We start from the raw sequence: 115,343 nt of genomic DNA, 5'->3' as shown, positions 1-115,343 counted from the left end.
TTGGCACGGCTCACTTTTTGACGTACAGGAACTGGTAGAGCATCCAGAGGTCGGCGACCTTCACCAGCTTCTCGTGGCAGACATACTGACGCCACTTTCCGTCAGCTACTCCTCGGTCGCCTTCCTTGCGGCAGGCGGCATCGGTACCCATGAACGAGCGCTCAAGGACGTAGCCGGCCGGCGGATTCCAGTCCCCCTGGGTCGAGCGAGAGGTAGCTGCTTCGCCCGCCGGGATCGCGATCTGGCTGGGCGCCTTCATCGCCAAGGTCTGGGGAGCCGACGCCGCCTGCGCACTGCCCTGAGTGGCGATGGCGAACGTGACACCAGCCGTGGCGACGCCCACGGCCGCGGTAATCTTTTTGATGTTCATGACTTCATCCTTTGCGGTCAAGATCGCGTCCGAAAGGGTCCTGTCCAGGAAGGCGATGACGCCGTGATCACACGAGCCACCTCGGTAACTCCTCGCCCCTGACCAGGAGTTACCGAACGGCCCTCAGGCAGATGCGGGGGCGGGAGCCACAGAAGTCTTCTCGGCCAGCGCCACGCGCTTCCCGTCCTGAGAGAGGACGTAGAGAAGTGCCGGGTGAGTGGCCCCGAAGGCCAGCACAAAGCGGTTGAGCCCCATGAACTGTCCGATTCCCAAGTGGAACAGCGTCATCGAGCCGAGCCAAGCCTTCGCCGCGGGCTTCGGCAGCACGAAGACCAGCGGGAAACCGATCTCTGCGGCGACCGTTCCCCAGGTAATGAGCTTCCCCAGCATCGGATGCTTGTGCACGAGCTTGAAGATGCGCTGGTCCCCGTAGTTGTGCGTACGGATGACTCCGCTGAACGCCTCGCCGCTGAGCCACACCGGGGAGACCAGCTTGACCACGCCGGACGCGACGTACGAGATGGTCGTCTCCAGAGCCAGTGCGCGCATGGCCACGTCGCGGGCCTTCTCACCGTCCTTGAAGGTGCCGGTCGAGGCGAGGACAACGTTGACCACCTGCTGAAGCTGGTCGGCACCGTCCCCACCGAAGGGGGTGTGCAGCCGTCCGGCCGCGCCCGTCACCGCCAGCACGGCGCTGCCCGCCGTGCGTACGCCGCGCTTGTGACCCCAGATCAGCGTGGCGGCAGAAGCACCCGCCTGTACTCCGTACAGGGCGACCGCGGCCTTCTTGGAGCTGAGGGCGCGGGTCAGCCGGGGAAATCGCTTGGCGAACTTGGGGCGCATGCTCTCCAGCTGGCCACTCAGCAATTCGCCTTCCGCGAACTTATGAGTCTGGCTCAGCATTTCCACTGCGGAGATCAGCGTACCCAGCGAAGCCACTCGGCGTGCCGTGACCTCGGGCGGAGCGCTGAGAGACATGGTGAGTGCTCCTGATGTGTTGATACGAGTACGGTGGGTATTGGAAAGCGGCGGCACGGTATGCGTATCGGGCGTACCGTGCCGCCGCTGTCTTTCATCAACCGCGGCTAACGATGCCGGTCAGCATCGCCTGCCAGTCGGCTGTGTCAGCCGGCGACCTTCTGGGTAACCGCGTTGACCGCAATGGCGGTCGCGGAGGTCACCGCGACGCCGATCGGCACGGCCTCGGGGGTCGCGATGGTGGCCAGCGGGGTAATCATGGTCGGGGCCGCGTGGGCACCGACCTGGCCCGGCTGCACGTCAGCCAGCTGGGTGTTGGCAAATTCAGCCACAACAGACATTGCTGTCCTTCTTTCTCTCTGATTGTCACAGCGAGTTCTCCAGCCGTTCGGCGGGAGGGCACGAACTCACGCGGTGCGGAGATGCCCGGGTGAGCTCGCGGCTTCCAGCCGAGGGGGTTGATCGGCCCGCTATGCGGCTACGGGAAATGCGGCCGTTTTCGAGGTGCCGTCTTCCTCCAGCGGGAATTCCATGGAGACGAAGACGGGTTCGATCTGCCGGTCTGCCGGGCTGGTGGGGTACGACTGCATCAGCAGGAACTGACTGTGCGAGGCACCTTCGGCATGGGGCAGATGGAGCTGGATGTAGCGGGAAAGCAGCCGGTACCCGGCGCCCCACGCCACGGGACGCACATCCGATCCGAAGGCCGCCGCACGGGCGATGGTGTCCTGGCTCGCGTCGAACAGGGCCTTCGGGGAACGGTTGCGGGCATTCCACGCCAGTGCGTACCACGGCCTGTCGGTGGTGATCGGAACCTCCACCCACTCACCGGGCTTGCCGTCTGTGACGTCCCGGTAGAGAAGATGGCTGTCCTTGACTCCGGGGTTCGGCCCGAAGAAGCGCCAGTTCGGGGTCGGTATCCGCCACATCCCGCGCCGCAGGAGATCGTCGAAGCGCCGCTCGGGCAGTTGTGCCGCAGCCGTCGCCACCAGCCAGGCGGCGAGTGACGCCGTGACAGCGACTGTCTTTACGCGTTCCTTGTTCATGCGCACGCTCACGTCAGTTCCTCTTCCCGCTCCGCGGCCCGCTCGGCAGCCGGGCGGTCCTTGGCGGACTGCGGCCGCTCCAGGCCGGTCCGCCCGGAGGGCGGTTCCTCGGCGATCAGCTCCGCCACCTGTTCTGCGTGCTCCGGAACAGAGAGGAGGGACTCATGATCGGAGCCATCGATGAGCTGGTGCCGGGAGTTCGTCGAGATGGCGGCCAGCCTGGCCTGGACCGCGTGGTGTGCGGCGTTGTCACCCTTGTTGTTCTCCGCCGTGATCACGGTCAGCGGGCAGTCCAGGGAGGTCAGTTCCGGATAGGTCATCATGTCCCGGTACTCCCGGTGAGCCGTGGCCCATACACGGGGGCGCGCCAGGAACGCTGTGTAACTCCGGTTGATCTCCGGGCGGTATTGCTGGTTCACGTTCAGCGCCGGACGGAAGGCCGACAGGCCCGCCCATGCATACACCTGCTCCATCAGCAGCGACTGATAGGCCCATCGGTCGGCGTCGGTGCGGCGGGACCTGCGAAGGTTGATCACTTCAGTGGCGTCGATCATGACCACCGCAGCCACATCCTTCACCGCGTCCGGATGGAGCGACGCGTAGGCCCCGACGAGGTATCCGCCCACGGAGTGACCTGCCAGCACAACCGGGAGGTTGGAGATGTACGTATCGCGCAACTCCTGCAACAGCGCGAAGTGCCGCTCCAGACCGTATTGAGTGGCCGGCGTGCTGAGACCGTAGCCGGGACGGTTGAACCGCACATACCCCATGTCTGCGGGAAGTGCGCCGCAAACCCAGTCCCAGTATTCGTGGGGCGTACCCAGCCCATTGTCGAGCAGGACGACGCGCCGGGCCTGAGGAGGAATATGGACGTCAACCTCTATCAGGCTGCCATCCGGCCTCTCGTGCATCAGGTAACGGCGCTCACGTTCACGCTTACCCGTGCTTCGGATTACTGCACCGGTCAGAAGGCTTGCGCCGGCCAGTCCCGCAACGCCTACGGCAAACTGACGCTCCAAGGACGCCACATTCCCTCCCCCGTGATTCGAAGTGGCTGTTACCCGGAAACCTAACACGCGGTGCCGGGATAAAGTAATGAGTTAGTTGACTCTCTGGCCCGGATGGGTATTCCCCCGGGGCTGCGGAATGCGGCCGACTGCGCTCCGGGTGTGCTTCCGGAGTTCTATGTACAGCTCGCCTATCGTGGCCTTCAGTGTGGCGTTTTCTTTGATCAGTTCGGCTATCCGGGATGCGTTCTCGGAGTTCCTGCCGCCCTCACCAGCCAGGCCATTACGGCCTCCCTCAATAAACTGTCTACGCCAGTTTGATACGGACTGCTCGGAGACTCCGGCCTCCCGCGCGGCTTCCGCTGCGGTCAGTTCACCGGTCACCACTCTGAGTACGAGAGCGAATTTCTTGTCTGTCGGCAATACCGGAGGACGTCCCACGTGCAACACCTCTTCTGTCATCTGTGTTTCTGTGGGCTGCCCTCAGGGCTTGACGTAGCAACAGATGAACATGGGGGCCCGCTCGCTGTACGGGCTGCCGTCCCATCGCGCCATATGGGCTTCGGGCTCCAGCCCGGCCGCGCGGGCATAGCCGTCGACGTCCTCCGGAGTGGTCAGCCGGGTGAGTTCGGAACCCACCCTGGTGGTGCCGTCGGCCTGGTACAGGATGTGCGAGCAGTGCCACAGGTCGCCGTCGAGCAGCGTGGAATGGGTCTGCACACCGGTCCCGGGCTCCGGGTAGGGGACGAAGTAGGTGGTGCGGGTCCGCCCCTCGTGAAGTTCGAGGATCGGCGGCTTGTTGTGCGTCTCGATTACCAGCCTGCCGCCGGGGACGAGGAGGTCGGCCGCTCGCTGAACGGCCTTCTGCTGGTCCTCGGGAGTGGTGAGGATCGACAAGGTCGCACACACGCAGTACACCAGCCCGTAACGGGATTCCGAGGTGTAGTTGCGAATATCCCCGTGTACCGCGGTGACGTCTCCGCCGTCCTTCAGCTTGACGCGCAGCGCGTCCAGCATCTCCGGCGCGGAGTCCACACCTGTCACCTGGCCGATGCTCTCGGAGAGCGGGAGGGCAATCCGTCCCGTACCGACACCGAATTCAATGGTCCCCGCCTCGGGCGCGGGGTGGAGGGCCAACAGCCCCTTTACCGCCTCAGCGGTAATCCTGTCGTCCGGGATCAGCCGGTCGTACCAGCCCTCGAACTGCCTTCCATAGCCAATGTCTTCAACCCCGTTTGTCACCGATCTCCCTTTCTTTACCCCCACAATCAATGCCTATGGGAACGTCATGAAGACGAGAGCCGGAGCGAGGCAAAACGTGATGCACCAACAAAGGCGGCTGAATGGTAGAACCGCAGCCGTCTGCATGGTTGGTCGGACCAGCAGTTCCTCTAGGCCCAGTGGTGATGCATCAACTACCTGTGGGGGAAGGTAACTTGACTTACCACACTATCAGGCCAATCTCTTGGCTGGCAATCGATATCTGGCTCAACGCACGTCCTTTACTGGCAGTTGACGGAGCAACAGACAAGCGTACCGCGAGCGAGGATGTCCGAATTCGTCAGGACACTCACTTGGGTGTCAGGCTGGGCACGCTGCGTATACCAAAACAATGCCGGAGTGCGGAGAGAGCCGCCAAGTAGCCGGACATGCCGTGCACACTGGGCCCCGGAGGGGTGGCCGAGGAGCACAGGAACACACCGGGCAACGGCGTGCGGTACGGGTCGAGGCGGGGGACGGGCCGCGCGATGCTCTGATATAGCGTCATCGCACCGGACCCGATGTCGCCGCCCACATAGTTGGGGTTATAGGTCTCGTACGAGGCGGCCGCTATGGAGCGGTGGGCGATGATCGTGTCCCCGAAGCCCGGGGCGTATCGCTCGATGCGGGCACGAACCAGTTCGTAGGGGTCGGTGGGATCCCCGTTCGGCACGTGCGCGTACGCCCACACGGGGCGCTTCCCCGGCAGCCCTCGCCCTGGATCCGTCACCGCCGGGTCCACAACGAGGACGAAGGGCTCCCTGGTGCGTACTCCGCGTGCGTTCGCCGTCTCCTGCCGGACCATCTCCGCATGTGTGCCGCCCAGATGCACCGTTCCGGCGCGGCCCACAGCCGGGTCGGACCAGGGGATCGGCTCGGAGACCAGGAAGTCCACCTTGGCGGCGCCCGGACCGTAACGGAAGCGCTCCAGACCGCGCGCGTAGGTGCGGGGCAGCCGGTCGCCGGCGAGGGCCAGGAAGCCCTTGGGACTGGTATCGAGCAACACCGCGCGTGCGCCGTGCAGTTCGGCCAGGTCCTCCACGGGGCACCCGGTGTGGAAGACGCCGCCGTGCGCGGTGATGTCCTCGGCCATCGCCGCCGCGATACGGCCACTGCCGCCACGCGGTAGCGGCCACCCCGTCCCGTGCGCCAGGTGGCCGAGCAGCATGGCCACCGCGCCGGACGCGAGGCTCGGCAGCTTGCCGACCGCATGCGCGGCGACGCCGGTGAGCAGGGCGGCCGCCTCCTCACCGCGGAAGCGTGCCGCACCGAGCCCGCTGCCGTGGACCGCCACCCGGCTTGCCAGCAACAGGGCGGCCGCAGAGTCCCGCGGCAGACTGCGCTGCCCGGAAAGGACCAGGTCGACGACCGCTTCGCTGTGCTCGAGCAACGGGCCCATCAGCCGCCGCCAGCGCGGACCGTCGGGGCCCAGGTGCGCGCAGGTCTCCGCCAGTGAGCGGTAGGCCAGGGCGGCCCGGCCCCCGTCCAGCGGATGGGCGTAGCTGATCTCGGGATGCAGGAGCTCGACCCCGCGGGCCGCCAGGCCGAACGCGCGGAAGAACGGAGAAGCGGCGGCCATGGGATGGACGGCGGAGCAGATGTCGTGCACGACGCCGGTGTCGAAGAGAGGGGCGGTGCGCAGCCCACCTCCAATGGTCCCGGCTGCCTCGTAGAGCTCCACTCGCAGGCCGGCACGGGCCAGGACCACGCCGGCCGCGAGGCCGTTGGGGCCGGTGCCCACGATGGCGACGTCGGAGGTATTCACCACCGCTCCTCACTCCTGATGGGCCGAAGCTGCAACGTCTGCTCGGTGAGGCCGACATACGGAGGCCAGCCGAACGCGAAGGAGGGCGGAGGCGCCCACGGTTCCACCCGCACCGGGCCGGTCGCCGGGGCGACGCCGCCGGGCTCGGCGTGCAGTTGCGAGCCGGCCAGCCGCCGGTAGAGCTCGTCGTGCTCCATCAGGTCCCGGTGCACGCCGGTGGCCCGGACTCTGCCTCCCTCCATCACCACGATCTTGTCGGCGTCGATCACCGTGGAGATCCGGTGGGCGATGGCGATGACCGCGCACTGCCGGGAGACTCGGCGCAACACGTCGCGGAAGTCCCGCTCCGAGTCGGAGTCCAAGTTGGAGGTGGCCTCGTCCAGCAGCATGACCGCGGGCTTCTGCAGCAACGTGCGGGCGATGCACAGGCGTTGGCGCTGACCGCCGGACAACCCGCTGCCCTGGTCGCCGAGTTCGGTGTCGAGGCCGTGCGGGAGATTGGCGATCACCGATGTGAGACCGGCCATCTCCACCGCCTCCTGGATGGCGTCCTCACCGGCGTGTGGATTGGCGTAGGTCAGATTCTCCCGGACGGTGCCGCGCATGGCCGCGCTGTCCTGCTGGACATAGCCGACCAGCCCGCGGACCGTGTCGAGTGGCAGCGCCTCGATGTTCTGCCCACCGAGCTGAACGCGGCCGCCGTCCGCCGCGTAGAAGCGTTCGATCAGCTGGAACATGGTGGTCTTGCCCGCGCCTGAAGGCCCGACCACCGCCGTCAGCCCGCGCGCCGGCACGCTGAACGAGACGCCGTGGAGAACCTGCGACTTCTCCTCTTGCTTCCCGCGCCGGTAAGCGAAGCGTACGTCGTGGAATTCGACCGCCGGCCGGTGCGGGGCCAGCGGCCCGAGGGGCACGGGGCCCGCTGCATCCGCCGACTCGTTGCCTTCCTGGGGCAGGCGGGCGAGCTCGTCCACCCTCTGGACGGCGGCTCGGCCCTGGACGAACTGGCCCACCCCCATGAAGAACATCACCAGCGGCGACACCAGTTGGAACAGATACATGATGAACGTGGTCAGGCTGGCCATGTCCATCTCGCCGCGGGCCACCCAGGACATTCCGACGCCCACGACGACGGCCAGCGCGCCTTGTGTGCCGACGTTCATGGAAGGCATCAGCAGTGCGTTGTAGGCGTTGACCCGGATACCCGAACGCCGTGCCTTGTCGGCCAGCTTGCCGATGCGGGCGGCCTCACGCGGCTCGGCGCGGGATGCCTTTACCGTGGGTAGCGCGGAGAGCACACGCTGTACGTCACTGGCGAATTCGCCGGTGTCATCCTGGTTCTCCAGAGCGACCTTGCGCAGCTTACGAGCGAGCGCAATGGAGGTGATGCTGGCGACTCCCAGGCAGCTGATGGTGATGACCATCAGCCACAGGTCGAGGATGAACATCAGCACGACGCCGCCTATTACCGTGGCGCCGCTGATGACCAACTGGGCGAGACTCTGCGAGAGCGCAATCTTCACCAGTGCGGTATCGGTGACCGTGCGGGTGAAAATATCGCCCTGCGGCTGCTTTCCGAACGCGGTGAGGTCGGCGCGCAGAAGCCGTCCGGTCAAGATGTGACGGACGTCGTAGACGATATTCTCCCCGGCCCGCCCGATGACGTAGGCCTGAAGCGAAGAGAAGAGAGCACCCGCGCAGAAGAGGCCGACGAGCTGCGCGATGGGGCGGGTCATCGAGGCGCCCCCGCCCGCCGCCTCGATCAGTTTGCCGATGGCCCAGGGCTGGGCGAGCGAGGCGCCTACCCCCAGCAGACCGAGCATCACGCCTGTGAGCAGCAGCCCGGTGTGCTGTCTGGCGACACTCGCGACCGACCCGGCGCCGCTTGTGGCCCCGCCTCTCGGGCTCGCGTTTTTCACGTGACTCGCCATGAGCGCTCCCCCCACTTTGACGACGGTCACGGCGAATGTGCGCGCCAGTAGGGCAGCCCTGCCCTACAACCCCCGTCGACAAGATGTTCGAAGCTAACACGCCACATGGCATAAAGTTATGAGTTAGTTGACCCACCGGCGCACACCGTTCGGAGGAATGGGAGCCGTACGCGACCGGCGTAAGTTAATGACTCCGTTGTTTACGTGACGCGTTCCCCGAGGGGGACACCACGGTTGCTCCATGACTGAGGAGGACCGGAGCACGTCTCGCTGTTACGCCGCCTTGAGGAACTCTTGAGGAACTGGCGAAGCTTCCGCTACGGAACAGCTGACAGGAAGCGAACGGACTGTAGTGGCGGAAACCCTGATACACGACTTCCGAGATGCAGAATGACCAATTGCCTGCTGAAGTGCCACCTGCATCTGCACATCCGTGCTCGACGGGGTAACAGCAGTATGGAAAGCCTTTGCACTCCTCAGTACCGGGACTCCCTGCCACGCAGTGACCGCCCCGGGAGTGACCGTCTCCACGTGGCTGTTTGCGTAGGCACTGACCTGGGTCGGTACAGAAAAGTCCATGGACATGCCACCCGCCCGCCATTCAGAGACAGGCGTGAATTGCACCAAAGACGAACGGAGCACACGCCAACCGCCATCACGTCACGTGAACCACCGGCTGTAGCACCAAGGGCTGTCCCTTAGAAGCCGCGGGTGCGCTTGGCCGCACGGCGGCCGGCGCCGGCCTCCAGCAGGCCGGGCGCGCGCAGGAACAGCCGGGCGACCTCGGCGCCGAGGTTGACCCCGACGGCGATGGCCAGCGCCAGCGAGACCGCCTGGATCAGGGACGCGAAGCCCTGCTGCATGCTGCCCTGGGCGAAGTTCAGCAGGCCGAAGTAGGTGGCGCTACCGGGCAGCAGCGGGCCGATGGCCGCGGTGACGTACGGCAGCGCGGACGCATAGCGGTAGCGGGAGAGCAGCTGGCCGAAGAGGCCGACCAGACCGGCGGCGATGGCGGTGGCGGGCACCGGGTTGACGTGCGCGGTGACGGCCAGCGCCCCGTACACGGCCCAGGCGACACCGCCGTTGATCGTTGCGAATGCCACGGTGTGACGTTCCTGCTGGAGCAGTACACAGAACGCCAGCGCCAGCAGCATCGCCGCGACGGTCTGCACCAGCGGCTCGTTGTAGAGCCGGAACGCCTCCTCCGGGTTGAGCCGCTTGAGGCCGGGGTTCAACTGAAGGCCGATGTAGAGCACGGTGAGCACGCCGACGACGATGCCGACGATGAGGTAGCCGACCTCCAGCAGACGGGCGGCGGCGGTGATGTAGTAGCCGGTCAGCCCGTCGTGCACGCCGGCGACCAGCGCCCGCCCCGGGATCAGCGCGAACAGCCCACCGGTGATCACCGCGGAGGCCTGCACATTGGCGTGCGCCAGGCCGAAGGCGACGCCCACCGCGGCGGGCGGCATCGCCGCGCCCACGAACTGGTAGAACTCCGGCAGCCCGCGCCCGGACGCGAGCCAGGCCAGCCGGTCACCGAGCATCGAGCCCACCGCGGCCGCGAGGAACACCAGCAGCCCGCCGCCGACCAGCATCGACGCGGCGCCGGACAGCAGCCCGGAGGCCACCGTCAGCGCCCAGCTCGGATACGGGTGACGGTTACGGCGGATCTCGGCGAGGCCACGGTAGGCCTCTTCGAGGGTGATGCCCTCAGAGGTGATCTCGTCGACGAGCCGGAAGACCGCGGACAGCCGGGTGTAGTCGACACCGCGGCGCCGTACCGTCCTGCTCGACGTCACCGGGTCGTCGACCAGTGAGGGCTGGTACGAGATCGACAGCAGCGTGAAGGTGACGGTCGGCTCGACGCGCTCCAGCCCGTAGGCGTGCGCGACACCGAACATCGCGGCCTCGACGTCCTCCGCGCCCTCACCGCCGGCCAGCAGGATCTCGCCGATACGCAGCGTCAGGTCGAGTACGCGGGGTACGGCCGGGCCGGCCTCCTCGTCATGGCGCTCGAAGCGCTCGGGGACCGGCCGCTCCCCCACCGGCATCCGGAGCATCGTCCGCATCCGGTCCTGCCAGGGGGCTTCCTTGGTCAGGCGGACGGCGGGGATGCCGTGCGGCGGGGTGAAGGCGAGGCTCATGGCGGTGGCGCCGGCCGGCAGCGGGGTCTGGCCGGTGGTGCCGCTGGGCGGCGCGAACGCCGAGCCCTCCTGCTCGCTCGGCGCCTCCGGGCGCAGGCCCGCGGGCAGCGCGAACTCGGAGGTGGGGTGCTCGTCCTCGGGGAGCGGCGGATAGGGCACGCCCAGCGGCGGGGTGAACGCGCTGTGTGCCTCGTCCGGCTGCGGCTTGCGCTCCTCGGGGGGACCGGTGTGGTCCGAGGCTCCGCTGCTGCCGCTGCTGCCATGCGTGCCGTTGGTGCCGCGCTGGCCGCGCTGTGGGTCCGACGCCACGGATCTTCGCTCCTTGTAAGCCTCCTGCCGGATGTCAAGGACACGATGCCTGATGGCGCTGCGATGTGCTTGCTTGGGGCCCTACGTTGCCGGCTGCGACGCCGTGTCGCCTACGGCGGACGGCTGCCGCAGCCGGGTCGTCAGCGCTTCGCGTGGCGGCCGCGGCGGCCGGGCTCCGCCGTCGCGCCGTGCGGTCCCGGCTGCGCGGGCGGGCCGGCCGGGGCCGCGTTCTTCGACTTGCTGCGGGCGCGGAGGAACTCGATGGCGATCGGGACCACGGAGATCAGCACGATCGCGACCAGGATCAGCTCGATGTGCTTGTGGACGAACTCGACATTGCCCAGCGAGGCGCCGAGGAGCGTGACACCGGCGCCCCACAGGGCGCCGCCGATGACGTTGAAGGTCAGGAAGGAGCGGTAGTTCATCCGGCTCACGCCCGCGATGATCGGCGTGAACGTACGGACGATCGGCACGAAGCGGGCAAGGATCAGCGACTTGGGGCCGTACTTCTCGAAGAACACATGCGCCTTCTCCACGTTCTCCTGCTTGAAGAGCCGGGAGTCGGGGCGCTTGAAGAGCGAGGGGCCGACCTTGCGGCCGAAGAGATAGCCGGCCTGGTCGCCCAGGACGGCGGCCAGCACGACCAGTGAGCACACCGCCCACAGCGGCTTGTCCAGCTTGTTGGTCGTCACCAGCAGACCGGTGGTGAACAGGAGCGAGTCGCCCGGCAGGAAGAAGCCGATCAGCAGGCCGGACTCCGCGAAGACGATGACCAGGACGCCGATCAGGCCGAATGTCGCGATCAGATAGTCCGGGTCCAGCCACTGCGGGCCGAGCGCGAGAGTATTCACGGGGCGAAGGCTCCTGGGTCGAGGGCGCCGGATCGTGCGGTGCGACGAGCGAAGCGACGGGGTGAAGGCGCGTGTGCGGCCCAAAACTATCAACGCCAGGTGGCCCCCCTTGGTTCCAGGCGGGCGCAGCCGGCGCCCGCCGGTCCCCACCCGACCGCTCCCCGACCGCTGGCCGCACCCGCCGGGCCGGGTGATGCTGGCCCGTAAGGAGGTGCGCACCATGGGCATCGAGAATTACGGCGGCGGACAGCAGACGCAGTCCGACGTCCTGGTGGTGACGACCAATGACGTCCCGGGGTTTCACGTGGACCGGGTGATCGGCGAGGTCTTCGGCCTGACGGTGCGCTCACGGCACCTCGGCAGCCAGATCGGCGCGGGCCTGAAGTCGCTGGTCGGCGGCGAGCTGCGGGGCCTGACCAAGACCCTTGTCGAGACCCGTAACCAGGCGATGGATCGGCTGGTGGAGCAGGCCCGCTCGCGCGGTGCGAACGCGGTGCTGATGTTCCGCTTCGATGTCACGGAGGCCGCCGACGTGGGCACCGAGGTGTGTGCCTACGGGACGGCCGTGGTGCTCGCCCCGCAGAGCTGAGCCCCCAAGAAGACAGACCGTACGGGCCGGGTGCGCGCTCCCCGGCCCGTACGGATCACTGGTGACGGGCCGCGTTGGCCAGGATCGCGTCACGCATATAGACGGCGAGGCCGGTCCTGATCGCCTCGTAGGTGGCGGTGAAACGCTCATCGGTGACATACATCTCGCCGAGGCAGGTGTGGATCTCGTGGCTGCACTCGTAGTACGCACCACAGATGAACAGCCGGTGCTCCTCGGCGACACCCATCGCCGCCTCCGAGTCCGCCGGCACGCCCTGGGCGAGCTGATCCGCCATCTTGCCGTGGATGGCGTTGAGCTCGGCCGTCAGCCGCTTCCAGTCGTCCTTGGTGTACGCGGCCGTCCTGCGCTGCGACTCCTTGTAGCCCTCGGTGTCGCCCCAGCGCTCCTCGACCTCCGCGGCGTGCTCGTCGGGGTCGTAGTCCCCGAAGGCCTCGAACTTCTCCTCCGGTGTGAGCCGTACATTCATCCTGCGTGCCTCCATCGCGTGTTCGACGGCGGCGGCCATCTCCTGGAGTTTGGCGATCCGTGCGGTCAGCAGGTCGTGCTGGCGCCGCAGATGCTGCTGCGGGTTCGCGCGTGGATCGTCCAGGAGGGCCGCGACCTCGTCGAGCGGAAAGCCGAGCTCCCGGTAGAACAGGATCTGCTGCAGCCGGTCCAGGTCGTCATCGCCGTAGCGCCGGTGACCCGCGTGGTTGCGCTCGCCGGGCTGCAACAGGCCGATCTCGTCGTAGTGGTGCAAGGTGCGCACCGTCACGCCGGCGAAGGCCGCGACCTGCCCTACCGAATAGCTCACTTCCGCTCCCTTCTCGGTACGCACTCCACGATGTGACCTCACGCCACGTGAGGTGCAAGTCCGCATCCTGAAAACCCGGTGAGGGGACGGATCGGGGGGTGCGATCCTGCCGCACATGCTGGGGATAACGGATCTGTCGACATATCTGGTGGGACTGGCGCTGATCATTCTGCTGCCGGGCCCGAATTCGCTCTACGTCGTCTCGGTGGCGGCGCGGCGCGGCCCGCGGGTGGCGTACCGGGCGGCGGCCGGTGTGCTGTGCGGTGACACGGTACTGATGACGCTGTCGGCGGGCGGGGTGGCCTCGCTGCTGCAGACCAGCCCGGTGCTGTTCGCGATCGTCAAGTTCGCCGGCGCGGGCTATCTGACGTGGCTCGCGGTCGGGATGCTGCGCGGCGCCTGGGCGCTGTGGCGCGGCCGGGAGACGCGCAAGGCGGCGCGGAGCGACGGGGCGCCCGAGGCGCCGAAGGAGGCCGTCGAGCGGCCGTTCCGCAGGGCGCTGGTGGTCAGCCTGCTCAACCCGAAGGCGATCTTGTTCTTCATCTCCTTCTTCGTGCAGTTCGTGGATCCGGCCTATGCCCATCCGGTGCTGTCGTTCCTGACGCTGGGCGCCTGGGCGCAGCTGTTCAGCTTCACCTATCTGTCGGTCCTGATCTTCAGCGGGACGTTTCTGGCGGCGACCTTCCGCCGCCGCAAGCGGCTGACGGCCGGGCTGTCCGCGGGCGCCGGCGCGGCGTTCCTCGGCTTCGCCGCGAAGCTGTCGCTGGCCAGCGCGAGCTGAGCAGGCCTTGAACGGACCGCCGAGTACGCGGTGAGCGGGCGCTGAGTAGGCACTGAGCACTGCCCCACGGCCGTACGGGAACGGGCGGGTGGCCACCCTCGACAGGTGGCCGCCCGCCCGTCGCGCTTCCACTGGCCGAACCCTGGAGGCCATACACCCCTTATGCCCTTATTGTCGGGTTCCAGGAGGTACGCCCATGCCCGTGCACGACGTGAAGGTCGCCGTCATCTACTACTCCTCGACCGGCACCATCGCCGAGCTCGCACAGCTGATCGCGGACGCCGCCGAGCACGCCGGGGCCGACGTACGACTGCGCCGGACGGCCGAACTCGCCCCGCAGACCGCGATCGACGCCAACCCGGCCTGGGCGGCCAACGCCAAAGCCACGGCGGACATCCTGGAGGCCACCCACGAGGACATGCTCTGGGCGGACGCGGTGATCTTCGGGACCCCCACCCGCTTCGGCAATGTGACCTCCCAGCTCAAGCAGTACCTCGACACCCTGGGCGGCCTCTGGCAGCAGGGCAGGCTGGCCGACAAGGTCTACAGCGGCTTCACCGCGAGCGCCACCCCGCACGGCGGCCAGGAATCCACCCTGCTCGCGCTCTACAACACCGTCCACCACTTCGGCGGCATCCTCATCGCACCGGGCTACACCGACCCGGCGAAGTTCACCGACGGCAATCCCTACGGCACCTCCCATGTCGGCGGCCCGGAAACGCCGCTCGACGACCCCGCCCGCACCGCCGCCCGCATCCAGGCGGTGCGCGTGGTGAAGTTCACCAAGGCCATCAAGCACGGCCTTTCACAGGCCAGTTGACGGGTAGTGGCGACAGATGACTCTGCACAAAGGCGCATCGGCAGCCGACCGTAAGCACACCGGGCACCCGGTCAACCCCTTCTACGGCGAGGCCGACCCCGTCGCCGGCATGGCCACCTCACCACCGCGGCACACGCTGCCCGACGGACCGGTCTCCCCCCACACCGCCTATCAGTTCGTGCACGACGAGCTGATGCTGGACGGCAACTCCCGGCTGAATCTGGCGACGTTCGTGACGACCTGGATGGAGCCGCAGGCCGGCGTCCTGATGGCAGAGTGCCGGGACAAGAACATGATCGACAAGGACGAGTACCCGCGCACCGCCGAACTGGAGAAGCGGTGTGTGGCGATGATCGCCGACCTGTGGCACGCCCCCGTGCCGTCGGCCGCCGTCGGCTGCTCCACCACCGGGTCGAGCGAGGCCTGCATGCTCGCCGGGATGGCCTTCAAGCGGCGCTGGATGCAGCGCAACCAGGACCGCTATCCGGGCAAGGCCCGGCCCAACCTCATCATGGGCGCCAACGTCCAGGTCTGCTGGGAGAAGTTCTGCAACTTCTGGGAGGTCGAGGCGCGCCAGGTCCCGATGGAGGGCGACCGCTTCCACCTCGACGCGGCCTCCGCGGCCGAGCTGTGCGACGAGAACACCATCGGCGTGGTGGCGATCCTCGGCTCGACCTTCGACGGGTCCTACGAGCCGGTGGCCGAGATCTGCGCGGCGCTCGACGAGGTCCAGGAACGAACGGGCTGGGACATCCCGGTCCATGTGGACGGCGCGTCCGGCGCCATGATCGCGCCGTTCCTCGACCCGGAGCTGGTGTGGGACTTCCGGCTGCCGCGGGTCGCCTCCATCAACACCTCCGGCCACAAATACGGCCTGGTCTACCCGGGCGTCGGCTGGGCGCTGTGGCGCGATCAGCAGGCGCTTCCCGAGGAGCTGGTCTTCCGCGTCAACTACCTGGGCGGCGATATGCCGACCTTCGCGCTCAACTTCTCCCGGCCCGGCGCCCAGGTCGCCGCGCAGTACTACACCTTTCTGCGGCTCGGCCGGGACGGCTACCGCGCCGTACAGCAGGCGACCCGGGACGTGGCCCGCTCGATGGCCGAACGGATCGGCGCACTGGGCGACTTCACGCTGCTCACCCGTGGCGATCAGCTGCCGGTCTTCGCCTTCACCACCGCCGACGACGTCACCGCCTTCGACGTCTTCGATGTGTCCCGGCGGATGAAGGAGCGCGGCTGGCTGATCCCCGCCTACACCTTCCCGCCGAACCGCGAGGAGCTGTCCGTCCTGCGCGTGGTCTGCCGCAACGGCTTCTCCCAGGACCTCGCCGATCTGTTCCTCTCGGACCTGGAACAGCTGCTGACCGAACTCAGGGAACAGCCGTGCCCGTTGGAGCGGCCGGAGAATGTCGCCACGGCCTTCCACCACTGAGCCCGTCCGGCGGATCCCGGCGAACGACGGGCGAAGACGACACCGGCCCCCGATCGGTCACACTTGATCAACGATCGTCCTCGGGGTGGACGTCCTTCGTCGCGTACGGGTTGTCCACCCCGTCCCCGAGCACCCCCACGAACGGCTCCCCCTCGCCGGCGAAGACGTACGCCCCGCCCTCGATCCGCTCGATCAGCCCACGCGTCCACTCGGCGCCGCTGTCCGCGGAGTGCACCCACATGTTCATGATCTCGCCGATATGGCCGAGCTGTCCGGGCCCTTCCTCGGGTGTGTAGTACTCGGTGACCGTGCTCCGCCACTCCTGGAGCGCCCGCACCCGCTCCTTGAGCAGCGCCACCGCCTCGTCCCGCGGCAGATCGACGACGAAGCCGATGGCCGCGCTGAGCATGTCGACCTTCTGGTCGGGCTGGGCCAGCGCCGCGCGCAGCAGCGCGAAGAACTCCGCCTCGCCCGCCGCGGTCAGCTCGTACTCGGTACGCGGCGGACCGCCGGCGGTGCTCGGCGCGAGGTCATGGGCGCGCAGCAGCCCCTGCTTGGCCATCTGCTTGAGCGCGTGGTAGATCGAGCCGGGCTTGGCGTTGGACCACTCGTGGGCGCCCCAGTACTCCAGGTCGTTGCGCACCTGATAGCCGTGCGCCCGGCCGTGCTGCCGCACAGCGCCCAGTACCAACAGCCGGATCGCCGACATCTCTCCTCCATCCCTCGCGCGCCCTTGCCGTCAGCCTAGAGCGCGCCGGGACGGGACCCGCGCTACGCCTCCCGCGCCCCGCGCTCCTCGTCCACCAGCTCAAAGGCCGTCTTGCCGTCCAGGGATTCCCGGATGATGTCGGCATGGCCCGCGTGCCGGGCCGTCTCCTCGATCAGGTGCAGCACCAGCCAGCGCATCGACTGACGGGCCTCCGGCGGGAACCACGGGGCCTTCGGCAGCGGGAAGGTGTCGTCCAGGCTCGGCACGGTGCGGATGAACTCCTCCGTGCGCCGCGCGACGCCGTCCCAGAACGTCAGCACGTCCGCCAGCGTCCGGCCGTCCTCCAGCTGGAAGCTCAGATGCCAGGTGTCCTGGTTCCGCTCGATGGAGTGCGGCCGCTCCTGCGCGGTCTCCAACCAGCCCTGCTCGGTCTCCGCGACATGCTTGACCAGCCCGGCCAGCGTCAGCTCACTGGCGCTCGGCCGCTCCGTCGCCCGGTCGTCGGTCAGCCCCAGGACCGCCCGCCGCAGCCCGCCGCGCTGCGCCTCCAGGAAGGCCAGCAGCGCGCCGCGCTCATCACCATGGGCCTCGGCCAGAACGTGAGTGGGCATGAGAATCGCCTTTCGTGACATCCCTGGGCGGCCGGCGCTTCGCCGTCCGCCCTCCGACATCACTCAAGCTACGAGCCCTTGCGGTCAGCTTCTGTCCTCAACTCGCATCCGCTCAGAACGGGAACTGCGACCGCCCGTGCTGAATGGAGATCCACTTGGTGGTGGTGAAGGCCTCCACCATCGCGTCACCGTTCAGCCGCCCGACGCCGGAGCTCTTCGCGCCGCCGAAGGGCACGATCGGCTCGTCGTGCACCGTGGCGTCGTTGACGTGGAACATGCCGGTGTCGATGCGCTTGGCGAACCGCACACCGCGCTCGATGTCGCCGGTGTGCACCGCGCCACTGAGCCCGTACGGCGTCGAGTTGGTGAGCTGCACCGCCTCCTCGTCGCCGTCGAACGGAATCAGCAGCACGACCGGGCCGAAGATCTCCTGCGTGAGGAGCGGGGAGTCCTCCGGCAGCCCGCCCAGCACGCTCGGCCCCACGAGCGTGCCCCGGGTCTCGCCGTGGACGAGCGCCGAGGCGCCCTCGGCGACGGCGCGGTCCACCAGCGAGGTGATGGCCTCGGCCTGGCCCTCGTTGATCAACGGGCCGATATGGGTCTGCGGGTCGGTGGGGTCGCCCACCTTGAGGGACTCGACCTTGGCGACGAACTTCTCGGTGAACTCCCGCTCGACGGCACGGTCCACCAGCACGCGGTTGGCGGCCATACAGACCTGGCCCTGATGGACGAAGCGGCTGAAGACGGCGGCGTCCACGGCATAGTCGACATCGGCGTCGTCGAGGACGACCAGCGCGCTGTTGCCGCCCAGTTCCAGCACCGTGTGCTTGAAGTTGGCGGCGGCGACGGTCGCGACATGCCGGCCGACCTTCTCCGAGCCGGTGAAGGAGATGGTCTTGGGCACCGGGTGGTCGATCAGCGCGTCACCGATCTCGGCGATATCGGTGACCACGACATTGAGCACGCCCGCCGGCAGCCCGGCCTCCTCGAAGATCTTGGCGACCAGACCGCCACCGCAGATCGGGGTGTTCTGGTGCGGCTTGAGGACGACGGCGTTGCCGAGCGCGAGGGCCGGCGCGACGGACTTGATCGACAGCAGGAAGGGGAAGTTGAAGGGGCTGATGACGCCGACCACACCGACCGGCAGCCGGTAGAGCCGGTTCTCCTTGCCGTCGATGGGCGAGGGCAGGATGCGGCCCTCGGCACGCAGCGCCAGCTGAATCGCCTCGCGCAGGAACTCCCTGGCCAGATGGAGCTCGAAGCCCACCTTGGTGAGGGTGCCGCCGACCTCGGCGGCGATCGCCTCGGACAGCTCCGCCTCACGGTCGTCGATGATCCGCAGCACGCGCTCGAAGACCAGCCGCCGGCTGTACGGATTGGTGGCGCCCCACCCCCGCTGCGCGCGCTCGGCGGCGCGGTAGGCCTGGTCGATCTCCTCGACCGTGGCGACGGGTATGGAGGTCAGCTTCTCGCCGTTGTAAGGATTGAAGTCGACGATGTCCCATGAGCCGCTTCCTGAGCGCCACTCACCGTCGATGAACTGATAGGCCAACTCGTCGAAGTAGGACATGCCATCCCGATCTGGAGAACAGGGCGCTCAGGGCGCCGCATTGGGGGGTGCTGACTCCTGATGGTTCGCCATCCTACCGACGCGTCACATGAGTTGAAGCAGACCGCGCAAGAGGTCTCTGGTTTCGGAGGGACTGGGCCCCTCCTCCTGGAGCCGGTCCATCACCCGCGCGTACTGCGCCACTTCCTCGGGCTTGTCTATATACAGCGCACTCGTCAGCTGCTCCGTGTAGACGACGTCCGGCAGCCCCGACTCCTGGAACCCGAGCATGGTGAAGGCGCCGCTCTCCCCCGCGTGCCCGCCCAGACTGAAGGGCATCACCTGGAGGCGCACATTGGGACGCTCGGACACCTCGATCAGATGTTTCAACTGCTCGCGCATGACCTCGCGTTCGCCGTACGGGCGACGCAGCGCGGCCTCGTCCAGCACACAGTGGAACTGCGCCGAGCGCTCGGCCACCAACAGCTTCTGGCGCTCCATGCGCAGCGCGACACGACGCTCTATGTCGGCCGGGCCGGCATCCGGCATACCGCGTTTGACGACGGCCTGCGCATAGCTCTCCGTCTGCAACAGCCCGTGCACGAACTGGACTTCGTAGACCCGGATGAGGGAAGTGGCTCCTTCCAGACCCACATACGTCTGGAACCAGCCGGGCAGCACATCGGTGTAACTGTGCCACCAGCCGGCGACGTTCGCCTCGCGCGCAAGGGAGAGCAGTGCCTCGCGCTCCTGCGCGTCACCGACCCCGTACAGCGTGAGCAGGTCCTCCACATCCCGTGCCTTGAAGCTCACCCGGCCCAACTCCATGCGGCTGATCTTCGATTCGGACGCACGGATCGAGTAGCCGGCCGCCTCGCGGGTTATCCCGCGCGATTCCCGCAGCCGGCGGAGCTGCGACCCGAGCAGGATTCGCCGCACCACCGACCCGCTCGACTCACTTGCGGACACCTCTCAGACCCTCCTGTGACCCCACCCTGTCCAACAGTGGGCCGCAGTCTGCCACGTTCAGGCTTCGTTGAGTGCTCATCCGGTTACTGATGTGTGCGACTCCCGCACGCCCTCCACAAGAAGCCCCAGGAAGAATCCCGAGCAAATCCGTCTGTGTCTACGCAATCACGGCACGTGCACGTGCATCTGCCCTTGCATCTGTCTCGCACATTGGGAACCATAGGCGTCGCACGCATGCACGCTCGTGAAAGATCCGCCAGATCCGGCTGACCGGCCAGGGTCATGACGTCCGCGAACGCCAGGAGTGCCTCGCATGGGGACCAAGGTTTTGACCATGCTCGAGCCGTTATGGCAGGGCTTTCCTCCCACCAACCCCTTGGCCGTCTCCGGATCCGCGTCCTGCACACTGCCGCCGCGCTACGAATCGGTGCGCTGCGCACGGTCGTTCACCCGCGAGACCCTGCAGGGCTGGGAGCTGGACGAGCTGTTCGACTCGGTCGCTCTGGTGGTCTCCGAACTCGTCACCAATGCCCTGCGGCACGCGATCCTCGCCGCCCCTGAGCACGCCGACGCCACCCCGCCCGCCCGGCTCCACCTGATGCGCTGGTCGCACCGGCTGATCTGCGCGGTACGGGACCCGAGCGATGAGTCACCGGTCGCCGGCGAGGCCGATTCCGCCGCGGAATCGGGGCGCGGGCTGTATCTCGTGGACTCCTTCAGCGACAGCTGGGGCTGGCACCCGCTGTCCGGCGTCTCCCACGGCAAGATCGTGTGGGCGCAATTCCGACTGCCGTAGCCGGCCCGCACACCGGGCGCACCGTCACGTACGGGCGCCCGGTCGTCATGTGCGGACCCGTCGCGTCACGTGCGGACCCGTCGCGTCATGACCCGTCGCCGCGCACCGGCCGACGCTCGCGTACGACTGAGCCCGGCCGCCCGGCCCGGCTCAGTCGCGTACGAGGTGGTCGAACTCCCCGTCCTTGACACCCAGCAGCATGGCCTGGACCTCGGCCGGCGTATAGACGAGCGCGGGGCCGTCCGGGAAGCGGGAGTTGCGTACCGCGATCTCACCCCCGGGCAGTTTGGCGAACTCCACGCACGAGCCCTGGGAGTTGCTGTGCCTGCTCTTCTGCCATGCCACATCACGGAGATCCGTTGCGGCCATGCCGTTGTATGCGTGGGGCACAAGGCTCTCCCGGTGATAAATGGTGTCAACTGCCCGGGATCATAGCTGCGTTCACATGCGGATGCATGCGCAGATGCACGTGCACGACAGGCGGTGCCGATGCGGTCACAGCTCGTCGAGCACCTTCCCCACACGCACCCTCACCATCGACCGCCGGCGGCCGCCCCTGATGCGGTGCGCCGGCACCTGGTACGGATCGTCGGGGCCGAAACCCTCATGGACGACGAAGAGACGAGTGCCGCGCCCTTCGGGTTCCAGGGTCCGGGTGAGCCCCGGCCCTCACTTCTTGCACAGGGCGGTGTCGAGAAGAGCCTTGACATCGACGGGGCCCTGCTTGGTGGGCGCTCCGTCGGCGGTGACGGCGATCGTGACGGCGCGGCCGTCATCGGTGACACCGGGGCGGGTCTTGTAGCCCGGGATGTCACCGCCGTGGCCCCACATCAGGCCGCCACAGCTCAGCGGGGTGCTGGTCACACCGAGTCCGTACCGGGCGCCGGGCCCCAGACCGAGACTGTCGGGGACCTTGACCGTGGTGCGCATCTGGACGAGCTGTGCGGGCTTGAGGAGCTTGCCGTCGAACAGGGCGGCGAAAAAGCGGTTCAGCTCGCTGGGGGTGGAGATCACCTGCCCGGCGGCCCATCCCCAGGAGGGATCCATCTCCGTGATGTTCTCCAGCGGTGCCCCGGGCTTCGCCGCGAAGTAGCCCTGGGGGTGGGCCTCCCGGATGCGCTCATCGCCCGCGCCGGGGAAGGAGGTGTGGCGCAGCCCGAGGCGCCGGATGATGCGGTGGGTGATCTGCTCGGACAGCGGGCGGCCGGTGACCTTCTCGACGATCAGGCCGGCCAGGAGGTAGTTGGTGTTGCTGTACGACCAGCCGGTACCGGGAGCGAAGAGCGCCTTGTGTGCCAGCGCCGTGTCGAGCAGGGTGCGGGGCTGGAGGTAGGTGTGGCGGTCCTTGCCGGTGAGGTCGCCGATGGCGTCGCTGTACTCGGGAGCCCGCTGGTGTGCTGGAGCAGCCGGCGTACCGTGATGCGGCGGCCGTCGATGCCCTCGCCCCGCACCAGCTTCGGCAGGTACTTCTCGATGGGGGCGTCGAGATCGACCTTGCCTTCGCCGACCAGTTGCAGGACGACCGTGGCGGTGAACGTCTTGGTGTTGCTCCCCGCCCGCACCTGCCCGTCGACCGGCGCCTTCGCCCCGGTCCTCAAGTCCGCGACGCCGGAAGCGTAGTTACGGGTGCGGCCGTCACGGCCGACGGCAGCGGCCAGAGCGGCGGGGTACTTGTCCTCGTGCACCAGGCGGTCCAGCCACTGCTGCACGACATCATCGGAGCCACGGGCCGGCACCCCGGACCCCCGGCCCTCGGGCGGGGCCTGGGCACCTCACGCCTCGGCAGGGGCCACCTGGCTCCTGCGCGGGCCGCGCAGGGTGCCGGCCGCGGTGGCCAGGTCCAGGTCACCGTGGTGCGTACGGAAGCAGCGCCATCTCCCGGGCGTTCTTGATCGCACGGGCCAGCCGGCGCTGCTGCTGCGCGGTGACCCGGGTGACCCGGCGATGGGGGCACCTCCCGGCCGGAGGCTGGGGGAGGATCTTGCCGCGGTCCGAGAGGAACTTCCGCAGCAGGTCGGTGTCCTTGTAGTCGATATACGTGATGCCCGCCGCGTCCAGCGGATTGGGGCGGGGTGTGGAATTCCGGCGCGGGTCGGACCGACGGGGCATGAGAGCTTCCTTGTGCGTGCTGGGGGCCGTGCGGACAAAGCGGCACGGCCTGCGTTACGAAACGGGGTCGAGGAGTCCGTCGAAGGCGGGCGGCAGGCTCTTCCAGGCCGGCGGGCCGCCCGCGTACTCGGCGTCGGTGAGCAGACACGACTCCAGGAGCGAGGTGAGGCCCTCGCGGTCCAGGCCCGGCGAGGTGAAGACCAGATGCTGGGCGCGGTCACCGTGCTCGGGATGCCAGTCCAGGGCGGCGGCGGCCCGGCGCATCGGCGGCACCATCTCCCAGGCGGCGTCCGGGAGCGAGGCCAGCCACGGCCCGGCGTTCTCCACGCACAGCGCACCACCGGCCGCATCCCAGGAGAGCAGCGTGTCCGGGCGGTCGGCCAGCCAGAACCGGCCCCGGCTGCGCGCGGCCGCACAGGTCAGGTCCTCCAGCGCGGTGTAGAGCCGCTCGGGGTGGAAGGGCCGGGTCTGCTGCCATACGAGCGTGCCGACGCCCTCCGCGTCGGCCTCCTGCGGCAGCAGCGCACAGGCCGGGTGCTGGCGGGCCGCGGCCGCCTCCACATCGAAGCCGGCCATCGCGGCGGCCGCCAACTCCCCGGATTCGACCGGGACCTGGTGTGCCATCGGGTGCAGCTGGGCGAGCAGCGCGAGGTCGGCGGGCTCGGCCTCCTCCTCCCCCGTCGCGATCGCCAGCACCGGCGCGTACTCCAGCTGCCGCGCCCAGGTGTCGGCGACCGTGCGCCGGTCGGAGGCCGCGGCGGCGAGGCCCGCCTCGGCGAGGTCGTCGCCACAGCCGAGGTAGGGCAGCAGCAGCGCCGGGTCGACGGCGGTGAGCACGCCGGTCAGCGCGAGGTTCCGGCTGCCGCAGCCGCTGATCACCTCGGCCATCGCCTTGGGCTCGACCGAGTCCCACAGTTCGACGATCGCCAGCCGGCAGGTCCGGCCGGCGGCCAGCCGCTCCAGCTCGGGCACCAGGTCCTCGCGCAGCGCACAGCAGGCGCAGTCGTTGACCAGCGGCGCCTCGCCGGTGTCGAGCGTGCCGCCGGCGTCGCGGACCGTGCGCGTCACGGTGCCTTCGGCGGCCGAGGCGAGGTCGTGATGGAGAGCGACGCTGCCGGGTACGGAGCGCAGCAGCCGCTCGACGGCGGCCTGCCGCGCATCCGCGTGCAGGCCGCCCACCAGCACGACGTTGAGCCGCTCCATCAGCGTGCCCCGCGGTTGCCGTAGCGGCGCTCGAACCGCTCGACGCGGCCCGCGGTGTCCAGCACCCGGGCGGTGCCCGTGTAGAAGGGGTGGCTCGCCGAGGAGATCTCGACGTCGATGACGGGATAGGTGTTCCCGTCCTCCCACTCGACGGTCTTCTCGCTGGTCGCGGTCGAGCGGGTCAGAAAGGCGTAGTCGGCGGCCCGGTCACGGAAGACGACGGGCCCGTAGGCGGGGTGGATTCCAGACTGCATCGCTGTCCTCAGCGCTCCTCTCGGAAGGTGATGTGACGGCCGGCGACCGGGTCGTACTTGCGCAGTTCCAGGCGGTCGGGGTCGTTACGGCGGTTCTTGCGGGTCACGTACGTGTAGCCGGTGCCGGCGGTGGACCGGAGCTTGACGACCGGGCGTAGTTCGTTGCGGGCCATGGGGTTAGTATACGGAAATGGTTTCCATTTTCAATAGCTCCTCATCGGGGGCCCCGACCGGAGGGATCGCACCTTGTCCGCCCACTGCCAGCTGACCGGCCGCAAGCCGGGCTTCGGCAACTCGCTCTCCCACTCGCACCGCCGCACCTCGCGCCGCTTCGACCCCAACATCCAGCGCAAGCGCTACTGGCTGGAGAGCGAGGGCCGGCACATCCGGCTCACGCTGAGCGCCAAGGGCATCAAGACCGTGGACACGATCGGCGTCGAAGCGGCCGTCGCCCGCATCCGCGCACGAGGGGGGAAGGTCTGATGGCCAAGCAGAGCAAGATCGCCAAGAACGAGAGGCGCCGCGCGACCGTCGCCCGCTACGCGGCCCGGCGGGCCGTCCTCAAGGCCGTCATCCGCAGTCCCCACACGCCGGAGGAGGAGCGCACCGCCGCCCGGCGCGAACTCTCCCGCCAGCCACGGGACGCCAGCGCCACCCGCGTACGCAACCGCGACAGCGTCGACGGCCGCCCGCGCGGCTACTTCCGCGCCTTCGGCCTGTCCCGCGTACGGCTGCGCGAGCAGGCACACGCGGGCTATCTGCCGGGGGTCCGCAAGTCCAGCTGGTAGCCGCCCCACCGGCCGTCCGGGGCCGGGGCACCCCTGGACCGGGCGGCCGGACCGTTGGGGTAATACTGGACAGAACGTCCACCGCCCCCGACGAAAGCGAGCGCTCCCATGCTCCGCAACGCCTTCGAGCCCTGGCACCTGATCCTGATCATCGCGGTTCTCGTGCTGCTCTTCGGTTCGAAGAAGCTGCCCGACATGGCGCGCGGTCTCGGCCGCTCGATGCGCATCCTCAAGTCCGAGGCCAAGGCCCTCAAGGGCGAAGGGACGACCGAGGCGCCCCGCCCGGAGTCGGCCACCGGCCACTGACCCCCGGCCCCGATTACGGGGTCAGTGGTCGCCGCCCTCGTCGATCAGCCGCCGCACCTCGCGGTCGATCAGCCCCAGCCGGGCCTCGGCGACCAGCGGTACCGTACGGCGCTGCCGGCGCGCCTCGGCGAGATCGATCTCCACGGTGACCAGCGAGGGCTCCCACTTGGGCGCCTGCGCCACCACCGCCCCGCGCGGGTCCACCACCCGCGAGCCGCCCCAGAACGTCGCACCGTGCTCATTGCCGACCCGGTTGACGAAGACCACCCAGCACTGCAGCATCCGCGCCGTATAGGACAGCAGGGTGTCCCAGTACAGCCCGGTGTCCATGCCCTCCGGGTCCAGGCTCGCCGCGCTGTTGGTCGGCACGAACAGCACCTCGGCGCCGTCCTGCACCGCCAGCCACGGCACCACCGGCTGCCAGGCGTCATTGCACACCAGCGTCGCGCCCCGGCCGCCGCTCTTGGACCGCTTCAGGTCGTACGCGCGCATGGACTGTCCCGGGCTGACGTGCTTGCGCTCCTCCCAGGCCAGGTAGTTGGGGAGGTACAGCTTGCGGTGCGCATGCAACAGCGCACCGGCCGCGTAGTACACCGAGGTGTTGTACGCGCGCAGGCTGGTGTGCTCATGGAAACCGACCAGCACATCGGGGCCGAGGGTGCTCAGCTCCAGCAGCCGCGGATCGTTCGCCTCGATGGACTCATCGCGCTTGAGCGCGCCCAAGTGATAGCCGTGCAGGCTCAGTTCGGGGAAGATCACGAGATCGGCGGCCTGAGCCGCCGCCTGCTCGATCTGCTCGCGGGCCACGGCGAGGTTCTCCGCGATGTCTCCCAGCACGCAATCGGTCTGCGCCAGCGCAATGAGCATGACCCCACCTCATCGACTCATCACTTTTGCGGCTTCTATCGTAATTTTGCCAGAGGCCGCAGCGAGCGGCACGGCCCCGCGGCGCATCCGGCCCCGCCCCGCTTCAAACGCCCGGAAGACGGGTCCCCACCAATGAGGGAAACGGCGAACCTTCCCGTGCCGGACCCTGCCATGACGCGTTGATCCGCACGATCCGTCGTACGGCCCGCAGGGTGGCTTCCAGCCGCAGCGCCGCCCATCGGCTGCGGTACGACGGCCCGCGGTCGAGTCGTCCGGCGATGCCGACGGCCGGCTCGACCGGGCGGCCCAGGCCGAGCGGCCCGCCGGACCCGCTCGGCCGGCCGCCGAGCCGCCGTACACCCCGGGAACCGCCCCGCGCGCCGTACGCGGCCTCCGCCTCATCTGCGCCGCGTACGGGCCCTGCGCAGCAGCAGCGCCCCGCCCAGCACCAGCCCGCCGCCCATACCGGCCACCATGCCCAGCTGCTCCGCCCCGGTGGACGCCAGCAGCGCGGAGCCGGCCGACGCCCCGGCCCGCGCCACCGCATCCACCCGCGGATCCTGCACGGGGTGCGGAGCGGGCTTCTGGGCGGGCACTGCGGCGGGTGTGCGGGCAGCCGGACCGGCGGGCTCGTGGGCGGGTGCGGCCGGGGCCGGAGCCGCGGCCGGGGCCGGAGCCGCGGGTGCGGCCCGGTGTCCGGCCGGCCGGTGGTCCGGGTGGTGCCCCGGCTCGGGAGCCCTGCGCTGCACCGGCTCCGGGGCCCTGCGGAATGCCACCCCCGGGGGCGCCGCCAGCGGCGGCTGGGCGGCCGGCACGGGTGCACCCCCGGTCGCGCACGAGTTACCCATGGCCGGGTTGAGCGCCGCGGCCGCGTCCACGGAGTTGCCGCATGCATTGACCGGGGTGTCCACGCTCACCTGGATCGTGTTCCCGGACAGTACCCCGGGCGAGTCCGTGCTGCCCCCTGCGGCGCCGGCGTCCGCGTACGCCACCCCGCCGCTCGCGCCGAGCACCCCCGACACCGCCGCCACGAACACGCACGTCTTCAGGCTCTGTCGCATCTCTCATCCCTCCTCTGCAGTTGTTGCGTACGGGCAGCCGCCCGCACCCCCGTTCCGCTCGCACGACCGGGCGGCCGGCAGCGCATACGCGGCGCCGACCGCCCGGGGTCGCAAGCGGTGGACCGGCCGGGTCGTCAGTCGTTGCCAACCCCGTTGCCGGACAGCACCGCGATGTCGTCCAGGATGTGCGACAGCGCCTCGTCGCCCTTGGCCTGGCTGGAGTTCTCGACGCACTGCTGGTTCTGCGGCGACGACAGCACGTTGATGTCCTGGGCAACGATGGCCAGGACGTTGATCTTCGGAAGGCCCAGGCAGAGGTCGTTCAGGGAGCCCTGCACGAGCCCGAGCTGGGTGCTCAGATTGCCGCGCGTGGTGGAGTTGCCGTAAATCGACTTGTAACCATTGCCGTTGACCGTGGACGTGCCGTGATCGTTGCCGATCGCCATGGCCTGCGGCGCGGCCGCCGCGGTCATTCCCACGAGCGACGCCGCAATCGCCACGCCCGACATCATCTTCTTCATCGCGCAAACCCTTCAGGAGAAGGAACTCCCGGCACGGGAGCCCTGTTTGAATAACCCGTCACACCCGCGCGAGTTCCGCATCATCACCCAAACAGATGGTGCGGGACTTCCCGAAAAGACGTCACATGCATTACCGGATAACCGATACCATCCGCATGTTCCCTTTCCGGACCGGTCGGGTGAACCTAATTTCATTCCTCGAAAGAGGACGAGCCCCGAAGAATCTCCGGGCGGACGGTACGACAAAGGGCCTGCGTCACCGGTGAACGGGAATCGCAGGCCCTGCTCTGTGTTTCCGGCCGGCATGCCAATGCCCTGGCGGCCCCATCAATGTCGCAAGGGCATTGGCACGCTTCCCTCCACACATCATTCTTAACGATCCGGTGCACCGCATATCGGTAACGGGCAAATAACAATTCCGCGCACCGGTGTCCGCCGTTTCCCGCACCGTTTCCCGCACCCAAGGCCCCCGCTTCGCGCGGCGAGGGCAGCAAAAACCCGGGCCGCCCAGAAGAAGGAGGGCTGGGCGGCCCGGGCCTTACTCAGCCGCTCACTGGTTGCGGACGCCGTTGGCGGAGAGCACCGCGATGTCGTCCAGGATGTGCGACAGCGGTTCGTCGCCCTTGGCCTGGGTCGAGTTCTCGACGCACTGCTGGTTCTGCGGCGACGACAGGATATTGAGGTCCTGCACCCCGGCGAGGAGGTTCAGCTTGCCCAGGGCGAGGCACGGCTTGTTGAGAGAGCCCTGGATCAAGCCGATCTGCGGGCTCATGTAGCCGTACGTGGTGGAGTTGCCGTAAATCTGCCGGGAACCGTTGCCGTTGACGGTGGAGGTGCCGTGGTCGTTACCGGTGGCCATCGCCTGTGGGGCGGCAGCGGCGGCAATGCCGACAAGGGACACAGCCACAGCTGCGGTCGCCAGTGTCTTCTTCATGATTGCTATTCCTTCGTGTTTCGGGTTGCCCTTGGGACGGACAAGATGCCCAACTCGAAAGAATTGAGTTGGGTTGTGCTGATTCACTCCAATGAGCTTGCCCCTGGTCAGTCGTACCGAGCAGGGGCAAGCGCCCGGGAGATACGAGCGGGATTCATTCGGTGGGCCACCGCACCCCGCCCGGTGATTTCGGCCGGGCCCGTGAAGCATTCGGCAGCCGCGGTATCGCCGGAAACGATGAACTGCCAATATCCACGCCGCGGCCGGCGGGCGAGTCCGCGCGCCCGGGAATTACTTACCGAGCGGCAGACCACCGAGCAGCGGAGCGTTCTTGGTGGCTCCGGCGACGCTCCCGAGAAGTTTCTTCGCGCTGGTCGACTTGACCTTGTCCTTCGTGGTCTTGACCATCTTGACCAGCGGCGCGATCTGGTGGCCGTCCAGCTGCTTGCTGTTCAGCGCGTCCGTCAGACCGCCGTTGAGGCTCATGGTCGGAGCGCCGGGCTGGGCGGCGAAAGCGGGCACGGCCGCACCCAGCGCCAGGACGGAACCAACAGCAACTGCGGCAGACTTCGCGTACTTCACTTTCAACTGTCCCTTCTCGGGCGGTGCTTGAAGGTCCCACGACACTGGCGCCGCGTGAGCATTCGCTTCGCTGCTCGGATCACCGCATTCACCCTGACTAACGAGTGCGGCCGCACGGAGAAACTCTGAAGTTCCTCCTCCTTGACAACGCCACTCGAAAGGCGTGACCCCTATACGCCTGCCCCTGCCGGAAGACGAATGCCGACCGGCCCCGATGCGCAGGGGACCGCGCACCGGGGCCGGGTCACATGGACACGGCTCGAATTCCTTCGAGTCAGTGGTTCAGGCAGTTGTTGCCGAACGCCGGGTTCAGCAGAGCGACGATGTTGATGGTGTTGCCGCACAGGTTGATCGGAATGTGGATCGGCACCTGGATGGCGTTTCCGGAGATGACACCGGGGGAGTTCTTGGCGCCACCCGCGGCACCCGCGTCGGCGAACGCCGGCGCAGCCGAGCCCACCGCCATGAGCGTTCCGGCAGTGACTGCTGCGACCTTTGCGTACTTCACTTTCAGCCCTTCCTGCAGCGGGTCCGTAGCGAACACGACCGTCGTGTCGCTCGGGCGGTGAGCTGCTCGCCCGTAACGCCGCTGCCGATATTGGTAACGATTTCTCCTCGTGGACGAAACTCTTGCCCGGAGGTTTTCGGAGGAATCGCCCGAAGGGTGCACAACCATTTCAGGAGATTGCCACCGCGCATATGACGCGGAAAAAACACCGGAGTTCGAACGAACGAGGCACCCGCCGAATACGAATTCCTACCGAAAGGGACACGAAAATTTTCGGCCCTACGGTTCGTAAGAGGGTGTCGCGGGCCCGGACCGCTCAGGAAGAGAGAGCCGGCGGCCGGGCCTGCGAACGACGGCCGGTTCAGCGATTGCCGACACCGTTGGCGGAGAGCACCGCGATGTCGTCCAGGATGTGCGACAGCGCCTCGTCGCCCTTGGCCTGGCTCGAGTTCTCGACGCACTGCTGGTTCTGCGGCGACGACAGCACGTTGATGTCCTGGGCGATCGCCGCGCCGTTGATCTTGGGCAGGGCGAGGCACAGCTTGTTCAGCGAGCCCTGGATGAGCTCCAGCTGCGGGCTCATGTTGCCCCGGGTGGTGGAGTTACCGAACGCGGACGCGGCACCGTTGCCGTTGACCGTGGAGGTGCCGTTGTCGTTGCCAACAGCCATCGCCTGGGGGGCGGCCATCGCCGAGATGCCGACGACGGACGCGGCTACAGCCGTCGTGGCCAGGACCTTCTTGATCACGATTTACCCTTCTCGAAGCGGAGTGCCCGTATCCGGAGCGACCTGGTCAACTCCCTTCTGGGGGTGCGGTTTCGCCGTTTCACCCGAATGCCGCGAAACCATAGATACATATCACTGCATGCGTGCGGCACCGCATTGCGGGATACTTTTCGGCATACCAAAGGCCGGTACGAAAATTCGCACCGGCCTTTGCCGTCGAGAGGCCCTCCGCACGCGGGCGGGGCCTCAAAAGCAGTACGGCGCTCAGCGGTTGAGGCAGTTGTTGCCGAACGCCGGGTTCAACAGGGCGACGATGTTGACGGTGTTGCCGCAGACGTTGACGGGCACGTCGATCGGGACCTGGATAAGGTTGCCGGAGGAATCTGTAGGCGCCGCTTAGAGCGACAAGCTGCTCAACGCATCAACCGGGGCAAAGTGGCAGCTCAGCAGGGTGAACACCTGGCTCGTGTGTCCGAAGAAGGGGCGCGGGAACGGACTCCCCGAATGCTTTGCCCTCGTCGCACGGCTTCTCAACTCTTCGCCGTCTCCGGTCGCTTGTCAGTGGGGTCGTGTGCAATGGCGTGATGAAGGTGACGCAAGCACAAGTGCTGGCCTGGCGATTGCGGCAGCAGGGTCTGGCGCCGCGGACGACCGCCTCGGTCGAGGAGCTCGTCGCGCGGCTGGCCGGTGTACAGGCGCAGGTGTCCTCGGCCGCCGAACTCGCCCTTTCCGTCAGGCAGAAGAAGCCGCGTCCCGACGCCGTACAGCAGGCACTCGCCGCCCGTTCCCTGATCAGGACCTGGGCAATGCGCGGCACGCTGCATCTGTTGCCGGCCGAGGCAATGCCGGAATATCTGGCGCTGCTGGGGGCCGCGCGGACCTGGGAAAAGCCTTCCTGGCAGCGGGGCTTCGGTGTGGGGCCGCGGCAGATGGCGGCCCTGGGCGAGGCCGTCGACGAGATTCTGGACGGGCAGGTGCTGACCCGGCAGGAGCTGACCGACGCGGTGTTGGTGCGCGCCGGTCTGGACGGACTGGGCGAGCAGTTGTCCTCCGGGTGGAGCGCCGTCCTCAAGCCGCTGGCCTGGACGGGGCGGCTGTGCCAGGGGCCGCCCCGGGGGCAGAACGTGACCTTCACCGCGCCGCGGTCGTGGGTGCCCGGGTGGCGCGGGGTGCCGGATCCGGAGGAGGCCGCACCGGCGGTGATTTCCGCGTATCTGGGGGCGCACGGTCCGGCGACGCCCGCCGCGTTCGATGCCTGGCTGCTGCGTGGCGCGACCCGTAAGGCCGTTCTTCGCGGCTGGTTCGAGGCGCTGGGCGACCGGCTGACGGAGGTCGAGGTGGACGGCGCGGGCGGAGCGTTCGTGCTGAGCGAGGACGCCGAGGCGCTGGCGCGTACCGAGCCGTCGCGGGAGGTCCGGCTGCTGGCCGGCTTCGATCAGTACGCCCTCGGGCCCGGCACCGCCGATACGAGGCTGATCGCGGCCGGCCGGCGCAAGGCGGTGAGCCGGACCGGGGGCTGGATCTCGCCGGTGGTGGTGCACGAGGGCCGGGTGGCCGGGGTGTGGGAGTTCACCGAGGAGTCGGTGGTGGTGACGCTGTTCGCGGAGCACGGCGAGGTACCGCGGGCGGGGCTGGAGGCGGAGGCCGCCCATCTGGCCCGCTGCACGGGGCGCGAGCGCCCGCTCGTGGTGCGTAACGGCTAGCTGTCAGGCCGCGGGAATCGTGTCGTATGGGCTGGTCAGGGGCGTTGTCAGACCCTGGTGCAAGACTTTGGGCATGAGATGGGCGGTGGTGGAGACGGGCGACGGGGGTGCTCGTCTCTGCCCGCTCGCCCAGGACGGCCGGCCCGCGGGCCCGGTGGTGCGGGAGCCCTCGCTGGCCGAGGCCGTGCGCTCGCGCCCCGAGGTCGAGCGGTGGGTGTGGCGGTCCACCGCGGAGATCTACCGGCGGCTGCTGGCGGCGGGGGTGCGGGTCGAGCGGTGCTACGACGTGGAGGCCGCGGAAGCGCTGCTGATCGGCCACGAGGAGGGCCAGTCGGGCCAGCCGCGGTCGCTGGCCGCCGCCTGGGCGCGGCTGCACGGGCTGCCCGTCCCCCAGGACGCGCCCGCGCGCACGGCGCAGACGCAGCCGTCGCTTTTCGAGCCGGGCCCGGTGCCGCTGCCGCCCGGCACGGACGAGCTGGCGGCGCTGCTGGAGGTCTATGCCGGCCAGGTGGCGCGTACGGAGAAGACCGAGCATCCCGACCGGATGCGGCTGCTGCTCGCCTCCGAGTCCGCGGGCATGCTGGTTGCCACGGAAATGGGGCGGGCCGGGGTGCCCTGGCGGGCGGATGTGCACCGCAGGCTGCTCGACGGGCTGCTGGGCGAGCGCTATCCGGGCGGGCTGGAGCCGCGCCGGATGGCGGAGCTGGCGGACGAGGTGTCCCGAGCCTTCGGGGACGGCGCGCGGGTGCGCCCGGATCTGCCGAACGACATCATCAAGGCCTTTGCCCGCGCCGGGATTTCCCTCACCTCGACCCGCAAATGGGAGCTGCAGCAGATCGATCACCCGGCGGTGGCACCGCTGTTGGAGTACAAGACGCTCTACCGTCTGCACACCGCCCATGGGTGGGCCTGGCTGCAGCAGTGGGTGCACGACGGCCGCTTCCGCCCCGAGTATCTGCCGGGCGGCACGGTCTCCGGCCGCTGGACCACCAACGGCGGCGGCGCACTGCAGATCCCCAAGGTGATCCGGCAGGCCGTGCTCGCCGACCCGGGGTGGCGCCTGGTGGTCGCCGACGCCGACCAGATGGAGCCACGGGTGCTGGCGGCGGTCTCCCGCGACCGTGGCCTGATGGAGGTGGCCGGCAGCGGCGAGGATCTGTACGCGGATCTCGCGGCCCGCGCGTTCGGCGGCGACCGCGCCCAGGCCAAGCTCGGCCTGCTGGGGGCCATTTACGGCCAGACGTCCGGCGACGCCCTCAAGCACATGGCCGATCTGCGCCGCCGCTATCCGGCCGCGGTGGCGTATGTGGACGATGCGGCCCGCGCCGGCGAGGAGGGCCGGCTGGTGCGCACATGGATGGGCCGCACCTGCCCGCCCGCGTCCGTGGCCCCGCCCGACGAGGCCGGCCTGCCCCAGGAAGAGGAGCAGCCCTCGGGTTACGGCAGCGGCTCGGCGGCGGCCCGCGCCCGCGGTCGGTTCACCCGTAACTTCGTCGTCCAGGGCAGCGCCGCCGACTGGGCGTTGCTGGTGCTGGCCGCGCTGCGCCACTCGCTGTCGGCGGGCGGGCTCCGCGCCGAGCTGGTCTTCTTCCAGCACGACGAGGTGATCGTGCACTGCCCGGCGGAGGAGGCCGCGACGGTGTCCGAGGCGATCTCGGCGGCGGCCGCGGCGGCGGGCCGGATCGCGTTCGGCGAGACCCCGGTCCGCTTCCCGTTCACCACGGCGGTGGTGGAGTGCTACGCGGAGGCGAAATGAGGGGTGGGCTTGGGGGCGCTTCGGGAGGCTGGGCGGGAGCACCGGCGGGAGGGTGTCGGTGATGGTGTGAGGGCCGCGGCGTGAGCCATATTCGTTCTTTCCGCGCGATCAGAGGAGTGTCCAGATGACCGTCCCTCCGGGGCTGCGTGTCCATCCCGAACTCGCCCCGTTTCTGGCTTCGTTGCCGCCGTTCGCCGATCCGTACAAGGACATCGAGGCCACCCGCGAAGGCTTCCGCGCACTGCTGGCCTCGAACCCGGCCGACCGCTCGGGGATACGCAGCGAGCGGTACGACATCCCGCGGGCGGACGGCAGCGCGCTGACGGTCGAGGTCTACCGTCCGGAGGACGCGGAGGGCGCCGCCCAAGGGGGCGCGTTGCCTGCTGTGTTGCACTTCCACGGGGGCGGGTACGCCATCGGACGGTCGTTGCCGGGGCAGGACCGGGCGGCCATCGCGCTCTGCCGTGAGCTGCCCGCCGTCACCGTCACCGTCGAATACCGGCTCGCTCCCGAGCACCGCTATCCGGCCGGTGTGGAGGACTGCTATCTGGCCCTGGAGTGGACGGCGCGGCGGGCGGCCGAGCTCGGCATCGACCCCGAACGGATCGCGGTCACCGGCAAGTCGGCGGGCGGTGGACTCAGCGCGGCCGTCGCCTTGATGGCCCGCGACCGCGGCGGCCCGCGCCTCGCCTATCAGTCGATGTGCGTACCGGACCTGGACGACCGCGTTGCCGAGGAGCCGATTCCGGCGGACGCGGCCTCGGGCCCCGGCGCGGCGGATGCCGCTCCGGATCCGCGGCTGAACAGCCTTCGGACGATCCGGCTGGCGTGGCAGCACTACCTGCCGGAGGGGGCGACGGCGGATGCCTACGCCGCGGCGGCCCGCGCCTCCGATCTGTCGGGGCTGCCGCCGGCCTATGTCCTGGTCTGCGATCTCGATCCGCTGCGGGACGGCGGCCTGGCGCATGCCCGGCGGCTGATGGATGCCGGGGTCCCGGTCACCGTGCGCAATGTGCCCGGTGCCTGGCACGGCTTCGAGCTCTATGCGCCGGAAACCCGGATCGCGAAGGAGATGACGGCGCATTGGACGGGGCACTTGAGGGCGGCGTTGTATCCGGAGGCGGCGTTGGGGTCGGGGGTGGAGTAGCGGGGTAGCCGGGGCGGGGCGGCCGGGGGCGGAGGGCCGCGGGCCGGTGCCGTTGGTGCCGTTGATGCCGTCGGTACCGCCGGTGCTCAGGACGTCCCGGCCGGGCCCTCGGCGCCCGGGCCCTGGGCGCCCGGGCCCTCGACGGTGGAGATCAGGCCGCGGGTGATCCGCACCATTGCCGCGACCAGCAGTTCGCGAGGCCGGTCGGGCCGGTCCAGCCACCACAGGGCGAGTCCGTAGAGCGAGCTGCGGATCGCCTCGCCGAGCGGTTCCAGCTCGGCCTCGGGGATGCCGGGCACGAACTCGCGGAGCAGGGCGATATCCGTCTCCCGCTGTCTGCGCTGCAGTTCACGGTGGAAGGCCTGCACCTCCGCGTCCCCGGTGGTGTCCCGGAACATCATCCGCCAGGTGTACGGATGGCTCTGCACATACCCGAACCAGGCGTCGTACATCGCCTTCATCCGGGTGTGCAGATCGCCCTCGCCGTGGAGGAGTTCATGGATCGGGGCGGCGGCCAGCTCATCGCGGTGCCGCTCCAGCAGGGCGAGGTGCAGCTCCTGCTTGGAGTCGAAGTGGCGGTAGAGCATCGGCTTGCTCAGGCCGGCTTCGGCGGCGATCTCCCCGATGGTCGTGCCCGCGAAGCCGCGCTCGGCGAACAGCCGGGCGGCGGCGTCCTCGATACGCGTCCTGGCCTCGGCGCGCGCGGCGCGGCTCCGGTCGATCTCGCTCATGTGGCCCCACTCATCGATCTGGCTCGTTTCGGCTGGTGCTTCCGGCTCGCAATTGCCCTTGCCGTGAAGGATACTAGGTCGTGTACCGCTTGGTATACGCGTCAGTAACCTTGGGATACGGGGGCTCATCGTGATCGTTTCCGTGCACTTCGCCGACATCGGCGTCCGCTCCGTGCGTGCCGCCCTGCGCGAGTGCCCACGGCCGGACGACGTCCCCGGACTCCGCTACGCACAGACCACCTTCACCGGCGCCATCGCGTCCGGTCCGCCCAAGCTGCGCCCGGGCCGGGCCGGGCTGATGGCCGCGTGGGACGACGATGCCGCGCTGGACCGCTTCCTTGCCGAGGATCCGCCGGCCCGGCGGCTGGCCGGGGGCTGGCATGTGCGGCTGGAGCCGGTGCGGGTCTCCGGCTCGTGGAGTCCGCTGCCGGTCGAAATCGCCCCCGATGCGGCGATGGACGACGAGGACGGGCCGGTCGTCGTCCTCACCCTGGGGCAGCTGCGGCTGCGTCGCGCGCTGCCGTTCCTGCGCGCCAATTCCCGGGCCGCCGGCCGGGCCGCGGCCGATCCTTCGCTGGTCGCGTCCGTCGCCCTGGCCAGACCGCCCCGCTTCGTCGGCACCTTCTCCCTGTGGCAGAGCGTGTCGGCGATGCGTCGCTACGCATACGGCGCCGAGCGGCCCGAGCACAGGGAAGTGGTCAGGGAGCATCAGGCGAAGCCGTTCCACCACGAGGCGGCGTTCATACGTTGCCGCCCCTACGGTGCCCAGGGCACGCTGGACGGCCGGGAGCCGGTGGCGGCGGCCACCATGGCCCAACACACGCCCTAGGAGGGACCGCGGGCCCGCGTAGATCCTGTGGGCGCGCCCTAAACTCGCCGGGTAGGGGGCCGACCGCGGGCGAACGGCCGCTATGTCGATCCGGGAAGGGACCAGCGTTGACCGACACCGAAGGGGTTGCCGACGTCTCGGTCGCGACTGATGCGTCGGTCACCGAGCTGGGCCCCGGGGACCGTCGTAAGCGGATCGCCGACCGGGTGCCGGCCGAGGGCCAGGTGACCATCGAGGCGCTGGTCCAGGATCTCGGCGTCAGCCAGATGACTGTGCACCGCGATCTGGACACCCTGGAGCATCAGGGCACCCTGCGAAAGGTGCGCGGCGGGTACCACGCGGCGTTCAACGCCTTCCTCGGCATGTCCACCGCCGATATCGCCCGCACCTTCCGCGCCGATGTCGCCTTTCTGTCCACCTCCGCGGTCGACAACGGCCACTGCTACCACCAGGCGCAGGAGAACGTCCTGGTCGAGCGCGCGCTGATGGCCGCGGCCCGGCGCAAGGTGCTGCTGGTGGACCACTCCGAGTTCGGCCGCCAGGCGCTCTATGAGCCGGCGCCGCCGGCCGGCTTCGATCTCGTCATCTCCGATGAACAGCTTCCCCAGGAGGAGCAAGAAGCGCTTCAATCCCTGGGTGTGCGATACGAGTTGGCGACGGAGGGGAGTCGGCGGGAATGAGTGCGGAGACGTCGATGAGCGGTGCGGGCGGCGCGGACGCGGGTACCGGCGAGGGCGCGGCCGCGCGCGGCGGTGAGCTGGAACGGATCAATCCGCCTCATCTGGCGCCGCCGACCGGGTTCAGTCATGCCGTGCGCGCCCCCGCGGGCACCATGGTCTTTCTCGCCGGGCAGACCGCTCTCGACGGATCGGGCCGGATCGTCGGGGACGGCATCGTCGAGCAGTTCGAGCGGGCGCTGACGAATCTCCTGGAGGTCGCGGCGGCCGCCGGCGCCGGCCCGTCCGATATCGCCAAGCTCACCGTCTTCGCGGTCGATGTCGCCGACTACCGCCGGCATGCCCGGGACCTCGGCCGGGTCTGGAAGCGCCTGGTCGGCGGCGACTTCCCGGCGATGGCCGTGATCGGCGCGACCCGCCTGTGGGACGAGACGGCCCTGGTCGAGATCGAGGGCATCGCCGTCGTCCGGTAGGCGCGTTCTCGGTCGTCCGGTAGGCGTGTCCCCCGTGGTCCGGTAGGCGCGTCCCCGGTCGTCCGTTGGTGGGCGACACCCCCGTCGCCGCCCACCACCCGCTCAGTTCTGGTGGACGGCCACCAGCGACTCGGCGTCCGCAGCGGACAGGGTGATGCCGAACTCCGTGTCCAGCAGGCCCGGGATCTCCTCCGGCGCGACCTCGCGCACCTCACGTGACCAGTCCGGACGGGTCCGGGTGAACTCCCGGCCGACCAGCGTGCTGCGCAGCTCGGGGAGCGGGCGCTGCACCACCATCCGGCTGGTGAAGGGCGAACGCGGATGGGTCGAGATGTAGTGGTTGAAGACGGTGAAGTCGACGGGGAAGCGCCGGTCCGTGCCGAAGGCGTAGAGGTCGAACCAGCCGTCCTCGTGGCGCGTCCGCAGCACCCAGGCCCCGGCCTCCTCCTCGTGCACCAGGCCGAACGTCCAGCTCCCCTGGCGGGCTTCCACGCCGTCCCGCAGGGGAAGCGGTTCGAGCAGCGCCTCGCCGCCGAAGCCGACATCGGTGATCCAGTCCGCACCGTCCAGCTCGACCTTGAGCAGTGCGTGGGTGGCCGGGCGGATGTGGTTCTCACCCATCCGGGTCCGGGCACAGAGGCCGGTGACGCGGAAGCCGAGGCGTTCCAGGGCGGCGGCGTAGAGCAGATTCTGTTCGTAGCAGTAGCCGCCGCGCCGCTGCTCGACCATCTTGGTCTGCAACGACTCCAGATCGAGCAGGATCGGGCGGCCCAGCAGGATGTCGAGGTTCTCGAAGCCGATCGACGCGGAGTGCGCGGCGTGCAGCCCGCGCAGGGTCTCCAGGGTGGGCCGGCGGTCGCCTTCGTAGCCGATGCGGGCGAGATAGGCGTCCAGCTCCAGCCGGTCTCCGCCCCACTCGGAATCGGTCTTCACGCTGCGTCCTCCCCTGGGCCTGCATTCCTCAGGAGGAGCCTAGGAGGCCCGGCACGGCGCCCGCGATCGGCATTTGGGCCGAGGGCCTGCCCCCGTGGACCTAGGTCCACACGGTGGATGAGGCGTACGAGTCCTACGACCCGCGGCCTCCGCACGCGGCAGGGGCGCCCGCCCCACCGGTCTTCCGGTGGAACGGGCGCCCCTGGCGCCACGCTCGGTGTGCGGTCCCGCCGGTCAGTTGCGGCCGCGGGCCATCCCCACCGGGTCCTTCTTGAACGCCCAGGTCATCTTGGGCTCCATCGCGAACCGGAAGGCCCGTTGCACAGGGGGTGTGCACAGCAGGGTGACGACGGTGCCCGCGATGAGGGTCAGCAGCACCGCGCCCCAGGGCGTGTGCACCCACGGGTGGTCGTACCAGTTCCAAAAGCGCGAGCCCTTGGCGAGGAAGCCGTGCAGCAGATAGCCGTAGAGGGTGCCCGCGCCCAGCGCCGTGCACCACATCGTGCGGCCCGGGATCCAGGCGAAGAAGCAGGCGACCAGCACCAGCGAGCAGCCGAACATCGCCAGCGTCATCACCGCGCCGCTCCACCACGGGGCGGCGAGTTCCTGTGCGGCGTCGCGGTGGTAGAACCACGCGGCGTTCATCCGCGGCGCCGCCCAGTACGCGAAGACCAGCGCGGCCGCGAAGACCGGTACGGCCAGGATCCGCGCCTGCTTGCGGCGTACGAGCTTGAAGTGCTCCGGTCGCAGCGACAGCCCGATCACGAAGAACGGCAGGAACTGCAGCACCCGCTGGAGGTCCAGATCGTCGCCGATGTTCGGTGAGACGGACGCGAGTACGGCGATGGTCAGCGCCAGCGGGACCGGCCAGCGCACGATCTTCCACAGCGGCGTGGTCAGCCGCCAGATGAACAGGGCGGCCAGGAACCAGGTCAGATACCAGGGGTCCGTCAGGCTGATCGGATATCCCGGATCGTCGTCCGCCCACCTCTTGAAGAACGTATAGGCGACTTCGAAGAGGATGTAGGGGACCGCGACTCCCGTGATCAGCCGCTGCAGCCGGTCCTTGCGCATATCGAAACTGCGCGAGAAATAGCCGGAGATGATGATGAACGCCGGCATGTGGAAGGCGTAAACGGTGATGTAGAGCGCTGCCGCCGACCGGCTGCCGTGGCGCAGCGGCTCCCAGGAGTGCCCCATGGCCACCAGCACGATGGCCAGATACTTCGCATTGTCGAAAAATGCGTCGCGCGGCTTCGCCCGGGCATCGGCCGTGCCGGCATTCTTCGCCCGGGCTCTGCCGCGGCCTTCGGTCCTGGCGTGCGAACCGGCGCCCGGGTTGTCCGAGGCCGGCTGCGCCGCAGGGTGGCCGACCACGGTGTGACGGGCCGTCGCCGACCCGGTGGCGGTGGCGGCTGCCGGTGCCCTCGTTGACGTGGCCGTCGCACCGCCGGCGTGTGCCGGTATCGATGCGCCCGCCCGGTCCAGCGTGTCATTCGGCATCTGCCGCGGCGGAGGAAGCGGCACCCGCCGTTCGCCGTACGCCGGAAAATCGTTGTTCAAGGACCCTCCCGGAACGAACCCAGGGGAGGAACTGGACGCTGGCCCGCACCGGGCCGCAAATCGGAACCCAAAAGCCAAATCCTGCGTGTTAGTTCTTTTACGGGGAGGGTGGCGGCGTCGAACATCTCAGGCACCTTAGCCCCGCGGCGGGAATCACGTAAATCCCTGCCTGACGCGGCCACCGGCCGCGCGTCCGCCCTCCACAGCTCCTTCACCCGGCGCGGGCCGGAACCGGTGCCCCGCCGCCGTCCGAAGCCCAGCGAGATCTGGACATTGCCCCCCTAACCCCCGGCCCCTGCCCGCTATTCAATAACCCCCGCGATCCCCCGCGCCCGCACCGACCGCACGTTCGTGTTCTTCGCCACGTCCCACGCGTAGACCTCCAACGGGCGGCCGTGCGGGCCACGCAGCCGGTGTACGGCCGCGAGCCAGCGTGAACTGACGGCGGACATACGGGGGTTGATCTCGTCGGCGAATCGCGCATAGCGCGGCAGTTTGTCCACGTCGGGCGCGCCCAGAATTCCCGTACGTACCTGTGGCACCAGTTCATGCACGGTCTTTACGCAGGTCACGGAGAAGCTCTGGACCACCAGCCGGCTGCGGACATGGTCGCGATCCAGCCAACCTTGCGCCCGTAGCTCCCGGACGACCTGCGCCTCGATTCCGGGATAGCGCTCAGGGGCCTTGATCTCCAGCAAGAGGCGCTGCCCGTTGCGGTCCAGCCGGCGCACATAGTCGGCGAGCGTCGGCACCCGCTCCCCCGCGAACCGCTTGCCGAACCAGCTTCCGGCGTCCAGCCGGGCGATCTCGGCGGCGGTGAAGTCCCCCAGCCGCCACGGCGCCCGCCCGGGAAACACCTTCGCGGCATCGGTCGTCCGCTTCAGCGTGGTGTCGTGCATCACCACCAGCCGGCCGTCCTTGGTGCGCTGCACATCGTTCTCGACCCATATGAGCCCGCGGCGGTGTGCGGCGTCGACGGCGGCGAGCGTGTTCTCCGGCGCGTAGCGGGAGGCGCCGCGGTGTGCGATCACCAGCGTCGCCGCGGTGCCGGGACCGGCCCGGGCCCCCTTGCTCACGGCGACATCCGCGTACTCCTCCGGCCCGGACGCCATGGCGGACGACGACACCGCCGCGGTCACCAGATACGCGACTCCGGCGGCGGGGATCCTCAGCGATCTCCGAAGCATGCGGAAGCCTCCTGGTGCCCCGTCCGCGGGCCGGCCGGGCTGTCTCCTCAAAAACATGCCCTCACCGGCTCCGGCCCGCTACGCGAAGAGCCCGCCGGCGGCCCCGTACCGACCGTCGCAGCGTTCATCTTTTCGCAGGTCAGAGGGGGGAGGCGAGGGACCGGCACGGAGCGTCGGCGGGTTCCGGGGCGGCCCTCCATCCGTGCGTATGCCGTCGTCGAGATCGTGCGTATGCCGTCATCGAGATCGTGTGGGCGACGTTGTCGAGATCGCGTGGGCGACGTTGTCGAGATCGCGTGTACGCCGTCGCCGGGATCATGCGTGCGCCGTCGCCAAGGTGCCGGATTTGCGGTAAGTAGTGGGCGATGTCCGCCACGCCGCGCCCGCGACCCGTTCTACGGCCGTTCCGCCCCGGAGACGGCCGCTCGCTGCTGGCGGCCTGGTGCCGCAGCGCCCCGGACGATCCGATCACCGCCGCCCGCTTCCGGACGCTGATCCTGCTCGACCCCAATTTCGACCCAGAGGGGTTACGGGTGGCCGATCTCGACGGGCAGGTGGTGGGCGCCGTCTACGCCGTGCGCCGCCGTACCCCGCTGGCCGGCACCGACCTGGAGCCGGACGTCGGCTGGATCCTGTTCTTCTTCGTCGATCCGCCGCACCGCCGTACGGGCCTCGGCCGCCGGCTGCTCACCGATGCCCTCGACTGGCTGCGCGGACACGGCCGCACCCGGGTCGACTTCGCCCCGTACGCCCCCCACTACGTGCTCCCCGGCCTGGACCGGGCCGCGTACCCGGAGGCCGCCCGGCTGCTGGCGAGCCTCGGCTTCCGTCCCCGCTACGAGGCCGCGGCGATGGACCGCGGCCTGGTCGGCTACCGCATGCCGGACGAGGTACGGCGGCACGAGGCGGCCCTGACGGCGCGCGGCCACCGATTCGGCACCCCGTCCGACGACGATCTGGTGGACCTGCTCGGGCTGGCCGAGGAGTTCACCCCCGACTGGGCGCGGGCGATCCGGCAGTGCCTGACCGGCGGCGCCCCTCTGGACCGCATCGTCAGCGCCCGCGCACCCGACGGGCGGATGGCGGGCTGGGCCATGCACGGCGCGTACGACGGTACGGCCGAGCGGTTCGGCCCCTTCGGCGTACGGAAGGAGCTGCGCGGCGCCGGTCTGGGCAAGGTGCTGCTGCATCTGACGCTGGAGCGGATGCGGGCGCTCGGCGTGCACGGGGCGTGGTTCCTGTGGACGGGCGAGCAGAGCCCGGCGGGGCATCTCTACCGCGCGAGCGGATTCACCACGACCCGGAGGTTCACGGTGCTGCGGTGGGAGGCGGGATGAGGCGCCGTACATTCACGGCCGGGGCCGCGGCGGGGGCCGCCCTGTTGGCCGGGGCCGGATGCGACGCGCCCGGTGGCGCCGGGCACGGAGACGGAGAGCACGGAGACGGAGACGGCGGTGACGGCCGGGGCAGCGGCGGCCGTCGCGGCGCCCCCGTCACCCTGACCGTCCTCACGCACTACGCGAGCGAACCGCTCGCCTCGGCGCTGCAAACCGTCGTCGACGCCTGGAACGCGACGCACCGGCGCATCACGGTGCGCACGGCCGCGGTCAAGTTCCCCGATCTGCTGACGACTTACATGGTGCGGCAGGCCGCGGGCCAGGGCGCCGACATCATCCATCCGTACTGCCTGTGGACCGGCCAGCTGGTGCGGGCCGGAGTACTGCGCCCGGTGCCGCCCACGGCCACGCGGCAGATCCGCCGGGACTTCACCCCGGCGGCCGTGGCGGCGTCGTCCGTGCACGGCACGCTCTACGGCTACCCCACGGAGGTGCAGACCTACGCGCTCTACTACAACAAGCGGCTGCTGCGGCAGGCCGGTATCGACGGACCGCCGGGTACCTGGCAGGAGCTGGAGGACGCGGCGTACCGCACCGCCCGCCGCGACCGCCACGGCAACATGCTGGTGCAGGGCTTCGGGCTGTCACGGGCCGACGATGCGAGCGTCGTGGGGCAGACGCTGGCCCTGCTGGCCGCGCGCGGCGGCACATTCCTCACCTCCGACGGACGGCGGACCGCCATCGGCTCGGCGGCCGGGCGGGATGTGCTCGACCTGGAGCGCCGGCTCATCGACCGCGGCGCCGCCGACTCCGGTATCTCGCTCCTGAGGGCCTTTCCGTCCGGCCAGGTGGCGATGGCGATCAACGCCGGCTGGTGGACGGCGAGTCTGCGCGGCGCGATGGGGGCGGACTACCGCGAGGTCGGGGTGGCGCCGGTGCCGGGGCCCGCACCGGACGACCGCGGCACGCTCGCCACGGGCTTCCTGCTCGGCGTGAACGCGAAGAGCAGATATCCGGGGGAGGCCTGGGAGTTCCTGCACTGGCTCAACGGTGTGCGGGCGCCGGCCGCCCGGCCGGGGCGCAGCGCGGGAGGAGGCGTCCCGGTGTCCAGGATGAGCGCGCTCCAGGTGTCGGTCGGTTCGATGACCGGGCGGGCGGACGATATGCGGGCGCTGCTGGGAGGCGACGGCGAGAGGGACGCCGACGGCCGTGGTGGCGGCGACCGGAACCTCGGCCCCTTCCTGGACGCGCTGCGCTACGCCGTCCCGGAACCGAACGGTCCGCGCGCGCAGCAGGCCAAATCGCTGCTGCGCAAGAACATCGAGGACGTCTGGACGGGCCGGGCCTCGGTCGATGCCGCGCTGCGCACCGCCGGCCGGCAGATCGACCAGGAACTGTCCCGGCCCTACTGAGCCACTCCCCCATGTCGTCGAGAGGTGGTGCCGAATGGCTTCAGCCGGCGGTGGTCCCGTCAGGGCGGCCCGGCGGCGGCAGACCGCCGTCGCCTATCTGTTCCTGACCCCGGCCCTGCTGTTCTTCGCGGTCTTCCTCGCCCTGCCGCTGCTGTTCGCCGTGCTGCTCGCGCAGTCGCGCTGGGCCGGCTTCGACCTCGCCGATATCGAGCCGGTCGGGATGGCCAACTTCACCGACCTCTTCGCCCGCGGCTCGACCTTCCTGACGCCCGTCCTCACCAATACGCTGCTGTACGCCGTCGGCACCGTCGCGATCGCCCTCATCGGCGCGCTCACCCTCGCGACCTGCATCGACAACCTTCGTTTCCAGGGGCTTTGGCGGACCCTCTATTTCCTCCCGATCGTGACGACCGTGGTCGCCGTCGGCAACGTATGGAAGTACATGTACGCACCGGGCGGGCTGATCAACGGAGTGCTCAACGGTCTGGGTCTGCATTCCGTGGCCTTTCTCCAGGACCCCGGCACGGCGCTGCCGTCCGTCGTCGTGGTGCAGGCATGGGCCTCCATGGGAACCGCGATCCTGATTCTCACCGCGGGCCTGAAGTCGATCCCCGAGGCCTATTACGAGGCCGCCGAGCTGGACGGTGCCGGCGCCGGCACCGTTTTCCGGCGCATCACCCTGCCGCTGCTCCGGCCGTCCCTGCTCTTCGTCTGCATCACCCAATTCATCACCGGATTACAGTCGTTCGCCCTGATCAATGTCATGACGGACGACGGCGGACCGGGCGATGCGACGAATGTCGCGGCCCTGGAGATGTATCAGCAGGCGTTCAGGTACGGCGACTGGGGAATCGCCAGTGCCGCCGCCTTTGTGCTGTTCCTGGTCATTGTCGCGATCACGGTGGGGCAGCTCTGGCTGTTCCGCCGGAAAGGCGGGGAATCGTGAGCCGGTCCGCTCGTCGGCGCCCGGGCCGTCGCCGCCCCTGGGGCTCGTACGCCGTGGTCGTCGCCGGGGCCGCCCTCACCCTCGTCCCGTTCCTCGACATGCTGCTGACCTCGTTCAAGGGGCCCGGCGAATACGGGAAACTCCCCTACCGATTCCTCCCCCAGGCGTTCGACCTTTCCAACTACCGTGCCGCGATGGAGCAGCTGGATCTGCCCCTGCTTTTCCGCAACAGCGTCATCGCCACCGCCGTCATCACCGGATCCATCCTGGTGACCTCCGCGCTCGCCGGATACGCGCTGGCCAAGCTGCGCTTCCCCGGCCGGGAGGTGATCTTCCGCCTGGTCCTGTCCACGATGATGTTCCCGCCGTTCCTCTTCTTCATCCCGCACTTTCTGATCCTGGTGCACTGGCCCGGCGCCGGCGGCAACGACCTGCTGGGCCGCGGCGGGGCGGGCCTCACCGTGAGCCTTGCGGCGCTGGTCATGCCGTTCCTCGTATCCGGTTTCGGGATCTTTCTGATGCGGCAATTCATGGTCTCCATCCCGGACGAACTGCTGGAGGCGGCCCGTATCGACGGCGCCGGCGAATTCGCCCTCTGGTGGCGCATCGTGCTGCCCCAGACGAAACCGGTGGCGGTCACCCTCGCGCTGCTCACCTTCGTCAACGCCTGGAACGAATACATCTGGGCGCTGCTGATCTCCACCGCCAATCCGCGGCTGATGACGCTGCCGGTGGGCATCCAGATGCTGCAGAGCTATCTCGACCCCGACCGTATGGTCCCGGTCATGATGGCCGGCCTGGTGCTGAGCATCCTGCCGGTCCTGCTGCTCTTCCTGCTGCTCCAGAAGCACTACCTGCGCGGGGTGATGCTCAGCGGCCTCAAGTGACGTGCGTCCTGGGCCGATGTGGTCCCGCGGTGCACCCGCCGAGGTTGACTTCTCCGTAAAACATGATGAGTTCCGGTTTCTCCTGGGCTGTTGTGGCAACTGTGGTGAGAGTTTCTGACCCCTCAGGAGGAACCATGGCTTCCGACTCGTCGTCCCCGACGCCGATGCCGGCCGTGTCGTTGATCGTGCCGACGTTCAACGAGGCAGCGAACATTGATGAGTTGCTCGACGGCGTGTGTGCGGCGATCCCGGCGGGTCTGGAGGTCGAGGTGCTGTTCGTCGACGACTCGACGGATGACACACCGGAAGTCATCGAGAAGGCGGCCGCGCGCTGTCCGATGCCGGTGTCGGTGCTGCACCGGGAGGTTCCCGAAGGGGGGCTCGGCGGAGCGGTGGTGGCCGGGATCGCCCGTACGAGTGCGCCGTGGATCATGGTGATGGACGCCGATCTGCAGCATCCGCCGGAGCTGCTGCCGCAGTTGATCGAGGCTGGTGAGCGCGCGGCGGCCGAGTTGGTGGTGGCCAGCAGATACGCGGAGGGCGGGAGCCGTGGCGGGCTGGCCGGCGGGTACCGGGTGGCCGTGTCGGGGGCGTCGACCGCGCTGACCAAGTCGCTGTTCCCCCGGCTGCTGCGCGGGGTCTCCGACCCGATGAGCGGGTGCTTCGCCATCCGGCGGGAGGCGGTCGACCGCGCCGTACAGGAGGGCGAGACCCGGCAGGAAGGGGGGCTGCGGCCGCTCGGCTACAAGATTCTGCTGGAGCTCGCGGTGCGCTGCCGGCCGCGCGGGGTGGTGGAGGTGCCGTACGAGTTCGGGGAGCGGTTCGCCGGCGAGTCGAAGTCGACGGTGCGCGAGGGGCTGCGGTTCCTGCGGCATCTGGCGGAGCTGCGGACCAGCGACAAGCGGGCCCGGATGGTGGCCTTCGGGCTGATCGGGGTGTCGGGCTTCGTACCGAATCTGCTGGCGCTGTGGGCGCTGACCGGTGCCACGACCCTGCATTACGCGGTGGCGGAGGTGCTGGCCAATCAGCTCGGGGTGCTGTGGAACTTCGCCCTGCTGGACTTCCTGGTCTACCGGAGCGGGAAACCGGGGCGCGGGGCCGGCCGGCTGCTGGGGTTCGCGGCGCTCAGCAACGCGGATCTGCTGGCGCGGATCCCGTTGATGATGCTGTTCGTGGAGCAGGCCGGGATGGGGCCGGTGCCGGCGACCGTGATCAGTCTCGTGGTGGTGTTCGCGCTGCGGTTCCTGCTGGTCGACACGTTGATCTACCGGCGCAAGGGGGCGGCTGCCAAGCGCGCGGCGGACGCGGCGGTCACCGGCGGGCAGGGCGAGCGCGCTGCTTAGCTGACAAGGCAAACTCGTGGCGGCCCGCCCCGGCCGGACAGCAGACTCCGAGCGATGATCTCGCCGGATTCCACCTGGACGGACAGAGGCGGAGAAACGTGCTGACAGCTCCCGTTGGTGTGGAAACGGATCCGCGTTCGGCGGTACGGCCGGCCCGGCGGCCGGCGGCCGTCGTCGCGGGCGCCGTGACCGTCGTGCTGCTCGCCCTGTCCGACAGGTACGGCTACAACGTCGACGAGCTGTATTTCCGGCTGCTCGGCGAACACGGCTGGGCCTGGGGCTACACCGACCAGCCGCCGCTGGTGCCGGCGCTGGTGCACGCCACCGCCCAGGTCCTCGGCGACTCGGTGTGGGCGATCCGGGTGCCGGCGGCGCTGTGCGCAGGGGCCGTGGTGCTGCTCGGGGCGCTGATCACCGCCGAACTCGGCGGCACCCGCCGGGCACAGACTCTTTCCGCCCTGGGTCTGGGCAGCTCGTTCCTGGTGCTCAGCGTCGGCCACATCATGGTGACCACCACCCTGGACATGCTCGCCTGGGCCGCGGTGCTGCTCTTCGTCCTGCGGGCGCTGCTGCGCTCGGAGGGCAAGTGGTGGCTGTGGGCGGGGGTGGTGCTGGGCCTGGCGCTGTACGCCAAGTACATCGTGGCGCTGCTGCCGGTGGCGCTGCTGGCCGGGCTCGCGCTGGTCGGTCCGCGGAAGGTGTTCCGTGACCGGTGGCTGTACGCGGGGATCGCGTTGGCGCTGGCCATCGGCTCGCCGAACCTGATCTACCAGGCCACCCATGACTTCCCGCAGCTGCAGATGGCCGATGCGCTGGGTGCCACCGACGGCCCGATGAACCGGGTCATCTTCGTGCCGAGCCTGGTGATCCTGCTCGGTCCGGTGCTGACCGTGGTGTGGGTCGCGGGGCTGGTGAAGCTGCTGCGTGACCCGGCATGGCGGCCGGTGCGGGCGCTGGCACCGGCGTTCGTGGTCGGGGTGGCGCTGACCCTCTACGGCGGTGGCCGGCCCGACTACGTCGGCGGGTTCCTGATCGGGCTGTTCGCGGCCGGGGCGGTGGCCGCCGACCGGTGGATGGGGCGGCGTACGTCCCGGCGGGTGCTGCTGTGCGCCGGACTGGCCGCCAGTGCGGTGCTCCAGGTGCTGATGGCGCTGCCGGTGCTGCCGCAGAGCTCCCCGTTCGTGCCGCTGAACAACATCTCCCTGGAGAGCGTCGGCTGGCCGCGGCTCGCCGAGCAGGTGCGCACGGCGTACGAGGCGCTGCCGCGGCAGCAGCGGGAGCGGGCCGTGGTGCTCGCCGACAACCTCGGGGAGATCGGCGCGCTGGACCGCTACGGGCACGGGCTGCCCGCGGTGTTCAGCGGCCACAACGAACTGCACAAGTGGGGCCCGCCGCCGGAGCGCGCCGATGTGGTGGTCGCGGTGGGCGTGCCCCGGTCCCGGCTGGCCGCGGGGTTCACCTCGTGCACCGTCGTGGGACGGGTCGACAACGGCGTCGGCGTCGAGAACGCCGAGCAGGGCAGACCGATCACGGTGTGCCACGGCCGCAAGGCTTCCTGGGCCCGACTGTGGCCCTCCTACCACTACTTGAGCGGCTGATGTGCCCCTGCACCCCGGGCCGTGTGCGAATCGACAACTCAGCGGGAAGTGAGGCGTGATGACGACATCCCTCGACAGGGATTCCAGGGCGGCCGCGGCCGGGCCGGGGGTGTTCCGCCCGGCGCCGATGGCGTGGCGGCCGGTCGCCGTGGTGGTGGCCGCGCTGGCCGTGCTGTTGTTCGCCTTCGCCGGCGAATACGGCTACCACGCCGACGAGTTGTACTTCCGGCTGCTCGGGGTGCACGGCTTCGCCTGGGGCTATGTGGACCAGCCGCCGCTGCTGCCACTGGCCGTACGGACCTCGATGGAGATCTTCGGCGACAGCATGTGGGCGATCCGGGTGCCCGCCGTGCTGTGCGCGGCGGCCGTGACCGCGCTCGGCGCGATGATCGCCGCCGAGCTGGGCGGTTCCCGGCGGGCCCAGACGCTGACCGCGTTCGGGGTGGCCACCTCGACGATGGTGCTCAGCTTCGGCCACTGGATCCTCACCACCAGCTTCGACACCGTGGCGTGGGCCGCGGTGCTGCTGTTCGTGATGCGGGTGCTGCTGCGCGGCGAGAGCAAGTGGTGGCTGTGGGCCGGGGTGGTGGTCGGTGTCGCGCTGTACGCCAAGTACATCGTGCTGCTGCTGCCGGTGGCGCTGCTGGTGGGGCTGGCGCTGGTCGGTCCGCGGAAGGTCTTCCGCGACGGGAAGCTGTACGCGGGCACGGCGCTGGCGCTGGTCATCGGCTCGCCGAACCTGATCTACCAGGCCACCCATGACTTCCCGCAGCTGCAGATGGCGGAGGGGCTGGCGGGCACCGACGGCGAGGCGAACCGCGCCATGTTCGCCACGAACCTGATCCTGCTGTTCGGCCCCGCGCTGTTCGTGCTGTGCATGATCGGGCTGGTCAAGCTGTTCCGGGTGCCGGAGTGGAAGCCCGTACGGACACTGGCCGTCGGCTATCTCGCGGCCACCGCGGCGTCGTACCTCATCGAGGGCGGCCGGCCGGACTACACCGGCGGACTGCTGATCGCGCTGCTGGCCGCCGGGTGTGTGACGGCCGACCGGTGGGCGGGCGCCCGCAAGCTGCGGCTCTCGGTGCTCGCGGTCTCGCTGACGCTCAGCACCGCGGTGCAGATGCTGCTGTCGCTGCCGGTGATCCCCAAGAGCTCGCTGCGCGACTTCCAGATCGCCAGCATGGCGCTGGAGACGGTGGGCTGGCCCCGTCTGGTCCAGCAGACCGAGGCGGCCTACCGCGCACTGCCGGCCGCGGACCGCGACCGCGCGATCGTGCTCACCGAGAACTTCGGCGAGGCGGGCGCCCTGGACCACTACGGGCACGGGCTGCCGAAGGTGTACAGCGGCCACAACGAGCTGTACCACTGGGGCCCGCCGCCGCAGCGCGCCGAGGTGGTGGTCGCGGTGGGCATCGACCGGAACCGGCTGTCCGCCGACTTCACCAGCTGCAAGGTCGTCGACCACATCGACAACCGCCTGGGCATCGACAATCCGGAACAGGGCGTGCCGATCACGGTGTGCCACGGCCCCAAGAAGCCCTGGTCCGCGCTGTGGCCGACCTACCGGCACTACAACGCCTATCTGTAGCGCGCCTCTCGTCCCCCACCCCGCGGCCCGGTCCGAAGCACCTTCGGACCGGGCCGTCCGCCGACCTGCTTCGCTGCACGGTAAAAGTCGTGGATCAGCCGCGGAGTTCACCCGAGACTGGAAATCGCTGGACTGTGTACGCCCATCCAATCGACTTCCGGACGACCCCTTTCGGGGTGGAGGCGTGATATGAGTACCGAGGTTTCCGAGGCGCAGGCGCGACGCGCCGTGGCAGACATCTTCAACTCGACGCTGGCTTCTTCGGCCATCGGCGCCGCGTGGGAGCTCGGAGCTCTTGACGAGCTGCGGGAGAACGGCAAGTTGGATGTCTCCGATTTCGCCGTACGCCATGATCTGCACGAGCCGGCGGTGGTCGGCATGTTCACCGCGCTGGCGAGTGTGGGAATCGTGCGGCGCGAGGGCGCCACCGTCGTCGTCGGCCCGTACTTCGACGAGGCCAATCACCACCGTTCACTGTTCCACTGGCTCAATCAGGGCAGCGGCGAGCTCTTCCGCCGCATGCCGCAGGTGCTGCCGAACGAGAACCGCACAGGAAAGTTCTACCAGCGGGACGCGGGGGCGATCAGCTACGCGTGCCGCGAGATCAGCGAGCGCTATTTCGACCCGGCGTTCTGGGCCGCGGTCGACGGTCTGGGTTACACCCCCACCACCGTCGCCGACCTGGGGTCCGGCAGCGGTGAGCGGCTGATCCAGATCGCCCGGCGGTTCCCCGGCGTCCGCGGCCTCGGCGTGGACATCGCCGACGGCGCGATCGCCATGGCGGAGAAGGAGGTGGCCGCCAAGGGATTCGGCGACCAGATCTCCTTCGTGCGGGGCGACGCGCGCACCATCGACCAGGTCTCGGCGCGCGGGGAATTCGCCGAGGTCGATCTGCTCACCTGCTTCATGATGGGGCACGACTTCTGGCCCCGCGAGAACTGTGTGCAGACGCTGCGAAAGCTGCGCGCGGCATTCCCGAATGTGCGCCGGTTCCTGCTCGGCGACGCCACCCGCACCGTCGGTATCCCCGACCGCGAACTCCCCGTATTCACCCTGGGATTCGAGTTCGGGCACGACATGATGGGCGTTTACCTGCCGACCCTCGATGAATGGGACGGGGTATTCGAAGAGGGTGGCTGGCGCTGTGTGAAGAAGCACGCCATCGACTCGCTGTCGGTCTCCGTGGTCTTCGAACTCGAGTAACCGCACACGCGCATATCGATCACGTCGGCAGAGGGGGTTTTCCATGGGTGAGTGGCGCGATCGCCGCCTGGACGAATTGTTCGCCGAGCAGGCCGCGAGAACACCGGAGCGTACCGCGGTGGTCTTCGAGGGCCGGGCGGTGAGTTATCGGGAACTCGACGCCCGCGCCGAGCGGCTGGCCGCTGTGCTGGCCGGCCGCGGCGCGGGACCCGAGCGGTTCATCGCGCTGCTGCTGCCCCGCTCCGCCGAACTGATCGTGGCCATCCTCGCCGTACTGAAGTCCGGCGCCGGATACATCCCGATCGACCCGGAGTACCCGGCCGACCGCATCGCCTACATCCTCGGCGACGCGCGCCCGGTGGCGACGATCACCACCGCCGAGGTGCGGGACGGTCTGCCGGACCCGGACACCGGCTCCGGGACCGACTGGCTGATCCTGGACGAGTCCGGGTACGAGCAGGAGCCGGCCGGGGCGCGCCCGCAGCCCGCCCCGGCCGCCCCGCGGTCCGCGGAGAACCCCGCCTACGTCATCTACACCTCCGGCTCGACCGGCCGGCCCAAGGGCGTGGTGATCCCGCACAGCAATGTGGGACGGCTGCTGTCGTCCACCGCCCACTGGTACGGCTTCGACGAGCAGGACGTCTGGCCGCTGTTCCACTCCTTCGCCTTCGATGTCTCGGTCTGGGAGATCTGGGGCGCGCTGCTGCACGGCGGCAAGCTGGTCGTCGTCCCGCATGCCGTCACCCGCGCCCCGGCCGACTTCCTGCGGCTGCTGGTCGAGGAACGGGTCACCGTCCTGAACCAGACGCCTTCGGCGTTCTACCAGCTGATGGCCGCCGACCGGGAGAACCCCGCGCTCGGCGCCCAACTCGCCCTGCGTTATGTGGTGTTCGCGGGTGAGGCGCTGGACCTGGGCAAGCTCGCCGACTGGTACGAGCGGCACGATGACCGGGCGCCGACGCTGGTCAACATGTACGGCATCACCGAGACCACCGTGCACTCCTCGTTCCTCGCACTGGACAAGGAGGGCGCGGCCGGCGCCACGGGCAGCGCCGTCGGCGTCGCCCTCCCCGACCTGACCTTCCATGTCCTCGACGAGGACCTGCGGCCCGTCCCGGTCGGCGCGGAGGGCGAGCTGTATGTGGCCGGGCCCGGGCTGGCACGGAACTACGCGGGCCGGCCGGGGCTGACCGCGGAGCGCTTCGTGGCCTGCCCGTTCGGCCCGCCCGGGGCCCGTATGTACCGCTCGGGCGACCTGGTGCGGCCGCTGCCGGACGGCGGCCTCGAATACCTGCGGCGCAGCGACGACCAGGTCAAGATCCGCGGTTTCCGGATCGAACTGGGTGAGATCTCGCACGCACTGGCCCAGGACCCCTCGGTCGACCAGGCCACGGTGGTGGTCCGCGACGAGGCGTCGGGCGAGCGCAGGCTGGTGGCGTACGTCGTTCCGGCCGGCTCCGCCCGTCCCACCCCGTCCCGGCTGCGTGCCGCGCTGGCCACCCGCCTGCCCGGCTACATGGTCCCCACCGCCTTCCACGTCATGCCGGCCTTCCCGCTGACCGCCAACGGCAAGCTGGACCGCAGGGCGCTGCCCGCGCCCACCCGCCAGGACAGCGTCGACGCCGACTACGCCGCCCCCGAGGGCGCCACCGAGGAGGCGCTGGCCGCCATCTGGCGCGAGGTGCTCGGCGTCGAACAGATCGGTGCCGACGACGACTTCTTCGAGCTCGGCGGTGACTCGCTGTCCGTGGTGCGGGCGCTGTCGCGGATGCGGACCGGCCTGGGGCTGCGCCTGACGGCCGCGGAGTTCTTCGCCACCCCCACCGTCCGGGCACTGGCCGCGCGCCGCGAGCGGGGCACGATCGGCGCGCCGGAGCAGATACCGGCCGCGCCGCGTACCGGCGCGCTGCCGCTGTCCTTCACCCAGCAGCGGTTCTGGCTCTTCCACGAACTCGACCCCGGCGAGGTCGAGTACAACGTCCACTCCGCGCTGCGGCTGCGCGGCACCCTCGACCTCCCCGCGCTGCGCACCGCGCTCGGCGGGCTGATCGCCCGCCATGAGCCGCTGCGGACGACCGTGGTCTCCGACGACGGCCGCCCCACCGCGGTCATCGCCCCGCCCGAGGGCTTCCCGGTCCCGCTCACCGTCGAGGATCTCTCCGCGCTGACCGGCGACGACCAGGAGGCCGCCCAGCGGCGACTGCTGGCCGAGGAGGTCGCCCGGCCCTTCGACCTGGCCGCCGGCCCGGTGCTGCGGGTGCTGGTGATCCGCCGCGGCGAGCGCGATCACGCCCTGGTGATCGGGGTGCATCACCTCGCCACCGACGGCTGGTCGATGGGGCTGCTCACCGACGAGCTGAGCGCGCGCTACGACGCCGCGCGCCGCGGGGTGCCCGCCGCGCTGGAGCCGCTGCCGGTCCACTACAGCGACTACGCCGCCTGGCAGCGCGCCACCGTGGACGACGGCCGGCTGGTGCCCCAGATCGACTACTGGCGCGACCGGCTGGCGGATGTGGCACCGCTGCAACTGCCCACCGACCGGCCCCGGCCCGCGCTGAAGACCTCGGCCGGTGCGGCGCACCGCTTCACCCTCGACCGCCGGCTGGTCGCCGCCCTCAAGGAGCTGAGCGCCGCCCATGGCGCCACGCTCTTCATGACCCTGACCGCCGCGTTGCAGGTGCTGCTCGCCCGCTACTCCGGACAGCAGGACATCGCGCTGGGCACCGCCGTCTCCGGCCGGGACCACCCGCAGGTGGAGCGGCTGGTCGGCGCGTTCATCAACACCGTGGTGCTCCGCTCCGACGTGCGCGGCGAGCTGCCCTTCCACGAATTCCTCGGGGAGGTACGGGAGACGGTGCTGGGCGCCTTCGCGCACCAGGACCTTCCGTTCGACCGGCTCGTGGACGCGCTGGGCGCCGAGCGCGACCCGAGCCGTACCCCGCTGGTCCAGGCGATGCTGCTGCTGCAGAACGCCCCGGCCGGTGCGGAGGAGTTCGCCGGGCTGCGCACCGAGACCGTCGCGCTGCCGCGCCCGGCCGCGATCTTCGACCTGACGGTGGACTGCACGGAGCGGGCCGGGGCGCTGGAGGTGATGGTCGAGTACAACACCGATCTGTTCGACGCGACGACCATCGAGCGGCTCTCGGGCCATCTGCGGGTGCTGCTGGACGCCGTATGCGCGGCACCGCGGCGCCAGGTGCGCGATCTGCCGCTGCTGCCGGCGGCCGAACGCGACACGCTGCTGACCGGCTGGAACGACACCGCCGCCGCACTGCCGACGACGCTCGGGGTGCACCGCCAGTTCGCCGAGCGGGCCCGCACCACCCCGGACGCGCTCGCCGTCACACACTGCGGACAGACCCTCACCTACGCCCAACTCGACGCGCGCGCCAACCAGTTGGCGCACTACCTGGGCGCTCTCGGCGTCGGCCGGGGCACCCCCGTGGTGCTGAACCTGGCGCGCAAGCCGCAGCTGATCGTGGCGATGCTCGCGGTGCTCAAGGCCGGCGGCGCGTACGTACCGACCGCGCTGGACACCCCGGCGGCACGGCTCGGGCATCTCCTGGAGGAGACCGGCACCCCCGTGCTGCTGACCACCGCGCGGCAGGCCGGAGCGCTGCCCCCGACCGAGGCGAGCGTCATCGACCTCGACGCGGCCGGGCCGGACATCGCCCGGCATCCGGAGCACGACCCCCAGGTGGCGACCCGGCCCGAGGACCTCGCGTACATCGTCTACACCTCCGGGTCCACCGGCCGCCCCAAGGGCGTCGCGGTGCCGCACAGCGCGCTGACCGACTACTGCGCCTGGCACAACGACGCGCTGGACGTCGGCCCCGAGGACCGCGGGTCGTCCGTGGTCGGCCTGGCCTTCGACGTCGCGGTCGGCGAGGTGTGGCCGTATCTGTGCGCGGGCGCCCGCGTGGACCAGCCCGACCAGGAGACGCTGGACGATCCGACGGCGCTGGTGGAGTGGTTCGCCGAGAACGGCACCACGGTCGCCTATCTGCCGACCCCGCGCATCGAATCCCTGCTGGACGTAGCGGCGATCACCACCACCCGGCTGCGCACCGTCCTGGTCATCGGCGACTCGCTGCGCCGCAGGCCGCAGCCCGGACTGCCGTTCACCCTGCTCAACGCCTACGGGCCCGCGGAGGCGACGGTGGCCGCCACCCAGGCGGTGGTCGAGCCCCTGGGACCCGACGCGCCCGCCGGGCTGCCGTCCATCGGCGCCCCGCTGTACAACACCGCCGCCTATGTCCTCGACGACCGGCTGTGCCCGGTCCCCGTCGGGGTGCCCGGCGAGCTGTACCTCGCCGGCGCGGGTCTGGCGCAGGGCTATCAGGGCCGCCCCGACCTGACCGCGGAGCGCTTCGTCGGCTGCCCCTTCGGGCCGCCCGGAACCCGGATGTACCGCACGGGTGACATCGTGCGATGGCTACCGGACGGCACCCTGGACTTCCTCGGCCGGATCGACAACCAGGTCAAACTGCGCGGCTACCGCATCGAACTCGGCGAGATCGAGAGCGTGCTGGCCCGCCGCGAGGAGCTCTCGCAGGTGTTCGTCACGGTCCGCGAGCCGTCCCCCGGCCGCCGGTCCCTGGTCGCCTACCTCGTCGCCGACCGGGGCACCGCGCCCGACCCGGAGGAGCTCGCCGGATACATCGCCTCCGTACTCCCGGAGTACATGGTTCCGTCCTCCTTCGTACTGCTCGACGCGCTGCCGCTGACCGCGAACGGCAAGATCGACCGGCGGGCGCTGCCCGAGCCGGAGCCGGCCGGCGGCGAGGGCGCCGCGTATGTCGCGCCCGGCAACGAGGTCGAGGAGACCCTGGCCGCCATCTGGGCCGAGGTGCTCGGCGTCGAACGGGTCGGCGTGCAGGACAACTTCTTCGCCCTCGGCGGCGACTCGATCAGCGGTCTGCAGACCGCCGTACGGGCCCGCCGGGCCGGGCTGCGACTGGCCTCCAAGGACCTCTTCCAGCGCCAGACCATCGCGGCGCTGAGCCCCGTGGTGACGGTGGAGCGGACCACGGCGGACGCCGACCCCGCACCGTCCGACCGGCCGACCGCGCCGTTCGCGCTCAGCGGTCTGGACCGGGTCGGTGTGGAGCGGCTGACCGCGGACGGCGGCCCGGCCGAGGACGCCTACCCGCTGACCCCGATGCAGAGCGGGCTGCTCTTCCACACCCTGATGCACGCCGAACGCGGCATGTACATCGAGCAGTTCCACTTCGCCCTGCACAGCATCCGCGAGCCGGAGCTGCTGGCCACCGCCTGGCAGCGGGTCGTCGACCGCACCCCTGTGCTCCGTACGTCACTGGCCTGGGACGGCCTCGCCGAACCGCTCCAGGTCGTGCGCACCGGCGTCCGGATACCGGTGGCACAGCTCGACTGGACGGCACTGGACGAGGCCGGACAGCGGCAGGCCCTGGAGCGGTATCTGACCGAGGACCGCACGCGCGGGCTCGATCTGCACACCGCGCCACTCGCCCGGATCGCCGTCGCCCGCCTGGGCGGCGACCAGGTCCGGCTGGTGTGGACGTTCCACCATCTGCTGCTGGACGGCTGGAGCGTCGTACAGGTGCTGTCCGAGGTGCTCGGCGAGTACGCCGCGCTCGCCGACGGCATCCCGTACACCCCGCAACTGCGGCACACCTACGCCGAGTTCGTCGGCCAGCTGGCGGGGCAGGACCACACCGCCGCCGAGAAGTACTGGCGTGCCGCGCTCACCGGCCGTGAGTCGCCCACCCCGCTGCCGTACGACCGGCCGCGCCCCGACGCCCATCAGGCCGCCCCCGACGCCGAGCTGAAGCTGCGGCTGCCGGCCGCGGTGACCGGCCGACTGGGCACCGCGGCGAAGCGGGCCGGGGTGACGATGAACACCGTGGTGCAGGGCTTGTGGGCGCTGCTGCTGGCCCGCCACAGCGGTGAGCGGGACGTACTGTTCGGCGCCACGGTCGCCGGCCGGCCCGACGATCTGGCGGGCGCGGAATCGGTGATCGGCCTGTTCATCAACACCCTTCCGGTGCGCGTCGACGTCGATCCGGACGCCGGTCTGCTGAGCTGGCTGCGCCGGGTGCAGGACGAGCAGGCCGAGGCGCGCGCCCATGAGCAGGTCTCGCTCGCCCAGGTGCAGGGCTGGGCGCCGGAGCGGGCGCACGGCGGACTGTTCGACAGCGTGCTGGCCTTCGAGAACTTCCCGGCCGACCTCGGTCCCGCCGGGAACTACGGGCTGCGGCTCGACGCCATCGAGGCCAGCAACACCTCCAACTACCCGCTCAACGCCATCGTTCAGCTCAACGAAGAGCTGACCGTGCTGCTGCGCTACGACACCGCGCTGTTCGACGCGGACACCGTGGCGCGGCTGGCCGGCCATCTGCACACGCTGCTGGAGGAGACCGCCGAGAACCCCGACCGCCGGGTCGGCGAGCTGCCCCTGCTCACCGCCGCCGAGCGGCACACCATCGTGCACACCTGGACCGACACCGCCTCGGACTACTCGGTCGACCGCCGGCTGGACGCGGTCATCGCCGAACAGGCCGCGGCCCGGCCGACCGCGATCGCCGTCGTCGACGGTGAACGGCAGCTGAGTTACGGCGAGTTGGACCGCCGCGCCAACCAGCTGGCACACCATCTGCGCGCCGCGGGCGTGGGCCGGGACGCCCTCGTCGGGATCGCCGTCGAGCGCAGCGCGGAGGTCGTCGTGGCCATCCTCGGCACGCTCAAGGCGGGCGCCGCGTATGTGCCGCTCGACCCCGAATTCCCCGCGCAGCGGCTCGCCACCATGCTGTCCGAGTCCCGGCCCGCGGTCCTGCTCACCCAGGAACACCTGCTGGCGGGGCTGCCGCCGACGGACGCCCGGGTGGTGTGCGTGGACCGGGACCTGGCGGCCATCGAGGCGCACCCCACCGCCGCGCCGGTCTCCGGCGGCGACGCCGGCGACCTGGCCTATGTCACCTACACCTCGGGCTCCACCGGCCGCCCCAAGGGCGTCATGGTCGAGCACCGCTCGCTGTTCAACATCATCACCGAGGCCGGACGGCTCTACGACCTGGGCCCCGACAGCCGGATGCTGCAGTTCTACACAATGAGCTTCGACGGCGGCGTCTGGGAGGTCTTCCTGACGCTGACCGCCGGCGCCACCCTCGTCATCGCGGACCCCGAGGCCCGCCAGAGCCCGGCCCACCTCGCCGAGCAGCTGCGCGCGGAGTCGATCACCGCGCTGACGCTGCCGCCCGCGGTGGCCTCGGTGCTGGACGCGGCCTCGCTGCCCGGCATACGCAGCCTGGGGCTCGCCGGGGATGTGCTCGCGCCCGAACTCGCCCGGGAGTGGGCGCGGGGGCGCCGGCTGTTCAACATCTACGGGCCCAGCGAGGCGACCCTGTCCGTCGCCCTGCACCGCGTCGACCCCGGGGCCGCCGGGCGCCAGGTGCCGCTCGGACCGCCGGTGCCCAACACCCGTTTCCATGTGCTCGACGAGCGGCTGGCCGTGGTCCCGGTCGGGGTGACCGGCGAGCTCTACATCGGCGGTGCGGGCCTGGCCCGCGGCTACCTGGGCCGCCCCGACCTGACCGCGCAGCGCTTCGTCGCCGACCCGTTCGGACCGCCGGGATCCCGTCTCTACCGCACCGGTGACCTGATCCGCTGGACCCCGCAGGGGCGGCTGGAGTTCGCCGGGCGGGTGGACAACCAGGTCAAGATCCGCGGCTACCGTGTCGAGCCCGCCGAGGTGGAGAGCGCACTGCTGCGGCAGCCCGGCGTCGCGGAGGCGGTGGTGATCGCCCGGGACGACGACACCGGCCACAAGCGGCTGGTCGCCTATGTCGTACCGGACGGGAGCGGAACCGCCCCGGAACGCGCCGCCCTGCTGCGCGCCCTGGGCGGCCAACTCCCCGGCTACATGGTGCCGTCGGCCCTCGTCACCCTGCCCGAGCTACCGCTCGGACCGACCGGCAAGGTCGATGTGCGGGCGCTGCCGGCACCGGATCCGGCCGCCGGCGGCACCGCCGACCGCATCCCGCCCCGCACCCCCACGGAAGAGGCACTGGCCCTCATCTGGGTGGAGCTGCTCGGGCTCGAACACGTCGGCGTCGAGGACAACTTCTTCGACCTCGGCGGCGACTCCATCACCAGCCTGCGGTTGATGTCGCGGATGGGCGGCGCGTTCGGTGTGGACGTCTCACCCCGCGACTTCTTCGACGCCCCCACCATCGCCGCCCTTGCCGAGCGCCTAGAGGAAAAGATCCTGGCGCAGTTGGAAGAAGCCGTCGGAGGCGGCGCCCTATGACCAGCTCTGCAGCGGACCAGCCCGACAACCCGAACACCACCACCCCGGCGTCGCGTGCCGAGCGCACCGCCGCGCTGCCGGCCCATGTGCAGGAGCTGCTGCGCGCCCGGCTGGCCGGCCGGGCCGCCGCGACGGGCGGCGCGGACACCATCCCGCGCATCGGGCACGACGGCCCCGTCGCGCTCTCGCCCGCCCAGGAACGCCTCTGGTACCTGCATGAGCTCGAACCGGAGAGCAACGAGTACAACACCCTGCGCGTCCTGCGGCTGCGCGGCGACCTCGACCCCGGCGCGCTGTCCGCGGCGCTGAGCGAGATCGTCGCCCGGCACGGCGCGCTCCGCACCACCTTCGGCTCCCGCGAGGGGCACGCCGAGCAGACCGTGCATCCGCCCGTACCGACACCGCTGCCGCTCGTCGACCTGTCGGCGGCGGACGACGGCGAGCGGGACGACGCGCTGCGGACCCTGCTGCAGTACGAGGCCCGGCGCCCCTTCGACCTGCGCCGCGGCCCGGTGCTGCGGGCGCAGCTGATCCGGCTGGCGGCCGACGACCATGTCCTCGCGCTGGCCCTGCATCACATCGTCACCGACGGCTGGTCGATGGGCGTGCTCACCGGCGAGCTCACCGCCCACTACGCCGCGACGCTGCGCGGTGCGCCCGCCGTACTGCCCGAACTTCCGGTGAGCTACCTCGATGTCGCCGTCTGGCAGCGTGACCAGCTGAGCTCCGCGCGGCTGCGCGAGGGGCTCGACCACTGGCGCCGGGAGCTGGCCGGGCTGGTCCCGCTCGATCTGCCGACGACCTGGCAGCGGCCGCCGGTCCGCACCAGCGCCGGAGCGCTGCACTCCTTCGAGATCCCCCCGGCGGTCGCCGCACGCCTTCGGGAGCTGGGCCGGGAACAGGGCGCCACGCTGTTCATGGCGCTGGTCGCCGCGGTCCAGCTGCTGCTGTCGCGCTGGTCGGGGCAGCGGGACATCGCGGTGGGCACCGCCGCGGCCGGGCGCGGCCGGACCGAGACCGAGAATCTGATCGGCTTCTTCGTCAACAATCTGGTCCTGCGCTCCCGGATCGATGAGACGCGGTCGTTCACCGAGCTGCTGCGGGCGGTACGCGCGACGGTCCTGGACGCCTTCGCCCACGAGGATGTGCCGTTCCAGCGGGTCGTCGAGGCGCTGCATCCGGAGCGCGACCTCAGCCGGCCGCCGCTGGCCGAGGTCGCGGTGAATCTGCACAACACCCCGCGGACCGACACGGAGCTGCCCGGGCTGCGGATCGAGGAGATGCCGCCGCCGGTGTTCGCCTCCAGCATGGACCTCTCGTTCGACTTCACCGAGCGCGACGACCGGCTCGAAGGGCACCTCACCTACAACACCGATCTGTTCGCCGCGGACGCCGCCGCGCGGATGGCCGCGCAGCTGGTCACCCTGCTCGAGGACCTCACCCGCCGGCCCGCGGTCCCGGTGGCCGGGCTGGCCGTGCTGCCGGCCGCCGAGCACCGTCGGGTGACCGAGGAGTGGCCGCACTCCGGGCCCGGCCGGGAGCCGCGTACCGCACCGGAGTTGTTCGCCGCGCAGGTCGCGCGGACCCCTGATGCGGATGCGCTGGTCTCCGACGAGGAGACGCTCAGCTATGCCGAGCTGGACGGCCGTATCAACCAGTGGGCGCGGCTGCTACTGGCCCGGGGTGCCGGGCCGGAGACGCTGGTGGCGGTGGCGCTGCCCCGCTCCGCGCAGATGGTCACGGCGATCCTGGCGATCCAGAAGACCGGTGCCGCCTATCTGCCGCTGGACCCGAAGAGCCCCGCGGAACGCAACCGGCTGATGATCGAGGACGCCCGCCCGCTGCTGGTGCTGACCTCGGCCGGGTTCGGCGACGGCGCGGAACTCGGCGCGCCCGCACTGTTCCTGGACGACCCGGACACCCGCGCCGCCGCAGGCGAGCTGTCCGCCGGCCCGCTGGCGGCCGCCGAGCTGCCCGCCCCGCTGCTGCCCGGCCACCCGGCCTACGTCATCTACACCTCCGGTTCCACCGGCCGCCCCAAGGGCGTGGTGGTCACCCACACCGGTGTGCACGGCCTCGTGGCGGCGCAGTCGGCGCACTTCCGTACCGGGCACGGCGCGCGGGTGCTGTCGTTCGCCTCGCTCGGCTTCGACGCGGCCTTCTCCGAGCTGGGCATGGCGCTGCTGTCCGGCGGTGCGCTGGTCGTCGTCGACCAGGAGCGGATCCTGCCCGGACAGCCGCTGGCCGACGTGCTGGCCGAGCACCGGGTCACCCATGTGACGCTGCCGCCCAGCGCGCTGTCCGCGCTGACCCCGGGGACGCTGCCGAAGGACCTCACCCTGGTCGTGGCCGGCGAGGCCTGCCCGCCCGCGGTGGCCCGCACCTGGTCCGCCCATCACCGCATGATCAACGCCTACGGCCCCACCGAGTCCACGGTCTGCGCCAGCATGAGCGCCGCGCTGACCCCGGACACCGTCAGCGGCGACTCGGTCCCCATCGGCCGCCCGCTCTCCGGCGTCCGGGTCAGCGTCCTGGACGACCGGCTGCGCCCGGTGCCGGCCGGCGTCCCCGGCGAGGTGTATCTCTCCGGCGCCGCGCTGGCCCGCGGCTACCTCGGGCGGCTCGCGCTGACCGCGGAGCGGTTCGTCGCCGACCCGTACGGTCCGCCGGGAAGCCGGATGTACCGCACCGGCGACCGCGCCCGCTGGCTGGCCGGCGGCGACCTGGACTACCTGGGCCGCACCGACGACCAGGTCAAACTGCGCGGCTTCCGGATCGAGCTCGGCGAGGTCGAGGCCGTACTGTCGCGCCACGACGGGGTCGGCGCGGTGGCCGCCACGGTGCACAAGGACGAGCGGGGCACCCGCCGCCTGGTGGCGTACGTCGTCCCGGCGCGGGAGGACGCGGCCGACCCGGCGCGGCTGCGCGAGTTCGCCCGCGAGGTGCTGCCCGAGCACATGGTGCCCTCGGTCTTCGTGCCGCTGGACCGGCTGCCGCTGAACGCCAACGGCAAGGTCGACCGGCGGGCGCTGCCCGCACCCGACATCCGGCGCGACGAGGGCAGCGCCCGTATCGCGCCGCGCACCCCGGCGGAGGAGACGCTGGCGCGCATCTGGTCGGAGGTGCTGGGCGTCACGGACATCGGCGTCGAGGACAACTTCTTCGACCTCGGCGGCGACTCCATCCTCAGCCTTCAGGTGGTGGCGCGGGCCCGGGCCGCCGGACTGCGGCTGACCGCCAAGCAGACCTTCCTGCGGCAGACCATCGCCGATCTCGCCGCCGACGCCGTCGCCGAGACCGACCCCGCCGCGCACGGTGCGGCCAACGACGGCCCGGTCACCGGCGAGCTGCCGCTCACCCCCATCCAGCACTGGTTCTTCAACTCCCTCGGCGACAGCCTGGAGCAGTTCAACCAGTCGCTGTATCTGGAGCTGGCCGAGGGCCCCGACCTCCCGGCGCTGCGCGCCGCACTGGCCGCGCTGACCGAACAGCACGACGCACTGCGGCTCCGCGCCGTATCCGAGGACGGGCAGTGGCGGCTGCACCACGCGCCCGCCGAGACCGGTCAACTCCTCGAACACCTCGATCTGTCCGGCGTCTCGCCCGACGAGCAGGACGCCGCGATGGCGGCCGCCGTCGACGCGGCGCAGCGGGACTTCCGGCTGTCCGAGGGGCCGCTGCTGCGGGCCCGGCTGTTCACCCTCGGCGACGCCCGGCCGCCCCGGCTGTACCTCGTCGCGCACCACCTCGTCATCGACGGCATGTCCTGGCGCATCCTGCTGGCGGACCTGGAGACCGGCTACCGCCTGGCGGCGGACGGCCGGCCGATCGACCTGGGGCCCCGGACCACCTCGTTCCGCGACTGGTCGCGCCGGCTGTCGCGCCATGTCGCGGACGGCGGCCTGGACGCCGAACTGCCGTACTGGAAGGGCGTACAGGACGCGGCGCGCGAGACCGCCCCGCTCCCCGTCGACACCGGCGGGCTCCCCGACCGCCAGGGCGCCCAGGAGGAGCCCGGCGAGAACACCGCCGGGTCGGCCCGCACCGTCTCCGTACAGCTGTCCGCCGCGGGCACCGAGGCGCTGCTGCGGCAGGTGCCCGAGGCCTACCGCACCCAGATCAACGACGTCCTGCTCAGCGCGCTGGGCCGGGTGCTGACCGACTGGGCGGGCGGCGAGCGGGTGCTGATCGCCCTGGAGGGCCACGGCCGCGAGGAGCTCTTCGACGAGGTGGACCTCACCCGCACCGTCGGCTGGTTCACCACCCTCTTCCCGGTCGCCCTGCGGATGCCGGCCGACCGGGACTGGGGAACGGTCCTCAAGAGCGTCAAGGAACAGCTGCGGGCGGTGCCCCACAACGGACTCGGCCATGGCGCGCTGCGTCATCTGGCAGGGCCCAACTCCCCTCTGGAGGACGGTCCGGAGCCCGAGGTCAGCTTCAACTACCTCGGCCAGCTGGACGTGTCCGCCGACCGCACCGGCCTCGCCCGCGCCATGCTCACCAGCGAGGGCGCCGAGCGGGCCGCCGGCCAGCACCGTGCGCAGCTGCTGGAGATCAACGGCGTGGTCACCGGCGGCCGGCTGGAGTTCCACTGGACGTACTCGGTGAACCGGCACCGCGCAGAGACCGTCGAACGGCTCGCCGCGGGCTTCATGACCGCGCTGGAAGCGATCGTGGCGCACTGCGCCGCCCCCGGTTCCGGCGGCGCCACCCCGTCCGACTTCCCGCTGGCCGCCCTCGACCAGGCCACCGTCGACAAGATCGCCGGCGACGGCCGCACGGTCGAGGACATCTACCCGCTCACCGCGATGCAGAGCGGCATGCTCTTCCACGCGCTGAGCGAGTCCGGACGCGACCCGTACACCGGGCACTTCGGCGTCCGCGTGGACGGCATCACCGACCCGGGGGCACTGGCCGCGGCCTGGCAGCAGGTCGTCGACCGGACCCCCGCCCTGCGCACCGCCATCGTCTGGCAGGACGTCGCGGAACCCCTTCAGGTGGTGCACGCGGCCGCCCGTGTGCCGGTCACCCATCACGACCTGCGGTCCCTGACCGAGCAGGAACGGCAGGCCGCCCTGGACCGGCTGTGGGAGCGGCGCGAGGAGACCGTCATCGATCTCGCCGTCGCGCCCGCGCTGCGGCTGACCCTCGTCCGGCTCACCGACAGCGCCGTCCAGATGTTCTGGACCTCGCACCACATCCTGATGGACGGCTGGAGCTTCGCCGGGCTGCTGTCGGAGGTGTGCGCCCAGTACACCGCGCTGACCGGCGGCCCCCGCGTGGCGGCCCCGGCCCGCCGCCCGTACCGCGACTATGTCGGCTGGCTGGCCGAACAGGACCAGCCGGCCGCCGAGGCGCACTGGCGCTCGGTGGTCGACGGGTTCACGGTGCCGACGCCGCTGCCCTACGACCGGCAGCCGGTGAAGGCACACGGCACCCGGTCCTCGCGTGAGGTGCGGCTGCAGCTGTCCGCCGAGCGCTCCGGGCGGCTGTCCGAGGCCGCCCGGTCGGCGCGGCTGACCGTCAACACGCTGGTGCAGGGCGCCTGGGCGATCCTGCTGGCGCGCTACGGCGGGGTGCGCGACGTCTGCTTCGGCACCACCGTCTCCGGCCGTCCCGCCACCCTGCCCGGCGCCGAGTCGATGGCCGGGCTGTTCATCAACACCGTGCCGGTACGGGCGACCATCGACGGTGCCGGTGCCGGCGACGGCGCCGCCACCGGCACCGTCGAGTGGCTGCGGCGGCTGCAGAGCGAGCAGCTCGACTCCCGGCAGCACGAGCATGTCTCGCTGGCGCAGATCCAGCGCTGGAGCGGCGTACCGGCCGGCACCAACCTCTTCGACAGCATCGTCGTCTTCGAGAACTACCCCTACGACAGCGATGCGGCCGCCAAGTACGGGCTGACCCTCGGCACGTTCCAGGGCGACGAGGTCACCAACTACGCCCTCACCCTGACCGCGTACGTGGCCGACGAGCTGCATCTCAACCTCGGCTACGACCCGGATCTGTTCGACGAGGCGACCGTCGAGCGGATGGCCGGGCATCTGGCGACGCTGCTCGACGCCGTCGCCGCCGCCCCGCACACCCCGGTGGACGACCTCCCGCTGCTCGATGCGGCCGAACACCACCGGCTTCTCACCGAGTGGAACGACACCGCCGCCGGCTTCCCGCCGCCGCGGCCGGTCCATGAGCTCTTCGCCGAGCGGGCCGCCCGTACCCCGGACGCGGTGGCGGTCAGCGACGCCACCCGGCAGCTGACCTTCGCCGAGCTGGAGACCCGCGCCAACCAACTGGCGCACCACCTGGCCGGTCTGGGCGTGGCGCCCGGCACGCTGGTCGGGGTGTGCGCCGACCGCGGGGTGGACGCCGTGGTGGCGCTGCTGGGCGTGCTGCGGGCCGGCGGTGCCTTCGTACCGCTGGACCCCGCCTATCCGGCGGAGCGGCTCCAGGTCATGCTGGAGGACGCCGCGGTGCCGGTCGTGGTGACCGAGGAGCGGCTGCTGGACCGGACCGCCGGGCACGACGCGACGACGGTGTGCCTGGACCGCGATCTGCCGCTGCTGGAGGAGCTGCCGGCCCGCCCGCCGTACACCGCCGTGGCACCGGACGACCTGGCGTATGTCGTCTATACGTCGGGCACCACCGGGCGCCCCAAGGGCGTGATGGTCGAGCACCGGCACGTCCACCACATGGTGCACGCCTGGGACCGGCGCTACGGGCTCGCCGCGCTGCAACCGCGCGCGCTGTCCGTCTCCAGCATCTCCGTCGACCTGTTCTTCAGCGACTTCCTGCTCTCCGCCCTCTTCGGCGGCACGATGGTGATCTGTCCGCAGGACGCCGTCGCCGACCAGGTGGCGCTGACCGATCTGCTGCTCAAGAGCCGGGCCCAGCTGATGGTGACGGTGCCGACGCTGGCCCGCGCGGTGGTCGCCGAGCTCGCCTGGCGCGGTGTGACACCGGAGGCGCTGCGGGTGCTGATGGTGGGCTCCGAGGGCTGGCCGGCCGATGCCGCGGCCGAGATCCTGGCCGGTCTCGCGCCGGGCACGGTGCTGGTCAACGCGTACGGATCGACCGAGACCACGGTCGACTCCACGGTCTTCCAGCTCGGCCGCGACCCGCTGGGCGACGCCGCCTTCGTACCGGTCGGCAGGCCGCTCGCCAACACCCGGATCTATGTGCTGGACGAGCGGATGCGCCCGGTTCCCACCGGCGTCGTCGGCGAGTGCTACATCGGCGGCGACGGAGTGTCGCGCGGCTATCTGGGCCGCCCGGAGCTGACCGCCGAGCGTTTCCTCGACGACCCGTTCGCGCCGGAGCCGGGCGCCCGGATGTACCGGACCGGTGACCTCGCGCGCTGGCGGGCCGACGGCAACCTCGAATGCCTCGGCCGGGTCGACGACCAGGTCAAGATCCGCGGCTTCCGGGTGGAACTCGGCGAGGTGGAGGCCGCGTTGGCCCGCCACCCGGCGATCGACTCGGCGGCCGCCGCGATCCGCAAGGACGACGGTGGGCCGGCCCGTCTGGTGGGCTATGTCGTGCCCGCCGCCGGCCACACCCCCGACCTGGCCGAGCTACGGGCCTTCGCCGCCGAACGGCTGCCGTCGCCCGCCGTCCCCACCGCGTACATGGTGCTGGACGCGCTGCCGATGACGCCGAGCGGCACCGTCGCCCGGCGTGCGCTGCCGGCCCCGGCCGGGGCGCAGGACGCCGCCCGGCCCTACACCGCGCCGGGCAGCGCCACCGAGCTGCTGCTCTGCGGTATCTGGCAGGAGGTCCTGGGCGTCGAACGGGTCGGCGTGCACGACAACTTCTTCGACCTGGGCGGCGACTCGATCCTCAGCATCCGGGTCATCTCCCGGATCCGGGCCACGCTGGGCGTCGCCCCGTCGCCCCGCCAGCTCTTCGACACCCCGACGGTGGCCGGTCTCGCCGCCACCCTCGGCCGGGACGACCCCTCGGCGGCCGCCGACGTCCCCCTGGAGCCGGCCGACCGCGGCGCACCGCTGCCGCTGTCGTCCGCCCAGCAACGCCAGTGGTTCCTGCACAACTTCGACCCGGACAGCAGCGAGTACCACATCGTCACCGGGCTCCGGCTCGACGGTGATCTGGACGTCGCGGCGCTGCGAGGGGCCCTGAACGGGCTCGTCGCCCGGCACGAGGCGCTGCGTACCACCTACGCGGCCACCGGCGAGGGCGCCGAGCAGATCGTGCACCCCGCGGGCGAGGTGGTCTGCGAGCGTACGGATCTGTCCGAGGTGCCCGAGGACCAGCGCGAGGACACCCTGCGCGGGCACATCGACCGCGCCGCCGCCCGGCCGTTCGGCCTCACCGAGGGCCCGGTCCTGCGCGCCGAACTGTTCCGGCTCGGCGCCCGTGACCATCTGCTGCTGCTCGTCATCCACCACATCGCCACCGACGGTGTCTCGATGCAGGTGCTCACCGAGGAGCTCGGCGTCCACTACGCCGCGGCGCTCGACGGCACACCGCCCGCCCTGCCGGCGCTGCCGGTCTCCTACGCCGACTACGCGGCCTGGCAGCGCCGGATGCTGTCCGGCCCGGCGCTGGACGGCCATCTCGCCTACTGGCAGGAGCGGCTGGCCGGTGTCCGGCCGCTGGAGCTGCCCACCGACCGGCCCCGGCCGGCGGTCCGCAGCTCCGCGGGCCGGATGCTGCTGATCGAGATCGAGCCGCGGGTGGCCGCGGGCCTCAAGGAACTGGCCCGCCGCCATGACGCCACCCTGTTCATGGCGCTCACCGCGGCGGTCCAGCTGCTGCTGGCCCGCTACACCGGACAGCCGGACATCGTCGTGGGCACCCCGGCCGCCGGCCGGGGCCGGCAAGAACTCGAGGGGCTCGTCGGGCTGTTCGTCAACACGGTGGCGCTGCGGTCCACCGTCGACGAGAGCGGGACCTTCGACGCCTTCCTCGGTGCGGTGCGCGACACCGTCCTCGAAGCGTTTGTGCACGAGGACGTGCCGTTCGACCGGCTGGTCGAGGTGCTGCGACCGCGCCGCGACCCCAGCCGTAACGCACTGGTGGAGGTGTTCGTCGGACTGGAGACGGACCGGTCGGCGCCGCCGGCGCTGCCCGGACTGACGGTGACCGAGGTCCCGTTCGTCAGCGGCGAGGTCAGCCATGACCTCAGCTTCGACTTCGTCGACGGGCCCGACGGCCTGAAGGCGGCCATCGGCTACAGCACCGCGCTGTTCGACGACGGCACCGTCGAGCGGATGGCCGGCCAGTTCCAGGCGCTGCTCGCCGCGGTCCTGGAGGACCATCGCGCGCTCGCCGACATCGCACCCGCGGACGAGGCCGAGGTGCGGCGGCTCGCCGAACTGCGGCAGGCCGCGCCCTCGGAGCCCGACGCGTCGGAAACCGACGGCGCGCCGGCCGCCTACCGCGCGCCCGGGACCGCTGCCGAGCGGGCCCTGGCGGAGATCTGGGCCGCCGTGCTGGGGGTGCCGCGGGTCGGGACCGACGACAACTTCTTCCAGCTGGGCGGCGACTCCCTGCTCAGCATCCAGGCGGTGCAGCGGATGCGGCAGGCCGGCCTGGCGGTGACCACCAAGGATCTGTTCGTCCACCAGAGCATCGCCCCGCTGGCGGCCCTCGCCGAGGAACGGGCGGCGGACCGGCCGGAGGCCCCCCAGGCGCAGCACGACGATGCCGGGACGGCGGGCGAGATACCGCTCACCCCGATCCAGCGCGACTACTTCGCGGCCGGGCCGCTCGCCCCGCACCACTTCACCCAGTCGGTGTTCCTCGAACTGCACGCCGATCTCGACGAGCCGGCGCTGCGGCACGCACTGGCCGCGCTGATCGGCCACCACGACGCCCTGCGGACCCGCTTCGTACGCGAAGACGGCGACTGGCGGCAGTACGCCACCCCGCCGGAGCCGGTGGACATCCTGCGCCGGCACGACCTGTCCGGGCTGCCGGAGGCTCAACGGGCCGCCGCCATGGACGAGTTGGCGGCCTCGGCCGACGCCGGGCTCGATCTGGCGGCCGGGCCGCCGGCCGCGGCGCTGCTGTTCGTCTTCGGGCCCGGGGAGCGGCCGGCGCTGTTCGTGACCGCGCACCATCTCGTCGTCGACGGCGTCTCCTGGCGGATCCTGCTGGAGGACCTGGAAGCCGGCTACGTCCAGGCCCGCGACGGGAAGCCGGTGTCCCTGGGCGCCAAAAGCACCTCGTTCGGGCAGTGGGCGCACCGGCTCGCCCGGCACATCGCCGACGGCGGCCTCGCCGAGCAGGCCGCCTACTGGCAGGCGCTGCCCGACGGCACCGAGGTCCCGCACGACGGCTCGGGGCCCGCGGTGGTGGAGTCCGTGCAGACCGTCACGGTGGAGCTGCCGGAGGACACCAGCGAGGTGCTGCTGCGCCGGTCCGCCGGGGTCTTCCGGACCCGCTTCCACGAGGTGCTGTTCGCCGCGCTCGCCGGCACCCTGGCCCGGTGGACGGGCGAACGCCAGGTCGTGTTCGACACCGAGGGCCACGGCCGGGAGGACCTCTTCGACGACGTCGATCTCTCCCGGACCGTCGGCTGGTTCACCACCGAGTACCCCGTCGCCCTTGAGGTGGCCGGCGACCGGGACGACTGGCCGGCGCTCATCAGGTCGGTACGCGGACAGCTGCGGTCGCTGCCCGGCAACGGCTTCGGTTACGGCGCGCTGCGGCATCTGAGCCCGGCCGGCACCCCGGGTGCCGCACTCGCCGAACGGGCCCCGGCCCAGGTGGTGTTCAACTACCACGGCCAGGCCGACGAGGCGCAGCGCGCGGCGGAGAGCGACCTCTACCACGCGTTCGGCGACCCGATCGGCCGGGAGCAGCGGCCCGACGAGCTGACCGGGCACCCGGTGGAGGTGGTGGGCGCCGTGCACTCCGGGCGGCTCCGCTTCACCTGGTACTTCTCGCGCAATGTTCATCACAGGGCCACCATCGACAAGGTGGCCGAGGACTTCGCCGACGCGCTGCGCGCCATCGCCCGGCACATCACGGAGCGGTGAGCCATGGACCACGAAAGCCTGCACAGCACCCTGACCGAACTGGCGGCCCGCCATCGGGTGCCCGGCGCGCAGCTCGCCGTCATCCACGAGGGGGAACGGTTCCTGGTGCACACCGGAGTGTGTGACACCGCCTCCGGAGCCCCCGTGGAGCGGCACACCGCCTTCCCCGTCGGCTCGCTGACCAAGCCGTTCACCGCCGCCCTCGCGATGATCCTGGTGGCCGACGGGGACGTGGACCTGGACGAGCCGCTGAGGGGGCAGCTGCCGGAGTTCGGGGCGGGCGAACTCGTCACCCTCCGGCAGTTGCTCAGCCACACCTCGGGCCTGCCCTCCGATGTGCCGGAGGGCAGCGACGAGGCCGGCGGCGGCGACCGTGCCCGCTGGGTGGCCCGGTACTGCCGTACGGCGGATCTCACGCATGCGCCCGGGACGGTCTTCTCGTACTCCAACATCGGCTATGTCGTCGTGGGCCGGCTCATCGAGGCGGTCACCGGCATGAGCTGGCAGGAGGCGATCAGCGCGATCCTGCTCGAACCCCTGGGCACCCGGCCCGCGTTCGTCGTCGGAGCCCCCGCCACCCGTCCGGTGGCCACCGGGCACGCCGTCCAGGCGGTCCGCGACCGGGTGGTGCCGATACCGGACCAGGATCTTCCCGAGGTCGAGATGCCCAACGGGGCGCTGGCGCTGAGCGCCGAGGACCTGGTCGGCTTCGCCCGGCTGTACTTCGCCGGCTGCCCGGACCCTCAGCCGCTGGACCGGGCGACCGCCGACGACATGTGCTTCGACCAGCTGGCCTCGATCGCCATCGGCCCGTACGGCATGGCCGACGGCTGGGGCCTGGGCTGGGCGAGGTTCGACGACGGTGCGGCGGACGTCTACGGCCACAACGGCACCGGCGACGGCACCTCCTGTCATCTGCGCTTCGACCCGGCCAACGGCTCCGCGGTCGCGCTGACCGCCAACGCCAACACCGGCGCCCAGCTGTGGGACGCCCTGGTGCCCCGGCTGCGGGCCATGGGTCTGGCGGTCGGCGACCGCCCGGCGCCCGAGCCGCCCACCACCCCGCCGCCGGTCCCGGACGACTGTCCGGGCCGCTACACCAACGGCGACACCGAGTTCGTGGTGCAGCCCGGCGCCGACGGCGGGCTGCTGCTGAGCTTCGGCGGGGCGCCGCACTCGGAGCTGCTGTGCTCCCCCGATCTGCGCTTCACCATGCGGGAGCTGGGCAGCGGTGCCCGGTCCCCGGGCCGCTTCGTGACCGATCCCGCCACCGGGCGGATCGGCTACCTCCAGATCACCGGGCGACTCGCCCCCCGACGCTGAGACAGGGACGGCCCCCGGGATGACCACGGCCCCCACGGACGCGGAGACGGCACGCGGCAGCGCGGCCGTCCCGCTGTCCCGCAACCGCGACTACAACATCCTGTGGTCCAGCCAGCTGATGTCCGAACTCGCCATGGAGATGGCCGCGGTAGCCGTGCCGCTGCTGATCCTCGCCCGGCACGGCTCACCGCTCCAGCTGGGCCTGGCCTCCTCCGCGATGGCGGCCGCGCACATGATCTCGGTGGTGCCGGCCGGGGTGATCGCGGACCGCTGGGACCGCCGCCGGCTGATGCTGGGCTGCCAGGTGCTACGGGTGCTGGGCATGGTGAGCCTGGCCGGCGCGCTGCTGCTGGACCGGTACGCGTTCTGGCATGTGCTGCTGGTCGTGGTGCTGGAGGGCTTCCTCGGCTCGGTCTTCGACCCCGCGGAACATGCCGCGCTGCCCCAGGTGGTGCCGCCCGACCAGCTCTCCACGGCGGTGGCCAGAAACGCGGCGCGCCCCTACATCGCCACCCTCGTGGGGCCGGGCGTCGCCGGTTTCCTCTTCAGCGCCCTGCCGCTCGGGCCGTTCGCGACCAATGCGGTGATGTTCGCGCTGTCGTCCGTGGCGCTGTGCTTTCTGCGGCTGCCCCGGGGGCGGTCCGCCGTGGTCCGGACCGGCGACGGGCCCGACAGCGCCGGAGCGGACCACGACAGGCCGGACCACGACGGACGGGACGACGCGAACGACGACACTGCGCCGCGGCCCGGGGGCGCCGCCCAGGACTTCGCTGCCGGCTTCCGCTGGGTGCTGGGGCAGCCGGTGATCCGCACCACGATGGCCTGGATGATGATCACGAACCTGGTCTTCAGCTCGCTGCTGATCGTGCTGCTCGCGCTCTCGGGCGAGGACAAGGTCGGCGCCGGTGAGCTGGGTCTGACGATGGCCTGCTTCGGCGCCGGCGGACTGCTCGGCGGGCTCTTCGCGGCCCGGATGCACGCCGCCGCCCGGCCACCGGTGATCCTCCTCGGCTTCACCTGGACCGCCGCCCTGGGCGCCGCCCTGATGGCGGTGGTGCCCACCGGTCTGCCCCAGGGAGCGCTGCTCGGCCTGATGGCGCTCTTCGCCCCGCTCGCCAACACCACCGTGCTGACCTACCAGTTGACCGTCACCCCGGACGAGCTGCGGGGCCGGATGAGCGGCGTCGCCGGGTTCTGCTCGGGGGGCGCCGGTGTCCTGGGGCCCGCGCTCGGCGGTGCGCTGACGGGGGCGGCCGGCGGGGGCGTGACCCCCGTACTCATCTGCGCCGGCTGCCTGGTCCTGGTCGCTGTCGCGGCCACCGCGAGCCCCACGCTGCGGCGGTTTCCCGACATCGCGGACCGGCAGCCCTGACCTGCTGCGACACGGCCCGTGACCGGCCAACTTAACTCCACAGTCAAGGACATGGAACGCCCGGACGAATCCGACGATGCTCGTGTATCAACTGGAGATTTCCGCGCGTCCTCGGTGCGGGGGCTGGTGCCTGTCCGGCGGTGTGCCGCGCGGTCGGCGAAAGGTCCCGTATGCAGACCCCCCACACACCGAGCCAGGCACAGTCCCAGCCACGGCAAAAGCCGCAGCCGCCGTCGCAGTCGCAGTCGCAGTCGCAGCCGAATCTGAGGTCCCTGACCGGATTACGGTTCCTGGGCTTATTACCCGTCTTCCTCACCCATGCCGCGTTCGAGGGCGTCTTCAGCGACGCGGACGTGAGCTGGGGCTTCCTCGACGCGATGGGGAACACCGGCTATGCCGCGGTCTCGTTCTTCTTCGTGCTGAGCGGCTTTGTGATCACCTGGTCCTACCGCTCCCGCGACACCACCCGCACGTTCTGGCGCCGACGCGCCTTCCGGGTCTTCCCCAACCATCTCGTGGCCTATGTGTTCGCGCTGGCTCTGATGCTCGCGGCGGGCGCCGCCTTCGACGCCCCCGCCCTGATCTCCCAGATGTTCCTGGTGCACGCATGGGTGCCCGACCCGCTGTTCATCGACACCGGCAACACGGTGACCTGGTCCCTCGGGGTCGATGTGGTGTTCTACGGGCTCTTCCCGGTGCTGCTCGTGCTGGTGAACAAGATCAAGCCAACCCGTTTGTGGTACTGGGCCGGTGCTGCCGTGCTCATGGTGATCGCCATCCCCACAGTGGCGCTGACCCTGCTCCCGGACACCCCGGCCATGTCGGTGGGCGATGTCTCCCGCAGCCAGTACTGGTTCACCTACTTCTTCCCGCTCTCCCGAACCGTGGAGTGCGTGCTGGGCATGCTGATGGCGCGGATCGTGCTGTCCGGCAAGTGGATAGGCCTGCGGGTGCTGCCCGCCTCGGCCCTGGTGGTCGTGGGGTATGTCGTCGCACAGCAACTCCCCTTCCTCTACCGGCTCAGCGCGGTGCTGATCGTGCCGATCGTGCTGCTCACCGCCTCCGTGGCGGTGGCCGACGCCGAGGGCCGGGGGACCCCGCTCGGCGGCAAGGTCATGGTCCGGCTCGGTGAACTCTCCTTCGCCTTCTACCTCGTGCACCAGGCGCTCCTGGCGTACGGGCACATCCTGATCAGCCCGAAGAACGCCCAGGGCGAGGTGCTGCCCCGTACCTGGGACACGCCTGGCGGCATCGCGGTGATCGTCCTGTCGTTCGTGGTGTCCCTGGGACTCGCGTGGCTGCTGCACAACGGGGTGGAGAAGCCGGTGATGCGCCGTTGGTCCCGGTCCAGGCGCCGCGTCACCCAGCAGCCGCCGGCAAAGGTGCCGGCAACTTAGCTGCGAAGTGAAACGTGTGGAGTGCGCGAAAGATCTCGGCCAAACTCCGGCGCAACGGGGGAGTAAGGCTGACCGCTGCCAGAAGTCCGCGCGCGCCGTGGATGTCCGGTGCCGGCGACCACGCCCGGATCATCCATCAGCCGACAGTGGTGCGGCCGCCGTTGCGGCGCACCGAGCCGCACCGCCTGTCGCGCATCTGGCGAGAGGTCCGCATGCAGACAAGACAATCCAACCCGAACCTGAGATCCCTGACCGGTTTGCGGTTCGTGGCGATGCTGCCGGTCTTCCTCACCCATGCGGCGTTCGAGGGCGTCTTCAGCGACGCGAAGGTGAGCTGGGGCTTCCTCGACGCGATGGGGAGCACCGGCTATATGGCCGTCTCGTTCTTCTTCGTGCTCAGCGGCTTTGTGATCACGTGGTCGTACCGGCCCACCGACACCGCGCGCAAGTTCTGGCGCCGGCGCTTCTTCCGGGTCTTCCCCAACCACGTCGTGACCTATGCGCTCGCCCTCGGGCTGATCGCTGCGGTGGGGCTGAGTGTCGGCGTACTGCCCTCGGTCACCCAGCTCTTCCTCGTCCAGTCCTGGGTGCCCGACCCGGCGTTCACCGACACCGGCAACAGCGTGAGCTGGTCGCTCGCGGTGGATGTGGTGTTCTACGCGCTCTTCCCGGTGCTGCTCACGCTGGTGAACAAGATCAAGCCGAATCGGCTCTGGTACTGGGTCGGTGGCTCCGTCATCGGTGTGGCCGTGGTACCGGCCATCGCGCTCGCCGCGCTCCCGAGCACCCCCGAGATGCCGCTCGGCGGGGTGTCCGTCAGCCAGTACTGGTTCACCTACTTCTTCCCGCTCTTCCGGCTGCTGGAGTGTGTGCTCGGCATGCTGATGGCGCGGATCGTGCTGTCCGGCAAGTGGATACGCCTGCGGGTGCTGCCCGCCGCCGTCCTCGTGGTGATCGCGTACTACTTCGCCCAGCAGGTCCCGTACCTCTACCGGCTGAGTGCGGTGACGGTGCTGCCGGTCGCGCTGCTGACGGCGGCGGCCGCGGTGGCGGACTCCGAGGGCCGGGGCACCCTGTTCGGCAGCAAGGTCATGGTCTGGTTCGGCGAACTCTCCTTCGCCTTCTACCTGCTGCACAACCTCGTCCTGAAGTACGGCCATCTGCTGCTCGGCCACACCGAGGAGGAGGGCGAGCTGGTGGGCCACACCTGGGGCGTGCCCGAGGGAATCGCCCTGATCGCCGCCGCCTTCGCGGTGTCCCTGCTGCTGGCCTGGCTGCTGCACAACGGAGTGGAGAAGCAGGCGATGCGCCGCTGGTCCCGACGCAAGCCGGCTCCAGTGGCTGAAGTAACCAGTGGGTTCTATGCGAAGGACGGGGCAATTTAGCTAGGAAGTAAAGGTTATGGAACGGGCTGTCGAAAGACGGCAAGATCTCCACTGATCAGGCGTTCGGCACCGGATTCGATCAATCAGGTGCCCTATCTGGAGGGACGTGTACGTGCTGACGCTCCACCTGCAGGATGACGACGTCGCCGCGATCGACGCTGTGGCTGACGAACTCAGCCGGCGATACGACTCCGTGGAGTCCACGGAGTTCCAGGCCGAGAGCCGCCTCTACGCGGACGAGTTGCCACGTCGCGTGCGACGAGCGCTGCACGAATACCGCAGCACCGAGAAGTCCGGCATCCTGGTCGTCACCGGCCTGCCCGTGGACGACTCGGCGCTCGGGGCGACCCCGGCCGACCGCCGGCACAAGCCGGTGCCGTCCACGTCACTGCGCCAGGACATCGCCTTCTACCTCATAGCCAATCTGCTGGGCGACCCCATCGGCTGGGCCACCCAGCAGGACGGCTTCATCATGCATGACGTCTACCCCGTCCAGGGCTTCGAGCACGAACAGATCGGCTGGGGCAGCGAGGAGACGCTCACCTGGCACACCGAGGACGCCTTCCATCCGCTGCGCACGGACTATCTCGGACTGATGTGTCTGCGCAATCCGGACGGCGTCGAGACCACCGCCTGCGATATCGCCGATGTCGAGATCGACGACGAGACCCGGGAGACCCTCTCGCAGGAGCGCTTCCGGATCCTGCCGGACGACGCGCACCGCATCCACGGCAAGGCCCCGGGGGACGAGAGCGCACGCGAGAGTGCGCTGCGTGAGCGCAGCCGGCAGCGGGTGGCCTCGGCCCTGGAGTCGCCCGACCCGGTGGCCGTGCTCTTCGGGGACCGCGACGACCCGTATCTGCGGATCGACCCGCACTACATGCAGGGCGTCCAGGGCGAGACCGAGCAGCGGGCGCTGGAGACCATCGGCGCCGCGATCGACGACGCCATGTCCGGTGTCGTGCTCAGCCCCGGTGACATCGTTTTCATCGACAACTACCGCGTCGTCCACGGACGTAAGCCGTTCCGTGCCCGCTTCGACGGTACGGACCGCTGGCTGCGGCGGCTCAACATCGCCCGGGACCTGCGCAAGTCGCGCGAGGCCAGGCTCGCCGCCACCACCCGCGTCATCTACTGACCGGCTGCCGCCGATCAGTTAGCGCAGGCACCGGCCGAACCACCGGCGCCTGCGCCAGATCGCGCCGCTCAACACACGGCACCGACGGGGACCGCCGTCATGGCGGTCGGCCGCTGTGTGCCCATGCCCTCCCGCATCTGGGGAACCCTTTACGTCTCTGCGAGGTACCTGTGTCCGGAACGCAGCAAGTAAAAGCCGCTTTGGGGGATTCCGAAGGTGACACCGGAAACCTCACCCAACTGGAGTTCCTGGCTCTGAACAGCGAGTTCAACATCGCTGACGGCCACGCCCGGCAGGCGCTCACGCCGGGCCAAAGCAAGATCGTCGACGATCTGCCGCTGCTCTTCGCCGAGGGCGAGAAGCGGCCCGTCGAAGAGCTCGAACGCGAGGCGCACCACGCCTTCTTCACCGCCCTCGGCCAGCACAGCTACCCCTCGGCCCCCGGCCGGGTGCTGAGCTGCTACTCCTCCTCGGTCGCGATGGAGATCCTCTCCCGCTCGCTGTCCGAGACGATCGAGTCGGTGGCCCTGGTCCACCCGACCTTCGACAACATCGCCGACCTGCTGCGCGGCAACGGCCTGAAGCTGGTGCCGCTGGCGGAGGACCCGCTGCACGGCGACGACCTCGACGTGAGCCTGCTGAAGTCGGTGGGCTGTGTCTTCCTCACCACGCCCAACAACCCCACCGGCAAGGTCGTCTCCCGGGAGCGGCTGACCCGGCTGGCCGAGCAGTGCGCCGAGCACGGCGTCATCCTCGCGCTGGACACGTCCTTCCGCGGCTTCGACACCCGCGCCCACTACGACCACTACGAGGTGCTCAACGCCAGTGGTGTGCGCTGGGTGGTGATCGAGGACACCGGCAAGCTGTGGCCGACCCTCGACCTCAAGGTCGGCATGCTCGTCCACTCCGAGAACCTCGCGCTGCCGGTCGAGAAGATCTACTCCGACATCCTGCTCGGTGTCTCCCCGCTGATCCTCGCGATGGTCCGCCGCTTCTCCGAGGACGCCGCGGCCGGCGGTCTGGAGGATCTGCACCGCTTCATCGCCGCCAACCGTGCCATGGTGCGCGCGGAACTCGCCGGTCTGCCGGGCGTCACGGTCCCCGACCCCGACAGCCGGGCCAGCGTCGAGCGGGTCGCCATCGATGACCTGACGGGCACGCAGGTCTGGGCGAAGCTGCGGGAGCACAACGTCTACGCGCTCCCGTGCCGCCCGTTCCACTGGGCCAACCCGTCCGAGGGTGACCACACCCTGCGGCTCGCGCTGGCCCGGTCCACGGACCCGCTCGCCCAGTCCGTGCGCGCCCTGCGCCACGTGCTGAAACAGCGTTGATGACGCCTGTCGCAGAAGGAGGACTCCCGCACGGCTCCGTGCCCTCGCTGTCGCACACGCGGCAGTGGCGGCCCGGGGTCGTGCAGGAGGTCGCCCCGGCCGGCGTCCTCGACCTGGGCCCCGGCTACATCGAGCCGGCACTCCTGCCCGTACGCCTGCTGCGGGGCGCGTACGAGCAAGCGCTGGCGGAGTACGGCGCCGCGGCGCTGGGCTACGGTCACGACCCGGGCGCGCAGCCGCTGCGCGACCGGCTGGCCGCCCGCGCCGCCGCGGCGGACGGCCTCCCCTGCGACCCGGACCAGGTGCTGCTGACCTCCGGCACGTCCCAGGCCCTCTATCTGCTGGCGACCTCGCTCGCGGCCCCGGGCGACACAGTGCTGACGGAGGAGCTCTGTTACGACCTGGGACAGCGGATATTCCGGGACTGCTCACTGCGGCTCCGCCAGGTCGCCATGGACGGGTCGGGGATGCTGCCCGACGCGCTGGACCGCGCCCTGACCGAGGGCGCGCGAGCGGGCGCGAAAACCGCTTTCGTCTACCTCACCCCCACCCACCACAACCCCACGGGCCACACGATGCCGCTGGCGCGCCGCCGCCTGCTGCTCGAAGTGGCCGCCCGGCACGATGTGCTGATCGTGGAGGACGACGCCTACACGGAACTGTCCCTGATCCCTGACCGCACTCCCCCGCCCTCGCTGGCCGCCCTGGCCGGCTACCGGCGGGTGGTGCGGCTGTGCAGCTTCTCCAAGACCCTCGGCCCCGGACTGCGGCTGGGCTGGCTGCTCGCCGACCGGGAACTGGCCGGCCGGCTGGCCACGCACGGCCTGTTCGTCAGCGGGGGTTCGCTCAACCACACCACCTCGCTCGCCGTGAGCACCCTGCTCGCGAGCGGCGCGTACGACCGTCATCTCGACGCGTTCCGGGCGCAGTTGCGTGCTCGTAGGGACGCGCTCGTGGGCGCTCTACGCGCGATGCTGGACGACGGGGTGGAGCTGCGCACCCCGGAGGGCGGATTCTTCCTGTGGCTGCGGGCCGGGGACGGGGCCGACGAGCGTGAGCTGCTCGACGGCGCCGCCCGGGCGGGCGTCAGGATCGCCGCCGGATCGCGCTTCGGCACAACCCAGGGGGCCGGCTTGCGCCTGGCCTTCAGCTTCAACCCGCCCGCGTTACTGGAGCAGGCCGCCAAGCGGCTGACCACCGCATGGTCCGGCAGCACGCCGGACCTCGAGATCGGAGTGAGATCGTGACGACCAGCACCGGGACCAACGGCCGGCACACGGTGGCCGGTCCAGGCAGCGCCGGTCCCGTCGGGTACAGCCTGCCGCTCTCGCCGACGGGCGAGTCGGCGATGCTCACACCACCGCCGTGGCACTTCTCCGGCGAGGTCGTCATGGTCGACTACCGCGTCGACCCGGACGCGGCCCGACGGTTCCTGCCGCCGGGCCTGGAGCCGGGTGCCGACCCGGGCGCCGCGGCGGCGGTGTTCGCGACCTGGCAGTGGTGTTCGCAGGACGGAGCGGAGCTGACCGACCCCGGTCGCTGCCAGTTCGGGGAGTTCCTGATCCTGCTCAGCTGCGAGTTCGAGGGCCGTCCCATGGCGCGCTGCCCGTACGCCTGGGTGGACCAGGCCGTGCCCATGATGCGCGGCTGGGTGCAGGGGATGCCCAAGCAGTTCGGCGTGATTCACCAGAGCCGGCCCGTCACGGTCGGCAAGGCGGGCTCCCGGCTGGCGCCCGGCGGTCGTTTCGACGGCGCGCTGTCCGTGCACGGACGACGCGTCGTGGAGGCCTCGGTCACCGTGGACAGGTCGACGGACCAGCCGCCGGCGCTGCACGATGTTCCCCTGGCGCACACCCTGGTGTTCCCGGAGTGGGTGCCCTCCGGCGGCGGGCCGCGACCACGGCTGGTCGCCTCCGAGGTAAGCGATGTGGAATTCTCCCCGATCTGGACCGGATCGGGTGATCTCACGTTCTTTGACGGACTGGGGGATGATTTCGGGGCGCTCGCACCGTTGGAAGTAGGTAGCGGCCACGTGTTCTCGTACGGGGAGACCTTGCACGGCGGCCGGCTGCTCAGCGACTACTCGGTATCGAACGACATCAGCCATGACCACGGGGGACAAAGTGCTGAGGATCCACTTCACAGTTGAGGACATAGCAAATACGCGCATGCTGGCGACCCTCGGGCCGCTGGCCGAGAGCGCTTTCGCGCTCTATCTGTTCGGCCGTAACGGCGATGTCGCCTTTCACGAGTGGCGTCGCAGTGTCCGCGCCGAACTCGGCAAGGACGCGGCCCGCTTCACGGCCTTGTCCCAGCAGTTCCGGACCCTGGAGGAATTACCTGCCGCCTTCGCCGACGCCTTCACGCCGGGGGCGGACCCCGACCAGGTTCCGTCCGGCGAGGACCGGCGCGGCGCCAGGCTGCTGGCCGACCTGTGCCGGGTGGCCGTGCTGCCGCACTGGAGCCTGATCCGCAGTCATCTCGACGGTGCGCGCGAGGGCTGGGGCAGGGTGGCCATCTCGCACGGTGTCGAGCGGCTGCTGGGCTCCGTGCACCCCAAGGTCCGCTGGCGGGCGCCGGTCCTCGAACTGCGGCACGGGCCCAACCGCGACATCCATCTGGACGGTCGCGGGTTGCTGCTGTGCCCGTCGTTCTTCCTGTCGGAGCAGTCCTGTTCGTTCGTGACGGCGGTCGGCAAGGACGCCATGCCCGCCCTTGTCTTCCCCGTGAAGGCCTCGTCCAGGGTGGACATCTGGGGTACCTCGGAACACGACGAGCAGGCGCTGGGCGCACTGGTCGGGCACACCAGGGCGGCCGCCCTGGAAGCGCTCGCCGAGGGCTGCTCCACGGGCGAACTCGCCGACCGGCTGGGGATCTCGCTGGCCGGTGCCAGCAAGCATGCCGCGGTGCTGCGACGATCCGGGCTGGTGACCACCTCCCGTAACCGCAACACCGCGCTGCACGCGCTCACCCCTCTGGGCACCGCCCTGCTCCGCAGCAGCGACCGCTTCATCTCGCCGCCTACCGCCCCGGTATCGCGCGTGCCGGCGCAACGCATGCGGCCCTTGCAGCTCAACGGCATCGGCCCCGGCACCAACCGGGCGGCGGTCTGACCGCCCCCGCGGACGGCCACCGCCACGACTTACGGCACCCCTGACAGGAGAGGACACGACAGTGGGCACAAACCCCTTCGACGACCCCGACGGCCGGTATCTGGTGCTGGTCAACGAGGAAGACCAGCATTCACTCTGGCCGGCTTTCGCCGAGGTGCCCCAGGGCTGGACGGTGGCGCTCGCGGAAACCGACCGTCAGTCCGCGCTCGACTTCATCACCGAGCACTGGACCGACATGCGGCCGCGCAGCCTGGTGCGGGCGATGGAAGAGGCTTAGACCAGCCTTGCCGTATCAGGCGATTTCTCCGGGACCGGCGGTTCTTTCTCAAAGATCGCTGCCGGCCCCGGGGAAGAAGCCCCCACCCGCCCCCGCCGTACGGCAGAATTCCTGCCCGTGACTATTCGCTTGCTGATCGCCGACGACCAGGAGATGGTCCGCCGCGGAATACGCCGCATCGTGGAGAGCCAGCCCGACATGGAAGTGGTCGGCGAGGCGGCAAACGGCGTGGACGCGGTGGAGATGGGGCGCACGCTCAAACCCGATGTGGCGCTGGTCGACATCCGGATGCCGCGGATGGACGGCCTGGAGGTGACCCGCCTGCTGGCCGACCCCGCCGCGGCCAACCCGGTCCGGGTCGTCGTGGTGACGACCTTCGACCTGGACGAGTACGTGTACCCCGCGCTGCGCTTCGGCGCCTCGGGGTTCCTGCTCAAGCGCTCGGGGCCGACGCTGCTGGTCGAGGCGGTCCGGGCGGCGATGGCCGGCGACAGCCTGATCAGCCCGTCGATCACTGTCCGGCTGCTCCAGCATGTCACCGGCCCCACGACCGGCCGCCGCCCCCGCCGCCGTGACTCGGTGCTGACCGAGCGGGAGGTGGAGATCGCCGGGAAGGTCGCCGAGGGCAAGACCAATTCCGATATCGCCCGCGAGTTGTTCATCTCCGCGGGCACGGTCAAGACCCATGTCGCGAGCATTCAGCGAAAGCTACAGGTACGCAATCGCGTCGGGGTCGCGGTGCGGGCCTGGGAGCTCGGATATGCCACCGGGCAGACCCCGGGGTGAAAACCCGCGGCCGGCATCGGGCAGCACGCCACCCGGCAGAAACCCCGATGCCGTCCCGCGGAAATCTGCCGTCCGGCAGATGCGGTAATTTCCGCGCTGTGCTTGCCGCCGCGCAACCCGGGGAATGTGCGTAGCCTCGCCCTCATGGATTACGACGTTCCTCCCCGGCAAAAGCGCCGCCGGTGGTGCGGGGTGGCCGCGGCAATGATGCTCGCCCCCGCCGTCATAGCGCCACCGAGCGCCTATCTGCTGGCGGTCATGGCCGCATTGACGCTGGCCGTATCGATACTTGCCTGGCCGACCGGCCGGATCTCCCTGGCCCAGGCGGCGGGCGGCGTCGCGCTGCTCTCCCTCGCCGCGGACGTCGGCTACTTCGGGCAGCCCGGCCTGGTGATCCTCTGGTACCCGTTCGAGACGGTCGCGCTGCTCGTTCTCCTGGAGCGGGTGGTACGTCATGTGCCCAGCCCCCGGGTGGGCATCGTCGCCCCGCTGACCGGCGCAGCCGTCATCCTGCTGCCCCTGCGCTTCACCCTGCACGCCCCCACCGCCGGGCTCAAGGAATCGGTCTTCGCGGCCTTGCTGGCCCTGATCCCGGCGGCCTGCGCGACGGGTGTGGGGCTCTATCTGCGGTCGCTGGACAACCGCCGGGCGTATGCCGTGGTGCTGGCGCGCCGTGAACAGCGCCTCGAAGTCGCCCGCGATCTGCATGACTTCGTCGCCCACGAGGTGACCGGCATCGTTCTGGAGGCCCAGGCCGCCCAAGTCAGCGAGGACGCCGGGCCCGAGGAGCACCGCGCCCTTCTGCAGCGCATCGAGAAGGCCGGGCTACGGGCGCTGGACTCCATGGACCAGACGGTGACGACGCTGCGCGAGGCGGACGGCCGCAAGTGGGGCGAGCCGCCGCCCACCCGGCTCTACGGCTTGGCCGACCTCCCCGAGCTCGTCGGCCGCTTCTCCTCCATGGCCGCCGCCGAGGTGGCGCTGTCCCTGGAGGACGAGGTCGCCGGCACCCTCTCGCGGGAGGCCGAGGACACCGCGTACCGGGTGGTACTTGAATCGTTGACCAATGTCCGTCGGCATGCGCCGCAGGCCGGCCGGGTCCAGGTGTTCGCCGGACGGACCGCCGACCGGGCCGTGGAGGTCTCGGTCGCCGACAACGCAGGGCCGGGGGCGTCCGCCGGCACCCGGCAGGGCGGCGGTACGGGCCTGGCGGGCCTCGGCGAACGCGTCAGCGCCCTGGGCGGCTCCCTGGAGGCGGGCCCGTACGAGAACGGGTGGCGGGTCAGGTGCCTGCTGCCGGCGCCCGCCATCCGCTGAGCGGATATCTGCCGATCGGCAGATGTGCCGGCCGCCCGGGCCCGGGATCCTCATAGGAGTGCACCACCCCGTGACTCTGGAGGAACCGATGTTCTCAGGCACCATCTCGAAGCGGCCCGCCACACTCGTCGTCGCGGTGGCGGCCGTCGCCGCCACCCTCGGCCTCTCCGGCTGCTCCGTGGACGCCTCGAAGGCGAAGCCCGAATCGAAGTCGTTCACGTACTCGGGCAAGTCCCTGAAGGTGACGACGCACGAGGTCGCCACCAAGGTGGTCGCCGCCGACCGCAAGGACATCAAGGTCACCCGCTGGTTCGACTCGGCCGCGGGCACCGAGCACCTGAAGTGGACCCTCAAGGGCGACACCCTGGACATCGACGCCGGCTGCAGCGGTATCGCGATCTGCGACGCCAAGTTCAAGGTCGAGGTCCCCAAGGGCATCGCGGTGACCAAGGACGGCGAGAAGACCGACCTGACCGGGAAGAGCTGACCGTGCTCGACCTCGTCAACATCACCAAGGTCTACAAGGGCGGCAAGCACGCCGTGGACGACCTGACGATGCGTCTGGAACCCGGCATGCTCGGCCTGCTGGGCCCCAACGGCGCCGGCAAGTCGTCCCTCATGCGGATCGCCTCCACGGTCACCCGGCCCACCAGCGGAAAGGTCCTCTTCCACGGAGAGGACGCGGTCGCCAAGCCCAACGCGCTGCGCCGGGCCCTCGGTTACCTCCCGCAGGACTTCGGCGTCTACCCGAACCTGACCTCCCGCGAGTTCCTCAGGTATCTGGCGGCGGCCAAGGGCGTCTCGGCCAAGACCGCCAAGGCCCGTATCGATGAGCTCCTGGAGCTCGTCAACCTCACCGAAGCGGTCAAGCGTCCCCTGGGCAAGTACTCCGGCGGCATGCTGCGCCGGGTCGGCATCGCCCAGGTGCTGCTCGCCGACCCGCAGGTGATCATCGTGGACGAGCCGACCGCGGGGCTGGACCCCGAGGAGCGGGTCAGGTTCCGCAATCTGCTCAGCGATCTGGCGGCCGACAAGGTCGTGATGCTCTCCACCCACATCGTCTCCGACGTCGAGTCGGTGGCCTCCGACATCGCGGTGATGGCCGGCGGCCGGCTGCAGCGCCGCGGCACCCCCGAGGACCTGCTGCGCTCGGTGGACGGCCAGGTGTGGGAGGTGCTGGTCGACCCCTCGTCCGTAGCGGCGGTGCAGGCGCAGTACACCGTCAGCCGCCTGGTCCGCACGACCGAGGGCGTCCGTATCCGGCTGCTCTCGCGCGAGCTGCCGTACGAGGGCGCCGTCCAGCTGACGCCCGACCTGGAAGACGCCTACCTCGCCATCATCCGTGGGGTCGACGGCGGCCGGGCCGCCCAGGGCTTCGGCGAACGGCCGCTCCAGGCACGGGTGGTGTGAGGCAATGATGCGCATGCTCACCGGTCTTGCGGTGGCCGACTTCCGCGACCGGGTACGCCGGCCCGCGTATGTCGTGATCCTGGCCGCGGCCGTCGCCCTCGGTTACGTGGCGGTGCCCGACTCGGACGCCAAATGGATGATCATGCAGATCGGTGATCACCGCGGGATCTACAACAGCGCCTACGTCGGCATGGTGACGGCCCTGGCCAGCGGTCTGTGGATCACCCTCGGCGGCTTCTACATCGTCCGCAACTCCATCGAACGCGACCGCAGCACCCGCGTCGGCCAGCTGCTCGCCGCCACCCCGCTGCGCACCACCGCGTACATGCTCGGCAAGTTCCTCAGCAACCTCATGCTGCTGTCCTCCATGCTCGTGGTGCTCGCGCTCACCGCCCTGGTCATGCAACTGGCCCGCGGCGAGTCGCACGACATCGACCTGATCGCCCTCTGGCAGCCCTTCCTCCTCATCGCGCTGCCGCTGGTCGCGCTGACCGCCGCCCTCGCGCTCCTCTTCGAATCGCTGCCGCTGCTGCGCACCGGCCTGGGCAACATCCTGTGGTTCTGCATCTGGATGGTCGTCTCGACGGCCGGCCAGGGCCCCGGTCTGCCCCTCGACGGCATCGGCGTCAACAGCGTCGTCCGGTCGATGTATGACGACATGGTCGCCCAGCACATCGATGTCACCGGCGCGTTCAGCCTCGGTCTGACCTACCTCGACAAGCCCCTCGGGCTCTTCACCTGGGACGGCTTCACGCCCACCGCCGGCTATGTCCTCGGCCGGGTGACGCTGCTGCTGATCGCCGTCGTGATCGCCATGCTCCCCGCGCTGTGGTTCGGCCGCTTCGACCCCGCGCGAACCTGGCTGGGCCAGGGGCGCACCCCCGAGCAGGCCCCGGCCGACGGTGTCGTCCAGCCGGTCTTCATCGACGAGGTCGGCCCGGGGACGCCTCCGCTGTCCGTTCAGGGCCATGGGGGAGCTTCCCCGTCCCGGCCCACCGTCGCCACGCTGCTGCGCACCCGCCCGGAGCCGGGCGCCGTGACCCTGCGCGTCTGGGCCGGCGAGGTCCGCATCCTGCTGCAAGGTGTGCGCTGGTGGTGGTGGACCGGTGCCGCATTCCTCATGATCGCCGCGCTCTCCTCCCCGGGGATCCACGGCATCATCCGCGTGATGCTGCCGCTGTCCTGGATCTGGCCGGTGCTGATCTGGTCGCGGCTGGGCACCCAGCGCCACGAGTACCACGTCGACGGCATGCTCGGCGCCTACCCCGCGGTGCGCCGCCGGGTCTTCGCCGAATGGGCCGCGGGCCTGACCATCACCGCCGTGGCCGGCATCGGTCCCCTGATCCGCCTGGTGGCCGCCGCCGACTGGTTCGGTCTGGCCGGCTGGGTCGGCGGGGCCCTGTTCATCCCGTCCCTGGCCCTCACCCTGGGCACGCTCAGCCGTACCCATCGCCTCTTCCAGGCGGTCTACCTGCCGCTCTGGTACAGCGTCGCCAACGGACTGCCGATCTTCGACTTCATGGGCGCGCTGCGCGACAGCAGCGAACTGGCCGCCGTGCAGCCGTCGGTGACCGTCGTGGTTTCCGCGGCCCTGATGGCCATCGTCTTCATGACCGGCGTACTCCGCCGCTTCGGCCGCGACTGACCCACCGACCCCGTCGGCGCCGCGGCTGCCGACGGGTTCGGGGCCGCGCGGCACCGGTGCCCCCGAGAGAGGAACACGCCATGACCGACCCCATCCGAACCCCCGACACGCTCGCCGTCGACCACACCCGGCACACACGGCCGCTGCAGGCCGAGCGCCGGATCGCGGAACTGGAAAACGAGTTGGACGAGCTGCGCAGCGCCAACGAGATCCTCTTATCGGTGGCCACCTACTTCGGCCAGGCCAACGTCCTGCCCACCCGGCCGGGGATACCCGGCCCACCCGCCGCCGAGCGCTGACGCCCGACGTAAGCGCCCCGGCACACACAAAGCCAACGGGGGTGAAGCACCGACTCGATCCGAACAGACCCGAGGAACTCCTATGCGACTGTGGCCCCGGCACAAAGCCGGCCGACCCGAAACCGACCGGCACGAAACCGACCCGCACACGGCCGAGCAGCACACGGCCGACGCACCCGAGGCCGGCCGGCCCGCACCCGGCCGCACCACGAAGGGGAGCCCGCGCTCGCTCCCCGCGACGATCGTCATGACGCTGTCCGTGGCCCTGGCCGTGACCCTGACCGCGGCGCTGACCGGGGCGTTCGCCCCCGCCCGCCCGTCCCTCAGGAGCGAGAAGGCCGCCCCCGCCGCCCCCCACTCCCCCCAGTGGACAGCCACCTGGGGAGCCGCCATGCAGCAGGCGACGAACGAGGCCACGGAGGACACCCCGAACTGGTCCCGGCAGGGATTCAAGAACGAGACCCTGCGCCAGGTGATCCGGCTCAGCGTCGGCGGCCCCGAGCTCCGTATCCGCCTCTCCAACGCCTACGGCACCAAGCCCCTCCACATCGCCGGCGCCACCGTCGCCAGGTCCGACGGCGAGGCCAAGGCGCGCCCCGGCACCGTACGCACCCTCACCTTCCGCCATGCGCCCGCCCTCACCATCCCCGCGGGCCGCGACACCGTCAGCGACGCGGTGGCCATGCCGACCGCCAACCTCGAAAAACTCACCGTCACCCTGCGCTTCACCGCCCCCACCGGCCCGGCCACCATGCACCGCTTCACCACGGCCACGTCCTACCGCGCCCCCGGCGACCGGCTACGCAGCCCCGCCGCCGATGACTTCAACCGCCGTGCCTCGCACGCCTGGTACTACCTGACGGCCGTCGATGTGACCCAGGAGCCGCCCCGTTCGGCCGACTCCCTCATGGTCTTCGGCGACTCCCTCATGGACGGCGTCGGCACCAGCCCCGACACCGACAACCGCTTCTCCGACAAACTCGCCGAACGCCTCATCGCCGCCGGCCGCCCCCAGGGAATGACCAACGCCGGCCTGGCGGGTGACCCCCTGCTGCACGATTCCCCCTGCTTCGGCGAGAAGGGCACCGCCCGCTTCGCCAAGGAACTGCGCGATCGCGCCGCCCTGCGCACCGTCTTCATCCACCTCGGCGCCAATGACCTCGCCCAGTCCCAGCAGGACGACCCCTGCACCAGGAACCGCCCCCCGGTGACCGCCCAACAGCTCATCGACGGCCACCGCGCCCTGGTCCGCGCGGCCCACGCCCGCGGTATCAAGGCCATCGGTGTGACGATCCTCCCCCTCAGGAGCGCCGTCTTCCCCTTCACCACCCCCGCCGGTGACAAGATCCGCCGGCAGCTCAACCACTGGATCCGCACCAGCCACACCTACGACGCCGTCCTCGACGCCGACCGCGTCCTGACCGACCCCGCGAACCCCAACCGCCCCCGCCCCGGCTACATCTCCCAGGACGGCCTCCACCCCAGCGACGCCGGCTACCTGGCCCTCGCCTCCGCCGTCGACCTGAACGCCCTCTGACCCCACTCCCCCCACCCCCAGACAGCCCCGACCAGGTGCCCCCCGTCCCTGGTCGGGGCGCACGTCCGTCACGAGGGCAACGTCCGTCTGTACGCGGGCGAGTGCGGCCCCGAGGCAGAAGTGCGGGCCGTGTGCGAAGTCCTGGCCGGCCTCGCCGAGCGCACCCCCCAGCCGCCGCCCCCGGCGTCCGGCCGCACCGCCCAGGAAGCCCTGGGCGCGTTCGCCCGCGCATGGGTCGCCCGGCTCCCGCTCGCCACCGATGAGCACCGGGCGGCCGGGATCGGCATGGTCCTGATGCCGGAGATCCTCGCCGACGCACGAACCCGCCTGCCGTTCGCCCAACTGATGAAGCTCAACGCGATCCTGCTCGGACTCGCCCCGGAGCGTCTGCACCGGCCCGAAGCCTCCGCCCCCCGCCTGGTACGCGTCGCGGAAGCCACCTCACCACCCTGCACGGCGCGAGCCAACTGGCCGACGCCGCACCCGGCTTCACCGAACCCTTCGACATCGTCAGCGCCTGCGAGCGGCTGACCGGCCTCGATCTGGGCGACGCATGGGCACCGCCCCACCTCCCCTACGTTCCGCAGGCCCGGCCCGGCGACGAACCGTGGTCCCCGCCGCACGCGGCAGTGGACACAAGGGTGGACACGGTGAGCGGCGAGCCCGCGCGGCTCACCGGCGAGCGCGACGGCGCGCTGGCGGTCCTCGGACCGCACCGGCTCGAAGCCGCCGAGGAGGCCGTACGGGCCGCCCCGCCCGGGGCCGGCGTATCCGCCGTCAGCGACACCACCGAGACCGCCGTCCGCATCAGCTCGGCCGCATCATCGCCCGCGCGGAAGGCCGCGGCGCCTGCCATGCCGCCGCAACGGCCAACTCTCACACCCCCGCCAACCGGCCACAGCCTTAGGTGTGTTGCCCTGACCATTCGGTGACACCACAACCATCGATGGACGGCTGTTACACCCCTGACAGCACATCGCTAAACGACCGTCATAGCTTCGGACCCGCCGACCGATCAACAACAACCGGAGCGAGAGCCATGAACCGCACCACCCGCACGACCCGGCGCACCAAAACAGTCATGGGAGCCGCCCTGGCCGGAGTCGCCGTCCTCGGCATGTTCGCCACCGCCCACGCGGCAAACGCCACGCCCGCCCCGACGCACACCGTGGCCACCGCGAGCCTCGCCCGCACCGCCAACTTCCCCTACGTCATCAACCACTACGGCGAGGAGAACGCGGACAAGGGACGCGCCGAGCGCAGCCCCAAGAACCTGGTGCTCTCCGAATTCACCTCCATAAACGGCCTCACCTGGCAGCAGTGGGGCGCGAAGAAGGCAGTCGGCACCGGAAAGGTGACCGGCACCTGGTGCCTCGACACCTGCCTCGACAAGCCGCTGAAGGCGACCGTCACGCTCTCCGACCCCAAGACCGTGAACGGTAAAAAGGTCTTCTCCACCTTCACCCTGAAGCTGGCCAACAACCCCGGAACCTACGAATCCGAAGACCTCCAGGGCAAGCGCCCCCTCGCCACCAGCTGACGCCCCCCGCCGGACGAACACGCCCACGGCCGCAGCCACCGTCTCCACCCTGACGCTGACGGCCGTGGGCATTGACGCGGACGCTACCCCGCCGCACAGGCCGGCTCGGCCTCGAAGGCCAACAGGGACAGCCCGGTGACCTGGATGACGGCGTTCCACTCGTCCTGGGTCAACTCCGGGAATGCGTCGAGCACACAGCCGGGAACGGGACAGCCATCAGCGCTCAGCAGTACCTGCGCGAAGGCGAACCCCGAGCGGCTGAGACACACGCGAGCCCCTGGCTGCTGCCCTGTGCGCCGCACCGCGAGGTGCTGAGCGGCATCCTGATTGTCAGGAGTCTCCGACGCGAAGTCCAGCAGCGTGGTCCGCAGCTGCGCAGTGAGTTCGTCCTGGTGCAGATCTGCGCGTTCCGCGACCGCGGCCAGCGCCTGGCAAAAACGCTCCCTGCCTACCGACCGGGCCGGCCTCGGGGTGCGCTGCCGATGCCGTGCGGCGTCATCGGCCACAGGCTCGGGCTCCGACTCAAGCACCCTGAGGATGAGCTTGGAGACCAGCAGTACAGCTTCCCACTCGTCCTGGCCCAGCGTCGGGCAGCTCTCCCGCACCTGCGGCGGGAGACCGCTCTCGTCTGCGCACCAGAGCAGGTCCGGCAGCCCTACGTCATAGTCCGCGAGCCGCAGACCGAGGTTCCGTCCCCACCTGTGATCCTCACCGCCGACGATGACGAGTTCCACGCGCGAGCGCTCGCCCAGCACCTCCACAGCCAGTTCACGCAGCGCGTTTTCGACCGGGGCACTGAGGTCTGCCTCAGCTACGTGCCCCCTCTCTCCGACGTGCAGCAGGGCATCGCGCAGGCGACCGCGCGGCGATGACGGATTCATGGTCTCCTCGATGAGTACGTCAGCGCGCCAGTCTCACCAACCGCTCGACCGCCTGGGCCGGCGAATCGGTAGCGGCCATCTCCTTGCGGACCTCGTCCGCGGCCACCGTCAGTGTCCGGTCGCCGAGCAACCGGGCAAACAGTGCACCGTTGACCTCGGAGGGCGCCGCGGACAGCCCGACTCCGCGCTTGACCAACGCCTCGGCGTTGATGAAATTGTCGTCGCCGGTCGGCAAGGCCAGTTGAGGCAAGCCCGCGTGCAGCGCCGACAGGGTGGTACCGATGCCGCCCTGATGCACGATTGCGGCGCAGCTTTCCAACAGCACATGCAGCGGCACCCAGTCGCAGACCCGTACGTTGGACGGAAGCTTCCCGAGCGGCGCCGGGTCGGCGCCCCCGAGGGCGAACACGAAATCGGCATTCGTGCCGCCCGCCGCATCGACCAGCGCGCTGAAGACCCCGATACCCAGCATCTCGGGTGCCGTGGTGCCGAGCGTCACCGCGACCCGAGGGCGCTGTGCCGGCCCGATCAGCCAGTCGGGGACCAGCCCGCCGCTGCCGTACGGGACATACCGCACGGGCCAGATGCCCTCGTCGCAGGCGCCGGCCATGCTCGGCGGTACGACGTCGATGACCGCGCGGCGCTCCGGCCGGCCGTTCACGCCGTGCCGCTGGTAGGCGGGCGCCAGTTTCGCTGCCATGGCCGGGACGACTTCGGCGGCGCCGGCGTGGAAACCGCCGCGGTGCTCCACGGCCGGGACGGAGAGCACGGAGGCGGCGAGCGGGCCCGCTCCCTGAGCTACGTCGTGCACCACGAGGTCCGGTTGCCAGCGCTTGGCGAGGTCGACCGTGCCGTCCGCCATCGCGTCCGACCACGCGGAGAGCAACCCGGTGATGGGGTTGGGGTCGGCGTCGGCGGCGCCCTCTGCCTCCGGGTCGGTGTACTGGCGGTGCAGGCCCGCTATCGTGTCGAAGTCGACTACCTCGGCCACCGGCAGGCCGGCCTTGGAGATCGCGTCGAACGGTCCCTGGAAGCCGGCCAGCAGTACCTCGTGGCCGGCTGACCGCAGCGCCCATGCCGTGGACACCAACGGGAACAAGTGGCCGGGGAAGGGGTAGACGCTGAAGAGAACCCGCAGCCGTCCGTCCGCAGACGTCATGACGCGACCGAGCTGCCCGTGACCGTTACCGGTTGCACGGGTATCGGGCCGGGCCAGTGGCCCTCGTCCCGGCTGAGCAGTGAACGCTGCAGCCGCTGCAGAGGGATGGTCGGTTCGATGCCGAGTTCGTCGTGGAGCACCTTGCGCAGCGACTGGTAGGCGTTCAGGGCCTCGCCTCTTCGGCCCGTGTGTCTCAGGACAGTGATCAGCTGGGCGTGGAACCACTCGTTGAGCGGGTGGTCCGCCACCAGCGCGCGCAACTCAGGAACGAGTTCGAGATGCCGCCCCAGTTGCAGGCGGGTCTGCACATGGAGTTGCGTGGTCCTGATGCGCATCTCTTCGAGGCGTACGACATGAGCCTCGAGTATCTTGCCGGCGCTGACATCGGCGAGCACCCGGCCGCGCCAGAGGGACAGCGCCTCATGCAGCCGCCGTGACGCGTCCTCGAGTCGGCCGCGCTCGTGCAGTTCACGACCTTCATCGGCCAACCGCTCGAACATGTTCGCGTCCAGCTGGTCATCGCTGACGTACAGACCGTATCCCGGGGGCCGGGTCGCCAGTATGCGGCTGGCCTCCTCGTCGCCGAAGCTGCGGCCGAACGCCTTGCGGAGCTGGTAGATGTACGTCTGGGAGGTCGTGACCGCGCTCCGCGGCGGGTGGTCGTCCCAGAGCTCGTCGATCAGGGCTTCCATGTCGACGATCTGGTTCGCCCGGAATAACAGCAGGGCCAACGTACGGCGCACCTTGGGTGCGGTGGGCGTGCAGAATTCCCCGTTGTTAACCACTTGCATTGGTCCGAGAATATTAAACCTCATCTTAACTCCCCGTGGTGTTCCGGTCTCGTAGTCGATGCTCCAGCTGTGGACGACATTATCTCTTTTCCGCACAAATTTCCGAAGTTTAACCTCCCTTGGTTAGTTTTTTACTCCGGACAGAGGTTTGGAATCCGGAATCGGAAATGCAGCGTGCGCATGCAATTACGACACGTAATGGCCGCGACAACCGGCCGCAGGTCGCGAGTGGACTTTTCTCGGACATTCTTTACGGTGACCGTCCAGGCTCTTTTTTGACCCGGACATGATCATTGCGCCGGTCTGTGATCTGCGTTTTTCGGCCAGATCGCGTCACGGCCAGCGCGGATGGCGATGCCGCCAAGGCGGAGGTGGGGTGATCAAGATGGGGGCGGCGTGCCTGAAAGTCGCCGTGCGTTTCCGATGTAGTGGGTAGTTTTCGCGTTCCTGTATGTAGCCTACGGATACGAGTCAGCGCATCGCAGATTTACGGATCCCGTCGATCAGGTCGGCCTGCCGCAAAATCGCATCTCCGTGAGGCGCGAAGTCGTTGCCCTTCAGAATCGCATCGGCAAAGGCTCCGGAGATATTCACGAATTGCTGATCCGCCGGAAGCGTCAGTTCCTCGACATGATCCTGGCGCTCAATCCGCACGACCGGAGAGTGCGTATCCGGAGTGGTGAACGCGCGACTGAGCGAGAGCTTCCCCTCGCTGCCCCAGAGTGTGTATTCGCACCGGTAAAAGTGCGTGAGCCCGAACGTCAGCTGTGCGGTCACTCCGGACGGTGCGCTCAACAGGGCACTGCCCCCGACGTCGAGGCCCCCGTCCCGGGCCGGCCTCAGGTGCGCGCCGAGCACATCCAGCTCACCGCCGAGATACAACTGCGCGGCACGCACGGGATAGACACCGACCTCGAGCAACGCGCTGGCGTGCCGGGTGAGGTAACGGTCCTCCCCCGCCGGCAAAGGCGGGAACCCGAACTCGCTGGAGAAGGAGTGCAGTTCACCGATCACGCCGTCACTGATCAGCTTCGCGATGGCCGTGTGCTGGGAGTGGTGGAGGAACATGAAGCTCTCCATCAGCAGCAGCCCCTCCTCCCGTGCCACGGTGACCGCTTGCAGCGCCTCCGGCCGAGTGGCGGCAAACGGCTTCTCGCACAGCACATGCTTGCCGGCCCGTAGGGCCTTGATCGTCCACTCCGGGTGCATGCCGGGCGGCAGCGGGATGTACACGGCGTCCAGGTCGTCGCGTTTGAGCAGCTCGTCGTAGCCGGTGACAGCCTCGCAGTTGAACTCCGCCGCGAAGGCCGCGGCCTTCGCGGGGGTCCGGCTCGCGACGGCGACAACGTCTATCAGCGGTTGCCGGAGCATCGAGGGCAGCATCCGCCGCCTGGCGATGCTTGCGCACCCGACCACACCCAGAGCAACAGAACCATCACGGTTCTCGTTCATTGCCGTTCGCCTCTCTGATCACTGTGGTGCTACCGCCCCACGAGCCTCTCCGGCCGTCACCGAAACCCGCTCGAGGATGCGTCCACCGTCGCGCGAGCGGGCGCTCGCTCGTTCAGCTTCCTGTCCGCCGGATGTACTTGAACTGCTCCCAGTCGTCACGCAGAGCGTCCTTGAGCGGGCGGTGTGCGCTCCAGCCGAAGTGCTCCCGGGCCGGTTCGGGGTCGACCCGCAGCCATTCGCCGCCGGAGCCGGTCGAAGCACGGGCGCCCTCCACCGGCTCCCGCTCGACCAGCTCCGCCTCGACACCACTGACCGCGATCTGGGTGGTGACGAGGTCGCGTACGGGGACGGCCTCACCGGTGCCGATGGGCACCACTCGGCCGGTCAGGTCTGATCGCGCCGCGGCGACGACGGCGTCTGCCGCGTCCCGGACGTCGAGGTAGTCGCGCCACGCCCGCAGCGGCGCCAGCTGTACGACGCCGCTCTCGCCGCTCTCGTAGGCTGTCCAGAGCTGTTCCAGTACCTTGCCGAGCAGACTCGGCAAGGGAGTACCGGGACCTGCGAGGTTGGCCAGCCGCAGCACCATGCCGTCGACCCGGCCACTTTTGACCGCCGCGAGTACCAGCTGGGTGGCGGCCAGCTTGTAACGGCCGTACGGACCGGTGGGGTTGGCCGGTGTCTGTTCGGTGATCGAAGAGCCGTAGGGCGTCACTCCGTACTCCATGACGGTACCCAGTTGCAGGAAGCGCGGGCGGTGGCCCGGCAGCAGGGCGAGCCCTTCCACCACCCGCTGGGCGAGTATGAACAGCGAGCAGCGCATCACGTCCTCGCTCACGCCCCAGCAGCGGCCGGCGGCGTTGACCACGACATCCGGGCGCTCGGCCAGGAGCATGTCCGCGATGTCCCGGGGCGACGCGTTCACCAGGTCCATCGCCAGGAACGGGGTGTCACCCAACTTCGGCGGGGCCTTGGAGGCCACCGCGAGGACGGAGTAGCCGGCCCGGTCGAACGCCGCGCTCACATGGCGGCCGACCCAGCCGGTACCGCCCAGCACCATCACACGTGGGCCGGCGGCCTCCAGGCGCCGCTCGACCGGGAGTTCATCGGACGACATGGAGGCCCCCGGTCGCGGTGGGTGTGATACCGCCCGGCACCAGCTTTTCCAGCAGCCGGACGTTGGCGGCTGGGCTCGGCATGGCGGCGATCTCGGCATGCATCGCGCCGGCCCGTGCCCGGTGCGCCGGATTGTCGAGCAGTTCCCGGCAGGCGGCGAGTATGTTCTCTGCGCTGTCCTCGCCCGGCTCCAGGACCTCGGCGGCGGCGGTACCGGCCAGCCGCCGGGCCGCTATCCGATTGTTGAGCATGTAGGGCAGCACCAGCTGCGGGACCCCGGACGCCAGGCAGGAGTACATGGTGTTGCCGCCGCCGTGGTGCACAACGGCGTCGCAGGTGGGCACCACGGAATCCAGCGGCAGCCACCCCGCCCGCAATCCGCGCACCGCCGGCAGTCGCAGGTCCGCCGCCTTCTCCTTGTTCACCGCGACCAGGATTTCCGCGTCCAGGTCGGACAGCGTGTCGATCAGGTCTTCAAGGGTCCCGACGCCACCGGGCTTGCCGCGGGTGATCCGGCTGCCCAGGGTCACGCAGACCCGCGGCTTGCCGGACCGCTCGGTCATCCACGGCTCCAGTGGCGCGGTCGTGTTGAACGGTACGTAGCGGGCCGGGCTGCGGCCGGGCACCGGCCCCTCCGACAGGCTCGGCGGGCAGGTGTCCAGGTAGAGGTCCGGTTCCGGCAGCTCGGTGCGGCCCAGTGCGGCCAGTTCGGGAGCCAGCTCCTCGGCCGCCGCACGGTCGAGCAGGGGCAGCGAGGTGACCTCCACCGCTTGGTTGACCCAGGGCACCCCCAGGCGCATGGCCAGCAGCGGCGCGGCGAAGTGGTACGTGGTGCCGACGACAAGATCGGGCTGCCAGCGTGCGGCGAACGCGTTGAGTCCACCGATCGAGAAGGCGGCCAGCCGTCCGAAGCCGTGCCCCATGAAGGAGAGCGTCTCCTCCTCCCCGTGCGGGAAGGCGATTTGCTCACCGTTCCGGTCGAAGCGGACCAGATCGGTGATGTCCTGGGGCGGGAGGGCGACGAACGGCAGACCGGCCCCGGAGACCGCGGGCGCGGCGTTTTCCGGCCCGGCCAGTGCCACCTCGTGACCGGCTGCGCGCAGCGCCCAGGTCAGTGGCACGAGGGGGAACACCAGTCCCAAAGTCGGGCCCGTCAGGATGAGAATACGCATGGTGAGACAGTCCTGGTCCGTGGTCTTGGATTCTTCGAGCCCTGGTCACCATGTGGTGTGCAGAGCCGCCAACAGGCTGCGCGCCTGCACATTGACGTAGTTGCTGTGCCGCAGCAGCCCGGTCAGCTGACGTACCGTCATCCAGCGGTAACCGGAGGGGACTTCCAGTGGAAAGTCCTCGCCGACCTGGATCACCTGGTACCTGGTGTCGGCGTGGAAGAACCGGCCGCCCTCCTCGGACTGCACCGCGTCACAGGTCCGCGCGGCCGGGTCCGTCTCCGTGACCAGGTCGAGGAAGCGGGGCTGGTCCTTCTCGGGCAGCCCCGCGAAGTTGCCGCGCAGGCACATCACGGTCGGCGCCAGTTCGGCCACATTGAGGATGCCGGCCTCCATCTTGGCGTGCACCAGCAGATGGAGCACCCCGTTGACCGGCCGGGCCAGGAAGGCGGCCAACCCCTGCTCGGTCGGAGCGATCAGCGGCTGCGTCCAGCGGGCCACCTCGCGGTTGCTGGCCGCCACATTGGCCGCGATCACCTTGAAGTGGCGTCCCTCCTCATGGCTGATCTCGTCCTCGGTCGTGCGCCAGCCGCGCACCTGGTGCAGCGGCACGCTGCGCTGCAGCACCTCGTGGCGCGAGCGCACCTCGGTCAGCCAGCTCAGGATCTCCCCGGTGCTGTGCAGGGGATCCTGCGCCGCCGACATCGAGCGCAGCAGGGACTCCCGGTAGCCGTTGTCCCCTGGGGTCCGCGCCGTGCCGTCGGGCGGCGCGAACGGGATGCAGGACAGCACGGTGCGGGCGTCCATGTTGATGACGTTGTCCCGCCGCAGCAACCGGTGCAGCTGACCAATGGTCAGCCAGCGGAAGTTCGGGGACGGGTCAACATCCTCGGTGATCTCCACGACCATGTTGCGGTTGCGCTTGCGGAGGAACCACGAACCCTGCTCCGACTGGAGCGAGTCGACCAGGATGCGGCTGCGCCGCCCCGGCGGGGCGAAGTACTCCATGTACGCCACCTGGCGCCCACGGTGGACTCCGGTGTAGTTGCTCCGGGTCGCCTGCACCGTCGGTGACAGCTGCACGGTGTTGAGGTTGCCGGGCTCCATCTTCGCCTGCATCAGACAGTGCAGTACGCCGTCGAACTCCTTGACGGCGATGCCGAGGACGCCGACCTCGGGCTGGTTGAGGATCGGCTGTGACCAGCTACCGCGGTCCTGCCAGTCGGTGCTGACCTGGAGCCCTTCGACGGCGAAGAACTTCCCGCTGTCGTGCACGAGGTTGCCGGTGCCCGCCTGGAAGCCCCAGCCCTCCAGCTCCCCGAACGGGATACGGGTCACCTCGAACCGGTTGACCCTGCGCTGCTCGGCGAACCAGGACTCGAAGTCCTCGTTCGGTGTCACCTTGCTGTCGTCCGCGTAGGCCGAGGCGTTGAACCGGCGGCCGAGGTCGTCCTCGCTCCTGCCCGGCGAGGCGGTGGTCAGCACAGTGCCCGTGGTCATCGCAGTGTCCCCTTGTCCGCCGCCGGCGCCGAAGCTGCCGCTGCCGAACTGCCCGCGGCCAGTGGCCGCCACCAGTCGGGATGGGACCGGTACCAGTGGACGGTCTCCGCGATTCCCCGCTCGAAGGGGATCTGCGGGCGGTAGCCCAGCTGTTCGCGGATCTTGCTGTCGTCCAGCGAGTAGCGCAGGTCGTGGCCCTTGCGGTCGGCGACCCTGCGCACGCTGCTCCAGTCGGCTCCGCACAGGTCGAGCAGGGTCTCGGTCATCCTGAGGTTGGACAGGTCGGTACCGCCGCCGATGTTGTAGATCTCGCCCGGCCTGCCGCGGGTGAGCACCAGCTGGATGCCGCGGCAGTGGTCGTCGACGTGCACCCACTCGCGGACGTTGGTGCCGTCCCCGTACAGCGGCACGCTGCGGCCCTCCAGAAGGCTGATGACGAAGAGCGGCACGAGCTTCTCGGCATGCTGGTACGGGCCGTAGTTGTTGGAACACCGGGTGATCCGGACGTCCAGGCCGTGCGTCTGCGCGTAGGCGCGGGCGATGAGATCACTGCCGGCCTTGGACGCCGCGTACGGGGAGTTGGGGGCGAGTGGCCAGTCCTCGCTCCACGACCCATCGGTGATCGAGCCGTACACCTCGTCGGTCGAAACGTGCACGACCCGGCCCACACCTGCCTGCAGCGCGGCGTCCAGCACACTCTGTGTGCCGAGCACGTTGGTTCGTATGAACTCCGCGGCACCCAGCAACGACCGGTCCACATGGGACTCGGCGGCGAAGTGCACGATCTCGTCCTGGCCCTTGGCCAGCGCGTGCATCCGCACCCGGTCGTTGATGTCTGCTCGGACGAACTCCAGCCGTGGGTGCCGCGCCGGCAGATTGGCCAGGTTGCCCGCATAGGTCAGCTTGTCCACCACGGTGACCTGCGCGTCCTCGTAGCCGGGGTACCCCCCGTCCAGGAGCGTGCGCACATAGTGGGAGCCGATGAAACCGGCTCCACCGGTGACGAGAATCCGCATGTCAGCACCTCTGCCGGTTAGATGTCGCCGAGTGCGGTCATCGTCGGCCGGGGGCTTCGAGGAAGGGTCGAGAAGCGGGCCACCCGTCGGCACGAGCACGGCCGCCGGGAGCGGGCCGCTCTCCAGCGGGGCTTGAACGCGGCTGCCTACGGTGCCGTCATGGAGTTCCGTAGCATGACGATTCGTCAATTGAAGCTGCCAGACGTTTTTCTGCTGAAGTCCAAGGGATTCGCCGATACGCGCGGTCTCTTCTTCGAATCGTTCGAGCAGGCGACCCTCAGCGAAGCGCTGGGCCGGCCCTTCAGCGCGGTGCAGAGCAATTTCTCGGTGTCCCGGCGCGGCACCCTGCGCGGCATCCACGGAGCCCGCGGAAGCGCCGGCCAGGCGAAGGTCGTCTCCTGCGTCCGGGGCTCCGTGATCGACATCATCGTCGACCTGCGGGTCGGATCGCCGACGTTCGGCACGTATGAGTTGCTGTGGCTGGACAGCCGCTCACTCACCAGCGTCTACATCGGCGAGGGCCTGGGCCACTCCTTCCTCGCCCTGACCGACGACACCTGCATGCATTACTGCTGCTCGACGTCCTACGTGGCCGACGACGTGTTCTCCGTGAACGCGCTGGACAAGACCCTCGCCCTGCCGTGGGGGCTGACCGAGAAGCCCGTGATGTCGGACAACGACCTCGCGGCTCCCCCGCTGGACCAGGCGCTGGCCGAGGGCCTGCTGCCGACCTACGAGGAATGCCTCGCCATCCACCGAAAGGCGTCCTGATGCGTCATGTCCCGGTTCTGGTCGTCGGTGGCAGCTCCGTGGGGCTGTCCGCCGGCCTGTTCCTCGGCAAGCACGAGATCCCCGCGCTGATCGTCGAGCGCCACGCCGAACTGTCCGCGCATCCGAGGGCCACGGCGATCAGCCAGCGCAGCCGGGAGATGTTCCGCGAGGTCGGGCTGGAGCAGCGGGTGCTGGATGCCAGCCAGTCCACCGCGCTCGGCGGCAAGATCAAGGTGACCTCGCTGGCCGAGGCGGACCTCGCCTCGATCCCACGGGCACGCCGCCCGCGGGCCGAACTGGCCAGGGAGAGCGACGCGTTCACCCCAGCCGTCCTGGGCGGCCCGTGCCCGCAGCACCTGCTCGACCCGATCCTGCGCGAGGGGATGCTCGCCCGCGGCGGTGAGCTGCGCACCAGCACCGAGCTGGTCGCCGTCGAGCAGAATGCCGACGCGGTCACCGCCACCCTGCTGGATCGGACGGACGGCTCGCGCTTCCAGGTCACCGCGGACTATCTGGTCGCTGCCGACGGCGCGTCGAGCCCCACCCGCCGGATGCTCGGCGTCGACACGCACGGCCGTGGCGGCCTCGGCGACCACCTGGTCAACATCCTCTTCCGGGCCGACCTCGGCGAGCTGGTCCGCGGCTACGAGTTCACCGTCTGCGAGATCGACGGGCCCCGGCTGAAGGGCGGTCTGCTGCCGGTGGATCAAGGCGGCACCAGCTGGGTCTTCCATACGTCCTACGACCCGGGCCGGGGCGAGAGTCCGCAGGACTTCACGCCCGAGCGGTGCACGGAGCTGATACGCCTGGCCGCCGGGGTGCCCGATCTGAAGGTCGAGGTGCGCAGTGTGCTGCCGTGGCGGATGGCGGCGTCGATCGCCGGGGAGTTCCGGCAGGGCCGGTGCTTTCTGGTCGGCGACGCGGCCCATGTCACCCCGCCGATGGGCGGGTTCGGCCTCAATACAGGGATCGCCGACGCGCACAACCTGGCCTGGAAGCTGGCTTTGGTGCTACGCGGCCGGGCCTCGGCGTCGCTGCTGGACAGTTACGACTCGGAGCGTCGGCCCGTCGCCCGGTTCGCGATGGAGCAGTCCCTGCTGCGCCTGGACCATCCTCAGCTGCACTGGGACGACAACGCCGGTGCCGAGCGTGCCTCGGTCGGCATGGTCAACCTGAACGTCGCGCACCTCGGGTTCTCCTATGTTTCCGACGCGATCGTCGAGCCGCGGGAGCTCCTGGCGTCGACGGAGAACGTCGAGTTGTGCCTCGACGGCGCGCCCGGCACCCGGGTTCCGCATGCGTGGATCGGTGTACGGGGCGAACGGTCCTCGACGCTCGATCTGCTGGACAGCCGTTTCACCGTGCTGGCCGGGCCCCGTGGCGCGGCGTGGTGCGAAGCGGCAGTGGAGGCCGGTGTGGCGCTGGGCATCGAGATCAACGCGTACCGGATCGGTGGCGAGGAGACCTCCGACGACGGCGACTGGCCGGGCCGGACCGGCCTCAAGCCGACCGGCGCGGTGCTGGTCCGCCCGGACGGATACGTGGCGTGGCGATCGGCCGGCGGCGGCGCGGACCCGCGGGCCGAACTGGCCAGGGTGCTCGCCCGCGTACTGGGTCGCTGACCCTCCCGCTCGTCCCCGGTCGACATCCCCGGGTCACCGGGGACGACGGAACGCCCGGCCGAAGTGCTCCGGCCGGGCGTTCCCGTGTCCTGGAAGAAAGGACAACGACCGGGTCCGCGTGGACCCGGCCGTTGTCCCGTTCCAGGGAACTACTCGCCGGCCCAGGACGGCACGTCGAGGATCTCCAGCACCGCGCTGGAGACGAAGTAGCCGGGCGAGCCGCCTAGCAGCAGGACCCGGTCACCCGGTACCACCGCGCCGGTGGCGAGCAGGTGCTCCAGCGAGACCACGTAGTCGCTGGCCCCGAGGTGGCCCATCGAGCGCCCGAACTCCCAGGTGGAGCGCTCGAATCCGAGACCGAGCGGGTCGAGGACCAGTTGCTTGACGAGGAAGACGGCCACGTTGTTGTAGATGACGCGGGCGCACTGCCCGACCTCGATGCCCGCCTCCGCGGCCGAGAGTTGCGCGAGCTCCACGTATGCCTGGGACATCAGCCCCGCCGCGTCCATGGTGGACATCACGCTCTCGCTGAACTGGCCGAGCCGTGCGCCGAGGTCGACCTGCTTGCGTTCGGCGGAGCTCAGCAGGTCCTCCGAGCCGCGGTGCATGGCCTCCAGCTCCGGGATGGTGCGGGAGTTCATGGAGAGGATCCTGGCGAACCCGTCGGAGGAACTGAGCAGTGCCGCACTGCCGGCGTCACCGGCGATGAATCCGTTGCACTGCCAGCGGTTCAGGAAGCGCTCGAAGTTGTCGGCCGCGGTCAACAGCACATTCTCGTGCTTCTGCGCGCCCGTCATCTGCCCGACGGCCAGCTCCATGGCGGTGAGCATGCCGGTGCACCCCTGTCGGAGTTCGATCACCGATGCCCTGCCGCTACCGAGCTGGAGCAGTGTGTACCCGGGCAGGGACCAGCCCTCCGGACCGGGCTGGAAGACGCTGGAGTGGATGACCGAGTCGAGTTCGGACGAGTCCTGGCCGGCCCGTTCGAGTGCCTGGCGGGCGGCGGCCACGGTCATGGCGGGCGCCGAGACGTCACCGGCCACCCGGGTTCCGGTCAGGTAGTCGAATTCGAGCCGTGACCGCTCGTACAGCCCCTGGTCGACGGCGTCCTGCACGCTGACCGCCTCGGGCAGCCAGCTGCCCAGCGACCGTACGAAGACATCCTGTATCTGCACGCTGACTCCACATCAGGTTGTTCCGTCAGTTCCCTGCGGAGCGGAGTTTTTCGTAGTACGCCAGGCAATCGGCGTAGTCGGGAAGCAGCCCGGCGGCCTCGGCCTCCTTGAGGGAGGGCGCTGCCGCGTCCTTCTCGGAGAGCACGGCCGCGATGTCGGCCGGCCATTCGATGGCCAGGTCGGGGTCGAACGGGTTGATGTCGCGTTCGCGCTCCGGGGCGTAGCCCTCGGTGCACAGGTAGACGACCGTCGCATCGTCGGTCAGGGCCATGAAGGCGTGCCCCAGCCCCTCGGCGAGGTACACCGCGCGGTGATTTCGGTCGTCCAGCCGCACGGCTTCCCATCGGCGGTACGTGGGAGAGCCGACCCTGATGTCGATGGTCACGTCGAGGATCGCGCCCCGGACGCACTTGACGTACTTGGCCTGGCTGGGCGGCACGTCCGCGAAGTGCACGCCGCGAAGTGTGCCGCGGCGGGAGACCGAACAGTTGGCCTGCGTGAGATTCAGGTCGTGTCCCGTCTCCTTGCGGAACGCGGCGCTGCGGAACCATTCGTGGAAGCTTCCCCGGCTGTCCGGGAAGAGATTCGGCTCCTGCAGCCACGCGCCGCGGATTCCCAAGGGGCGCATCGTCCGTTCCTTCCTCTTGTCCGTGACATCAACCGGCCGGTCGACGTCAGTCCTCGACGATCGCCACGGCCCTGGCCCAGCCGGCGCCGCCGCCGGCGAGCTTCACCGGCAGGCAGGACACGGTGAACCCGGTCGGTCCGGGGAGGGCGTCGAGGTTGGCGAGACGCTCGATCTGGCAGTACTCACGCTCCCGCCCGACGAAGTGCGCGGGCCACAGCACGCTGGTGTCACCGGTGCGCTGAAACTCCCGGATCATGTGTCCGAACGGCGCGTCGAGGCTGAATGCGTCGGTGCCGATGACCTTGACCCCGAGGTCCAGGAGCAGGTCGGTGGCGGGGCCGTCGAGTCCGATGAAGTCGGTGAAGTACTTGGGTGTTCCGGACAGCGCATCGGCTCCGGTTCGCAACATCACGATGTCGCCGGGGCCGGGTTCGTGGCCGATCCGGTCGAATTCCCGGTGGAGTCGGTCGGCACCGACCGTGCCGACCTGCGCGTCGCTCACGTCGAGCACCACGCCGGGCCCGATGAACCATTCGAGCGGCATCCGGTCGATGTGCCGCGGTACGCCATAGCTCGCGGTGGAACCGTAGTGCGAGGGGGCATCCACATGGGTTCCGGTGTGGGTGGTGAGGGTGACGGTGTCGAGCGAGAGCAACTCGCCGCCCGGCAGCACGGCCGGGTCGAAGTCGAGCCCGTGGTTCTCCCGCATCCCCTCGGCCATGTGCACGGCGCCCTCGGCCGGTGACATGACGTGGTGGACGATGGGGTTCGGCTCCCACACTCCGGCGTCGATCGCGGTGGACAGGTCGATGATGCGCACGGCTCCCCCTGGGGTCACTTGGTGGTGGGACGGTGGGCGATCAGATGGACCGCGCCGAGCGCCGCGGCGGGCTGCCGCGGGCCGGCGAGGCTGCCCTTCTCGGCGAGATAGCCGTCGGGCCGTACGAGGACGAAGTCGCCGGGGGCGGCCCCGAGGTCCCGCCGGAGCACCTGTCCGGGATCGGCCAGCGGATGGGGTCCCTGGCCGGTGTCCGGTCCGTCATGCACAGTGCGAACGGATACCGCCGGGCCGTATGCGAGGTTCACTTCTTCCAGGGCCGCGAGCTGGTGCCGGGCGGGGGCGAACGCAAGCAGGGTCCAGCGGGGGTCGGCGAGTTCGGCGCACATCTCACGCCAGCCGGCGCTGGCCCGCTCGGTCTCTCGGGAGCAGCCGACCCGTCCGCCCGGCGCGATGCCGGTGGTGGTGCCACCGGCGGGGGCGGTGGTCAGCGGGCTCCGCTCATAGTTCATGGACAGGCCCGACATGGTCTTGAGGATCTTGCGTTCGATGGAACGCTTCAGGGGTGCCACCGAGTTGAGCACGGCGAAGCCGAGCGGCAGCAGCACGGGAGCCGCCGCGTTGCGCAGTGCGATCAGCCCGGTCGCGGTGCTGGTGGAACCGAGCAGCGCCTCGCCGACCGGGACGCGCTCGACGGAGTACGTGTCGAGCAGCTTCTCCTCGGCGTGGCCGAGGATCACCGCCGCCAGCTTCCAGCCGAGATTGTGCCCGTCCTGGATGCCGGTGTTCATGCCCTGGCCGGAGGCCGGGCTGTGCACATGGGCCGCATCGCCGGCCAGGAAGCAGCGGCCGGAGCGCATACTCGGGACCATGCGCTGACGGATGGTGAAGACGGAGACCCAGGTGGGAGTGTGCACCTTGACCGGCTTGCCGAGCCCCTCGGAGATCTTCGCCGCGAACCGTTCGGCGATGGCGTCGGGGTCGTCCGCGCCTTCGGTATCGACGGTGTCCAGCAGCCGCCACTTTCCCTCGGCCGGGAACGGCACCATCATGATCGTGCCGCGTGACAGATGCATCCAGTGCAGGCTGTCACTGGGCAGATCGGCATCGACCACGGCGTCCGCGAGCAGCCAGGTCTCGCTGGAGTCACCGAGCAGGTGCATGCCGAGCTGCTTGCGGACGGTACTGTGCGCGCCCTCGGCGCCCACCAGCCAGGGCACTGTCAGTTCCTCGGTCGTGCCGTCGGCGTGCCGCAGTCGGACCTCGGCGTGCTCGTCGCCCGTTGTCACCCGCTCCAGCTCCAGCGACCACTCGACCTCTACGCCCAGCGCCTTGAGGCGCTCGCGGAGCACTTCCTCGGTGTAGACCTGGTCGATCTGCAGGGTGAACGGGAAGCGGGTCGGCAGCTGGGAGTAGTCGGTGCCGAGCCGGCCCAGGGCCCGCCCCTTGCGGTGCACGGTGAAGTTCTCCACCTTGCGGCCGCGCGGCAGGACATCCTCCAGGATGCCCATCTGGTGGTAGACCTCGAGCGTGCGGGCGTGGGTGGCGGTGGCGCGGCTGGTGGTCGCCGGACCTGCCGCCCGATCCACGACCCTGGTGGCGATCCCGCGCCGGGCCAGCTCGTGTGCGGTGGTGAGACCCACCGGCCCGGCGCCAACCACAAGGACCTCGGTGTCTGGTGAGCTCCCGGCGCTCATTGGCCCGCCCTTCGTCGATGGCAACAGCTACCAGGTTGTCGGCCGGGCTTCGACGCTCGCCGGAGCGGTGATCGAGCGCCGGGGCCGCTCTCGGCCGGACCTCGATCGGGAGCCCAACCTCTTCGGGCACGGTCGCCCTACCGTCCGACATGCGAGGAGAGGAATCCCGGAACGATGACGAGGAGCGAGCCCGCGGCGGCGGGCAGTGTGTTCTCCGGCCCTCCGCTGTCGGAGATCGGCCATCTGATCGATGTCGGCAGGGTCGACGAGCTGCTGGGCCGGACCGCCGGCCGGGCGCCGAAGAGCACTGCGCTGCGCTCGCCGTCCGGCGACTGGACGTACGCCGAGCTCGACGCGGACGTGGACCGGTGCGCGAGCGCTCTGCACAGGCTGTTGGGCGGTCCCGACGTGGTGATCGCACTGGCCGCCGTGCTGGACGCGTCCTTCGCCATCGGCTACTACGGGATCTCCCGGTCCGGCAATGTCAGCGCGATCGTCAACCCGTTCCTCACCGAGGACCGGCTGGTGCACGTACTGGCCACCAGCGGGGCGCGGGCCGCGATCGTCTCCCCCGAGGTGTACCGGCGGCTGGCCGCGGTGCGTTCGAGGCTGCCGCAACTGGAGACGGTGGTGCTGACGGCGCGCGGCGAGGACAGCGACGCGGAACTGGCGGCGCTGCCGACGCTGCGGGAGCTGCTCGATGGGGCCGCACCGGCCGCCACCGAGTACCCGCACGGCGACGACGTGGCGTGCCTGCAGTTCACCAGCGGCACCACCGGAGCTGCCAAGGCGGCGCGGCTCACCCACCGGAACCTGATCGTGAACGCGGCGCAGACCGCCTACGGCCACCGGCTGACCGAGTCATCGGTGGTGTTCAACTACCTCCCGACGTTCCATCTGATGCATCTGAGCATCGCCGTCACCGCCGGCGCCACCCATGTCCTGTGGCCCTCGAACGACATCGCCGGCTCGGTCGACGCAGCCAACGCCCACCGGGCCACCCACTACTACAGCCTGCCCATGCGCCTCGCGCGCCTTGCCGCCGACCCCCGATTCACCGCGCTGGAGGCGCCCGCGCTGCGGGCGGTCCTCTCCGGCGGCTCCGCGCTCGCCCCGGCTGTGACCACCGCGCTGAGCCAGCACTTCGGGGTGCCGGTGGTGCAGGGGTACGGGCTGGCCGAGACAGCGCCGTCCACGCATCTGGGCGATCTCGACAACCCGCGCATCGGCTCGTCCGGCCTGCCGGTACCCGGCACCGACTGCCGGATCGTGGACGTGGAGACCCGCGCCGTGGTGCCGATCGGCGCCCGGGGCGAAATCCAGGTGCGTGGACCGCAATTGATGCGGGGCTACCTCGGCAGGGAGGGGGCGTCGTTCACCGACGCCGACGGCTGGTTCTCCACTGGGGACATCGCCTATGTGGACGACGCGGGCCAACTCTTCGTCGTCGACCGGCTCAAGGACGTCTTCAAGTGCGACAACTGGCTGGTGTCGCCGACCGAGATCGAGCGGATCCTGCTGCGCCACCCGGATGTGGCCGACTGTGTCGTCTTCGACTGGCCGGACGAGTTCAGTGGTGCGGTCGCCCACGCGGTGGTGGTGCCCAAGAGCGGGCGCGAAACGGCGGACACCGCCGCCTTCGCGGAGTTCGTCAACGCCAAGGTGCCCTACTACGAGCAGCTCAGGCACATCGAGCTGGTCTCCGACATTCCGCGCTCTCCCACCGGCAAGGTCCAGCGCCGGGAGCTGCGTGAGCAGTTCATCGCCGGGCGGGCCGGCAGCCGGCCCCGTGCCAACTGAGAAGAACAGGAGAAGAACGTGCACCATTTCATCAACCGGTACACCGTGAGCGGGGACGATGCCGAGTTCCGTCGGCTGCTGGGCGTGCTCTCGGACTTCGTCCGGACTCGTCCGGGTTTCCGCTCGCACCAGCTGTTCCGCTCCGCCCGTGACGAGCGCTCGTACGTCGAGATCGCGGAGTGGGACGACGCCGACTCCCACCGGCAGACCTTCACCAGCCCGGAGTTCCAGCACACGCTGCAAGAACTGAAGAAGCACACGAGCGCCGATCCCGGCCCGTTCACGCTGGTGTCCGCACACTCGGCTGTCGAGGTGCGCTGACCATGACCGCTCAAGGTGCTGCCATTCCGCCCGCAGTGAGCAGGCTGCGTGAACTGGCGCTGGCCGCCGCGGGTGCCGCGGCCGTCCGCGCCGCCGCAAGGCTGGGGGTCGCCGACGCCCTCGGGGACAGCCCCGCGACCGTCGCCGAACTCGCCGCAGCCACCCATACGGAACCGGACACCCTGGCCCGGCTGTTGCGCGCCCTGGCCTGTCGCGAGATCTTCGCGGAGACCGAGGACGGCCGGTTCACACACACGGAGTCCTCGCTGCTGCTGCGGGAGGACGCGCAACGCAGCCTGAAATACACCTCGTTGTGGGCGACCGAGCCGTGGACCTGGACGCTGTGGGGCCATCTCGACGAAGCCGTACGGACCGGCAAGAACGTCTTCGACGAGCTGTACGGCATGGACTTCTTCACCTACCTGCACACCGACGCCGACGGCACCGCGTCCGCCAAGATCTTCGACAAGGCGATGACCCAGTCCAGCCAGCTGTCCGCACGCAATATCGCCGACGCCCTGGACCTGTCCGGGGCCCGCAGGGTCGTCGACATCGCCGGCGGCCAGGGCTTGGTGCTGGCCACCCTGCTGGAGAAGTACCCGGAGCTCAGCGGCACACTGCTGGAGCTGCCCAACGTGATCGGCAACGTCGACTCGCGGCTGGCCGAGGGCGGCTCGCTGGCCGGCCGTACCGAACTGGTCCCGGGAGACTGCCGTTACGAGATTCCGGTACGCGCCGATGTCTATGTGCTGAAGAACGTCCTGGAGTGGGACGACGACAGCACCATCGGCACGTTGCGCCAGGTAGCCGCCGCGGCCGAGCCCGGCGCCCGGGTGCTGGTGATCGAGAACATCATCGACGGCTCTTCCGAGGCCGGGTTCACCACGGCCATGGACATGCTGCTGTTGCTGAACGTCGGCGGCCGGAAGCACACCCTCGATGGCCTGACCGGTCTGATCGAGAAGTCCGGTCTGACGGTCGGCGCCGTCACCGGGATCAACTCGTACCTGCAGATGATCGAGGCGACCGTACCGGGGTGATCCCGGTACGAGGGGAAGGGGCCGCACCCGGTGGGTGCGGCCCCTTCCCCTCGTACACCGGTGGCGGGCCGGTGTGTCAGCGGCCCGCGATGCTCTCCAGGAAGCCGACCAGCTCTCCGGGCAGTGGCGCCGACTCGATCTCCTCCCGGAGCCGCCCGGCCTCCTTCCGCAGCGAAGCGGTCTCCAGGAGCGCACCGACGGCCTCGCCGAGCGCCGCGGTGTCCGGGCCGGCGCCACCGAGGTCCACGGTGAGACCGGCGCCGGCCTCGGTGACCCGCCGGGCCCAGTCCTGCTGAATGGGGCTGGCCGGGAGAACGAGCTGGGGCAGACCGTGCGCGAGGGCGATCATCGTCGACCCCGCGCCGCCGTGCTGTACGACGGCCCGGCACGTCGGCATCAGCGCATTGAGCGGGAACGACTCGAGCACCCGCACGCCGTCGCGGAGCAGGCCCTGCCCGCGTACCTCGGCGGCCTGTCCGCCGCTCAGCGCCAGGACCACCTCGACACCGCTGCCCGTCAGTGCGTCGATGACCGGGCCGAGCACCGCGGTCATCTCCGATGTGGTCAGGCCACCGGTGACACAGACCCGCGGCGCCTGCCCGCCCTCCAGCCAGTCCGGCACCTCAGCGCTGCCGCTCCAGGGAATGAAGCGCATGGGCCGCTGGGTGACCGGACCCTTCCAGCGCAGGCTCCGCGGGTACGGGTCGATCCACACCGGTCGGCCCACGAAGGGCTCCAGGCCGAACCGTTCGAAGAGCCGTACATAGCCCTTGAGAAGGTCCTCCTTCTTCTCCACAAACATCCCGCCCGGCATGCCGTGCACATGGCCGACGGCCGGTACGCCCAGGGCGCCGGCCGCCACGACCGCGGCCACCGAGGCGGAGTCGTGGACGACCAGGGCGGGCCGCCAGGCCCGGGCGAAGGCCACCAGGTCGTCCAGGACCCCGTCCGCCACCGTGAAGAGCCGCTGGGCCAGCGCCGCCGCGAACTCCTTGTCGCCCAGCTCCGGCTTTTCGCTCCACCGGTCGGGAAGCCGGGTCGTCATCTTCTTTCCGAGCCCGGCCATGTTCTCCGGTCGCCGTGCGACCGACTCGTCGCCGATCGGCACGGCGATCAGACCGGCCTCCCGAACGGTGGGGGCCGACTGTGGCTGGACCGCGAACCGTACGTCGTGACCGGCCAGTTGAGCGGCCCAGGCGAGCGGGACAAGCCAGGGCACGTGGCTTGGGCCGTAGTGACTCACGAAGAGCACACGCATGTTCACCTCATTCGTGGTGCACCGCACCTGCTGCGGCGACGGCGGGACGGGCTGGAGAGCTCCGACCCGGGCCGAGACTCCCCCCCGCCGTTCGAAGCCCGCTCGACAGGCGTCCGAGAGCGTCGTGCGGGGCGTGCCGAAGTGAGACAGGCACGGTCGGTTCACCAACCGGTCTCCACCCATGCTCTACGGCATCGGAACAGCATGGGTGGCCCTGGACATACGGCGAATCGACGCCACGTAGCACCTCCATCCCTGCCGGGGGCGCCATCGACGAGAAGGGATTTGCCTCATGCGGGTGCTCTTCCACACCGCTCCCATAGCGACCCACACCTTGCCGTTGGTACCCCTGGCCTGGGCGATGCGGTCCGCCGGACACGACGTGGTGTTCGCGACGTCCGGGGAAGGAGCGGTGGTGCGCAAGGCGGGTCTGTGCACCGTCGGCATCGCGCCCGACTTCGAGATCAGGGACCTGTTCGCGCCACTCTTCGAACGGCATCAAGGGCTCTTCGAATCGCGCGAGCCGACCGCGGCGGAGACCGCCACTCTCGACGAGATCTACGGCGCCCTCAACAGCCGGTTGGCGCCGGGCTTGATCGAGGCCGCCGAGAAGTGGCGGCCCGACGTGGTGATACACGATACGAGCGCGATCGCCGGAGCGCTGTGCGCGGCCGTGCTCGGGGTACCCGCGATCCAGCACGACATCGCGGTGGAAAGTTCACGAGGACTGCGCGAGCGGGTCGTTGCATGGATGCCCGAGGCGTTGGACCGGTTCGGCGTGACCGGCCTGCCGGCCGACGAACCGGTCATCAACATCGTCCCGCCCAGCGTCGAGCCCGACGGCCAGTACGGCTGGCCGATGCGCAATGTGCCCTACAGCGGCAGCGCTCCGCTGGCGGACCTCACTGTGACGAACAGCCGCCCGACCGTCGCCGTGACGATGGGCTTGACCACAGGTGACATGGGCCCCGTCGGACGCATCATCGACGCCGCGCGCGAAGTGGACGCCGACTTCCTGCTGGCGCTCAGCGGATTCGACCCGTCCGAGTACGGCACGCTGCCACCGAACGTCCAGGCTCTGGGCTGGACTCCGCTGGCCGACCTGCTGCCGCACTGCACCGCCGTGATCAACCATGGAGGCGCCGGGACCGTGCTCGCTGCCATGGCCGTGGGAGTTCCCCAACTCATCTTCCCGGGCGGTATCGGGCACTATCGGACCGCTGAGGCAATCAGCAGGCGTGGCGTCGGTCTGCTTGGGCACACGGACGAGATCGGGCCGGCTCTGTTCCGGCGCTTCCTCGATGACGACAAGCTACGCCGTGCGGCTGCCGAGGTGCAGGCGGAGAACGAGGCGATGCCTTCGCCGGCCGACCTCGTGCCTCGGATCGTGGGCCTCGTGGAGAAGAGCAAGTGAATCGTTGCTGACGGGTGCCCGGGGGAGGATCCCCCGCCGTTCGAAGCTCTCTCGGCAGGTGCCCGAGAGCGCCATGGCAGCGTCCACCGAGGCAGGAGCCCCGTCCGGTCGCGACCGGACGCGGCCCGGACGCGACCATGCGAACCCCTAGGAGCAAACTCCATGCGTGTACTCGTCACCGCATTCGTCCCGAGCCACTTCATGCAGATGGTCCCGACCCTGTGGGCGCTGCGCGCGGCGGATCACCAGGTCGTCGTGGCCGGGATGCCCGACATCGTGGAGGTCGCCCGCACGGCCGGGCTGGCAACCGCCGTGATCGGCAAGGGCGCCGGAGGGTTCACGGCCAACGTCAAGCCGGGCCGGCTCGGCGCGGTCAAGACGCCCGAGCCGCCCCGGACCAAGGGCACCCCGACCGCCCGGGAGCTGGCCGAGCACCGGCCATGGGAGACGATGGCCGGGTTCTGGCGGGGCCTGGTGGAGGGCTCCATCGCCGAGTATGTGGAGTTCGGCCGCGCCTGGCAGCCCGATCTGGTCCTGTGCGAGCTGGACTTCAACGGCCTGATCACCGCCGGCCTGCTGGGCGTCCCCTCGGTGCTGCACCGCTGGGGCATGGACCTGCTCAGCCCGATGATCCAGGAGCACGCCCGGACGGCCCTGGCCGACACCTGTGCCCGGCTCGGGCTGACCGGCGGCTTTCCCCTCCCCGACTTGGTCGTCGACCCGTGCCCCCCGCGGTTGCAGTTCGGGGGGCTGCCGGAGGCGGTGCCGGTGCGCTACACCCCGTACAACGGCGTGGGTTCGATGCCGGACTGGGCGCTGAAAGGCACGGACCGCCGCCGGGTCTTCGTCTCGCTGGGCATGCTCGGCTCGCGGTCGCTGCTGGAGGCCGAGCGGCGTGCGCTGATCGGTGCGATCGCGCTCGGTGCCGCCGAGAACAGCGACGTCGAGTTCGTGCTGCCGTTCGGTACCGGCACGCGGGACGGGCTGGGCCCGCTCCCGTCGTCCGTGCGGCTGGTCGACCCGGCCCCGCTGAACCTCTTCCTGGACACCTGCGATCTGGTGGTGCACCACGGTGGTGCCGGCACCGCGCTGACCGCATGCGCGTTAGGGGTGCCGCAGCTGGTGCTGCCGCAGCCGCACCCGGCCCATGTCGGGTGCGCCGAGCGACTGGTGGAGCACGGGCTGGGGGCGACCCTGGCGCCCGAGACACTGACCGGCGAACCTCCCGCGCTCGGCCGGGCCATTGCCGGGATGCTGGGCGAACCGTCGTACCGCAAGAACTCCGAGGCGATGGCGGCGGAGATGGCAGAGCTGCCCTCGGCCCATGAACTGGTGGCGCGGCTGGCGGAGTTGGCGGCGCGCTGACACCACGCGTGAAGATGTCCGCCAGGGCGTGTCCACCGGACACGTCCTGGCGGACATCTTTGTCCAAGCTCCACACGGCGGGTCGAAGGGGCGGGGCGAACGGAGTGCCCGAACGGCTACCCCCGGCGTGCCCGAACGGGCACTGTCCAGGGTGCCCGGACGGCCGCCCCGCAGGGTGGTCCAATGACCGGGTCGTCGGGGCTCCCGCTCCGTCCCCGGTATCGGTGAGGCTGGACTGCATTGGCCACGTCCCAATTTGCCCAAGCACCGACGGGAGACAAGATGACGAAGCGTGCCGCCGGCCGGGGCCGCGATGGCGCCCGCTCGATCGTGGACACCATCCGTTCCAATGCCGAGGCGAAGGCCGACGCGCCCGCCCTGCGCTTCCTTGCCCCCGGCCACCTGGCCGGTGAGCGCGGCGTCGAACTGAACCGCGGGCAGCTCGACCTGCGGGCGCGCACCGTCGCCGCCACCCTCCAGGAGTCGGCGATCGCCGGCGAGCGGGTGATCGTGGCGCTGCCCCCCGGCCCCGACTTCGTCGCCGCGTACCTCGGTTGCCTGTACGCCGGAGCGGTAGCCGTGCCTTGCGCCCCGTCGGCGCCCGGTGACAGCCGGTTCGCCGAGGTGGGCCGTGACTGTGAGCCGGCGGCCGTGCTCGTCACTGCGGCCGATGCACCCACGCTGCGCGAACTGTGGTCGCAGGGCGGCGGGCCCGCCGGGACACGCTGGATCCCGGTCGACGGACTCGACGCGATCGCGGCGGCCGACTGGACCCCGGTGGCCGTCCGGCCCGAGGATCTGGCGACGATCCAGTACACCTCGGGGTCGACCGGCACACCTAAGGGCGTGGTGGTGTCCTCCGCCGGGTTCATGGCCCAGCTGGAGACCTTCGGCGCGCTGGCCCAACTGCCGTCCGGCAGCAGTGTGGTCAGCTGGATGCCCGTGTACCACGCCCTGGGGCTCGGACACTTGCTGCTGTCCCAGCTGTCCGGCGGCACGGGGGTATTCCTCACCCCGGAGGACTTCGTCGCCGAGCCGTACCGCTGGCTGCGCGCGATATCCGACACCCCGGGACCTCTGCTCGGCGGCGGGCCGAACTTCGCGTACGACCGCTGCGTGGACCTGGTCAGCGACGAACAGCGCGCCGGGCTCGACCTGTCCGGCTGGGACGTCGCGCTGTGCGCCGGGGAACGGGTACAGGCCAGGACGCTCAACCGGTTCGCCGACGCGTTCGCGCCTGCCGGCTTCCGCCGTGAGGCGCTGTTTCCCGCGTACGGGCTCACGGAGACGATGCAGGCCGTCGCCGCGGCACGGCGACCGGGCACGCTC

98 protein-coding genes and 1 pseudogene (1 of these 99 only partly in view) are annotated in these 115,343 nt (G+C 70.2%); 52 read left to right on the top strand and 47 right to left on the bottom strand.

All coding sequences use genetic code 11. The annotated features are described in order from the left end of the window. Positions 1-10 precede the first annotated feature (10 nt). The 11 genes from KI385_RS25640 to KI385_RS25590 all read right to left on the bottom strand — a co-directional run bounded on the left by KI385_RS25640 (position 11) and on the right by KI385_RS25590 (position 11,661). On the bottom strand, positions 11-370 hold the full coding sequence (locus tag KI385_RS25640) for a hypothetical protein (RefSeq protein ID WP_238574529.1): 360 nt from the start codon (positions 368-370) through the stop codon (positions 11-13). Positions 371-493: 123 nt separating this feature from the next. Then, entirely contained in the window at positions 494-1,348 is an 855-nt protein-coding gene (locus KI385_RS25635) for a hypothetical protein (RefSeq protein WP_238574528.1), read from the bottom strand. Positions 1,349-1,494: 146 nt separating this feature from the next. Continuing rightward, on the bottom strand, positions 1,495-1,689 hold the full coding sequence (locus KI385_RS25630) for a linaridin family RiPP (RefSeq protein WP_238574527.1): 195 nt from the start codon (positions 1,687-1,689) through the stop codon (positions 1,495-1,497). A gap of 129 nt (positions 1,690-1,818) precedes the next feature. Then, positions 1,819-2,406: a hypothetical protein gene (locus KI385_RS25625; protein ID WP_238574526.1), complete on the bottom strand. Its 588-nt coding sequence runs from the start codon at positions 2,404-2,406 to the stop codon at positions 1,819-1,821. Next, entirely contained in the window at positions 2,403-3,422 is a 1,020-nt protein-coding gene (locus tag KI385_RS25620; protein WP_238574525.1) for an alpha/beta fold hydrolase, read from the bottom strand. The genes KI385_RS25625 and KI385_RS25620 overlap by 4 nt, the downstream gene beginning before the upstream one ends. Positions 3,423-3,494: 72 nt before the next feature. Then, positions 3,495-3,863, bottom strand: a complete 369-nt coding sequence (locus KI385_RS25615) for a helix-turn-helix domain-containing protein (RefSeq protein ID WP_238574524.1) — start codon at positions 3,861-3,863, stop codon at positions 3,495-3,497. A gap of 21 nt (positions 3,864-3,884) precedes the next feature. After that, positions 3,885-4,643: a class I SAM-dependent methyltransferase gene (locus KI385_RS25610; protein WP_238574523.1), complete on the bottom strand. Its 759-nt coding sequence runs from the start codon at positions 4,641-4,643 to the stop codon at positions 3,885-3,887. A gap of 328 nt (positions 4,644-4,971) precedes the next feature. Beyond that, on the bottom strand, positions 4,972-6,426 hold the full coding sequence (locus tag KI385_RS25605; protein WP_238574522.1) for a phytoene desaturase family protein: 1,455 nt from the start codon (positions 6,424-6,426) through the stop codon (positions 4,972-4,974). Continuing rightward, complete coding sequence (locus tag KI385_RS25600) at positions 6,423-8,357, bottom strand: ABC transporter ATP-binding protein (RefSeq protein WP_238574521.1); 1,935 nt, start codon at positions 8,355-8,357, stop codon at positions 6,423-6,425. The genes KI385_RS25605 and KI385_RS25600 overlap by 4 nt, the downstream gene beginning before the upstream one ends. Positions 8,358-9,055: 698 nt before the next feature. Beyond that, the gene (locus KI385_RS25595; RefSeq protein ID WP_238574520.1) at positions 9,056-10,810 is read right to left on the bottom strand and encodes a threonine/serine exporter family protein; all 1,755 of its coding nucleotides are present in this window, start codon (positions 10,808-10,810) and stop codon (positions 9,056-9,058) included. Between the two features lie 140 nt (positions 10,811-10,950). After that, entirely contained in the window at positions 10,951-11,661 is a 711-nt protein-coding gene (locus KI385_RS25590; protein WP_238574515.1) for a DedA family protein, read from the bottom strand. A gap of 220 nt (positions 11,662-11,881) precedes the next feature. Between KI385_RS25590 and KI385_RS25585 the strand changes: the two genes are divergently transcribed. After that, positions 11,882-12,250, top strand: coding sequence for a YbjQ family protein (locus KI385_RS25585; RefSeq protein WP_238574509.1), 369 nt, complete (start codon positions 11,882-11,884; stop codon positions 12,248-12,250). A 55-nt stretch (positions 12,251-12,305) separates the two neighbouring features. Here KI385_RS25585 and KI385_RS25580 read toward each other — a convergent pair whose 3' ends face one another. After that, positions 12,306-13,064 (bottom strand): MerR family transcriptional regulator, encoded by a 759-nt coding sequence (locus KI385_RS25580; RefSeq protein WP_238574507.1) that lies wholly within the window; start codon positions 13,062-13,064, stop codon positions 12,306-12,308. A gap of 115 nt (positions 13,065-13,179) precedes the next feature. Here KI385_RS25580 and leuE point away from each other — a divergent pair, with 115 nt between their 5' ends. From leuE to gad, 3 genes are all read left to right on the top strand, one after another. Further along, positions 13,180-13,845: a leucine efflux protein LeuE gene (gene leuE / locus KI385_RS25575; protein ID WP_238574506.1), complete on the top strand. Its 666-nt coding sequence runs from the start codon at positions 13,180-13,182 to the stop codon at positions 13,843-13,845. A 196-nt stretch (positions 13,846-14,041) separates the two neighbouring features. Further along, complete coding sequence (gene wrbA / locus KI385_RS25570) at positions 14,042-14,665, top strand: NAD(P)H:quinone oxidoreductase (RefSeq protein WP_128509613.1); 624 nt, start codon at positions 14,042-14,044, stop codon at positions 14,663-14,665. 16 nt (positions 14,666-14,681) lie between these two features. Further along, a complete protein-coding gene (gene gad / locus KI385_RS25565) occupies positions 14,682-16,097 on the top strand; it encodes a glutamate decarboxylase (protein ID WP_238574504.1) in 1,416 nt (471 codons plus the stop codon). 67 nt (positions 16,098-16,164) lie between these two features. On the opposite strand, the gene KI385_RS25560 is transcribed toward gad, so the two are convergent. The 4 genes from KI385_RS25560 to KI385_RS25545 all read right to left on the bottom strand — a co-directional run bounded on the left by KI385_RS25560 (position 16,165) and on the right by KI385_RS25545 (position 19,935). After that, positions 16,165-16,806, bottom strand: a complete 642-nt coding sequence (locus KI385_RS25560) for a PadR family transcriptional regulator (RefSeq protein ID WP_238574502.1) — start codon at positions 16,804-16,806, stop codon at positions 16,165-16,167. 62 nt (positions 16,807-16,868) lie between these two features. Then, on the bottom strand, positions 16,869-17,417 hold the full coding sequence (locus KI385_RS25555; protein WP_238574494.1) for a DinB family protein: 549 nt from the start codon (positions 17,415-17,417) through the stop codon (positions 16,869-16,871). A gap of 112 nt (positions 17,418-17,529) precedes the next feature. Further along, positions 17,530-18,987 (bottom strand): aldehyde dehydrogenase family protein, encoded by a 1,458-nt coding sequence (locus KI385_RS25550; RefSeq protein ID WP_238574492.1) that lies wholly within the window; start codon positions 18,985-18,987, stop codon positions 17,530-17,532. 84 nt (positions 18,988-19,071) lie between these two features. After that, a complete protein-coding gene (locus KI385_RS25545) occupies positions 19,072-19,935 on the bottom strand; it encodes a helix-turn-helix domain-containing protein (protein WP_238574486.1) in 864 nt (287 codons plus the stop codon). A 313-nt stretch (positions 19,936-20,248) separates the two neighbouring features. On the opposite strand from KI385_RS25545, the gene KI385_RS25540 reads away from it, so the two are divergent. Then, a complete protein-coding gene (locus KI385_RS25540; protein WP_238574484.1) occupies positions 20,249-20,731 on the top strand; it encodes an ATP-binding protein in 483 nt (160 codons plus the stop codon). Positions 20,732-20,881: 150 nt separating this feature from the next. Here KI385_RS25540 and KI385_RS25535 read toward each other — a convergent pair whose 3' ends face one another. The 6 genes and pseudogenes from KI385_RS25535 to rpmG all read right to left on the bottom strand — a co-directional run bounded on the left by KI385_RS25535 (position 20,882) and on the right by rpmG (position 24,470). Next, positions 20,882-21,121, bottom strand: a complete 240-nt coding sequence (locus tag KI385_RS25535; protein ID WP_128509619.1) for a DUF397 domain-containing protein — start codon at positions 21,119-21,121, stop codon at positions 20,882-20,884. Between the two features lie 279 nt (positions 21,122-21,400). After that, positions 21,401-22,467: pseudogene (locus KI385_RS25525) on the bottom strand (serine hydrolase domain-containing protein). A gap of 109 nt (positions 22,468-22,576) precedes the next feature. Then, entirely contained in the window at positions 22,577-22,840 is a 264-nt protein-coding gene (rpsR, locus tag KI385_RS25520; protein WP_238574483.1) for a 30S ribosomal protein S18, read from the bottom strand. 54 nt (positions 22,841-22,894) lie between these two features. Further along, on the bottom strand, positions 22,895-24,043 hold the full coding sequence (locus KI385_RS25515) for a CobW family GTP-binding protein (RefSeq protein WP_238574480.1): 1,149 nt from the start codon (positions 24,041-24,043) through the stop codon (positions 22,895-22,897). Next, positions 24,043-24,297 carry a type B 50S ribosomal protein L31 gene (locus KI385_RS25510; protein ID WP_238574478.1) on the bottom strand — a complete coding sequence of 85 codons (255 nt, stop codon included), beginning with the start codon at positions 24,295-24,297 and terminating at the stop codon, positions 24,043-24,045. The genes KI385_RS25515 and KI385_RS25510 overlap by 1 nt, the downstream gene beginning before the upstream one ends. An 8-nt stretch (positions 24,298-24,305) precedes the next feature. After that, positions 24,306-24,470: a 50S ribosomal protein L33 gene (rpmG, locus tag KI385_RS25505; protein ID WP_238574470.1), complete on the bottom strand. Its 165-nt coding sequence runs from the start codon at positions 24,468-24,470 to the stop codon at positions 24,306-24,308. 73 nt (positions 24,471-24,543) lie between these two features. Between rpmG and rpmB the strand changes: the two genes are divergently transcribed. The 3 genes from rpmB to tatA all read left to right on the top strand — a co-directional run bounded on the left by rpmB (position 24,544) and on the right by tatA (position 25,391). Then, a complete protein-coding gene (gene rpmB, locus KI385_RS25500; RefSeq protein WP_238574468.1) occupies positions 24,544-24,780 on the top strand; it encodes a 50S ribosomal protein L28 in 237 nt (78 codons plus the stop codon). Further along, positions 24,780-25,085 carry a 30S ribosomal protein S14 gene (gene rpsN / locus KI385_RS25495; RefSeq protein WP_238574463.1) on the top strand — a complete coding sequence of 102 codons (306 nt, stop codon included), beginning with the start codon at positions 24,780-24,782 and terminating at the stop codon, positions 25,083-25,085. The genes rpmB and rpsN overlap by 1 nt, the downstream gene beginning before the upstream one ends. A 108-nt stretch (positions 25,086-25,193) precedes the next feature. After that, positions 25,194-25,391, top strand: a complete 198-nt coding sequence (gene tatA / locus KI385_RS25490; RefSeq protein ID WP_128509626.1) for a Sec-independent protein translocase subunit TatA — start codon at positions 25,194-25,196, stop codon at positions 25,389-25,391. 21 nt (positions 25,392-25,412) lie between these two features. On the opposite strand, the gene KI385_RS25485 is transcribed toward tatA, so the two are convergent. From KI385_RS25485 to KI385_RS25450, 8 genes are all read right to left on the bottom strand, one after another. Further along, positions 25,413-26,258 (bottom strand): nitrilase-related carbon-nitrogen hydrolase, encoded by an 846-nt coding sequence (locus KI385_RS25485; protein ID WP_238574462.1) that lies wholly within the window; start codon positions 26,256-26,258, stop codon positions 25,413-25,415. Between the two features lie 398 nt (positions 26,259-26,656). Further along, positions 26,657-27,319, bottom strand: coding sequence for a chaplin (locus KI385_RS25480; RefSeq protein ID WP_238574460.1), 663 nt, complete (start codon positions 27,317-27,319; stop codon positions 26,657-26,659). Positions 27,320-27,453: 134 nt separating this feature from the next. Further along, a complete protein-coding gene (locus KI385_RS25475) occupies positions 27,454-27,840 on the bottom strand; it encodes a rodlin (RefSeq protein ID WP_238574458.1) in 387 nt (128 codons plus the stop codon). A 550-nt stretch (positions 27,841-28,390) separates the two neighbouring features. After that, positions 28,391-28,777, bottom strand: a complete 387-nt coding sequence (locus KI385_RS25470) for a rodlin (RefSeq protein WP_238577833.1) — start codon at positions 28,775-28,777, stop codon at positions 28,391-28,393. Positions 28,778-29,065: 288 nt separating this feature from the next. Then, entirely contained in the window at positions 29,066-29,356 is a 291-nt protein-coding gene (locus KI385_RS25465) for a hypothetical protein (protein WP_238574456.1), read from the bottom strand. Between the two features lie 274 nt (positions 29,357-29,630). Then, positions 29,631-29,864, bottom strand: a complete 234-nt coding sequence (locus KI385_RS25460) for a chaplin (protein WP_128509707.1) — start codon at positions 29,862-29,864, stop codon at positions 29,631-29,633. A 361-nt stretch (positions 29,865-30,225) separates the two neighbouring features. Beyond that, positions 30,226-30,612, bottom strand: a complete 387-nt coding sequence (locus KI385_RS25455; protein WP_238574455.1) for a rodlin — start codon at positions 30,610-30,612, stop codon at positions 30,226-30,228. A 243-nt stretch (positions 30,613-30,855) separates the two neighbouring features. Continuing rightward, positions 30,856-30,957: a chaplin gene (locus KI385_RS25450; protein ID WP_425357093.1), complete on the bottom strand. Its 102-nt coding sequence runs from the start codon at positions 30,955-30,957 to the stop codon at positions 30,856-30,858. A gap of 218 nt (positions 30,958-31,175) precedes the next feature. On the opposite strand from KI385_RS25450, the gene KI385_RS25445 reads away from it, so the two are divergent. The 3 genes from KI385_RS25445 to KI385_RS25435 all read left to right on the top strand — a co-directional run bounded on the left by KI385_RS25445 (position 31,176) and on the right by KI385_RS25435 (position 35,197). Continuing rightward, entirely contained in the window at positions 31,176-32,294 is a 1,119-nt protein-coding gene (locus tag KI385_RS25445; RefSeq protein WP_238574453.1) for a winged helix DNA-binding domain-containing protein, read from the top strand. A 67-nt stretch (positions 32,295-32,361) separates the two neighbouring features. Beyond that, entirely contained in the window at positions 32,362-34,050 is a 1,689-nt protein-coding gene (locus KI385_RS25440; protein WP_425356950.1) for a bifunctional 3'-5' exonuclease/DNA polymerase, read from the top strand. A gap of 124 nt (positions 34,051-34,174) precedes the next feature. Continuing rightward, positions 34,175-35,197, top strand: a complete 1,023-nt coding sequence (locus tag KI385_RS25435) for an alpha/beta hydrolase (protein WP_238574450.1) — start codon at positions 34,175-34,177, stop codon at positions 35,195-35,197. 86 nt (positions 35,198-35,283) lie between these two features. Here KI385_RS25435 and KI385_RS25430 read toward each other — a convergent pair whose 3' ends face one another. Then, complete coding sequence (locus KI385_RS25430; RefSeq protein ID WP_238574449.1) at positions 35,284-35,928, bottom strand: TetR/AcrR family transcriptional regulator; 645 nt, start codon at positions 35,926-35,928, stop codon at positions 35,284-35,286. Between the two features lie 130 nt (positions 35,929-36,058). Here KI385_RS25430 and KI385_RS25425 point away from each other — a divergent pair, with 130 nt between their 5' ends. The 3 genes from KI385_RS25425 (at position 36,059) to KI385_RS25415 (ending at position 37,907) form a co-directional block, all read left to right on the top strand. Next, positions 36,059-36,757, top strand: a complete 699-nt coding sequence (locus KI385_RS25425; protein ID WP_238574447.1) for a spheroidene monooxygenase — start codon at positions 36,059-36,061, stop codon at positions 36,755-36,757. A gap of 107 nt (positions 36,758-36,864) precedes the next feature. Then, positions 36,865-37,437, top strand: a complete 573-nt coding sequence (locus tag KI385_RS25420) for a DeoR family transcriptional regulator (protein WP_238574445.1) — start codon at positions 36,865-36,867, stop codon at positions 37,435-37,437. Next, positions 37,434-37,907 carry a RidA family protein gene (locus tag KI385_RS25415; protein ID WP_238574443.1) on the top strand — a complete coding sequence of 158 codons (474 nt, stop codon included), beginning with the start codon at positions 37,434-37,436 and terminating at the stop codon, positions 37,905-37,907. Before KI385_RS25420 ends, KI385_RS25415 begins: the two co-directional genes overlap by 4 nt. Before the next feature lie 102 nt (positions 37,908-38,009). On the opposite strand, the gene KI385_RS25410 is transcribed toward KI385_RS25415, so the two are convergent. From KI385_RS25410 to KI385_RS25400, 3 genes are all read right to left on the bottom strand, one after another. Further along, positions 38,010-38,840, bottom strand: coding sequence for an arylamine N-acetyltransferase family protein (locus tag KI385_RS25410; protein WP_238574441.1), 831 nt, complete (start codon positions 38,838-38,840; stop codon positions 38,010-38,012). Positions 38,841-39,074: 234 nt separating this feature from the next. Continuing rightward, the gene (locus KI385_RS25405; protein ID WP_238574439.1) at positions 39,075-40,343 is read right to left on the bottom strand and encodes an acyltransferase family protein; all 1,269 of its coding nucleotides are present in this window, start codon (positions 40,341-40,343) and stop codon (positions 39,075-39,077) included. A 362-nt stretch (positions 40,344-40,705) separates the two neighbouring features. Beyond that, positions 40,706-41,590 carry a glycerophosphodiester phosphodiesterase gene (locus KI385_RS25400; RefSeq protein ID WP_238574437.1) on the bottom strand — a complete coding sequence of 295 codons (885 nt, stop codon included), beginning with the start codon at positions 41,588-41,590 and terminating at the stop codon, positions 40,706-40,708. 365 nt (positions 41,591-41,955) lie between these two features. On the opposite strand from KI385_RS25400, the gene KI385_RS25395 reads away from it, so the two are divergent. The 30 genes from KI385_RS25395 (at position 41,956) to KI385_RS25245 (ending at position 91,064) form a co-directional block, all read left to right on the top strand. Next, on the top strand, positions 41,956-42,927 hold the full coding sequence (locus tag KI385_RS25395) for a GNAT family N-acetyltransferase (RefSeq protein ID WP_238574435.1): 972 nt from the start codon (positions 41,956-41,958) through the stop codon (positions 42,925-42,927). Then, the gene (locus KI385_RS25385; protein ID WP_281066902.1) at positions 42,924-44,339 is read left to right on the top strand and encodes an extracellular solute-binding protein; all 1,416 of its coding nucleotides are present in this window, start codon (positions 42,924-42,926) and stop codon (positions 44,337-44,339) included. Before KI385_RS25395 ends, KI385_RS25385 begins: the two co-directional genes overlap by 4 nt. Positions 44,340-44,373: 34 nt before the next feature. Continuing rightward, positions 44,374-45,285, top strand: a complete 912-nt coding sequence (locus KI385_RS25380; RefSeq protein WP_238574432.1) for a carbohydrate ABC transporter permease — start codon at positions 44,374-44,376, stop codon at positions 45,283-45,285. Then, positions 45,282-46,172, top strand: coding sequence for a carbohydrate ABC transporter permease (locus KI385_RS25375; protein WP_238574431.1), 891 nt, complete (start codon positions 45,282-45,284; stop codon positions 46,170-46,172). Before KI385_RS25380 ends, KI385_RS25375 begins: the two co-directional genes overlap by 4 nt. Positions 46,173-46,306: 134 nt before the next feature. After that, a complete protein-coding gene (locus tag KI385_RS25370) occupies positions 46,307-47,515 on the top strand; it encodes a glycosyltransferase (RefSeq protein ID WP_238574430.1) in 1,209 nt (402 codons plus the stop codon). Positions 47,516-47,613: 98 nt separating this feature from the next. Further along, positions 47,614-49,113 carry a glycosyltransferase family 39 protein gene (locus KI385_RS25365; protein ID WP_238574429.1) on the top strand — a complete coding sequence of 500 codons (1,500 nt, stop codon included), beginning with the start codon at positions 47,614-47,616 and terminating at the stop codon, positions 49,111-49,113. 58 nt (positions 49,114-49,171) lie between these two features. Continuing rightward, positions 49,172-50,701 carry a glycosyltransferase family 39 protein gene (locus tag KI385_RS25360; protein WP_238574428.1) on the top strand — a complete coding sequence of 510 codons (1,530 nt, stop codon included), beginning with the start codon at positions 49,172-49,174 and terminating at the stop codon, positions 50,699-50,701. A gap of 189 nt (positions 50,702-50,890) precedes the next feature. Then, complete coding sequence (gene mppJ, locus KI385_RS25355; RefSeq protein ID WP_238574427.1) at positions 50,891-51,904, top strand: phenylpyruvate C(3)-methyltransferase; 1,014 nt, start codon at positions 50,891-50,893, stop codon at positions 51,902-51,904. A gap of 43 nt (positions 51,905-51,947) precedes the next feature. Then, a complete protein-coding gene (locus KI385_RS25350) occupies positions 51,948-60,191 on the top strand; it encodes a non-ribosomal peptide synthetase (RefSeq protein WP_238574426.1) in 8,244 nt (2,747 codons plus the stop codon). Beyond that, positions 60,188-71,194 carry a non-ribosomal peptide synthetase gene (locus tag KI385_RS25345; protein ID WP_238574425.1) on the top strand — a complete coding sequence of 3,669 codons (11,007 nt, stop codon included), beginning with the start codon at positions 60,188-60,190 and terminating at the stop codon, positions 71,192-71,194. The genes KI385_RS25350 and KI385_RS25345 overlap by 4 nt, the downstream gene beginning before the upstream one ends. Before the next feature lie 3 nt (positions 71,195-71,197). Beyond that, positions 71,198-72,517: a serine hydrolase domain-containing protein gene (locus tag KI385_RS25340; RefSeq protein ID WP_238574424.1), complete on the top strand. Its 1,320-nt coding sequence runs from the start codon at positions 71,198-71,200 to the stop codon at positions 72,515-72,517. Positions 72,518-72,536: 19 nt separating this feature from the next. Further along, the gene (locus KI385_RS25335) at positions 72,537-73,889 is read left to right on the top strand and encodes an MFS transporter (RefSeq protein WP_238574423.1); all 1,353 of its coding nucleotides are present in this window, start codon (positions 72,537-72,539) and stop codon (positions 73,887-73,889) included. 170 nt (positions 73,890-74,059) lie between these two features. Next, positions 74,060-75,286, top strand: a complete 1,227-nt coding sequence (locus KI385_RS25330; protein WP_238574422.1) for an acyltransferase family protein — start codon at positions 74,060-74,062, stop codon at positions 75,284-75,286. Between the two features lie 212 nt (positions 75,287-75,498). Next, positions 75,499-76,671 (top strand): acyltransferase family protein, encoded by a 1,173-nt coding sequence (locus KI385_RS25325; RefSeq protein ID WP_238574421.1) that lies wholly within the window; start codon positions 75,499-75,501, stop codon positions 76,669-76,671. A 112-nt stretch (positions 76,672-76,783) separates the two neighbouring features. Beyond that, the gene (gene gntD / locus KI385_RS25320) at positions 76,784-77,809 is read left to right on the top strand and encodes a guanitoxin biosynthesis L-enduracididine beta-hydroxylase GntD (protein WP_238574420.1); all 1,026 of its coding nucleotides are present in this window, start codon (positions 76,784-76,786) and stop codon (positions 77,807-77,809) included. Between the two features lie 200 nt (positions 77,810-78,009). After that, positions 78,010-79,140 (top strand): enduracididine biosynthesis enzyme MppP, encoded by a 1,131-nt coding sequence (gene mppP, locus KI385_RS25315; RefSeq protein ID WP_238574419.1) that lies wholly within the window; start codon positions 78,010-78,012, stop codon positions 79,138-79,140. Further along, entirely contained in the window at positions 79,140-80,387 is a 1,248-nt protein-coding gene (gene mppQ, locus KI385_RS25310) for an enduracididine biosynthesis enzyme MppQ (protein ID WP_238574418.1), read from the top strand. Before mppP ends, mppQ begins: the two co-directional genes overlap by 1 nt. Continuing rightward, on the top strand, positions 80,384-81,289 hold the full coding sequence (gene mppR, locus KI385_RS25305) for an enduracididine biosynthesis enzyme MppR (protein WP_238574417.1): 906 nt from the start codon (positions 80,384-80,386) through the stop codon (positions 81,287-81,289). Before mppQ ends, mppR begins: the two co-directional genes overlap by 4 nt. Before the next feature lie 19 nt (positions 81,290-81,308). Further along, a complete protein-coding gene (locus KI385_RS25300) occupies positions 81,309-82,253 on the top strand; it encodes an ArsR/SmtB family transcription factor (RefSeq protein ID WP_238574416.1) in 945 nt (314 codons plus the stop codon). Positions 82,254-82,314: 61 nt separating this feature from the next. Further along, positions 82,315-82,530, top strand: a complete 216-nt coding sequence (locus tag KI385_RS25295; RefSeq protein ID WP_128509657.1) for an MbtH family protein — start codon at positions 82,315-82,317, stop codon at positions 82,528-82,530. A gap of 117 nt (positions 82,531-82,647) precedes the next feature. After that, entirely contained in the window at positions 82,648-83,316 is a 669-nt protein-coding gene (locus KI385_RS25290) for a response regulator (protein ID WP_238574415.1), read from the top strand. A 144-nt stretch (positions 83,317-83,460) separates the two neighbouring features. Beyond that, positions 83,461-84,633: a sensor histidine kinase gene (locus KI385_RS25285; RefSeq protein ID WP_238574414.1), complete on the top strand. Its 1,173-nt coding sequence runs from the start codon at positions 83,461-83,463 to the stop codon at positions 84,631-84,633. Between the two features lie 70 nt (positions 84,634-84,703). Then, complete coding sequence (locus KI385_RS25280; protein WP_238574413.1) at positions 84,704-85,120, top strand: hypothetical protein; 417 nt, start codon at positions 84,704-84,706, stop codon at positions 85,118-85,120. A gap of 2 nt (positions 85,121-85,122) precedes the next feature. Continuing rightward, entirely contained in the window at positions 85,123-86,043 is a 921-nt protein-coding gene (locus KI385_RS25275; RefSeq protein ID WP_238574412.1) for an ABC transporter ATP-binding protein, read from the top strand. A gap of 13 nt (positions 86,044-86,056) precedes the next feature. After that, a complete protein-coding gene (locus KI385_RS25270; protein ID WP_238574411.1) occupies positions 86,057-87,688 on the top strand; it encodes an ABC transporter permease in 1,632 nt (543 codons plus the stop codon). A gap of 80 nt (positions 87,689-87,768) precedes the next feature. Beyond that, positions 87,769-87,987: a hypothetical protein gene (locus tag KI385_RS25265; protein WP_238574410.1), complete on the top strand. Its 219-nt coding sequence runs from the start codon at positions 87,769-87,771 to the stop codon at positions 87,985-87,987. 82 nt (positions 87,988-88,069) lie between these two features. After that, the gene (locus KI385_RS25260) at positions 88,070-89,524 is read left to right on the top strand and encodes an SGNH/GDSL hydrolase family protein (RefSeq protein ID WP_238574409.1); all 1,455 of its coding nucleotides are present in this window, start codon (positions 88,070-88,072) and stop codon (positions 89,522-89,524) included. A 129-nt stretch (positions 89,525-89,653) separates the two neighbouring features. After that, positions 89,654-90,055: a hypothetical protein gene (locus KI385_RS25255; RefSeq protein WP_238574408.1), complete on the top strand. Its 402-nt coding sequence runs from the start codon at positions 89,654-89,656 to the stop codon at positions 90,053-90,055. A 119-nt stretch (positions 90,056-90,174) separates the two neighbouring features. Continuing rightward, positions 90,175-90,456: a hypothetical protein gene (locus KI385_RS25250; protein WP_238574407.1), complete on the top strand. Its 282-nt coding sequence runs from the start codon at positions 90,175-90,177 to the stop codon at positions 90,454-90,456. 107 nt (positions 90,457-90,563) lie between these two features. Beyond that, entirely contained in the window at positions 90,564-91,064 is a 501-nt protein-coding gene (locus KI385_RS25245; protein WP_238574406.1) for a hypothetical protein, read from the top strand. Between the two features lie 83 nt (positions 91,065-91,147). Here the strand turns inward: KI385_RS25245 and KI385_RS25240 are convergent, their stop codons facing one another. From KI385_RS25240 to rfbB, 8 genes are all read right to left on the bottom strand, one after another. Further along, entirely contained in the window at positions 91,148-91,945 is a 798-nt protein-coding gene (locus KI385_RS25240; protein WP_238574405.1) for a hypothetical protein, read from the bottom strand. A gap of 19 nt (positions 91,946-91,964) precedes the next feature. After that, on the bottom strand, positions 91,965-93,104 hold the full coding sequence (locus KI385_RS25235; RefSeq protein WP_238574404.1) for a nucleotide disphospho-sugar-binding domain-containing protein: 1,140 nt from the start codon (positions 93,102-93,104) through the stop codon (positions 91,965-91,967). Then, positions 93,101-93,895, bottom strand: coding sequence for an AfsR/SARP family transcriptional regulator (locus KI385_RS25230; protein WP_281066901.1), 795 nt, complete (start codon positions 93,893-93,895; stop codon positions 93,101-93,103). Before KI385_RS25230 ends, KI385_RS25235 begins: the two co-directional genes overlap by 4 nt. Positions 93,896-94,366: 471 nt before the next feature. After that, positions 94,367-95,347: a Gfo/Idh/MocA family protein gene (locus tag KI385_RS25225; RefSeq protein ID WP_238574402.1), complete on the bottom strand. Its 981-nt coding sequence runs from the start codon at positions 95,345-95,347 to the stop codon at positions 94,367-94,369. A 112-nt stretch (positions 95,348-95,459) separates the two neighbouring features. Next, entirely contained in the window at positions 95,460-96,461 is a 1,002-nt protein-coding gene (locus KI385_RS25220) for an NAD-dependent epimerase/dehydratase family protein (protein WP_238574401.1), read from the bottom strand. Further along, positions 96,448-97,632 (bottom strand): nucleotide disphospho-sugar-binding domain-containing protein, encoded by a 1,185-nt coding sequence (locus KI385_RS25215; RefSeq protein ID WP_238574400.1) that lies wholly within the window; start codon positions 97,630-97,632, stop codon positions 96,448-96,450. The genes KI385_RS25220 and KI385_RS25215 overlap by 14 nt, the downstream gene beginning before the upstream one ends. A gap of 45 nt (positions 97,633-97,677) precedes the next feature. After that, positions 97,678-99,129, bottom strand: coding sequence for an NDP-hexose 2,3-dehydratase family protein (locus KI385_RS25210; protein WP_238574399.1), 1,452 nt, complete (start codon positions 99,127-99,129; stop codon positions 97,678-97,680). Further along, entirely contained in the window at positions 99,126-100,145 is a 1,020-nt protein-coding gene (gene rfbB / locus KI385_RS25205) for a dTDP-glucose 4,6-dehydratase (RefSeq protein ID WP_238574398.1), read from the bottom strand. The genes KI385_RS25210 and rfbB overlap by 4 nt, the downstream gene beginning before the upstream one ends. Positions 100,146-100,334: 189 nt before the next feature. On the opposite strand from rfbB, the gene KI385_RS25200 reads away from it, so the two are divergent. Together KI385_RS25200 and KI385_RS25195 are read left to right on the top strand one after the other, a co-directional pair. Further along, positions 100,335-100,916, top strand: coding sequence for a dTDP-4-dehydrorhamnose 3,5-epimerase family protein (locus tag KI385_RS25200; RefSeq protein ID WP_238574397.1), 582 nt, complete (start codon positions 100,335-100,337; stop codon positions 100,914-100,916). Next, positions 100,916-102,538, top strand: a complete 1,623-nt coding sequence (locus KI385_RS25195; RefSeq protein ID WP_238574396.1) for an FAD-dependent monooxygenase — start codon at positions 100,916-100,918, stop codon at positions 102,536-102,538. Before KI385_RS25200 ends, KI385_RS25195 begins: the two co-directional genes overlap by 1 nt. Positions 102,539-102,687: 149 nt before the next feature. Here the strand turns inward: KI385_RS25195 and KI385_RS25190 are convergent, their stop codons facing one another. The 4 genes from KI385_RS25190 to KI385_RS25175 are packed head-to-tail and all read right to left on the bottom strand — an operon-like array spanning position 102,688 to position 106,816. Beyond that, positions 102,688-103,713, bottom strand: coding sequence for a ketoacyl-ACP synthase III family protein (locus tag KI385_RS25190; RefSeq protein ID WP_238574395.1), 1,026 nt, complete (start codon positions 103,711-103,713; stop codon positions 102,688-102,690). Between the two features lie 25 nt (positions 103,714-103,738). Further along, entirely contained in the window at positions 103,739-104,341 is a 603-nt protein-coding gene (rfbC, locus tag KI385_RS25185) for a dTDP-4-dehydrorhamnose 3,5-epimerase (RefSeq protein ID WP_238574394.1), read from the bottom strand. A gap of 46 nt (positions 104,342-104,387) precedes the next feature. Continuing rightward, on the bottom strand, positions 104,388-105,161 hold the full coding sequence (locus KI385_RS25180; RefSeq protein WP_238574393.1) for a cyclase family protein: 774 nt from the start codon (positions 105,159-105,161) through the stop codon (positions 104,388-104,390). Positions 105,162-105,175: 14 nt separating this feature from the next. Beyond that, positions 105,176-106,816, bottom strand: a complete 1,641-nt coding sequence (locus KI385_RS25175) for an FAD-dependent oxidoreductase (protein ID WP_238574392.1) — start codon at positions 106,814-106,816, stop codon at positions 105,176-105,178. Positions 106,817-106,990: 174 nt separating this feature from the next. Here KI385_RS25175 and KI385_RS25170 point away from each other — a divergent pair, with 174 nt between their 5' ends. The 3 genes from KI385_RS25170 to KI385_RS25160 are packed head-to-tail and all read left to right on the top strand — an operon-like array spanning position 106,991 to position 109,977. Beyond that, positions 106,991-108,616 carry a class I adenylate-forming enzyme family protein gene (locus KI385_RS25170; RefSeq protein WP_238574391.1) on the top strand — a complete coding sequence of 542 codons (1,626 nt, stop codon included), beginning with the start codon at positions 106,991-106,993 and terminating at the stop codon, positions 108,614-108,616. 18 nt (positions 108,617-108,634) lie between these two features. Further along, complete coding sequence (locus KI385_RS25165; RefSeq protein WP_238574390.1) at positions 108,635-108,937, top strand: antibiotic biosynthesis monooxygenase family protein; 303 nt, start codon at positions 108,635-108,637, stop codon at positions 108,935-108,937. Between the two features lie 2 nt (positions 108,938-108,939). Further along, positions 108,940-109,977, top strand: coding sequence for a methyltransferase (locus tag KI385_RS25160; protein ID WP_238574389.1), 1,038 nt, complete (start codon positions 108,940-108,942; stop codon positions 109,975-109,977). 76 nt (positions 109,978-110,053) lie between these two features. On the opposite strand, the gene KI385_RS25155 is transcribed toward KI385_RS25160, so the two are convergent. Next, a complete protein-coding gene (locus tag KI385_RS25155) occupies positions 110,054-111,235 on the bottom strand; it encodes a nucleotide disphospho-sugar-binding domain-containing protein (RefSeq protein WP_238574388.1) in 1,182 nt (393 codons plus the stop codon). 292 nt (positions 111,236-111,527) lie between these two features. On the opposite strand from KI385_RS25155, the gene KI385_RS25150 reads away from it, so the two are divergent. The 3 genes from KI385_RS25150 to KI385_RS25140 all read left to right on the top strand — a co-directional run. Next, a complete protein-coding gene (locus tag KI385_RS25150; RefSeq protein ID WP_238574387.1) occupies positions 111,528-112,649 on the top strand; it encodes a nucleotide disphospho-sugar-binding domain-containing protein in 1,122 nt (373 codons plus the stop codon). 162 nt (positions 112,650-112,811) lie between these two features. After that, positions 112,812-114,014, top strand: a complete 1,203-nt coding sequence (locus tag KI385_RS25145) for a nucleotide disphospho-sugar-binding domain-containing protein (protein WP_238574386.1) — start codon at positions 112,812-112,814, stop codon at positions 114,012-114,014. 282 nt (positions 114,015-114,296) lie between these two features. After that, positions 114,297-115,343: the 5' portion of an AMP-binding protein gene (locus tag KI385_RS25140; RefSeq protein WP_238574385.1), read on the top strand. The gene runs 1,047 nt beyond the window's last position; the window shows 1,047 of its 2,094 coding nt (coding positions 1-1,047); its start codon is at positions 114,297-114,299; its stop codon lies off the right edge, out of view.

Source organism: Streptomyces inhibens, from assembly GCF_022221585.1.
GTDB classification, from domain to species: Bacteria; Actinomycetota; Actinomycetes; order Streptomycetales; family Streptomycetaceae; genus Streptomyces; species Streptomyces inhibens.
This window is presented reverse-complemented; position numbering and strand designations above follow the sequence as displayed.

What these genes read in the sequence shown, in the direction of transcription:
- KI385_RS25640 (WP_238574529.1), bottom strand. Translation starts at nt 370, where the DNA reads ATGAACATCAAAAAGATTACCGCGGCCGTGGGCGTCGCCACGGCTGGT.
- KI385_RS25635 (WP_238574528.1), bottom strand. Translation starts at nt 1,348, where the DNA reads ATGTCTCTCAGCGCTCCGCCCGAGGTCACGGCACGCCGAGTGGCTTCG.
- KI385_RS25630 (WP_238574527.1), bottom strand. Translation starts at nt 1,689, where the DNA reads ATGTCTGTTGTGGCTGAATTTGCCAACACCCAGCTGGCTGACGTGCAG.
- KI385_RS25615 (WP_238574524.1), bottom strand. Translation starts at nt 3,863, where the DNA reads ATGACAGAAGAGGTGTTGCACGTGGGACGTCCTCCGGTATTGCCGACA.
- KI385_RS25600 (WP_238574521.1), bottom strand. Translation starts at nt 8,357, where the DNA reads ATGGCGAGTCACGTGAAAAACGCGAGCCCGAGAGGCGGGGCCACAAGC.
- KI385_RS25585 (WP_238574509.1), top strand. Translation starts at nt 11,882, where the DNA reads ATGGGCATCGAGAATTACGGCGGCGGACAGCAGACGCAGTCCGACGTC.
- leuE (WP_238574506.1), top strand. Translation starts at nt 13,180, where the DNA reads ATGCTGGGGATAACGGATCTGTCGACATATCTGGTGGGACTGGCGCTG.
- wrbA (WP_128509613.1), top strand. Translation starts at nt 14,042, where the DNA reads ATGCCCGTGCACGACGTGAAGGTCGCCGTCATCTACTACTCCTCGACC.
- gad (WP_238574504.1), top strand. Translation starts at nt 14,682, where the DNA reads ATGACTCTGCACAAAGGCGCATCGGCAGCCGACCGTAAGCACACCGGG.
- KI385_RS25560 (WP_238574502.1), bottom strand. Translation starts at nt 16,806, where the DNA reads ATGTCGGCGATCCGGCTGTTGGTACTGGGCGCTGTGCGGCAGCACGGC.
- KI385_RS25555 (WP_238574494.1), bottom strand. Translation starts at nt 17,417, where the DNA reads ATGCCCACTCACGTTCTGGCCGAGGCCCATGGTGATGAGCGCGGCGCG.
- KI385_RS25550 (WP_238574492.1), bottom strand. Translation starts at nt 18,987, where the DNA reads ATGTCCTACTTCGACGAGTTGGCCTATCAGTTCATCGACGGTGAGTGG.
- KI385_RS25540 (WP_238574484.1), top strand. Translation starts at nt 20,249, where the DNA reads ATGGGGACCAAGGTTTTGACCATGCTCGAGCCGTTATGGCAGGGCTTT.
- rpsR (WP_238574483.1), bottom strand. Translation starts at nt 22,840, where the DNA reads ATGCCCCGTCGGTCCGACCCGCGCCGGAATTCCACACCCCGCCCCAAT.
- KI385_RS25515 (WP_238574480.1), bottom strand. Translation starts at nt 24,043, where the DNA reads ATGGAGCGGCTCAACGTCGTGCTGGTGGGCGGCCTGCACGCGGATGCG.
- KI385_RS25510 (WP_238574478.1), bottom strand. Translation starts at nt 24,297, where the DNA reads ATGCAGTCTGGAATCCACCCCGCCTACGGGCCCGTCGTCTTCCGTGAC.
- rpmG (WP_238574470.1), bottom strand. Translation starts at nt 24,470, where the DNA reads ATGGCCCGCAACGAACTACGCCCGGTCGTCAAGCTCCGGTCCACCGCC.
- rpsN (WP_238574463.1), top strand. Translation starts at nt 24,780, where the DNA reads ATGGCCAAGCAGAGCAAGATCGCCAAGAACGAGAGGCGCCGCGCGACC.
- tatA (WP_128509626.1), top strand. Translation starts at nt 25,194, where the DNA reads ATGCTCCGCAACGCCTTCGAGCCCTGGCACCTGATCCTGATCATCGCG.
- KI385_RS25485 (WP_238574462.1), bottom strand. Translation starts at nt 26,258, where the DNA reads ATGCTCATTGCGCTGGCGCAGACCGATTGCGTGCTGGGAGACATCGCG.
- KI385_RS25480 (WP_238574460.1), bottom strand. Translation starts at nt 27,319, where the DNA reads ATGCGACAGAGCCTGAAGACGTGCGTGTTCGTGGCGGCGGTGTCGGGG.
- KI385_RS25475 (WP_238574458.1), bottom strand. Translation starts at nt 27,840, where the DNA reads ATGAAGAAGATGATGTCGGGCGTGGCGATTGCGGCGTCGCTCGTGGGA.
- KI385_RS25445 (WP_238574453.1), top strand. Translation starts at nt 31,176, where the DNA reads ATGAAGGTGACGCAAGCACAAGTGCTGGCCTGGCGATTGCGGCAGCAG.
- KI385_RS25435 (WP_238574450.1), top strand. Translation starts at nt 34,175, where the DNA reads ATGACCGTCCCTCCGGGGCTGCGTGTCCATCCCGAACTCGCCCCGTTT.
- KI385_RS25430 (WP_238574449.1), bottom strand. Translation starts at nt 35,928, where the DNA reads ATGAGCGAGATCGACCGGAGCCGCGCCGCGCGCGCCGAGGCCAGGACG.
- KI385_RS25415 (WP_238574443.1), top strand. Translation starts at nt 37,434, where the DNA reads ATGAGTGCGGAGACGTCGATGAGCGGTGCGGGCGGCGCGGACGCGGGT.
- KI385_RS25405 (WP_238574439.1), bottom strand. Translation starts at nt 40,343, where the DNA reads ATGCCGAATGACACGCTGGACCGGGCGGGCGCATCGATACCGGCACAC.
- KI385_RS25400 (WP_238574437.1), bottom strand. Translation starts at nt 41,590, where the DNA reads ATGCTTCGGAGATCGCTGAGGATCCCCGCCGCCGGAGTCGCGTATCTG.
- KI385_RS25395 (WP_238574435.1), top strand. Translation starts at nt 41,956, where the DNA reads ATGTCCGCCACGCCGCGCCCGCGACCCGTTCTACGGCCGTTCCGCCCC.
- KI385_RS25385 (WP_281066902.1), top strand. Translation starts at nt 42,924, where the DNA reads ATGAGGCGCCGTACATTCACGGCCGGGGCCGCGGCGGGGGCCGCCCTG.
- KI385_RS25380 (WP_238574432.1), top strand. Translation starts at nt 44,374, where the DNA reads ATGGCTTCAGCCGGCGGTGGTCCCGTCAGGGCGGCCCGGCGGCGGCAG.
- KI385_RS25370 (WP_238574430.1), top strand. Translation starts at nt 46,307, where the DNA reads ATGGCTTCCGACTCGTCGTCCCCGACGCCGATGCCGGCCGTGTCGTTG.
- KI385_RS25360 (WP_238574428.1), top strand. Translation starts at nt 49,172, where the DNA reads ATGACGACATCCCTCGACAGGGATTCCAGGGCGGCCGCGGCCGGGCCG.
- mppJ (WP_238574427.1), top strand. Translation starts at nt 50,891, where the DNA reads ATGAGTACCGAGGTTTCCGAGGCGCAGGCGCGACGCGCCGTGGCAGAC.
- KI385_RS25350 (WP_238574426.1), top strand. Translation starts at nt 51,948, where the DNA reads ATGGGTGAGTGGCGCGATCGCCGCCTGGACGAATTGTTCGCCGAGCAG.
- KI385_RS25345 (WP_238574425.1), top strand. Translation starts at nt 60,188, where the DNA reads ATGACCAGCTCTGCAGCGGACCAGCCCGACAACCCGAACACCACCACC.
- KI385_RS25340 (WP_238574424.1), top strand. Translation starts at nt 71,198, where the DNA reads ATGGACCACGAAAGCCTGCACAGCACCCTGACCGAACTGGCGGCCCGC.
- KI385_RS25335 (WP_238574423.1), top strand. Translation starts at nt 72,537, where the DNA reads ATGACCACGGCCCCCACGGACGCGGAGACGGCACGCGGCAGCGCGGCC.
- KI385_RS25330 (WP_238574422.1), top strand. Translation starts at nt 74,060, where the DNA reads ATGCAGACCCCCCACACACCGAGCCAGGCACAGTCCCAGCCACGGCAA.
- KI385_RS25325 (WP_238574421.1), top strand. Translation starts at nt 75,499, where the DNA reads ATGCAGACAAGACAATCCAACCCGAACCTGAGATCCCTGACCGGTTTG.
- mppQ (WP_238574418.1), top strand. Translation starts at nt 79,140, where the DNA reads ATGACGCCTGTCGCAGAAGGAGGACTCCCGCACGGCTCCGTGCCCTCG.
- KI385_RS25300 (WP_238574416.1), top strand. Translation starts at nt 81,309, where the DNA reads ATGCTGGCGACCCTCGGGCCGCTGGCCGAGAGCGCTTTCGCGCTCTAT.
- KI385_RS25285 (WP_238574414.1), top strand. Translation starts at nt 83,461, where the DNA reads ATGGATTACGACGTTCCTCCCCGGCAAAAGCGCCGCCGGTGGTGCGGG.
- KI385_RS25270 (WP_238574411.1), top strand. Translation starts at nt 86,057, where the DNA reads ATGCTCACCGGTCTTGCGGTGGCCGACTTCCGCGACCGGGTACGCCGG.
- KI385_RS25265 (WP_238574410.1), top strand. Translation starts at nt 87,769, where the DNA reads ATGACCGACCCCATCCGAACCCCCGACACGCTCGCCGTCGACCACACC.
- KI385_RS25260 (WP_238574409.1), top strand. Translation starts at nt 88,070, where the DNA reads ATGCGACTGTGGCCCCGGCACAAAGCCGGCCGACCCGAAACCGACCGG.
- KI385_RS25245 (WP_238574406.1), top strand. Translation starts at nt 90,564, where the DNA reads ATGAACCGCACCACCCGCACGACCCGGCGCACCAAAACAGTCATGGGA.
- KI385_RS25240 (WP_238574405.1), bottom strand. Translation starts at nt 91,945, where the DNA reads ATGAATCCGTCATCGCCGCGCGGTCGCCTGCGCGATGCCCTGCTGCAC.
- KI385_RS25235 (WP_238574404.1), bottom strand. Translation starts at nt 93,104, where the DNA reads ATGACGTCTGCGGACGGACGGCTGCGGGTTCTCTTCAGCGTCTACCCC.
- KI385_RS25230 (WP_281066901.1), bottom strand. Translation starts at nt 93,895, where the DNA reads ATGCAAGTGGTTAACAACGGGGAATTCTGCACGCCCACCGCACCCAAG.
- KI385_RS25225 (WP_238574402.1), bottom strand. Translation starts at nt 95,347, where the DNA reads ATGAACGAGAACCGTGATGGTTCTGTTGCTCTGGGTGTGGTCGGGTGC.
- KI385_RS25220 (WP_238574401.1), bottom strand. Translation starts at nt 96,461, where the DNA reads ATGTCGTCCGATGAACTCCCGGTCGAGCGGCGCCTGGAGGCCGCCGGC.
- KI385_RS25215 (WP_238574400.1), bottom strand. Translation starts at nt 97,632, where the DNA reads ATGCGTATTCTCATCCTGACGGGCCCGACTTTGGGACTGGTGTTCCCC.
- KI385_RS25210 (WP_238574399.1), bottom strand. Translation starts at nt 99,129, where the DNA reads ATGACCACGGGCACTGTGCTGACCACCGCCTCGCCGGGCAGGAGCGAG.
- rfbB (WP_238574398.1), bottom strand. Translation starts at nt 100,145, where the DNA reads ATGCGGATTCTCGTCACCGGTGGAGCCGGTTTCATCGGCTCCCACTAT.
- KI385_RS25195 (WP_238574396.1), top strand. Translation starts at nt 100,916, where the DNA reads ATGCGTCATGTCCCGGTTCTGGTCGTCGGTGGCAGCTCCGTGGGGCTG.
- rfbC (WP_238574394.1), bottom strand. Translation starts at nt 104,341, where the DNA reads ATGCGCCCCTTGGGAATCCGCGGCGCGTGGCTGCAGGAGCCGAATCTC.
- KI385_RS25175 (WP_238574392.1), bottom strand. Translation starts at nt 106,816, where the DNA reads ATGAGCGCCGGGAGCTCACCAGACACCGAGGTCCTTGTGGTTGGCGCC.
- KI385_RS25170 (WP_238574391.1), top strand. Translation starts at nt 106,991, where the DNA reads ATGACGAGGAGCGAGCCCGCGGCGGCGGGCAGTGTGTTCTCCGGCCCT.
- KI385_RS25160 (WP_238574389.1), top strand. Translation starts at nt 108,940, where the DNA reads ATGACCGCTCAAGGTGCTGCCATTCCGCCCGCAGTGAGCAGGCTGCGT.
- KI385_RS25155 (WP_238574388.1), bottom strand. Translation starts at nt 111,235, where the DNA reads ATGCGTGTGCTCTTCGTGAGTCACTACGGCCCAAGCCACGTGCCCTGG.
- KI385_RS25150 (WP_238574387.1), top strand. Translation starts at nt 111,528, where the DNA reads ATGCGGGTGCTCTTCCACACCGCTCCCATAGCGACCCACACCTTGCCG.
- KI385_RS25145 (WP_238574386.1), top strand. Translation starts at nt 112,812, where the DNA reads ATGCGTGTACTCGTCACCGCATTCGTCCCGAGCCACTTCATGCAGATG.